Source organism: Paenibacillus xylanexedens, assembly GCF_017874615.1.
Taxonomy (GTDB): domain Bacteria; phylum Bacillota; class Bacilli; order Paenibacillales; family Paenibacillaceae; genus Paenibacillus; species Paenibacillus xylanexedens.
This window is the reverse complement of sequence record NZ_JAGIKV010000004.1, coordinates 115,344-230,686: the sequence shown is the minus strand read 5'-3', so window position 1 is coordinate 230,686 and position 115,343 is coordinate 115,344. Positions and strand designations below refer to the sequence as shown.

Sequence of the window (115,343 nt, the reverse complement as noted above, 5' to 3'; positions counted from 1 at the left end):
GTATTGGTCCAATTGTACTGGCATATCCGTTCTTCCAGCGTTATTTCATCAAAGGTCTTACGGTTGGCGCTGTGAAGGGATAACTCTGAACCGGTTAGCGGAGTGGGCAAGGTAAATGAAGATGGACTGAAAGGGCATATACAGAAGTAGTTATCGGTTTATTTGTGAATTGGGGAATTCGGTTGTATGGTTCAACACATGACAGGAGGGGTTCAATTGGTTAGATCATTAAAGGTATGGTCACGCATGATGGCAACGGTTATGGCGCTGAGCCTGGTGCTGGCTGCTTGCTCATCAGACAAGGGTGGAACAACAACACCTGGCGCAGAAGGCGGAGGAGCAAGTGAAGGTGGGGGCAAACCCTATGAAGTGACACTGTTCTACCCAGGGACACCACAGAAGGATGTCGCTCTGGTGGAAGCCGAGATTAACAAAAAGATGGAACCAAAGATCGGAGCCACGCTTAAGATCAATGCAATTGACTGGGGACAGTGGGATAACAAGCTGAATCTCATGATTTCCTCAGGTGAAAAATCAGACATTATATTCACAGCAGCTTGGCAGAACTACACGGTGAATGTAGCTAAAGGCGCATTCTTGCCCTTGAATGATCTGCTTGATGCACATGGTCAGGATATTAAGAAAAACCTGGACCCTGCCTTTCTGGAAGGTTCCCAGGTGGACGGCGTGAATTACGGCGTTCCTACGAATAAGGAACTCGCTGCCACACGTGGTGTGTTGGTACGTAAAGATCTGGCTGACAAGTATAAGCTGGACCTGACAGCTGTAAAAACTTGGGCTGATCTGGAGCCTCTGCTCAAAACAATCAAGGAAAACGAGCCAGCCATCACACCATTCTATATGTCCAATACCAACGGTAACGGGCTGTTAGAGAATCTGGATTGGGATTATCTCGGTGATGCTTCCGTACCTGGAGTCATCTCCAAAACAGCAGGCGGAACAACGGTGCTGAATGAAGTGGAGACCCCAGAATTCAAAGAAGCGGCTGAACTCGCTCGCAAGTGGTATCAAGCGGGATATATCAACAGTGATGCTGCTACGTCCAATGTGTTCCCGAAAGACCAGGCGAAGGCTGGAAAAGCGTTTCTCTGGACAGATGGCATGAAGCCAGGCAAGGATAAAGAAGAAGAAGGGTATGTGGGTTTCCCACTCACTCAGATTGAGATGACACAGCCAACAATCACGACGGGTGATGCATCTGGAGCGATGCTTGCAATCTCCCGTTCTTCAGAGCAACCGGAGAAAGCGATGCAGGTCATTAACCTGCTGCATTCCGACAAGGAAATTAACAACTTGCTAAACTTCGGAATTGAAGGTACACATTATGTGAAAAAAGACGGACAGGATAATATCATTGCTCTCCCTGATGGCGTAGATGCTAACAGTCGTACCTACAATCCAGGTGCACAATGGCAACTGGGTAACCAATTCCTGAACTTCCTCTGGGATAATGAAGATCCACAGAAATGGGAGAAGTTCAAAGAGTTTAACGCCAAAGGTGTGAAGTCGCCAGCACTGGGCTTTACGTTCAACAGTCAATCTGTCAAAAATGAAATTGCTGCGGTCAACAACGTGAACAAACAGTTCAAGCCGGGTATGACATCGGGCGCTGTTGACCCAAATGAGATGATTCCGAAATATCTGGAGAAATTGAAAGCAGCGGGAATTGATAAAATTATTGCAGCCAAACAGGAACAACTCGATGCATTCTTGGCTAAGCAATAAATGATCGTCAGCCATGACAGAGAGACCTGTGTTACTACAAGCTCTTGTCGGTGGCAAATATGGAGGACGTTTTCGGTGAACAACCGAAGGCGTTCTTTTTATTGTTGTTTTTTGATTTGGATTGTTAATCATAAATAGGAAAAATATGATATAATAAGGTGGTTGATTAGGGGGTGTTCGTGTGTCGAGAACCAGACTTGTGTTCTCAGGGGCTTTATTGCTATTTGCTATCATCTTTACATTTAACCATCATCTTGGTTTTTCTGTTGGAGATACCATGCTGTCAGCAATAGGTATATCACCGTATACTACATCTTACTTGAGTGGAGTTCATATCACACTTTTCCTCGGATTGGGGATATTCGCGTGTGGATTCTACCTTACTCGCAAAGAGATTGGGAAATCATTCCCCGGTCTTGCAAAAGGGTTATGGATCGTAGTTATCGCTATCGTTCTCAGTTATTCGTACATGACGGATAAATTCATGTATGTAGCCAAGTGGGGAGCTTCAGGCATTAATGCGGTATCCTATGTACAGAATGCAAGCTCTTGTACCTTTAATGTGCTGAAAACGGGTGAGACCCGAGCAACCTGTGACCTGACACTCAAAAATTACGGCAGAGATTCCGTATCCGCCGTGTTATTGCCTGATCTCGCACGCAGTTATAAGTTTAAGGACGATCCACTATTGGAAGCCTTGCAGTCTGTCCAATTAAGGCCCGTACATGTTGAGATTGAACGCCATGGAACGTTTACAGGTAAGTTGGAGTTTTACGGGAAAGCGGAATCCCCTCTGTTCGTCAATGGGAAACTTATGGATATTGTGCTGGATGTAGGCGTGGATGGAGCGAATACGGTATTTGATTATGATATTCCATAGTTGATATTTTTATAGAAAAAAAGAATAATTACATAAACAGAAGTGGAATAAAGTTTGAGTTGAATAGAACGATTAAAGATATATACTGAAATTAGATAGAGAGCTGGCTAATCGCTGGCTCTTTTTGTGCGTGGAAGTTGCATTTAGTGCAGAAATATTGGTTTTATCTCCTTTCACCTTGAATTGGTAACGCTTACGCTAGATAATGAATCGGTTTGTCTCAAAAAAATAGTTTGTCTTTAGCGCTTACATCATTACAATTAATGTCACGACAAATTAAGACAAGGTGAGATGAAAAAATGTCATATCGGACAAACCTGTTTTCCAAAATGGTCATTCTTATTCTGATTATGCTGATTCCTGTAGTGCTTTTGTACTGGTACTCCAATCACAAAACAACAGCTGTTCTCAGAGATGAGTTGAATCGATCGAATAGTAACCAGCTTGAATTTTTCCAAAATCAAGTGAACACACACATCGAACTGTTATCCTCATGGCCTAATCTGCTCATACATGATCCTGATATTGGCAGCTTCCGGCGAATCTATGCGGACAGTAACTACTTTGATCTGGATGCGATCAACCTGGTCAAACGTATTCAGAATAAGCTGAGTATTCAGGAAAGCTCATCCAATTGGGCCACGAAATTATATCTGTATTCTCCTTCGCTGGGCAGGGTGGTTTCCGAAAGGGACGCACGTTCTTACGATAAAGAAGCGCTAAGGGAAAATATCATTTCCGGCTGGGATGTACGCAAAATTCAGGATGGGGAAGATGATCGGTTCATGTTTAGCTGGATTACGGTATCCCCTTACGGCATTAAAGACCCGGCTAATAATGCAGAAACGATTATTAAACTGGAGTTTGATAGTGACAACATTCGGGATATGCTCGACAAATTCAAAGACGATGGCAGGCATGACCCCTTCTATTTCCGTGAAGAAACGGGGGTTATCTATAACCGGACTTCAGATCGTTCATTAACGAATCAGTTGATGGAAGAACTGTCCATCCATAAACTTCAGGACGTTGATAACCGTACCGTAGTGATCGGGAACGAGCCCTACATGGTCAATACCGTGAAATCCAGTACAACAGGCTGGTATTTGGTGGACTACATGCCCCTGTCAGATATTCTGAAGCCCATTCACCAATCCAATATGCTGTTCTATTCTTCCATGATTTGTTTGTTACTGATGAGTTTTGGTGTGGCGTACTTGTTCTATGTACAGGTGCAGGTGCCAGTGAAACAACTCATTCGTGGGTTCCAGCGATTGAAGCAGGAGGATTATTCCGTGAGGATTAAGCCAAAGGGCCGCAATGAATTCAGTTTCCTGTCCGAACGTTTCAACTTGATGGTGGAGCAGATCCAGCAGTTATTTGAACACGTTTACCTGGAACAGATTCATGTACGTGAAGCTCGGTTGAAGCAGCTGCAATCGCAGATTAACCCGCACTTCTTCTATAATTGTTTCTCCTTCATTACGAGTATGGCGAAACTCAAGCGTATGGACGCTGTTGTAGCAATGTCGCATAATCTATCGCGATATTATCGGTATACGACAAGACAGGAGCGGGACGTGGTACCGTTGACAGAAGAGATTGAATTTGTCAGCTGTTATCTGGAGATCCAACGGATGCGTATGGACCGCATTCATTACAAGATTGATCTGTCTGATGAGATGTTAAGACAGGAAGTACCGCCACTCATCGTGCAACCACTAGTGGAGAATGCGGTGATTCACGGTATCGAAGCGGACGCGGAAGCCGGAGAAATAAGAGTATCCGGGGAAAAACAGGGCGGTGTCATGGTTCTTGTGGTTGAAGATGATGGGCAAGGCATGACGCAGGAGGCACGTGAGGCGCTTCTGAATAAGCTCAGGGGAACGATGGATCAGGAGATGGGCTGTGGCCTGTGGAATGTGAATCAGAGACTCCAGCTTCGATATGGGGAGCAGGCAGGGCTGGATGTAACGGAATCGGAACTTGGTGGATTACGCGTTACGCTGTCATGGCCTGCCGAGCAGGAGTTTCTTCTGGAGAATGAAGGATAAGCACTTGGAATGTGTAGCGCAAGATGAACGATGGAATCCAATTGCAGAATGAACGAAATAGGGAGTGAATCACTTGATTGATATACTGCTGGTAGATGATGAAACGTATGTAACAGAAAGTCTGGAACTTACAATTCCTTGGGGAGAGCTTGGAGTAACGACCGTGCTTCGTGCTGCTTCCGGTAAAGAAGCGCTGGAGATTATGGAGGAAAATGCAGTAGATATTGTGGTAACCGATATTCGCATGCCTGGCATGTCCGGACTGGAACTCATTGCAGAGGTAAGCAAGCGCTGGTCTCATATTCGTTGTATTTTACTAACGGGTCACAGTGATTTTGATTATGCTAAAAAAGCCATTCAATTGCAGGCAGCGGATTATATCCTGAAACCCGTAAACGATGATGAGTTTATGGGATCGGTGTCGGCAGCCATTACGTCTCTTCGCGATGAGTGGGATGAATTCGATAAATATCACCGGCTTTTATACAGTCGGAAGTCTGACTATAAAATATTACGGGAAAATCTCATGCATGATCTGCTGCTGGGACGTGAGATCACGGCGCGGGCACTTCGGGAACAACTGCAACAATATGAGATTCATATTGACCCGGAACAACCGGCTGTAATGATGCTGATTCGCCTTACAGGACGCTTCTCATCAATGGACCAGCAGTCTTTGGATCTGATGGATTTTGCGGTAGGTAATATTGCAGAGGAAGTACTCGGAGAGCAATTTAACGTGTGGTTTGGTCGCGGCCCCCATGAGTGTCTGGTAATGTTTTTGCAGAATCAAGAACAGATCGAAGCTCCGCAGATGAACTTGGAGACGTTGAGAATCTCAGCTGAAACTTTCCGTGAACATGTCATTCGATATTTGCAGGGAGATCTGTCCATGGTAGTTACACCGTCATTTCCCTTTAATGAGCTGACAGCAGCTTATCGAAAAAGTCTGGGTTCGCTTGTCCTTTCAGGACCGGAAGAACACAAGATTATATATATGGACATGGATCAGGCACTCAGCAAAAGACCGGAGAATGATGCGACGCAGGCGCTCGAAGAGCTGTACAAACCGCCTGTACTTCCGCAATTGCTTGAGACCAAGCAATGGGAAGCGGCAGCGCGTAAGCTGAACGCGGTCTTTGACGCGGCAGAACAGGTTCGATTGTCCAGAGAACATGTGTATGAGATGTATCTGTCGGTAACCAATGCATTTATGTATATCGCCCATAAACAGGGGCATCTGGTGCATGAGATTGATCATGCGGGATTCGATCTGCTCCTTGCTCATCAGTTGATTCAATCCCCCGAGAAGCTGCGGCGCTGGGCAACCGAGATGCTGGCGAAGCTTCAGGAAGAGTTGTCCGATCAGGAAGGTGTGCAGAGCCGTAGGCATGTAATCAAGCAGGTTCAGGAGCTGGTGACAAGAGATACAGGACAGGATCTGTCGGTGAAGATGATTGCGGACAAGGTATATCTGCATCCTGTATATCTATCGAAAATTTACAAGGCAGAGACTGGGGAAGGTCTTGGGGACTACATGATTCGTATGCGCATGGAGCGTGCTCTGTATCTGCTTAAGAATAGCAATAAAAAAATATACGAGATTACGAGTGAGCTTGGCTATCAAAATCCGCAATATTTCAGCAAAATGTTCAAAAAGCATTATGGTATGACACCAAATGAATTTCGGGATCAGGCATAATTACAACAACATTCCAGAATATAGGTTGGCAAAGGTGCAGAAATCTTGATTTCGTATCATAGGCTCAAAGGCCTGGTCAGCCTATAATGAAAGGGTAACCAAAACGATTTAAGGGGGAACAACATGAGAGCGCAATCAACAAAAAAGAGATTCTTGTCGCTTCTCGCTACAACGCTGAGTCTAACTGTCGTTCTTGCAGGATGTTCAGGAGGCAGTGGGGGCGGAGATAGTGCAACACCAAGTACATCTGGAACCCAAAACGAATACAAAGAAAAGTATGATCCGCCAGTTACGATTACAACAGCCTGGGGAATTGATCCAGAGCTGAAATTCAAAAATGGCGAATCCATGGAAAATAACGTGGCAACCAAGTGGGCCAAGGATCAATTCGGGATTGAAATCAAATCGTTGTGGTCAGTAACAGACACAAATGGAGCATTTGCAACCAAGCTTCGTCTTGCCATGTCATCAGGACAGGAAATGCCTGATATTGTAAACGTGGGTGATAATCTGCTTGCTCAGGATCTGATTGATTCTGGAATGTATCAAGAAGTAGGTCCACTATTCGATAAGTATGCTTCGGATACATGGAAAAAAGCAATTGAACAAGATCCAAACGTCTGGAACCAATATAGTCGTGATGGCAAAAGAATGGGTATCCCTGTTCTGGACTATGCCTACAACAATGATTATCTATTGTGGATTCGTCAGGATTGGCTGGATAAGCTGAACATGAAGGCACCAAAAACCATCGACGAACTAGAAACTGTTATGGAAGCATTCAAAAACAATAATCCGGACGGCTTGGCTCCTGATAAAGTCACTCCGCTCAGCATTGGTTTCAAAACTTCCATGAATACATGGATGGGAGACCCATCTTGGATCTTCGGAGCATATGGAACATTGCCGTTCCAATGGAATCTGGGGGAAGACGGCAAGCTGGAGTATGGCTCCATCAATCCGGGTATGAAACAAGGTCTGAACAAATTGAGCGAATGGCTCAAAAAAGGATATATCCCGCAGGAAGCAGCTCTATGGGATGAGAACAAAACAGCAGAGCCAGCAGTTGCAGGAACTGCAGGTATTATTCCAGGACCTTACTGGATGAGTGGATGGCCACTTCTCGATACAGTGAAAAATGTACCGAGTGCGGTTTGGAAACCGATTGAAATTCCAACTGGCCCTGAAGGCAAAGCGATGCGTCACGGAACACAGTTCGTTAATGGTGTTACGTTGATCAAAAAAGATATGGCGCACCCAGAAGCATTCTTTACGTACCAGAACTACCTGTTCGACAATTATGCAGACCCGGCACCAGGTAGCCCTTATGATAACGGTCTGTTTGCAGGCTATGACTATCAATTGGATGCAAATGGAAAACAAATGCCGATTGACGAGATCGAGGGCGGATACGTGAACGTTGTACGTTATTTGCTTGTTCGTGACGGTGCTCGTATTCCAGATGCACAGATGAAAGCTCTGATGAACTTGGCCAATGGCAAAGAGCCTGAAACCAAGCTTGAAAAAGATGTTGCTGTCAACTACGGTAAAGAAACTCCAGCAGCAGCGAAAGTGTTGCTGAGCCAAGAAGAAATTTCCTTCAAGAACATGTTCACAGGTCCGACAACAAAGACGATGAAATCCAAGCTGGACTATCTGAACAAAATCGAGAATCAGGCATTTAACGAAATTATCTATGGCAAAAATCCGGTTGATGCGTTTGATACTTTTGTACAAACGTGGAAATCCGGTGGCGGTGACCAAATTACGCAAGAGGTTAACGAATGGTATGATAGTGTGAAAAAATAGTTACAAGCAGCGCCCAGACGACTAACGTCTGGGCGCTTTTTTTTGTTTATTCAAGCTGAGGCAAAGTGGTTGAATTTGTGCCATTTATATTGCTTTTATGTGCTGTTTGGACCCCGTAAAAGGTTGATATAATCGCATTATAAGCCACTCAGGGAGTACTTGAGTAGGAAGAAATACAGGGGGAGCAATCATGAGAACTTTGAAACGCACTTGGCCATTCCACGTTATGCTGTTGCCAGCCATTATCTTTCTGATTATCTTCAGTTATGTGCCTATGGGCGGAATCATTATGGCGTTCCAGAACTACAAGCCATGGCTTGGGATTAGCGGTTCTGAATGGGTTGGGCTGGACAACTTTAGATATCTGTTTGAACGTGAAGACAGCTTACAGGTCATCTGGAACACATTGATTATTGCTGTACTTAAACTGATTTTCAATTTATTTGTTCCATTTGTTTTTGCCATTCTTTTGAATGAGGTTCGCAAGATGGCTGTACAGCGAACGATTCAAACACTCGTATATTTACCTCACTTCTTGTCCTGGGTCATTCTGGGCGGGATTTTGATAGATCTGTTGTCAACAGGCGGCTTGGTTAACCGGGTTCTGGGAACCTTCGGACTCGGGCCATATTTCTTCCTTGGAGACAACAGTTGGTTCCGATCTACGGTCATTCTGACAGATGTGTGGAAAGAATTTGGCTATAACATGATTGTCTTTCTGGCTGCCCTTGCCGGAATTAATCCAGCATTGTACGAAGCAGCGGAAATTGACGGAGCAGGACGCTGGAAACAGACGCTGCACATTACAATTCCTTCGCTTGTGCCGATGCTGATGGTTGTAGGAACACTGGCGCTTGGTAACGTACTGAATGCCGGATTTGACCAGATATTCAACTTGTATAACCCGCTCGTATATCAAACGGGTGACATCATTGATACATTCGTATATCGTTCCGCAATGCAGAATGGTGAGATGGGCTTTGCAACCGCAATCGGATTGTTCAAATCGGTTATTAGTATGATCTTGATTCTTGTATCGTACAGCTTAGCCAAAAAGTACGCTGGATATCGCATATTCTAAACGAATGAACAGAGAAAGAAGGGACCACGATGTATCATAAATCATTGCCTTATCGCGTGTTTAATATAGTCAATACCTGCTTTCTGATTTTGATCGCCATTATGTGTATCATACCGATGGTTCATGTACTGGCTGTATCCTTTAGTACAAAGGCTGCTGCCGACGCCAATCTGGTCAATCTCTGGCCTGTAGGATTTTCACTTGAGGCTTACAAAAAGACGATGAACAATCCAATTTTCTTGAACTCGCTATGGATTTCACTTCTACGTACAGTGATTGGTACAGCTATTACATTGCTGATTACGTTCCTGGCGGCGTATCCGTTGTCCAAAGAGAATAGTGAATTCAAAGGCAGAACGATCTACTCCTGGATTTTTGTATTCAGTATGATTTTCAACGGGGGACTGGTGCCGTTCTACATGGTTATCCAGAAGATCGGGTTGATGGATTCCTTCTGGGTACTGGTACTCCCAGGAGCAGTTAACACATTCCTTGTCATTCTGATGCTGAACTTCTTCCGCGGTATTCCAAAAGAGCTGGAAGAAGCGGCGCTGATGGATGGAGCTAACCATTTCAGAACATTGTTCAGGATATTCCTTCCCATTTCGATGCCGTCCATCGCAACAATTGCATTGTTCAGTATGGTGTTCCACTGGAATTCCTGGTTTGATGGATTGCTCTACATGAATAACGCCAAGGATTACCCACTTGCTACATTTATGCAAACGGTCATTATTGGACGTGATATGAGTAGCATGAGCATGAATCCAAAAGAAATGGAAGCTCTCTCTCAAACTACGGTAAGGGCAGCTCAGATCTTCATCGGAAGTGCACCAATCTTGATTGTGTATCCTTTCCTGCAACGTTTCTTTGTCAAAGGTATGACGTTGGGCTCAGTTAAAGGCTGAGCCTGTACCCCAAATTAATGGAGGTTGATACAGTGAGCAACTTGACGGAAAAGACATTCATTCTGGGAATGGATGTGTCCTTTATGGATGAAATCGAACAGCATGGCGGGAGTTATAGTGATGTGGATGGCAAGGAACAAGATTTGCTGTCCATCCTGAAGATTAATGACGCTAACGCGATACGACTTCGAATCTGGAATGATCCTGTTGGTGGATTCTGCAATCTGGAGCGGACGGTGGAAATAGCCAAACGGATCAAGGAACAGGGATTGAAATTTCTGCTTGATTTCCATTATTCTGATCGCTGGGCTGATCCAGCCAATCAATGGAAGCCGAAAGCATGGGAGCATCTGTCCTATGAAGAGCTTCAACGTGCTGTATGTATGTATACGGCTGACGTTCTGAGAACGTTGAAGGAACACGATGCGCTTCCGGACATGGTGCAGGTGGGCAACGAGATTACACCAGGCATGTTATGGAATGAGGGACGTGTTGGTGGAGAAGAGCATGATACGGATGAACAGTGGGAGCGTTTTGCAGGCCTTGTGAAGTACGGAATTGCTGCGGTCAAATCCGTTGACGCGGATATTCAGATTATGATACATATTGATCGTGGTGGAGATAACGCCGAGAGCCGCAAGTTTTACGATCGCTTTGAAGCACTGGGTGTGGAGTTTGATATCATTGGTCTCTCGTATTACCCTTGGTGGCATGGCACACTTGATGCGTTACGTGACAATCTTCATGATCTCGCTGAGCGTTATGGCAAACCTATCAATGTAGTTGAAACCGCTTATCCATGGACGCTGGAGCAGCCGGAAGGCATTGAATGGATTTTGAATCAGGAAGATATGTTGTTACCAGGATACCCTGCAAGTGTAGAGGGACAGACCAAATATCTGAAGGATCTATTGCAGATTATCCGCGAAGTTCCTGGTGGTTTGGGGCACGGATTCTATTATTGGGAACCTGCCTGGATACCAAGTAAAGAAGAATGGTCCGTCGGTCATCCGAATAACTGGGGCAACCTCACCATGTTTGATTTTAAAGGTCGCAAGTTGGAATCGTTTACAGCACTTGCTACTGTTGAAGAATCAGATGTCGTGACATACGTGTAATCTAGCGTAATATGTATCGTCTGTGAAGTCGTTGTTATCGTTATCGTTATCGTATATAAACTAAATAAAACAGTAATTAATTAATGCAAGGGAGTTGTCCTTATGACATACAAATTTCCACCTGTAAGTTCCAAAGCCCCGCACATGTTGCATGGCGCAGACTATAACCCGGAGCAGTGGCTCCGCTACCCTGAAGTTCTGGAAGAAGATATTCGCTTGATGAAGCTTGCCAAGTGTAACGTGATGTCCATTGGTATCTTCTCGTGGGTATCCCTTGAGCCGGAAGAGGGTGTATACACGTTTGAATGGTTGGATCAGGTTTTGGATCGTTTTGCAGCAAACGGCATCTATGCATTCCTCGCTACACCAAGTGGTGCCAGACCTGCCTGGATGTCCGCGAAGTACCCGGAAGTACTCCGCGTATCCGAGAAGCGTGTCCGCAATCTGCATGGTTTCCGTCACAACCATTGTTATACTTCCCCGGTATACCGTGAGAAGGTTACTGCGATCAACACAAAACTGGCAGAACGTTATTCGGATCATCCGGCTGTAATCGGCTGGCATATCTCGAACGAGTTCGGCGGAGACTGTCATTGTGATTATTGTCAGGAAGCGTTCCGTGGTTGGGTTCAGAAGAAGTATAAAACACTCGATGAACTGAATCATTCGTGGTGGACCACATTCTGGAGCCATACGGTTACAGACTGGAGTCAAGTGGAATCTCCAGCTCCACACGGTGAGACACAGGTACACGCGATGAATCTGGATTGGCGCCGTTTCGTTACGGATCAGACAGCTGATTTTATCGTGCATGAAACAAAACCATTGAAAGCTCAGAATCCTGATCTGCCAGTCACAACCAACCTGATGGAATTCTATGGCGGTCTGAACTATTGGAAGTTCGCTGATATTCTGGATTTCCTCTCTTGGGACAGTTATCCGACTTGGCATGATGCAGATGACGACGCGAAACAGGCATCCCGGATCGCCATGATGCATGATATCGTTCGTTCTATCAAAGGCGGTCAGCCGTTCTTGCTGATGGAGAGTACTCCAAGTTCGACGAATTGGCAAGATGTCAGCAAGCTGAAAAAACCTGGCATGCATCTGCTCTCTTCTCTCCAGGCTGTGGCACACGGCTCCGATAGTGTTCAGTACTTCCAGTGGAGAAAAAGCCGGGGGTCCAGTGAGAAACTTCATGGTGCGGTGGTAGACCACGTAGGAACGGAACACACTCGAGTGTTCCAAGATGTCACCGACGTAGGAACGGCTCTTGAAGGCATGGAAGCCATTGTAGGAACAGCGGTTCCGGCAGAAGTTGCAATCATTTTTGATTGGGAAAACCGCTGGGCCGTTAATGATTCCCAAGGTCCACGCAATATCGGTGTGAAGTATGAGCAGACGGTGGAAGAGCATTATGAAGCGTTTTGGAAAAAGGGAGTCGCTGTAGACGTTATTGATATGGATGCAGATCTGTCCAAGTACAAGCTGCTGATTGCGCCAATGCTCTATCTGGTACGTGAAGGTGTCGGGGAACGCATTGAGAAGTTTGTAGAACAAGGTGGTACGTTTGTAGCAACCTACTGGTCTGGTATTGTTAACGAAAACGATCTGTGTTTCCTAGGTGGATTCCCAGGCCCACTGCGTAAGACACTTGGCATCTGGTCCGAGGAAATTGACGGATTGCATGATCGTGATCTGAACGGAATCATCCCGGAGAAGGGCAATGAGCTTCAGCTCAATACAGCATATGATGCAATTGAACTGTGTGATCTGATTCATCTGGAAGGCGCGAAGTCCCTGGCTACGTACCGTTCTGACTTCTATGCTGGACGCCCGGCATTGACGGTTAACCAGTTAGGTTCAGGAAAAGCATATTATCTAGCGACACGGCCGAAAGCACCATTCTATGATGATTTCTATGCGAAACTAATCGCTGACCTGAACATTGAGCGTGGACTTGAAACCGAGCTGCCTGCCGGAACAACGGCACATACGCGTACAGATGGTACGGCTGATTATGTGTTTGTACAGAACTACACACCAGATGAGAAGCTGGTTGAACTAGATGGACAATCCTATACCGATCTGCTCAGTGGTGATGCTGTGGAAGCAAGTCTCAGCTTGAAGCCATACGACATTTGTGTTCTGCGCAGACCGGCTGCCCGGAAATAATATAGATTTTATATGCTACTAAATAAATGAAGTTAGTATTAAGAAAAGAGTGCCTTGAACGCCTGCATTGGTGTTCAGGGCATCTTTTTTAATTTATGCAGTTGGCTGTTGAACCACTTTTTCTGGACAAGATAAAGGATAAACGTGTCCGCGTAGCGAAGACAAACACGTAACATGTAACTCAAGACTTTCAGTCTGGGAGGAATGGAAATGAATCAAAGGAATCTGGATGGTAACAGCATTATTATTCGACTGGAAATGACAACTAAGGATATCAAGTTTGGCGAAGTGGCTTCGGCCATCTCGGAAGCTGGGGGAGACATCATTGCCATCGACGTGATTTCCACCAATCAGGATGTAAGCGTGCGCGACTTGACGGTCGCAGTTACAGATGCACAAGATAACAGTAAAATTATAGAAGGGGTGCGCCAGCTCAAAGGTGTGTCCATTATTAATGTATCAGATCGAACGTTCTTGCTGCATTTGGGCGGCAAGATCGAAGTTACACCAAAGACCCCGATTCAGAATCGGGAAGACCTGTCGCGTGTGTATACCCCGGATGTGGCTCGGGTATGTTCGGCTATTGCAGAAGAACCCGGCAAAGCCTTCTCATTGACAATTAAACGGAATACAGTGGCCGTCGTATCTGATGGCAGTGCAGTGCTTGGGCTTGGTAATATTGGGCCTCGTGCAGCGATGCCTGTCATGGAAGGTAAAGCGATGTTATTCAAACAGTTTGCTGGTGTGGATGCTTTCCCAATCTGCCTGGACACACAGGATACCGAGGAAATCATACGTACTGTGAAAGCGATATCACCTGGTTTTGGCGGCATTAATCTGGAGGATATCTCGTCACCGCGTTGTTTCGAAATTGAACGTCGTCTGAATGAGGAATTGGACATTCCTGTATTTCATGATGACCAGCATGGCACAGCGGTTGTGTTATATGCCGGCCTGATCAATGCGCTCAAACTGGTGGGCAAGTCCATTGAAGATGTGAAGATTGTGGTCTGTGGTATCGGTGCAGCAGGTGTAGCATGCAGCAATATATTATTGTCTGCGGGAGCCAGTCGGCTTATAGGTGTCGATCGTGAGGGTGCGATTGTACGGACACAAACCTATGAGAATGAAGTTTGGAGTGATTATGCAGCTCGTACTAACCCCGAACTGGAAACTGGCTCGCTGCGTGATGTCATTCGTGGAGCCGATGTGTTTATTGGTCTGTCCCGCGGGAATCTGTTAACTCGTGAAGACATACAGACCATGGCAGAAGATCCAATCGTGTTTGCGATGGCAAACCCTGTACCTGAGATTATGCCTGCATTGGTGGAAGACATTGTGGCTGTAATGGCAACAGGACGATCCGATTATCCGAATCAGATCAACAACGTGTTATGTTTTCCGGGCATCTTCAGGGCAGTTCTGGATTGTCGAGCCACCGAAATTAATGAAGAAATGAAGCTGGCAGCCGCTCAAGCGATTGCTTCGGCCATTACGGACGAAGAGCGTACACGTTATTACATTATTCCGAGTGTGTTCAATGATAAAGTAGTCAAATCGATGCGCAGTCGCGTGATTGAAGCAGCTGTTAAGACGGGTGTAGCTCGGCGTATTCCGCGTGAACAGGCCCGTGAAGGCGGGGAATCGTAAGATGTCAGAGAACCCTCTTCAACCTGGTGGGAATCTGCAAGAATTAGGGCACATGCATAATATAGATGGAATAACGGCAGGAGAGGCTGTTCTGCGCGTCGCCCGATCCTTTGTTCAAGGGGATTCATCCAAGCATAGTGATGGTCATGACTGGCCGCACATTGAACGGGTAACCGCACTTGCGGTTGAACTCGCTCACCGCATGGGTGCAGATCCATTTGTCTGCGAACTGGCTGCATTATTACATGATGTACCGGATGAGAAGCTGAATGAGAGCTTGGAAGCCGGGATGACAAAACTGAATGACTGGCTGGATACCCAGCCTCTTGACCCGGATATACGTAACAAGGTTGTGGGTATTATTAGCACCATCTCATATGCGGGAGGCCAGCGTCCTGCGGTCAGTTCGCTTGAAGCACAGGTTGTACAGGATGCAGATCGTCTGGATGCACTGGGTGCGATTGGGATCGCGCGAACCTTTGCCTTTTCAGGCGCCAGAGGGCGCGAGATGTATGATCCGTCACTTCCCCCACGGGAGCAGATGACCCGTGAGGAATATCGTAATGGGCGCAGCACAACGATAAATCACTTTTACGAGAAGTTGTTCAAGCTCAAGGACCTGATGAATACCTCCTATGGCAAGGAGCTGGCGGAGCAGCGTCATGATTATATGGTGCAGTTCGTGGACCAGTTCAAAAGGGAATGGGAGGGCACAGACCGTTAGAGGCAGGCATAATAAGCATGAGCATTCCACAGAGGTATAATATGTAACAGAGGCGAATCTTTGAAGTGGCGAAAATCCATTTTGAAGATTTGCTTCTTTTTGGGTTAATCATGTGTATTAACATACATAAAGAAATCAATTTCACAATACCTCCGACTTATGACATGGCAACGGAAGACCTTACATGGTACAATAAATCGTTCTCCTGAATGAATTCAGGCAAAAAAAGAAATATGGGGTAATAATGAACATGATCATCAAATGTAAAATTTCAGGTTCGGTAAAGAGGAGGGGTCACCACCATGTCGTTTGGTGCACGTGTACTTAAGACGGGGATCGCAGTCACGCTTGCCTTGTACCTAAGCAGCCTGTTCTTGAACCCGCAATCTCCTGTGCCTGCCGCAATCGCGGCTATATTCGCCATGCAGCCTTCGATCTATCGTTCCTGGAAATACTTCCTGGATCAGTTGCAAACGACCACGCTGGGAGCTATTGTGGCCCTGGTGGGAGGCATGGTGTTGTCCAATGAGCCAATCGCTGTTGGATTAATTATTGTACTTGTCATCATGATCTGTCTTAAATTGAATATGGGTGAGACGGTTGGCCTGACATTGGTCACGGTCGTATCCATTATGGAAGCTTCGGGGGACTGGCATTTTGCACTCAATCGTTTTCTGTTGACACTGGTTGGTATTGTATCGGCATTTCTCATCAACATTACGGTATTTCCTCCGAAACCCAAGGTTCAGTTCGTGAAGCAGATCCAGAGTGTTTTCAGCGGGATGTCGTTGCTTCTGCGAAGCTCCATCTCGGCTGAGATCAAGGAAGTTGTGTTTCGGGAGGAGAAAAACAACCTGGGCGGTTCCATTAAGTCTTTGTCCGACAAGTATAACTTGTTCGAAGAGGAACAGAAGAAGATGAAGCGTTCAACATTCAGCGAAACCCGGCAGATGGTGGTTTACAAACAGATGCTGCTGAGTCTGCAAAAAGGGTATGAGGTGCTGGATTCGGTGGAACGCCACTATTTCCAGGCGCCGCGGACAACGGCCATGGATCAGTTTTTTGACTCACATCTTGAACTGGTTATCAAATTCCATGAGCATGCACTGCTCAAGTTCGAGGATAAGCTGAAACCTAATGGGGAAGAGGCCGCACAGTTTGTATTGGATAATGATCGATTCATGGAACAGGCGATCACTGAGTTTGATATCGACAAGGAAGGGATGTTACGATTGTCCATCGTGGCTGCTGCAATTTATGATTACGGATATCAGTTGGAACGTTTGAATCGACTTGCCGAACATGTGCATAGCGCCAGTGAAGACAAAGAATCACAGGACAAAATTTTGAATTGGCTTAAGTGGCCTTGATAACGAATTGCGCACCTGCTTGGCGATCATATACAATGTAGTTACAACATAGCCCGGACAAACGTGTCCGGGTTGTTTTGTCATACATACGGCTGAAGGGCATGAATGAATATTAACGAACTGAGGGATAGAGACATGATTATAGAGGAATTGGACGCTGAACTAATGGAATGGTTGAGTGGGACAAATCTGGAGCATAAACAGCATGAAGCCATGCAACTGCTAACCGTATCTGAGGATCAATGGCCGCATCAGGCGATGATCAGTATGGGGGAAGTGATTGCGATAAATCCGCGTCAGCTTAGACTGGCTCTTTGGCAAGGTACACAGACCAGTATGAACATGAGCAAAACAGGCAAGGCTACCTTGATTGCGGTTCAAGGACATCGATTGCTGCATATCCGTATAGAAGTAGAACTGTTACCTGAGATTAGAAGGGCTGTTCATCCGAGAGATCGTTTTGAAGCACAAGTCCTTCAGGTACGTGTGGATCAGGCGCCATATGCGGAGATCACTTCAGGGATAACCTTTCAATTAAAAGATGAACTTGGAGCAATTACACGTTGGAAAGAGACGATTGAAGAATTACGAAAGTAGACAGGAGTAGCTAAGTCAGTTGAGGACCCGATGATTGGGTAATAATGAAGAAGAAGAAAACAACAAAAAACGCCTCCGCTTGCATCGGGACGTTGTCACTGGTACAATAAAAAATGGTTTTCAGAAAATTAGAACTAATTAACATATAATTAAAATGTTTACTTTGTAATAATTATACCATTGCCTTTTCGGGCTTGTCAAATGGGATTTTGAGGACACAATCCGGGGAAAGAGGGGCTATTAACATATGAGTACAGATCAGCAATGGAATGAGGAACAACAACGGGTCAACACCGTGACCGATCAGATTGAACGCAAGATCACAACGCTGGAAGATGAAGTTGGTTCCTTCCGTGACGAAGTGGTTGGCATGAGAAAAGACTTCTGGGACGAAGTCACGATGAACTTTAGCGAAGCGGATGATGTCGGGGAGACTTCAACCAGCATGCGGCAGCAGTCACAGGTATTGTCCGATCGGGAGCGTAGTCATCTCAATACAGCGGCTGCGTTGGATAAAATGAAACGACTGCATCATTCACCGTATTTTGGCCGGATTGATTTTAAAGAAGACGGATATCCAAATGCAGAACGCATTTATCTGGGCATTGCATCGTTGCTGGATGAGAAGGAAGAATCTTTTCTGGTCTACGACTGGCGTGCGCCAATCTCCAACCTGTATTATGACGGAGCACCGGGTCCAATCACGTATCATACACCCAGTGGGGAGATCAGCGGTGATATAGAGATGAAGCGACAGTTTGTCATTCGGGATGGTCGTATCCGGTTTATGTTTGACACAGGGGTTACGATTGGTGATGAGTTGTTGCAGGCCGTGCTCAGTCGAACTTCGGATGCACAGATGAAGAGTATTGTAGCGACCATTCAGAAGGAGCAAAACCGGATTATCCGTAATGACCGAACACGCATGCTCATTGTGCAAGGCGCGGCAGGCAGTGGCAAAACATCCGCGGCGCTCCAGCGTGTGGCATATCTTCTCTATAAATACCGCGAGCATCTGCAAGCGGATCAGATGGTTCTTTTTTCACCGAATCCAATGTTCAACAGTTATGTCTCCACGGTACTGCCTGAGCTTGGGGAGGAAAACATGTTGCAAACGACCTTCCAGGAGTATCTGGAGCGCCGTTTGGGTCGTGAATATCAACTGGAAGATCCGTTTATTCAACTCGAATATGTACTTACGGGGACGGAAGATCCCGATTACGATGTTCGCATGTCCAGCATTCGCTTCAAGTCGTCCGAAACGTTCCTCAAGGTGATTACACGTTATAAGGAAAGTATGTTGTCAGGTGGCATGAAATTCAAGCCGGTTCGCTTCCATGGCCGAGCAATTGTCACGTCAGAGGCTATGGCTGAGAAATTCTACAGCTTCGAGTCGTCCGTTAAGCTGGTGAGCCGACTGGAGATGTTACGGGAATGGATGCTGAAAGAACTGTCTGCCTTTGGTAAAGGTGAACTGGATGCGCCTTGGGTTGATCAGCAACTTGATCTGATGGAGCCGGAGGATCTGCAACGTGCTTATCAACGCTTGAAACGCAAGCAAAAAGGAAAGACCCATACGTTCAATGACTTCGAGCAGGAAAGAGAAATTCTGGCACGTATGGTGGTCAGTGACCGACTCAAACCGTTGCGGAAATGGATCAAGTCCTTACGATTCGTTGATATAAGACAATTATATGCACATCTATTCAACGATCAGGCTCAGATGGAGCGATTGCTGGGTGACGAAGCGCTGCCTGCTCAATGGGATGAAATCTGTAAGATGACGTTACGCAGATTGAAGCTTCAGGAGTTGGCATATGAAGATATTACGCCATACTTGTACTTGCGTGAGCTTATGCTTGGATTCCATATTAACTCCAATATTCGCCATGTCATCATTGATGAAGCCCAGGACTATTCTGCGTTTCAGTTGGCATTCATGAAGAGATTGTTCCCACGGGCGAAAATAACAGCACTTGGTGACTTTAATCAGGCAATCTATGCCCACTCTTCAGTACTTAGCGGAACAGGACCTTTGACTAACCTGTACGGTCCAGACAATACAGAGGTCATTGAGCTGACCAGAAGTTATCGATCTACCCGGGAGATCGTGGAGTTTACACGGGGCATGGTGCCTGGTGGGGAAGAGATTATTCCATTTAACCGAAGCGGTGAGAAACCTAAAGTGATCGTTTCTTCTGATTCAGAGCGTCATATGAATGTCATCACAACAGACCTCAAGCACTTGATTAAGGAAGGGTACGAATCGGTTGCAGTTATCTGCAAAACCGCCGAAGAGAGCAGAGACGTACATGCTACATTGAGTAAGGCGCTGCCCACAGCACCGAAGTTAATCAAAAAAACGACGCTGGCTTTTGAGCAGGGTGTTCATGTCATCCCAGCGTATCTGGCCAAAGGTGTGGAATTCGATGCAGTCCTGATCTATGACGGCTCTGCGGAGCAGTATGCTCAGGAGCATGAACGCAAGTTGTTCTATACGGCTTGCACACGAGCGATGCATCTGCTGCACGTTTACTGCGTGGGCACACTTAGTCCGTTCATTACCGCCCAGTCGGAAGAAAAGTATGATCTTGGCAAGGTGTCTGCTGCGCAAGTGGACTGACATAACACTTCATATGCATGAAGAAGGCTTCCGTTCAATGGAACGGGAGTTTTTCTGTATATGATACATATATCGGGAAGAAGCTAGCTTAGCGAGGGAAGTATACGTGATGAGGTTGCATTCAGGTATAGGTGATCGGATTGAACAAAAAACTTGACGTGAATTCGTAAGGATTGGGTTCCGTGGATAAATATGACTTCATAATTTGTATTGAGGCACAATGGATGTGATTTTTCTTTACACATGAGGTCCAGACTCATATAATCGTAACAATATATTTTTTTTGGATCGTTTATTAAAGGAGGCAACAAAATGAACAAATCATCTTTTGAACGGCCACTTATGGCCGATTGTGTACCTGATCTGGTCGCTACAGCACGGGGAGATTTGCCGGCGACTTTGGTCATTCGGGGAGGTACGCTGGTAAACGTGATATCGGGTGAGATTTTGCCTGAGATGTCCATAGCTGTACAGGGAGCTCGAATCGCTTATGTCGGTAAAGATGTAAGCCACACTATCGGAGAACATACCCGGATTATTGAAGCGAACGGTAAGTATATCGCTCCTGGTCTGCTGGATGGACACTGCCATATCGAAAGTACACAGATGAAAGTAACCGAGTTTGCGAGAGCGGTATTGCCTTCAGGCACAACCGGAGGTTTCTTTGACCCACATGAGATCTCTAACGTGCTTGGTCTCAAAGGTCTGAGACTGATGCTGGATGAAGCACGGACCACACCGATGGCTGCTTATATGCAGGTGGCTTCCTGTGTGCCTTCCACTCATCCGGGACTAGAGACAACAGGTGCTTATATCGGGCCTGAAGAGGTAGCTGAGGCTCTTTCCTGGGGTCCGGACATGATTGGTCTTGGTGAAGTGATGAACTTTCCTGGGGTGGTCTATGGGGATGAGACGATGATTGGTGAGATACAGGCAACGCTCCGGGCAGGTAAAGTGGCAGACGGTCATTTCACCTGGGCTGCAGACGACTGGCGTCTGCCAGCGTATGCAGCGAGTGGCGTTACAGGGGATCATGAATGTGTCACCAAGGAAGATGTGGTTGAACGTCTGCGACTCGGAATGTACGCGAAGATGCGTCAAGGTTCGGCATGGCATGATGTGGCTGAGACGATCAAAGCCTGCACTGAGCTTGGTCTGGATACACGCCGGATGATGCTGGTGACCGATGACCGAAGCTCTGAATCGCTGCTCAAAGAAGGACATATGGATTTTGTTGTTCGTCTCGCAATTTCTCAAGGGGTGAAGCCGGTTACGGCTTTTCAGATGGCAACCATTAACACGGCTGAGCGCTTCGGAGTTGCGCGCGACATTGGTGCGGTCATTCCGGGCAATATAGCCGATATTATTCTGCTGGACGGCCGGTTGGCGGATGTACATGTGGGCATGACGATTGCTGCCGGGCAAGTTGTAGCCGAGAATGGGAAAATGACGGCGGTCTGGGACAGCTTCACGTACCCGGAGGAAGCGCTGAACACGGTGAAGTTGGAAGCTAATATTCAGCCAGAAGATCTGGAGTTGGCTGCACCGATTGCAGAGGGTACGATTGGTGCCAAAATCATTCATGTGACAGAGAACCATGTGGATACAAAGGAGAAACATCTGCCTGTTACCGTAGAGAACGGCAAGGTTGTGGTTTCAACTTCAGGGGAAGTATGCAAAATTGCGGTATTGGAGCGTCACAAACAAACCGGGAATCGAGCGGTAGCGCTTGTTGGAGGCATCGGCTTCACATCACCTGCAGCGATTGCGATGACGGTTGCTCATGATAGTCACAACCTGTTGATTATCGGTAATGATGATGCTCTGATGGCCGAAGCAGGTAATCGTGTCATTCGCATGCAAGGAGGGGTAGCCGTGGTAACGGCTACAGGTGTAACCGAATTCCCGCTGCGGATAGCAGGTTTGATGTCAACGGAGTCTTTCGAAGTGGTTGCAGCCCAATCAGCAGCAGTCAGTGAGGCCTTACAGTCCGCAGGATGTACGTTGAATAATGCATTTATGACACTTTCCTTGTTGGCGCTGGTTGTGATTCCAGAATTGCGTTTGTCTGACAAGGGGCTTGTGCGGATCTCGGCAGAAGGTATTGAACTGGTGTCTCTTTTCGATGAAGTGGTTGACAATACACCGGTAGCTCCATCGGGTAATGAATGAACCGGAAACGTCTATTAGAGCAAGAGCATCATTAAGTTAAGATACATGCAAAGCCGCCTTAGGGCGGTTTTTTTTGTGCGTTTCTGGAGAAAACGCTTTCTAGGTCTTCTGGAGCTTGGTGTACATATGGCAATAATGACTGAAGTCATGAAGAAAGTAGGGTTAATTTAGAAAATAGTAAATAATTGCGACTTTTGAACTATACATACAGAACTACGAATTCCCGAAATATAGTTATATGATTCTTTCGTCGTAAGTCTTAAAGATGATATTGCATATAGAAGCAATCCGAATTCGTCGTACCTAATAAGTATCCATTAAATGAATATGAAACGACACAATTTCATCCAGATTTGCACGTCAGAGCTGATAACTTCAGAGGGAGTGTACAAATATGAAAAGCAAAAGGGGTTACCGTTTTATCTTATTACTGAGTTGTTTGATCCTGTGTGCAAGTACAGCCTGTTCTTCCAAAGCCATTGCGGATGGTTCAGTCGACAGTTATGCAACGATTCATGGAAAACTTGATGTGCCGGTGAGAGCGACATGGGTGTGGGATACCACCCAGATCCGAAGTAATCCTCAAGAGGTGTTAAATTACGCTACAGCGAACAAGATCAATACGATCTATCTGCAGATGAACCGGGATGTGAAAATTCCTGATTATAAAAGTTTTATCCGTCAGGCGAGAGCCAAGAACATCGCGGTTGACGTCATGGATGGAAGATCAGCCTGGGGGCTGACGGAAAGTCGGGAGCAGATTGCATCTTTCCTGGACTGGATCGAGGTATATCAGGCGCAGGCGTTGCCTAATGAGAAGTTTGCTGGTATTCATCTGGATATTGAGCCACATGTGCATCCGCAATGGAAAATCAATCAAGCCAGTGTGATTACACAGTGGCAAGGCAATGTGGAGTACATTGTTGAGCGAGCATCACGGATGAAGATGCCAGTAGCGGCTGATCTGCCTTTCTGGCTTGATAACTACAAGATTCCGGGTTCCACGATGGCCGTAAGCAGTTGGATGATTCGCAAGTTTGATTCCATCACCATTATGGCTTACCGCGATACAGCTGCTGCAATCTATAGTGTAGCGAAGGATGAACTTGCAGAAGCAGCTCTGCTTGGCAAGACGATCTCGATCGCCGTGGAAACAAAGCAAAGCAAGGAAGGCGACTTCATTACTTTTTATGAAGAGGGATCTGCTTATATGGAAGCACAATTGAAGTTGGTCGAAAAAATGGCTTCAGTACATGCGTCCTTTAACGGTTTCTCCGTACATGAGTACACTTCATGGAAGACGCTGAAAAAGTGAGAAACTGAGAAACTGTTAAGCTTCAGAGCGTAAGGCTGATAGCAGCGAATGAAATGAGTTCTAACTGAGACAATGTGGCTCAGATCAGATCGTTACCTCACTCGTTCCCAGGAAAGTTGATAAAGTAGATAAAGAAGGTGTTTGCAGCTGAATAGCTGTGAGCACCTTCTTCTTTTACACCCTTTTACACCTGTACCAGGGCAGACTCCACTCCTACGTTCTCATAGAACATTTTGCGATACTGTGAAGGTGTAGTGGCTTTATGCTTTTTAAATGTAGTGATGAAGTAGCTTAGATGCTCGAAACCCACATCCATGGCGATATCAACAATTTTGTGATCCGTATTCTCAAGCTGAACGCAGGCCTGCTGAACACGGTAATAGTTAATGTAATCAACAGGTGTTTTCTGCACCATTTGTTTGAAGAAACGACAGAAGTGTCCTTCACTCATATTGGCCTCATCGGCCAGTTCTTTCAGCTTTAATGGTTCAGGATACCGTTTGTGAATATAACTGAGCACGGATTTCAGGCGCTCTACCTTGTCATGACTCCCTGTAGCCACAGTGCCTTTGAGCGGAGCAGGTCTCATATGTTCGAACATTCGGGTAAATATGAGGTACAGGTACGCTTTTGTTGACATTTCACACGTTGCGGTTCGGGTAGCATGGTCTGCAAATATACGTTTCAGGAGATCCAGAATTTCTTGTCCCCAATCTTCATCTGCCTTGATATGACTGGGGGGAATCACCGTTTTGCGTACCAGTGGACCGATGAATTTCTCTTGGACCGTATCGAAGGTACGGCTGCCAAGCAGCTCGGGATTAAATACAATGGAAGAGAATACACAGGGAACATCACCCTTCAGATAGCCCGCATGAATCTCACCTCGATTGATGAAAATCGCTTCTCCAGCTTGAACTTCAACGGTGTTCATATCAATCTGAAAGACCGCGCGGCCTTTGGTAACCATAGTGAACTCCATCTCATCATGCCAGTGGCAATCGAGAATGCTATCCCCGTTCAGTTGTTGAATATCCGGGTACACACTGACTGGATACATGGCATTGCCGTGAATCCGGTCTTCCCGTAATCGTTCACGTTCCATATCAGATTCTCCTTTTGTATCATTATTAATGTAATCGTTTCCATAGATTGGTGGTGATGTTCAAGAATCGGGTAGTTATTATCAAAATAGTGATATATTTGGTCAAAATAAGAGAAGAAATTCGTTATTAATATCAATATTATTATAATATAACCAAAGGGGGAAAGAAAACATGAAATTTACTGATGGATTCTGGATGACTCGTGAAGGGTACCAGATTCAAAACCCGACTGACATTCGTGATATTGTGCAAAAAGAGAATTCTGTGACCGTATATGCGGCAACTAAATATATTCGCAGCAAAGGCGACACGTTGAACGGTACATTGCTGAAAGCAACGTACAGCTCACCAATGCCTAACGTTATTCGTGTAACCTTGAATCACCATAAGGGCGGATTGAAAAAAGGGCCTGTATTTGAGCTTAACACACAAGAAGCCAACGTTGAGATCTCAAAAAATGAACAAGGTGCTGTTTTGAAAAGTGGCAATCTGGAAGTTCAAATCGACAAAACAAACGGTTGGGACGTTAGCTTCCTATATGGAGGAAAACGCATTACAGGTAGCGGTCAAAGAGCGGCTGGTTATATTACAGGTCCAAGCAAGGAAGCGTACTTCCGCGAGCAGCTTGATCTCGGTATTGGTGAATACGTTTACGGACTCGGTGAGCGCTTCACACCGTTTGTTAAGAATGGCCAAATCGTCGATACCTGGAATGAGGACGGCGGTACAAGCAGTGAGCAGTCCTATAAAAACATTCCGTTCTACCTCTCCAACAAAGGATATGGCGTATTTGTAAATCATCCTGAACGCGTATCATACGAGATTGCATCCGAGAATGTATCTAAAGTTCAGTTCAGCGTAGAAGGCGAGACGTTGGAATACTTCATTATCGGCGGTGACAATCCTAAGGATGTACTTGATAATTATACGAAATTAACAGGTAAACCATCGCTTCCACCGGCATGGACTTTTGGTCTGTGGCTGACAACTTCATTCACAACGGATTACGACGAAGCAACGGTTAACCATTTTGTAGATGGCATGGCTGAACGTGATCTTCCGCTGTCTGTATTCCATTTTGACTGCTTCTGGATGAAGGAATACCAATGGTCTGATTTTGTATGGGATGAAGCGATGTTCCCGGATCCGGAAGGCATGCTTGCACGTCTGAAAGAGAAGGGCCTTAAAATCTGTGCTTGGATTAATCCATATATTGCAGAAAAATCATACTTGTTCGATGAAGGGTTGGAGAACGGTTATCTGGTCAAAACAGCGGATGGCAGTGTATGGCAATGGGATATGTGGCAAGCAGGTATGGCTCTGGTTGATTTCACGAATCCGGATGCTGTGAACTGGTATAAGAGCAAGCTGGAAGTCCTGCTGGATCAAGGTGTAGATTCCTTCAAGACTGACTTTGGCGAAAGAATTCCGACCGATGTTGTGTACTTCGATGGTTCTGATCCGGTTAAAATGCACAACTATTATACACAGCTCTATAACAAAGCTGTATTTGAATTGCTCGAAGAGAAGATTGGCAAAAACGAAGCTGCCCTGTTTGCACGCTCTGCAACAGCAGGTGGGCAACAGTTCCCGGTTCACTGGGGCGGAGACTGTTCTTCCACGTATGAATCCATGGCTGAATCGCTTCGCGGTGGCCTCTCACTGGGACTTTCCGGTTTCGGATTCTGGAGCCATGATATCAGTGGTTTTGAAAGCACAGCGAGCCCTGACGTATACAAACGCTGGGTACAATTCGGACTGTTATCTTCACACAGTCGCCTGCACGGAAGCACTTCGTATCGTGTGCCTTGGTTGTTTGACGAGGAATCCGTGGACGTTGTTCGTGACTTTACCAAACTCAAAATCAGCCTGATGCCGTACCTGTACAATTCTGCGGTGGAGTCAACGGTAAAAGGTATTCCGATGATGCGCGCTATGCTGCTGGACTTCCCAGAGGACCCAACAACATACAGCTTGGATACGCAATATATGTTTGGTGACTCGATTCTGGTGGCTCCAATCTTCAACAAGGAAGGTGATGTGCGTTATTACCTGCCTGAAGGAACTTGGACGAACTATCTGACAGGAGCGAAAGTACAAGGTGGACGCTGGATCAGTGAAAACCATGACTTTAAAACACTACCAATGATGATTAAGCCAAACAGTCTGATCGCTGTGGGTGCTGTGGATAGTAAACCGGATTATGACTTTGCAAATGATGTGTCCTTGCACTTGTTCGAACTGGCTGATGGTCAAACGGCTCAAGCGGTCGTTGTGAACCAAGCGGCAGAGCAGGAGCTGACAGTCAACGTTACACGTAATGGTTCAGTGCTGGAAGTTCGTGCTGAAGGTGCAGGCAAACCATGGAACTTGGTGCTTCGCGGTATTGACAGTGTATCCAGCGTTGAAGGTGGTTCCCAAGTGTCTGGTGCAAATGGTGTTGTCGTTACAGCAGCAACAGGCGCAAGCGCGCTTACAATCCAACTGTAAAATGATATAGTAAAAGAAAAGGACGGCGCCGAAAGGTGCCGTCTGTTTGTCTACGATGATAGGAGATTGAATGAAATGAGTACAATGAATTCCGGTTTGCACTGCACGATATCAGCAGAGATGCTGCATCAACTGGTAGAGATTCATTTTGGAAGCGATACCAAAGTGAAGCAGTTTGGTCTCCTGCAAGGTGGACTTTTTAATACAACCTATCGGATTCAACTTGAACATACATCCTATACGGATGTAATTTTACGTTTGGCTCCAGAGCGGGGAGAGATGGCGGCCGGTTCTGCGAGTGATCCCCTATTTTCGTTTGAACGCACAATGATGGCGGCTGAACCAATTGTGTATGAATATTACCGTAAGGCAGGCATTCCTGCTCCCAACATTATCGCTTGTGATGACAGCGGATCGATTATTCCAAGAACGTACATGTTTATGGAGTTTATCCCGAGTAAGCAGCTGGATCACGCATCGATTTCAGATATAGACAAAGAGCGATTGTACCATCAGCTAGGCGCCTATACCGCCATCATGCATCAGGTCGAGGGTGCTTCGTTTGGTTGGCCGCAAGGGGACGGTTCAATTAAAGGCTCGGATCAATGGTCCGAGGTGCTGCACTCTTTTGCAGAAGAAACGGCACTTAAAGCGGCACAAGTCGATTATATGTCAGGTGTGGGAGAAGATATCGCTGCTATTTTCATCAAAAATAAAGACTTATTTGATCAAGTGACCCGCCCGGTACTCGTTCATAATGACCTCTGGGAAGCGAATGTACTTGTTCATGAGGAAAATGGTGAGCTGAACATTGCGGCCATCATTGACGGAGATCGTTCCATGTTTGCCGACAGGGAGTTTGAAGCCATATTGTCGTCAGAATCGGTGGCTTTTCATGAAGGATATAATCGTCCACTGGACTCATCCGCTGAAGGACAGGCACGCAGGCTTGCCTATCGAATACTGTCTTCGTATTTTAATGCCTACGTTCATGAACATCAGGTCAATCAACCTGAAGATGGTCAGAAGTATCGCCAGCGTACGCTGGATTTACTAGAGCAATGGAAGCAACTTGGAATTAACTAATTCGCAGGTGCCCAATAAGGTGAATGAGCTGTCTTGCACGAATGCGTGCAGGCAGCTTCTTTGTGTGCAAGCGGTAACATCCAGCATGTCCTGAATAATCAACCTCCGAAACAAGCACAATAATGCTGTTGTGTGTAGAATCTGTAAAGGTGGTTGTGGTATGAACGATAAAAAGTGGGACCTCGTCGCACTTGCTTCCATCCCTTTAATTATGACCTTGGGTAATTCCATGCTAATACCGATCCTGCCACAGATTGAACGTGAGTTGAAGGTATCTGCATTTAAGGTCAGTATGCTCATTACAGTCTACGCTGTAGTTGCCATCCTGCTTATTCCTCTTGCAGGGTACTTGTCGGATCGTTTTGGCAGAAAAGCAGTTATCATTCCCAGCCTCGTTATTGCAGCCGTCGGAGGTGCTGTCGCTGGTGTGGCAGCATGGATGCTGAACGGAAACATAGCCTACTGGACCATTCTGGGTGGCAGGTTATTGCAGGGAATAGGTGCTGCGGGCGCATTTCCTATTGTTATCCCGTTGGTTGGGGACATGTTCAATGATGAGAATGAAGTAAGCAAAAGTCTGGGTATCATTGAGACCTCGAATACGTTTGGTAAAGTCATAAGTCCGATTCTGGGTGCAGCGCTGGCAGTCTGGTTTTGGTATGCGCCATTCATGGCTATTCCTATCCTTTGTGTGCTTTCGCTGATCCTTGTTATTTTCCTGGTGAAGACTCCCCGGAAAAAAGAAAAGCCTCCCACCTTTACGGAATTTGTGGCATCCATTCGTGACGTATTAAAAGAAAAGGGACGCTGGTTGTATGCGTCGTTTGCAATCGGCGGTATTTGCATGTTTGTCATCTTTGGTGTGTTATATTATCTATCCGAAACACTGGAGAGCGAATTCGCCCTGAAAGGTGTTCTTAAAGGACTTGTCCTTGCCATCCCGCTGGCAGCGTTATGTCTGTCTTCTTTCCTGGCAGGGAAGTGGATTGGGAAGAACAAAACGCGAATGAAATGGCTTGGCTTCGCAGGACTTTCGCTTCTGACGGTATCGCTGGGCGTTATAGGTTTATTTGATAATATATATGTTGTAGTAGGTCTTTTCACATTGGGAAGTGCCGGAATAGGTGCAACGTTACCATGTCTGGATGCCTTGATTACAGAAGGCGTGGACAAAAAACAGCGGGGCACAATCACGGCTCTGTTCAGCAGCATGCGATTCATTGGGGTATCTCTCGGCCCACCTGTCGTTTCTTTGCTGATCGGTTCTCATCATTTCTTGCTTTTTGGTGTGCTCGCCGCGTCTGGCGCAGTGGGCGGATTGCTCACCTTATTCGCAGTTAAGCCGGATAAGGGAGACCAACCTACTTCGGGAAGCAAGCAGAAACAGGATGAAACATCTATGGATGTGATCGGGACGAGTAGAGGGTATGCTCCCATAGGTCGCAAGAAAAGTCCATTTTAGATAGACGGTGCTGAATGCTACATTCATTTCCATGCTGTCTTAAGTTTAACATTCAGATCTGTTCCAATAATAAACGCGTTTACGCCTAAGAAAGCGAATGAATTTGCTTTCTCGGTGTAAACGCGTTTCTCGTTTCTATGTTCAGAATGACCTTAACCAATCAATCGTGTTTGCTTTTATTCGACTGGCCAGTTTCGGTGTTGCCGGCTCCAGATTCTGAATTCTTGGATTGATCTTGAGGTGGTTCCGTCGCAGTGATATGAGTATGAGCGAGCAGAGCATGAGGTTCAATGGAGAAGCTGCCGCTTCGTTTTCCCTGAATCAGATATATAAGCAAGAACAGAATCATAAACATCACGGAATATCGATACATATCGGTATAACTGGTTATGGCCGCAATGGCGCCAAGAAGAAGGGCACCGGTCGCAATACCCAGATCCAGCGAGTTCAAAAACATACCGTTAGCCATACCCCGTTGAGTAGGAGATACAACTTGAATCATCCAGGTCTGCAGAGACGACTGCATGGAACCATAACCGATTCCGTAGATAAAGGCAGCGATGAACAGGAAGGACATGGAGGTTGCATACGAGAGCAGAATGAGGCCGACAGCAACGAATATTGCCCCTGGAATGAGCAGTGCTTTTGGACCTTTATTATCATAGATCCGTCCTGCAAATGGTCTAACCAATAACACGGCGAGTGCATTGAACAAAAAGAACAGCGCAGGATTGGCCAGATTGGCTTCCTTACCATACAAAACGATGAATCCGACAAGCCCACCATAGGTGATGGATAACAGGCAGTTCAGCACACTGGGTAGAATCAGCTTGCGGTTGAAAGGTATCTTCTGTTTTGGGTTGGACCCTGAAGCACTTGTTGTGGCTTGTGGCATGATGGTTGTACTGTTATCGGTTCGGACTGCTTTTTTGCGTGTCAGCGAATAACTCAGTGGATAGATCACAGCGAGAACACCCGCAGTACATAACATCAGGGTTACAAATCCAGCACCCTGGAGCAGAGTAACCCCAATGATTGGCCCCATAGACATAGCCAGACTAGTTGATAGACCAAAGTAACCCATACCTTCACCCATTCGTTTGACGGGTACAATGTCCGAGGCCATCGTTGGAAAAGCGGTACTGCTCATACCAAACCCGATACCAAACAACATTCTGAGCAACAAGAGCACAGCTATACCGGCAGCAAAATAATAGCCGAGCGTTGCCAGCAGGGCTACGGACAGGCCGATATAGATCATGGCGTTACGAAGACCCTTCTCCAGTGCTTTCGCGGAATAGAGACGGGCTGCTATGGCACTTAGTGCAAACAGACAGGTGAATAAACTTACTTCAAATGCATTGGCGTGAAATCGCTCCTGAACGTAGGACGGAAGCGGAGAGACGATCATGTGCAGTTGCAAGAACAACAAGAAGTTGCACAGCATCAGCAGAATAAAATCGGTAGTCCATAGTCTAACTTGTGTAGATTGTTCTTTCATGATGATGTATTCCCCCTGAGTTGTGATTCATTACAAGTTGCGGTTAATGAGGGAAAGAGTATGTTTAAATGCTTCCATCTGGTCTTCGGATATACCTTCAGCAAGTTCTTTATTCATTTCTCTTTCAATCGGAACGAGGATATCAATTAACGCTTTGCCTTCCGTGGTGAGATATAACAGATAGGCTCTGCGATCCTGTTCGCTGGTCCGGCGTTCTACCCAGCCTTTTTTCTCAAGCAGATCAATAATCCGCGCAGTGGTAGGTTGGTCTTTGAAGACACGTGCGGCGAGCTCCTTCTGATTCACACCTTCACCGCGGTCAACATTAAAGAGAACAGAAAATTGCTCTGTCGTAATATCATAAGGTTTGAACCGCGTTGCAAGTAAAGCTACAGCTTTACGATGTGTGAAACCCAGCATGAATCCAACAGATTGCTCCAGTGTATAGTCCATGTAATTGCCAGACCTCGCTTTCATAATAAAATGTCCCAATTAATTAGTTGTTACAACAACTATATGTCAAACAAGTATTTTTGTCAAAATGAAATATTCTCATATCGAACTTACGTGTATGCTGTGCAATGATCCAAAAATACTGTTAGAATTGTGATGAAACCGCTTTTATAGAATCCATGTCTAGCATGCTTGAAGAATGGAGAAAACCAATTTGCTCTAACTGATGTTGGAGATGAACAAGGAGAGCTGTGTATGCTAAAGAATATACCCGCAATAATACCTCCAGAGTTACTCAAAATCATGTCTGAAATGGGCCATGGAGACGAGTTGGTTCTGGCGGATGGCAATTTCCCCGCAGCCAGTCATGCCAAGCGACTGGTACGCTGTGATGCACTGGGAGTCGTTGAACTGCTGGATGCCATCCTGCAATTATATCCACTGGATACCTATGCTGAGCGTCCCGCTGCTGTCATGCAGGTTGTGAAAGGGGATCAGGTGATCCCGATCATATGGGAAGACTATCGCCGGTTGATTGAAGAATATGAAGGCATCACGGATGCTTTTGATCATGAAGAGCGATTTGATTTTTATAAACGCGCTTTGAATGCCTATGTGATTGTTGCAACTGGTGAGCGCGCCCAATATGCCAATCTGATTTTGAAGAAAGGCGTCATTTTCCCCGATGCTGATCCTGGTCAGGAACAGCAGAATGCTGAATCGAACTGAATAATTACGGCGACGGAGCAGTGGATGCTTTGGTCGCCTTTTTATTTTTGCCAATACGAAGTAAATATAACAAAACGTACAGAATTGGTATGGACTAGATAAGCAGGATGCAATCTGGAAGCGCGCATGAACGAATGTCAGCTCACTGCTCAAGATACTACAAACTTTGATGCAGATGATGAATGGGGAAAAGGAAAGGACTGTTTTACAATTGAAAGAAATACAAACGAAGAGACGATGGTCTTCATCCCAGAGGAGTTGAGTGAAATGCAGCACCAAATCAGACAAGCGGGTCTTCCTGATAGTAACGAAGTGGGACAATTGTTCAATGAGTACAGGATGTTCTACAGCCAAAATGCTGACATTGAAGCAGCACGTCAGTATATTAGAGAACGAATGGAACGCCATGAATCGGTGATTTTGGTAGCAGAACCGGATCCACTCTCGAATGGCTTAATTTGCACCGGATTCGTTCAACTGTATCCCAGTTTCAGTTCGGTATCGATGGGGCCTGTCTGGGTGCTTAATGATCTATATGTGCATACGGATTATCGTCAGCAAGGCATTGCCAGGAAGCTCTTGCAAGCAGCCAAGCAATTGGCATCTGAGCGAGGAGTTCTTCGTATATCACTCTCAACTGAGTTAAGTAACAAGCAAGCCCAAGCTTTATATGAATCCGAAGGATATGCACAGGATACCAAATTCATGTATTATGAACTTAATGTATAAGAGGTTGCTCAAAAAGACGCACTATATGAATGAATGGCACACTCGTGTCGTCGGCAACAAGGGAGGGGAGTCGCAACATGATGCAGTGGATTGCCATGATCACGATGTTAATTGATCATATAGGGGCTGTCTTTTTTCCACATATTATAGAACTCAGGATCATAGGTCGTATCGCTTTTCCAATCTATGCTTTTGCAGTGTATATCGGTTATAAACATACACGAGACGTACAAAAATACATATGGCGGCTGTTCTGGATTGCGATCATATCACAGGTGCCGTTCATGGCTGCGTTTAATCATTATTCTCTGAACGTGGTGTGGACATTGTGGTCAGCCCTGTTGGTATTATTCGTTATCGATAAATTGCCATCCAAACTACTAGGGATTCCGATTGTAATTGGAGCAGGGTGGTTCATGGAAATTAGCCAAATGGATTACGGGATGTACGGGTTGTTATTGGTTCTGTTATTCCGTTATTTCCAGGGTCCTGTACTTGTCGTGGCACATGTCTTGTTAAATGCACTATATCTTCTGCTGCATAACAGCTCTGTGCAAATGTATAGTGTGCTGGCAACCGCCGGCATTGCTATTGCTCAGTATTACCAGGCGGGTTTCCGTATGAAGGGGCCACGTTGGGTCTGGCGTTATTTCTATCCAGCTCATCTTGCCATCATTGCAATTATCCGATGGGTCTAAAAAATGATCCGAAAATGCGAAGAAAAGAAGCCATCTTATCGTCAGTGAATGACGATAGATGGCTTCCTTTCTTGTGACCTTATTTATTAATTAAATGCTAATGATAAAGTGAACTTACTCCATTGCTGTAGAAGTGCCGTTATGGTGCCGGATTGCAGACGGGAAATATCCAATCTGAACGGCGTAGTCTAACATGGCGGAGATGAAGCGATCATCTGTTTTTGCACATGAGATTCCGGCAGGTTCCACATAAGCCGTGGTGACAGGGCAAGCATAGACATATGCTGAATCCTTCGCACCGTCGCCTTCAAGCTGTGCAATAGCCAACTGAAGAGCTTCCGGCTCTTTGCTGATGCTGGCATCGAACAACCAACGTGTGTAATCCGCGAATGGTAGCGTCTCGACTTCGTAACCAGCCCGATTCACAGAACGGATCAGCTCGTCATAACGGATGGGCTCCGGATTACAGATGTGGAATACACGACCGGCGGTATCCTGACGTAAGGCCAGATGAACGATAGCTTCACTTGCATAGTTGATCGGTGTAAAATCAACCATCCAGTCAGCCGCAGGAGCCTTGCCGAGCAATAACATCGCTTTGATCATACGATAAAAGGCGTTGCTATCAATATTGGACTGGAAGCGTCCAGTTTCAGAGTGGCAAGTGAGATTACCTGCACGATAGATGCTCACAGGTACACCTTGCTCGGCGGCAATCATGAGCACTTTCTCGGCTTCAAGCTTGCTGTCCGAATACAGGTTGTCCACATGCAAGTCAGCCGGGAACCGATCATATTGCAGGGAAGATTCCCATTGTCCGCTGAGTGCCAGATCTTCCGGAATACCCATCGTGGATACATGGTGGAAGGAGGCCCCAGGTTTGCTGCGAATCAGATCCAGTAAAGCCACCGTTCCTTCCACGTTTGTTCTGGCGAACTGATCGGCATCGCCAAAATGACGGACGTCTGCAGCGCAGTGGATGACACGGTCAATTCGATCCTGAACATAAGCCCTTTGTTCAGCGGACAGGCCGAGATTAGGTTGTTCGAGATCCCCTTCAATAATCTCCACGCGAGTGGAGATTTGGTCAGTCAGTTGTTTGCCGAAATAACCTTCCAACACGTTAGTCAAACGTTCCATTGCAGTTATTCCATTGGATGGTCGACGAACAAGGGTGTAGATCCGTGTACTGGAATTCAGAATTAACTGTTGCAGCACATGAGAGCCCAGATAACCTGTTGCTCCAGTCAGCAACACATGCTCAGGTTCACGAATGAGCGGATACCCCAACTGGGATGTTAGCTCCACAGGGTGTTCGGATAATTGTGTAATCATACCGTCGGTCACCACTGAATCCGTAACTACTGCTGCACTGAGAGACAATACTTCCACACGACGCGCGAGAGCGCGGACTGTTTTTTCGGCAAAGAAGTCGGCAATTTTCAGTTGCGGATAATGTGGCTTCAGAATGACCAGTACATGAATGACCCGGAGTGAATCACCACCGATATTGAAGAAACTGTCTTCGACACCGAAGTCATCATGCTGAAGGATTTCTTTCCATGCGTCCAGGATAATGGATTCCGTCTCCGTCTCAGGCATGACCCGATCAGGGCGATCTTCATGTCGTTCCACATGAGACAGGGATACCATCGCTTTGCGATTGATTTTTCCAGTTGGTGCAATCGGCATTTCATCCAGTTGACAGATCCACTTCGGTACAAAATAAGAAGGAAGTTTCTCTGTCAGTTCTGCCTTGATGTTCGAAACAGAGAGGGTACTGCCATCTTTCGATGTAAAGTAACCAACTAGCATATTTTGTCCATCGGATTCTTTCTTCGGAATGACGGCAACGTTCTGGATCTGATCAAGCCGTGCAAAGTGATCTTCAATCTCCCCGATCTCAATCCGGTGACCACGAATTTTTAGCTGTGAGTCACTGCGACCGACATATTCCAGCAACCCGGTATCCAGCAATTTGGCAATATCGCCAGACTTGTAGATTTTCTCACCTATCGCAAACGGGTTCTCAATGAATGCTTGCTCTGTGCGTTCTGGCTGATTCAGGTAACCTTTGGCCAATGCAGGGGTAGCAATATATACCTCACCAGGTACACCTGCCGGACAGAGCTGTTGTTCTTCATTCACAATGTATACTTTGTAGTTATGAATCGGTTTACCGATAGGGATGTTCACCACATGTTCGGGAACCTGCTCACTGATGCGGTGAGTAGTTGTGGCTACTGTACATTCGGTAGGACCGTACACATTAACAATATCAATCTGGTTTCCGAATTTGCGCTGGAAGGCACGAACTTGTTCACCATAGAGCGCTTCTCCGGCTACAGTAATGATTCTGACTTTGGCCAGCTTGTGGAAACCTTCATCGGATAAGTAGGAAGCAAGCTGATTGAAGAAAATCGTAGGCAGTATCGTAATGATGGTTGTTCCTGTCCGTTCAATTGCACTTGCGAATTCTTCAACGGATACACGTTCTTCCGCAGACAACAGATATAACTCTGCTCCATAGAACAAGGCGCCGATGGTATCCCACACGGATGCATCAAAGCTGTATGTAGCAAACTGGGTTAATACATCTCCTGGTTGAATGTCACAATCACGCTGAACCACACTGCCAAGATTGGTTACACCCCGGTGGGCAATCAGTGCACCTTTGGGTTTACCGGTCGACCCTGACGTGTAGATAATATACGCAAGATCATCGGGCTGAATATCCAGATTGGGGTTACTTGCTGCAAATCCGGCCAAACGACCATCCACAGCGAGAATCTGACGGACCGTAGCTATACTGGAGAACAAGCTGGAAGCTTGGGCATAAGAAGCCTCCGTTGTCAGCACGAAGGAGGACGCCGTATCTTCCACGATATAACTGTTACGTTCTTGTGGATGCTCAGGGTCGATCGGAACATATGCACCACCTGCCTTCAGAATACCAAGCAGGGAGATGATGGTCTCCAGACTTCGATCCATAAAGATACTGACGAATTCACCTTTCTGCAATCCATTGGATAACAGAACACGTGCAACCTGGTTAGCTCGTTCATTCAATTCCCTGTACGTATAACTTTTGGATGGCGATGTTATCGCCGGTGAATCCGGATATGCTGCTGCCGTTGCTTCGAACCAACCATGAACCGTCTGATTCTCTGGTTCGAGAACGGAAGTATCATTCATTTCACGGTAAAGCAATCGATCTGAAGCGGAGAGAATATCCACCGTACCGATTGCTTTCTCACCGTCACGCAAGAGGGCGAGTAGAAGAGTCTGATAATATTCTGCATATCTCAGCACGGTAGACTCTTTCAACAGTGAACTATCATAGAACAGATCGAGGATGAGCATATTCTGATCATCTCGAACGTTCCAATTTAATATTTGAGGAGCTTGAGGCAACTGTACACTATTCAGCATAAAAAACGTTTCAGGGTATCCACCGTTTTGCAACGTGTATTCAATCTTGAGCTGCTCTGAAACCTGATGACACAGTTGGCTGAAGGTCAATTTCCCCTGAATCTGTAATGAAAGATAGGAAGCTGCCTGATCGGGTGCAAGTATACCGATGGCAAGTTCCTGTTCAGCTGACAATCGGAATAACAAGGCTGCATAAGCTGAGAGGAGTACCGGGTACACCATCTGTTCTCCATACTTCTGTTTAAGTTCACGACTCAGAGAAGCATGTAATGTGATTTGAGCAGACTGATAAGAGAATGATTGTTGACGTCGCCCAAAATCCAGTGGAATCTGCAGAACTGGCAAGCTAGATTCCATGGAATGGGAAGAAGATGGTTGGTTTTCAATCACTTCAGTTATTCCTCCTTGGTTCAAACCGAATGTTTGTGGATTCGAATTATTGTTTGCTTACATTGAAATGAGAGATCAGTTCTTGGAGTTCCTCAGACATGCTGTTAAGGCGTGTGGAGGAGTCTACCAGTGTAATCAAAGATGCTTTTTGCTCATCAACAGATGAGGAAATTTGTTCACTGCTGTTTGCTGTCTTGCTTACGCTTGAAGACAAGTCGTCTGCTGTAGCGGTCATTTCCTCCGTACCCGCAGAGATTTCTTCCGTCGCGCTTGATACTTCCTGAATCTGATTAGATACTTTTTTCGCTGCTTCTAAAATATCTTCGAACAGTTGTCCTGTTTGATCGGCTACGCTGAGGCCTGTATCTACTTCTGACGTGCCTTGTTCCATAGCACGTACAGCTTGTTTAATTCCAGCTTGAATCTCTTGGATCAATACACCAACCTGGCTGGTTGCTTGTTCAGACTGCTCGGCAAGTTTGCGTACTTCACCTGCAACAACTGCAAATCCTCTTCCTTCTTCACCAACACGAGCTGCTTCAATGGATGCATTAAGAGCAAGCAAGTTAGTCTGGCTGGAGATTCCCGAGATGATATTGAGAATATCGCCGATTTCCTGTGAACGACTCTCCAGAACCTCAATGGCAGAAGCGGTATTCTTAACCGATTCCGTAATCAGATTCATCTGTTCGGATACCTGACGGACAACGCTGTTACCTTGTTGTGAACGACGTTCCATCTCATAGGCTTCATCCGCTACACTTGCGGAGCTGCTGGCAATGGTCTGGATTACGGTAGCCATCTCGGACATGGCACGTGCACTATCCCGGGTTGCCTGTTCCTGTGAACGAATGTTGGAAGTGATTTGAGTTACATTATTATTGATAGAATCTGCATTCTCACTGTTGCGTTCGGAAACTTCATATAGCTCTTTGGCAGACTGATTTACTTCTTGTGATGTGATTTGCACTTTAACGATAGTATCGTTGATTTTTCGAACCATGGTGTTGAACTTTTCGTTAACGAGTCCCAGATCGTCTTTGCCTGTCGGAATGTTGACATTCAAATTACCCCGACTGACGTCATCAATTCCTTTGATCAAGTGACGGATAGGGGAAAGTGTGTTTTTAACTACAAGGTATTGGATAATCAGGAATAACAGCAAGAAGGCCACAAGGATGATAATTCCGTTTTTGAGCAAGGAGTTCAGTCCTGCGGGTACGGCTGATGCATCTGCATCAACGGCAAAATATGAGAAAATCTTACCGTTGCTGTCTTTGATTGGATATGCAATGGTTGTCCATGTTCCGAAATCATCGGAATAAAATGTTGTGAATGTTGGGCGATCCGTATTAAGCATTTCTTTCAGTGCATTGGCTACAACGACCGGTTGCTCATACATGTCACCAATATTAACGTTCTCACTTTGAAAAGCTTCTCTTAGATTGGTCGGCATCGCTACAAGGGAAGTTAATCTCTTGTTATCGCCACCGAGCTCAACACCGAAGATGTAGGCTTGTGCAATGTTAGGATAATATTCTTGCATCTCATCGAAATACGCTCGTAATTTCGTTTGTGTTGCTCCATCATAGCTACCTTCCGCAATAGCAGCTTGTACCTCGGTAGGATTGATATCTTCAGCCCACTTTTTGGTAATTTGTTCCACCTGTCCATGCAGTTGATCAACAAGAACTGTTTTTTGAAAATAGTAACTGCTTGCGATAAGTGCTACCCCGATGATAACGATATTAGTAAATGAGAGTAACAAATTTTTGGAGAAAAACGACATGCTTTTCCAACTTAATGATTTCACTAAACTCCACTCCTGATCTTCTTTAAATTAAGAAACTTTAGGGTTGCATTGGTACAGTGAACTAGATCATTCCGTGATCCCCTCCAAAGGAAATTTATGCGACCATGGTCTTGGTTTATCAGTCGCTTTCGTAGAGACTTATGTACCGTATGAACCATAGGTGTCTAATTATTAAAACACATCTATAATTAATATGTCGTATAAAATGTCGTTAAATTGAATAGTATCGTTAAATTTTTTTTAATATTTTACGTATTTATGGACATATCAGATGGTTTATAGGTATTTAGAACTGTTTATTTTAAAATTTCCCATTTTTTAGCTTCATTCTGTATTCTATAACATGGTGGGTAAAAATACATCCTTCAACAAACAAAAATATGATGGCAGAGATGCAACAGAAGGCACGGATATACATCGGAAGCGGTTTTATCTATAATAACTACATATGCATTTCTCAAATTATGAGCAGCGGGGGTTTATAGATGAATCTTAAACAGATAGCAGCAGAGCGTGCGGCAGAATATGTTGAAGATGGAATGAAGGTTGGATTGGGTACAGGTTCAACAGCTTATTATGCCATCTGCCGGATCGGTGAGCGGGTACGTGATGGATTGAACATTCAAGCGGTTGCCACTTCAGAGGCTTCGGACAAGCTTGCCCGTGAATGGGGGATTCCCATCGTCCCATTTGACCAGATTGGACGTCTGGATCTGACCATTGATGGCGCTGATGAAGTAGATCCCGAATTTAACCTGATTAAAGGGGGGGGCGGGGCTCTTTTGCGTGAGAAAATCGTGGCGGCCAATAGTGACAAATTGATTATTGTAGCGGATGGCAGCAAAGCCGTGCAAAAGTTGGGGAAATTCCCGCTTCCAGTTGAGGTGGTTCCATTTGCTTCTGAGTGGACCTTCCAGGCGCTCGAAAAATTGGGGTGTCAACCACAGTGGCGGATGGATGGACAGCAACGTTATCTGACAGACAACGGAAACCTGATAGCAGATTGCCACTTGGAGGCGATTGATCACGCTGCGGACCTTAATGTTCAATTGAACATGTTACCAGGTGTTGTTGATAACGGACTATTTGTGGATATGGCTAGTACAGTCATTCTTGCCAATGCGGACGGAAGTATCGAAGAGCTTCATCGTTCTTAATATGGAAGAGGGTGATTTTCATCGTATGAAAGAACTGCCAATCGTTGATGGGGAACTTGTACTCAGGTGTGTGGAGAAACAGGATCTGAAAGAACTCTATGAATTGATCTACAGTGATGATGTACCTGAATGGAAGCAATGGGATGCACCCTATTACCCACTTAAACACGAAAGTTATGAAAGTTTTGAACAAGGTATGCTCAAAAGTATGGACGTAGATCCAGGCGATTCCAGACCCGTACCAATCCGTATTATTGAATCCGACAGACAAATTGTGGGTACAATCAGCTATTACATAGAAGATGAGTTATCCATGTGGCTGGAAATGGGGATTGTAATATACAGATCTGTCCAGTGGGGACGCGGGGTTGGCACACGCTCACTTACCATGTGGTCAAGTCATTTGTTCGAACATATGCCTTTGGTTCGGGTTGGATTGACTACTTGGTCTGGTAATGAACGTATGATGCGTGCGGCTGTGAAAGCCGGATTACAGGTGGAGGGGCGAATGCGGAAGTGTCGTATCGTTCGCGGGCAGTACTATGATTCAATTCGTATGGGGATGCTCCGTGAGGAGTGGGAGCAGAAGCTGGCCTCTCATACGAGCCGAAATGTAAACAACTGATGGAGGATTATTGAAATGCTGAACACGGAGGACAACCGGGAACTGTCTTTACAATTATTCGTGGTTCTTGTTCGGGCCTACAATTCTGTGACCTCACGTTCCAATCGGGACATCCAGAGTCACGGACTGAATACGACAGAATTTGGTGTACTTGATTTGTTATATCATAAGGGACCACAGGCATTGCAAAAGATTGGTGAAAAGGTGTTAATGTCCAGTGGTAATATTACGTATGTTGTAGATAAGTTGCAAAATAAAAATCTGCTGTTTCGTCGACCTTCCAAGGAAGATCGGCGTGTCATTTACGCTGAGTTAACCGAGGAAGGAAGAGAATTGTTCACACAGATATTTCCTCAACACCATCAGGTCATCATTGATGCTTTGGAAGGACTTGACCCTTCCGAGAAAGTAGCTGCGATTAAGATGTTGAAGAAGCTGGGACTGGCGGCAGAAGGGAAAACTGACTTGCGTTCATAACGCAGGTCAGTTTTTTTTGTGGAACTCGAAAAGTACACGCATATACTGGCTGACTGACTTGCAAGGCCCTCCATAATATAGGAAGATTGTTCTATACATTCATCGTGTGTAAAACATGATTATCGAAAGTTCATGTATAATGGAACATAACGATTAAGAGCGGAATGGATGGATTGGATCAAGTAGAAGGTATCACCAGAAGACCTGGCGATTAATCTCAATCTGATCAAAGAGACATTGGAAGAAGAATTTGACCATCCTTCAAAGGCACTTCTGCTTGAGTATCTGGAGATGGGAATATATAGAACAACACATATGGAGTCACAAGCGGGTTACATCAACGAATCCATGCCATATGGAGATACCGCGCAATCGTACTTACAGTGCTTGCTTGAGAATAAACGGTATGAAGCCTTTGAGATCATTGAAGCCCAGTTAGAAGCCGGGGTGACGATTCGTGATATTTATCGATATATCTTTCAGCCCACCCAATATGAAATTGGACGATTGTGGCAATGCCATCGTATCAGTGTGGGGCAAGAACACTTTTGTACGGCAGCGACCCAGTCATTCATATCACGTCTTTATTCTCGCTGGCTGATTCATACGGGTCAGGATAAAAAACTAGTGGCTACCTGTGTAGGCAGTGAACAACATGAGATCGGACTGCGTATGCTCACAGATGTGTTCGAGATGGAAGGTTGGGATACGCACTATCTGGGGGCCAATGTTCCCAATGGAAGTGTAATAGAGGCTATAGAGCGGCATCAGGGCGATGTTGTTGCGATTTCAGTTACGATGACGTATCACCTTCATCTGGCCAAAGAGTTGATTCATCTGATTCGTCATCATCCGGCAACGGCACATGTGAAGATTATGGTTGGGGGATATCCCTTTAATATTGATCAGGAGTTGTGGAAAACGATAGGAGCCGACGGTTATGCTCCGGGAGCCGATGAGGCAGTTGCGGTTGCAGAATAATTACTGGCTCAGCCAGCTACATGTAATTATCTTGATATGGTTAGGGATTAGGAGAGGGATGTTGTGATGTCTAATGAGAGCGGAGAGATACAGAGGCTACGCAGAACGATTGAGCAGTTATCAGATCGGATGATCCGGAGTAAAGAGCAAGAGGAACGGACACTTACGGAATTCTCGGATATGAATAATGAACTGGTGACACTTCAGCGTCTACTTGCAAAGAACAATAACAGTCTTGAAGCTGCACGTCAGCAAGCAGTAGATGCAGGTGATTCAAAAATCGCATTTATTGCAGGCATCAGTCATGATTTTCGTACGCCATTAAATGGCATATTGGGGATGGCTGAGATGCTGAAGCTGTCTCCATTGTCTGAAGAACAGGAAAATTCCGTTTCAGTTATACAGGATGCTGCCAAACTGCTGCTTAAGCTGATTCAGGATCTTCTGGATCTGTCCAAACTTGAGGCGGGGCAGATGCGACTTGAACTGGGAGAAGTAGATCTGCAAGAGACGATAAACTATATTGTTCGTTTGCTCGAACCCCAAGTCAGAAAGAACGGAAATCAGTTATCGATAGACTGTGACCCCAGAATCTCTACCCTTCTTGAAGGGGATTCAACGAGGATTACACAGATACTGATCAATCTAATTCAGAATGCGAACAAATTCACATCAGAAGGTACAGCGCGGATACGAGTCGCCCTTATGAAAGATGATGAGATTACACAAATGATCCGATTTGAAGTCGAAGACACGGGGATTGGTATCTCGGAAGAAGATCAGAACCAGTTATTTCAACCCTACGTGCAGACTGAACGAGGACGCTCAAGTGAGTATGGAGGAACGGGCCTTGGATTATCGATCTGCAAGTCGCTCGTTACACTGATGGAAGGTCAGATTGGAGTAGACAGTCAGGAGGGTGAAGGATCAACATTCTGGTTCGAACTTACACTTGGTAAGAAAGACGGTAACCAGTCTGTTGCTTCCGCTCAAGAGCATCAGGGGCAGGATATGGATGATGAAGCTCCTTCTGTATCTGTATTGCTGGCCGATGATAATGTCATCAACCGGCAGCTTGTTATGTTGCAGCTCAAAAAACTGGGAATAACCCAAGTGGACGCTGTAGTGAATGGGGAAGAGGCAATAGCTGCTTTTCTCAGCAAAAAATACAGTTTGATTCTCATGGATTATATGATGCCAGTGATGGACGGTTTGGAGGCAACACGCAAAATCCGCTCGATAGAAATGGATGAAATGCGCCATACCACACCAATTATTGCAATGACAGGTAATGTCATGCAGGGAGAGAAAGACAAGTGTATGGAAGCCGGGATGAATGACTTTATTGGCAAACCCTTCACGCTGGAAATTTTGAGTAAGATGATCGAGAAGTGGCAGCAATCCTCCGAACCGACCGAGGTACTAAATATGAGCATCGTACATGAGATTGCGGAATTAAACACCGATGGCGATCGTACACTCCTTGGTATGTTGTTGGACATGTATCGTACCGATACACCTGGCAAAATTGAGGCGCTGCGCAGACATATTGTGTCCGGTGACCATGTTGCTGCAACCGAGGTAGCCCATGATCTGAAATCAGGGAGTTTGAGCCTGGGGATTCGTTATTTATCAACTTTGTTTGCTCAGATAGAGCAGTTCGCGAAGGAAGGTCAATCACGGAAAGCAGAACCTTTGCTGGATGCTTTGTTACCCGCCTATCAAGCAGCATGTGCATCACTGCAACGAGTAAGTAAAGATTGAACATATCTTAATGAGGAAAGAGGGTAGGGCTCGTTCATGTTATTCTACGTACTTGCAGCACTGGTACTGATCGTTCTTGCTCTTCTGTGGGCAGGAGGGCTTTATTTTTTCAAAACGGCCATTCGCCGTACACCAAAAACGTTTTTGGTAGATAATCCAAATCTGATGCCTGAACCGGACAATGAAATCATTAGCAGTGCTTCTGACCTGAAGTGGCTGGATGCTCAGCCTACAGAAGAGATATCTCTTCATTCACATGATGGATTAAAACTGTATGGTACATGGCTCGGTTCCAATAAAGGGTCGGATCAGACGGTTATTCTGGCACATGGTTATTCGGGTAGAGGCAGAGAAATGGCTGGATTTGCCCGGTTTTATGCGGAAAAGCACGGTTATAACGTACTCATGCCAGATGATCGAGGTCATGGACAGAGTGAAGGGGATATCATCGGTTTTGGCTGGTTAGATCGGAAGGATTATGTCCAGTGGACCAACTGGGTGCTTGAAAAAGTGGGTACACAAGGGGAAATCATATTGCACGGCATATCCATGGGAGGAGCAACCGTACTGATGACAGGTGGTGAAGTTCTGCCGATTCAGGTTAAAGCGATTGTCTCTGATTGTGCGTATACATCCGTGGAAGAAGAACTAACGTTCCAGTTAAAGCAATTATACAAGCTACCTGCATTTCCGTTTATACCTGTCACAAGTCTGATCTCCCGGTGGAAAGCAGGGTATTCCTTTAGAGAGGCTTCGGCTCTCAAGCAGCTTGCCAAAGTTAACGTTCCCGTGTTATTCATCCACGGTGAAGCTGATATGTTTGTACCAACGGAAATGGTGTACAGGTTGTATGAAGCTTGCCCAACCGAAAAGGAATTGCTGACCGTCCCCCGTGCGGGTCATGGTACAGCGTTTCAAGTCGATCGCACCGGATATGAGGCGGCACTGGAATCCTTTATGAAGAAAAATCTGTCACCTGCTTTTAATTGATTTTTTAGTGACAATCTGGGTATTAAGTAGAAGATGCAAATCATTTTCTAAACGATGGGGGTATCTTGATGGGAAACGAACAATTTGAGGCTGCGCGAAAAGCAGAGGCAGGCTATCATTCCAATTTCTATCAGAATAATGAATTGTTCGCCTCTGGTACCTGGATGTCGAGGCCCATGCCTATGGTGATGGATATGCTGGAACGTTTGCTTGCTCACAAGGAGGAATTGCGTGTCCTCGATCTGGGATGCGGAGTGGGAAGGCATACGATACCGATTGCACAGCGCCTTACAAAAACGAAGAGTGAAGTCATCGGTGTGGATTTGCTGGATGAGGCCGTAGACGGACTTCGCAAGTATGCGAAAAAATATCAGGTTGATCATATCGTGCAGGCAGTGAAAGCAGATGTTGAACATTATGCTGTGGAGCCAAACTATTTTGATTATATCGCTGCTTGTTCTTGTCTGGAACATGTTTCAAATAAGCAAGCCTTTATGGAAGCGATAGACCGGTTACAGGCCGGAACTCGTACAGGGGGCATTCATAGTATTACCATGAGTACCAATGTGGAGGAAAAAGAAATTAACACAGGTCGTGAGATTGAGCCGTTAATTGAGCTGAACCTGCCCACAGCCGAGGCGATTGCTATACTGGAGAAGGCTTACAAAGGCTGGAATATTCTGCTTCAGGAACATGTCACACAGACGATTGAAGAGGAAAAGTATGATGAACCGACACAATTTCGTTGTGAACTGCTTCGTTTCGCTGTACAAAAGCAATAAACTCTCTGCCGGGACCTGACAATGGACCCGGCACTCTTAATGTGTGGTCTGAAGGGAGATGGTTAAGGATGAATACATATGTAATAGGGATGGATGGAGGAGGGAGCCACACGCGTGTGGCTGTCGCAGATCAGAACGGGAAGATTTTATCCTATGTGCAAAAGAATGGTTGCAACCGTTATCACGATACCAATGCTGAGCAAAATGTGCTGGAGGGTATCGGAGCTGAATCGGCACACGACTTGAACTTTTAGAGGCTAACGACTACAATACGATAACGGAAACAAGCAAGGTATAGGAGGAATCAAGGTGTTAATTAATCTGAAATCACGCATACAGGAGCCGGAAGTACAGGAACTGTTGTCCTACTCGGTCTTTCCTGATCCGGATCACTTGAACCGTGCGTTGCAACAATATGTAGAGAAAGACGAATTGCAAATGGGCGGTTACGAAGATGAGGGACAATTGATCGGTCTGATTGGATATGAGAAGACAGCAACAAGTGAGGTTACCATTCATCATATCTCGGTTTTGCCTGAAAACCGCTTTAAAAATTATGGACGTGGTATGATCTCACAACTGTTGGCAACATACAACCCTGATAGACTGATTGCGGAGACCGAGCTGGAAGCCGTCGAGTTTTATCGGAATACGGGGTTTGTGGTATATAGTCTGGGTGAATTATACCCAGGTGTGGAGCGATTCCGTTGTGTGCTTGAAAAAGAGGAAGATACAGACGAAGAGTAGCACAGAGGCCTTTTATTACTTTAAGAAATATATGGATTATCATCATTACAGGATGTTGGATTTGGCAATGAGCTGAGTCGGACGTCCTGTTTTTTTTGTCGTTTTCATCTAAAAAGCAGGAAAAAAGTATTGCTTTGTGAGATTGTTTCATTATAGAATAGTTTCACAGAAGAATAGTTCGTCAAGCGAACTATATAGATTCGGGAAAGGAGAATGAAGAATGAGTACACCGGATGCAAAAAGTTTGGTGAACCGCTATTTGGATGCTTCCTTTATGGTCAATAAGCGGTTTGATACGCGGATACGCGAACAAGTGGGGCAGACCATAACGACCGATCAGTTCTGCGCACTTCGTCTGATTGAAGAGAAACCTTCCTGCACGCCCTCTGATCTGGCAGAGCTTCTGTGCATAGGCAAGAGCAGCATTACCGCTTTGGTCAACAAGTTGGTAGATCGCGATCTGGTCCATCGAGCCGGAGATGAACGTGACCGCAGGGTTGTGTATTTGACGCTGACAGAGACCGGAAAACAGGTATACAGGGAGACAGAACAGGAAATACAGCAGATTCTGGAGCCGTATCTGGTTCATTTTACACCGGAAGAGGTTCGAATTTTCATTGAATCTTTTGAGAAGCTTGCAGCTTTGCTATCGCATGAAGGAGGACGGGAGAAAGAATGAGAACGATACTAAAAGCAAGATGGTGGTTAATGGGGCTATGGGTTGTTGTAGCTGCCGTGTTGATGTTTACCGCCCCTAACATGAGTGAACTGATTCGGGAAAAGGGACAGTTTTCGGTTCCGGAAGGCTATTCTTCCACACAGGCAGCTGCGATTCTGAATGAAGCTGCAGCACAAAAAGGAGAGCAGCAAGGCAGCCAGATCGCCCTTGTATTTTATAATCCGGATGGTCTGGGCACCACGGGGAAACAAGAGGCAGAGAAGGCTGTTAAGCAATTGGAGGCCGACAAGGAGAAGCTGGGCATTCTGTCCATTCTGGAACCTTTCTCTCAGCCTGAATTGTCCGAGAAGATGATCTCAGCTGACGGCAAAACGATTCTAACATCGCTATCCATTGATCAGGGAGATCGTACGGTCAAGGAAATGCGGGAAGACCTGAACGAAGCATTGAAGTCCGTCAATGTGGAGCACTACATAACCGGTAAAGGTCTGATTGATGAAGACACCATTGAAAGTTCACAAGAGGGGCTTAAGAAATCGGAATATATTACAGTTGTCTTTATTTTACTCATTCTGTTCCTGGTCTTCCGTTCGTTTGTAGCTCCGTTTGTACCGCTGCTAACGGTGGGGATCAGTTACATTGTATCGCAACAGATTGTTGCATTCCTGGTGGACGGGGTCGACTTCCCCATATCCACGTTTACACAGATCTTTATGGTTGCAGTTATGTTCGGGATTGGTACGGATTACTGCATCCTGCTGATCAGTCGGTTCAAGGAAGAACTGGCTCATCATGAGAATACGTGGGATGCCATCATTGCTACCTATCGTACTGCCGGTAAAACGGTACTCTTCTCAGCACTTGCCGTGCTGGTTGGATTCATTGCGATCGGCTTTGCCCAGTTTATGTTGTACCGCTCTGCGGTTGCCGTAGCTGTAGGTATCGCTGTGATGATGCTCGCTCTGTTTACCATCGTGCCATTCTTCATGGCGGTACTGGGCAAGAAACTCTTCTGGCCGTCGAAGGGTTCACTTGAACATGCGGAGAGCAAGATCTATGGTGCAGCTGGTCGCTTTTCACTAAAACGTCCATGGGCTGCGCTGCTCATCGTTGCAGCTGTCTGTGTACCTCTTCTGGCAACCTACGATGGCAAACTGTCGTTCAACAGTCTCGATGAGATTGGCGAGAAATATGATTCCGTAAAAGCATTTAACATTATCTCTGACAGCTTTGGTCCGGGTGAATCGCTGCCGGGTCAGATCGTCATCCAGAATGATGAAGCGATGGATAATGCGAAGTATATGGCCGTTGCCGAGAAAATTAGCCGGGAAGTAGAGAAAGTAGCCGGAGTCTCTGGTGTCCGTAGTATGACACGACCTACGGGTGATGAGATTAAAGATTTTGAAGTTACACAGCAAGTGGGAACATTATCGGATGGACTGGGTGAAGGCAAGACGGGTCTGGACAAAATCCGTGATGGCCTGAGTGAAGCCAGCAGTCAGCTAAGTAAAAATGAACCACAGTTAAAAGAAGCTGCTGATGGAGCAGGTGAACTTACCAAAGGAACCTCCCAGTTGCAATCGGGTATCAAGCAACTCAGTGAGGGACTAGGGCAGATTGAAAAAGGTATTCGAGATGGTTCGGCAGGTGCAGGGGATCTGAAAGCCGGTCTTCAACAAGCCAAAACGAGTGCAGATCAGCTTGCGCAGGCGAACAATCAGTTGCTTGAAGCCTATCGTCAGGCGGGAGCAGGGGTCGCTGCGCTGGGGGATGGAACCCGCGAACTGGAACAACAGCTGAACGGGGTTTCAACAGCTCTAACCAGTCTGTCCGAATCCTTCACAGCACTTGAAGAGCGTTATCCTGAATTGCAGCAAGATGCTGATTACCAGCGTATCAAAGGTACGATTGGAGAAACAGGTTCTGGCACAGCGCAGCTTGCTCAAGGTTTGGGTCAGATTAAGACCAAACTTGGGGAAGCCGCTGCTGGAATTAATCAGGCCAATGAAGGGTTTGCCTCCGCAGCAGCCGGACAAAAGGCGCTTGCCGATGGCCTGGGCCAGATTGTAACGGGAATTGGTCAGTTGCAATCCGGTCTCAAACAGGCTGCGGATGGTCAGGGCAAAGTGATTAGTGAAATTCCTTCCATTCAGGATGGACTTGGCCAGCTTCAGGGTGGTCAGGAGAAAATTCAGCAAGGCTTCTCGGATCTGAGTGGTCAGCTGACACAACTGACAGATGGACTGAACCAGAGTGTCGATGGTATTAAACAGGTATCCGGGGGACTGGATTCAGCGCAGGACTACCTGACGCAATTGCAAAATTCACCAGATTCCGATCTGGCAGGCTGGTACGTTCCTGATGAAGCACTGAACAGCAAAGACTTCACACAGGTATTTGATACGTATCTGTCTGAAGATCGGAAAACGATGACGATTGATGTTATTTTCGCCGAAAATCCATACGGAACAGAAGCCATTGATCGTGTTCCTGACATTGAGGCGGCAGTACATCGCGCGGTACAAGGCAGTGCGCTTGAAAAAGCAGACATCGCCATAGGTGGCGTTACGAGTACGTTTGCAGATTTGCAGGAGATCTCGAATAACGACTATACACGTACTGTAATGTTGATGCTGGCAGGTACATTCATTATTCTGGTTGTGCTGCTTCGCTCGGTCATTATGCCATTGTATCTGATCGTTTCCTTATTACTGGCTTATTTCACATCCATGGCGTTAACCGAAGTGATCTTTGTTAATATCCTCGGATTCGCAGGCATCAGCTGGGTTACTCCGTTCTTCGGATTTGTTATGCTGATTGCACTCGGTGTGGATTATAGCATCTTCCTGATGGACCGTTTCAATGAGAACAAAGGCATGAAGGTACAGGATGCGATGTTGTACGCGATGAAGAACATGGGCACCGTTATTCTATCTGCCGCGGTCATTCTGAGCGGTACATTTGCTGCCATGTATCCATCCGGTGTTCTCTCGATGATGCAGATTGCCACAGTAGTCCTTAGCGGACTGATCTTGTACTCTCTGCTGTTCCTGCCATTCTTCGTCCCAGTGATGGTGAAGATGTTTGGCCGGGCCAACTGGTGGCCGTTCCCGAACAAGGAACAATCAGATTCCGTTGATTCGGATCGGACCATAGGTATGTAATGCATTGCAATGAATCAGGCTCTGCCGCGTTATGCGGCAGGGCTTTTTTCTTTTTTTTACCTCTACAGAACAAGAAATATGGTTTTATGCAAAAGAAAGGTGCATGCCTAAGGACACCATCCCGCGCCTTGTCTTACCATTCATCATAAGATATAGAGCAGTTCATTATTGTTCAGAGAAATCACAGCAGAGAGGGGCGACGGGATGGTATATCGATATGTGGCTATAGGAGATTCATTAACGGTAGGTACAGGAGCGTTGCTGGGCACCGGCTTTGTTCCTTTATATCGGCAAATGGCGGAAATGAATGTTCGTACGTTTGTATCCATGGAGAATATGGGCGTGAATGGACTGACGTCGGGGGAAATGTTGCAGATGATCTCTTCGCATCCCCGAGTGCGGCAATCGCTCCGTGAAGCAGATATCATTACCCTATCCATTGGCGGGAATGATCTGATTCGTACGTTTAAAGCAAGTAATGGCATTCCAAATGCCAGCAAAATGACACAGGTGCTCGGAGAAACCCGCAGTAATGTATCCCAGATCATGCGGCACATTCGGCAGTTAAAGGGCAACCATGAGTATATGGTCCGATCCATTGGATTGTACAACCCGTACCCACAAGCGACGGAAGCTGCGTACTGGGTGCGCCAATATAATTCGTTTTTGAATGGAGCGGGATCAGGCAACTATGCTTGTGCTCAGGTGTATGACAGGTTTGAAGGTCGTGAACGTGAACTGTTGTTCTGGGACAGAGTGCATCCTAATGCAAGAGGGTATCGTGTCATTGCGGAGCAGCTTAATCGGACGGGATATTATCCATTCTCTTGATCACTTTGGAACAGAGCTAGACCAAGCGATGGACTTCCTTTAAGATAAATAAAAGACAGTTCCATTTTGTGAGATAAAGGGGTTAATTTTTGGTGCAAAACATCGATTCCGGTTCCCTCCATCCTTCAGAGCAGCAGCGTATATCCGAAGTGTTGGCCTTATATGGTTTCACATCGGATTGGAAAGGCGAGCGTGGAAAGGGTGGGATGAATAATTCTACTTACATGCTCCATGTAGACGGGACTAATTACGTCATGAGACAATATGAAACACATAATGATCCGATGAAAATTACCTTTGAACACGAGGTGCTGGCAGCCCTTCAACGTTCGAACTTTAAGCTTGATACACCTTCACCTGTAAGGCGGTTATCTGGTGAGGGAGGTACATTCCTTCGTGTAAAAGATACCCTCACTGGTCATACCAAAATCGTGACTCTGTTTCATTATAGGGAAGGCGTCAATCCCATCTGGCACACACCAGATCAATTGATAGGGCTCGGTAAAGCGGCGGGGGCCCTGTCTTCTGTTATGGCTACGCTGGATATACCACTTGAACCTGTGTATCCACCATACTATCGAATTCAGGATGCGTATCCGCTCTGTTCACAAGAACGATTATTACAGTTATGCACATCGCCGCCGGAGCAATTGGCCTCATGTGCAAATGAGTTGAAGCAACTGAGAGAGGCGCTGCCAGATCTGTTTGAAGCCCTGCGGGGTATGGAACATCTGCCGCATCAATTGGTTCATGGGGACGTGAATGCCTCGAATGTATTGGTAGATCAGCAGGATGGTGAAATCTGTGCCATTTTGGATTTTGAATTTGCGACATGGGATTTGCGGGTAATGGAGCTGGCTGTTCCGATGTCTGACCTCCTTACCATGGACAAGAGTGAAGATTGGATGTGGCAGGCACAGGAGGGACTGATCAGGGGATTTCGGGAACAGGTCAGCCTGAAACCGGAAGAGTTGCTGGCTATACCTCGATTGATTTTACTGCGTAGTCTGGATGTGGTCATGCATTTCATCAGTCGGATGTTCGAGGGTACAGATGAGCCGGAAGTGGCTGTGGAGCAGATTGTGAAGCTGAAACAGCGGATCGACTGGATGCATCTCCATGAAGAACGACTGCGTGAGATATTGGTGTATTAATATCGCTGTTAAGAATAAAGTGCACTGGTTCTGCTCATACGAGGGCAGAGATCAGTGCACTTTTATTAGTTAGAAAAATGATATGTGAAGATTACAGTGTATAGCGGATGACATTACAATCCGCGTTTGCGGAACCAACTGCGGACAGCCCAGCGGCGCTCCTGACGTTTTTTGTATTTGGGCAACGAACGATAAACGTCTAACGATTGCTCGTAAGCCTGCTTCGCGTCTGCATTGCGTCCGAGGGAACGGTGAACCGAGCCGAGCAGATAATAGGCTTCACTGGAAGAGGAATGAATCTCCTGAAACTGATGCACATAATCCAGCGCTTTGTCCTCATGCGTATCTTTGAAAGCTCCAGCAAGGGTTAGGTACGGGCGTCCGTACTTGACTCTGGGGTTGATCTCGAGGGCTTGCAAAATATGACGTTCGCCTTTTTCGATGTTACCCAGATGAAGCTCAGTTGTCCCCAGTGCCTCCCAGTACTCAGCCGATTGTTCGTATGGGCGCTCCAGTTCAAGCAATAACGCATGTGCCTCGCTGTAACGCTTGCGCTCAATTAACAGGCGAGCCAGTTCCAGCTTGGAGGAAACTTCATTGGGACTCATGGCAAGCTGTTGCCGAAGCCGGGAGATGTTACGCATACGTTTGAGAGGTTTCGTGAAGCTTGGGAACACCCCAACGTAACGACGATCCAGGAAATATAGTATAACGAGTAAAATGAGGATGGCAATGAACGGATTACCTACAATCCGCCATAGAAGGCCAAAGATAAGAAATTTAATAAGCACAGGTTCAACTCCATTTATGATGTAATCGCGTTTCGTACACTTAAAATATATTTCGACTGATCCAGCGCATTAACTCCTCTGCGTTTGCGAGCATGATTCACATCCGCAGGACAATCTTGGTATCCGGCAAACGAAGTCGTAAGCACTCCGCGGCCGCTTGTCTCGGAACGCAGTTTCACCGGATAATCCATTGAGGTGGCAAGAGGCATAACTCCTTCAATAATACAACGTCCGCTACCAATGACGGGGGCTTCGAAGGTTGCCCGCATATGTACAAGATCGCTAAGGGCCTTACCGCCGTATTCCTCCGGGACCGTCAGCCGGAACTGAAGAAGGGGTTCCAGCAACGTAGTACCTGTTCTCGACAATCCATCCATGATTCCCATAGGCGTGGCTACAACAAAATCCAGCGGATGTGTATGCCAGACATGATGTTCCCCTTCCACCAGCGTGATGCGCAGATCGGTGACTTCCCAACCGAGCATACCTTGAGACAAGGCTTCCGGAATTCGTCGTTCAACTTCATTCTGATAACGTAACAGCAGATCATCTGTCCTTACGGTTGAGGCATAGATCAGACCGCTTCCGCGAGGCAAAGGTTCGATCTTGAAGCGGAGGATGGCCCAGCAGGGCTTAGGCATCGTATAGGCGATGTAACCTTCTCCGGCTGTACGGGGTGTCTCCTTATAGATGACGGATGGCGGATCAAACACGACATCCAATCCGAAACGACTCAGCAACAGGCTGGATAAAATCTCAAGCTGAATGGTTCCCATGACCTTGAGATGCAGTTCGCGTTCCTCCGGCAACCATTGCAGGTCGAGTAAGGGGTCTTCATCCGTCAACTCTTGCAATGCTGCAACAAGATCGGGGTACTGTGCCGGGTCCTTGCCATGTACTTGTACGGTCAGCAAAGGTACAGCCATCTGTGGCAGAGGAGGTACACCTTCAGGATTGCCGATAATGTCACCCACATGTGTGTCACTCAGTCCGTACAGCGCAGCAATCTGCCCCGCGTGAACGGCACCGGTATCCGCCCATTTTCTTCCATCCATTCGGCGAATCTGCGTCACTTTCTCTTCAAGCTCCCGCGTCGAATTATGGATGGTATCCCGATTGTGTAAGCTGCCACCATACATACGGACATATGCCGTGCGTCCCATCGTGCGATCACGTTCAATTTTGAACACAACACCGGATACGGGAGAGTCCACTGGTTGTGCAGGTGGGGGCAGGAATGCAAGGACTGCGTCCAGCAATGCCGTGACGCCAATTCCTTTGCCGGAAGCACCATAACACACAGGGAACATCTCACCCTGATGTACATACCGCAGGAATGCTTCATTCAGATCCCTTTGCGATAACGGAGTCTCCTGGATGTAGGCTTCCAAGACCTCTTCGTCCAGCTCGGCAAGTATCTCGACCAGACCTGGAATGGAAGGTGTGCCATCTGACAGAGAATCTTGATTCGGGTTCCATAGGGAGTCGATGCCATGAAATGAATCTTCATGGAGCTGATACGCTTGGATTTCGCATGCGAAAGGGGACAGGGTGGAACGAATCTGCTCCATTACCGCTGGGGCAGATGCGCCAATCCGATCCATTTTATTAATATAAATGATGGTTGGGATGCGAAGTGAACGAAGGGCATGCCAGATGGCTTCACTCTGGGACTGAATTCCCTCCACTGCGGATAGAATCAGAATAGCGCCATCCATCACCCGCAGTGTTCGCTCTACTTCGGAGCTGAAATCAATATGCCCAGGCGTATCAATGAGGTCAATGATGGTGTTCTTCCAGATCAGAGAGGTCATGGCTGCTTGAACAGATATGCCACGTTCTTTCTCAATGTCCAGGGAGTCTGTGGCTGTTGTTCCGTCATCTACACGTCCCGGACTGCGGACGACACCACTCTCAAATAACATATGCTCGGTGGTAGTTGTTTTCCCTGCATCCACATGGGCGAAGATGCCGATATTCCTGCGATTTAATTCGTTTAACATGGAATGTTAAGCTCCTCTGACAACGGAATGCAATGTTTCCGACAAGTAATAATCCAGATTATCATACCACATCTTCCATATGGAAGAATATGTGGATATATATGATTAGACCCAGGAACCTACGTCCAGTCTGGTTCTATTTTAACGAGAACTGTTCATGGTTCTGCGGTATGCTGCGGGTGTTGTACCGGTTAATTTTTTGAATTGACGGTAAAAGTGGGGCAGGCTGTCGAACCCGCAAGCATCGGCCACGGCTGCCATCGTCTCATCACTTTGCACCAGATGCTCTTTCGCCATAATGACCCTTCGCGCTAATGCGTAATCCGTTAGAGTCATTCCCGTGTATCGTTTGAAGGCACGACTGAAATGGGCAGGGGATACAGAGGCGTACTGCGCCAGTTCAGGGAGGGACAGGCCATTCCGAAGGTTCTCGTCAATATGAGAGATCGTAGAAGAGAGCCAGGAGGGACCCGGAGCAGATTTACCCGGATTTGCAGGTCCCGCAGCTTCCAGACGTTCCAGAAAAATGAGTAACAGTTGCAGCCTTAACAGGGCCGCATGTGCGCTTAGATGATGACCGAGCTGGAATTCGGTCTGAATATCATCAATGAGGGCAGCCACCTGTGATTGCTCCTCTGTGTTCAGATGCCTCTTATACACACGTTGTTTACGACAACGTTCAAACAGGCTTAGCAAAGAAGAAGCAGCACCTCCGGCGGTGGATGCCAGTAAGCCCGGGCTGAAGAACAATGCGGAAGATGTGACAGGATTGCCTGCATCCGGCAAGGCTCGGTGAACCGTGCTGCCCGGTATAATGAACAGATCTCCTTCCTGCATATTCTCAAGTCCCGTATCAATAAAGATGCTTCCCTGTCCACGATATACATAGATAATTTCATGCCAGTCGTGAAGGTGATCTGGCAATTCGTTCTGAGGGGATTTGGTGTCGCTGTACACCAGGCGGAACGGAATACCGGATTCTGCTTGAATAGTCGTACGAACAGGTGAACGTTCCATAAAGACTCCTTTCCAGACGAGCGTCTTCAACGAGATGTTATACCTGGTCATGAGAGAGTATATTTACCGCAATATAAGCAATTTAATTTCCTTTTATTGATGATACAATGAATTTAAAGCGTTTACAATAAAAGGGTGCAGAGCCTTCGAGCTGCATTCCGACAGTACAAATAATCGATGAGGTGAGTGTCCATGTCGGCAAGCACGAAACGGCCAAGGTTGAAGCTGAATTTACTGGGGAGCGATGGTCAGCGCAAGTGCAAGGAGATTATGGAGCGTCCCGTGAAGGTTTTGCAGATTGGAGAAGGTAATTTCTTGCGGGGATTTGCAGACTGGATGCTTCATGAGAGTGCCAGACAAGGCAAATTCCATGGAAGTGTAGCTGTTACCCAACCACGACCGGGAGGCAAAGCCAAGCTGGAGCAGATTCGTGATCAGGATGGATTATATACGATGATTACACGAGGGCTGTCTCAAGGGAAGCCGGTTGAGCGGACAGAGTTGATCTCCATTTTCTCACAGTGTATCAATCCGTATGAGGAATGGGATGCCTTTCTGAACTTGGCGGAACTGCCTTCACTTGAGTTCGTTATTTCCAATACAACCGAATCAGGATTGAAATATACGTATGCGGACTATATCGAGGGTGAACCCGTCCAATCATTTCCGGGGAAATTAACGGTTTTCCTGCATCAGCGATATTTGAAATTTGATGGTGATCCATCCAGAGGTTTGATTCATCTGCCATGTGAGCTGCTTGAAGGCAATGGTGACGTGCTTCGCAGTTGTGTTCTCCGTCATAGTGAGGATTATGGGTATTCGGAAGGCTTCCGCTCATGGATCGAGAACCATAATCACTTCTTGAACAATCTGGTAGATCGAATCGTAACAGGTGCGCCGACCCAGGAGGAAGCCGATTCCCTGACGAATCGCTGGGGGTATGAGGACCAGTTGATTAATACGGCAGAGCCATATCATTTCTGGGCCATTCAGGGTGATGAATCATTGGACAAAAAACTTCCTCTCAAGCAGGCAGGTCTCAATGTACATTGGGTGAAAGATCTGAAGCCTTTTCAGGTACGCAAAGTTCGTATTTTGAATGGGTCACATACCTTAATGTCATCCCTCGGCATTCTGCAAGGTAAGCAGCATGTGAGAGAAACGATGGAAGATCCGTATTTTGGCTCATGGATCAGGGAAGCTGTGCATCAGGAGATCGTGCCTGCTCTGGATATGCCCGATCATCAGCTGGACCAGTATGCAGAAGAAGTGTTCGAACGGTTCCTTAACCCATATATTGATCACAAATTGCAAGATATTGCTTTGAATACGATCGGAAAATTCAAGGTGCGTGTGCTGCCAACACTATTGTCTTACGAGCAAAATCAGGGAAATTGGCCAGAACGTTTAATTCAAGGGTTTGCTGGATTATTGTGTCTCTATCGTCCGGTAAATACGCCAGAAGGTTACAAGGCACAAAGACTGAATGGAGAGGACATTCTGCTGCGGGATGACCCGGATGTCCTAGCTGCTTTGGCTGCACACTGGGACGGTTATGACACGCTTAACAGGAATCAGAACCAACTGGATGACCGGGTAGCGGCTGTGTTGTCGGATACCTTGATCTGGGGCGAAAATCTGGATGCAAGAGAAGGGCTGCGTGCAGCACTTGTTCGTGAAATCGGATTGTTGGAAGGTGAAGGGAAATGAACACAACAAGTACAATCAATGACTGGATTGCCATTCAACCACAGGATGATGTCATTATAGCGCTTCGGGATTATGCGAAAGGAGAATGCATTACCCTGCCAGACGGTGTTTCTTTTACCTTGCTGGATGACGTGCCCAAAGGGCATAAGATTGCTGTGCATACCCTGGCACCGGGTGATGATGTGATGAAGTATGGTTTCTCCATCGGGATTGCCCAAGAGCAGATTGAGCAGGGAAGCTGGATTCATAGTCACAACCTGAAGACGGGTCTGCACGGATTACTTGAATATGAGTATCAGCCGGGCGCGCAGGTTCAGACGGACATGCCTCCGGAACATCTGCGCTCATTTGATGGATATTTGCGCCCCAATGGTGACGCAGGTATTCGTAATGAGATCTGGATTGTGAATACGGTTGGATGTATCAATAAAGTGTGTGAAGCTTTGGCACGTATGGGGCAGTCCCAGTTTGGAAGCCGGGTCGATGGTGTATTTCACTTTCCGCATCCATTCGGGTGTTCACAGCTTGGTGATGATCTGAAGTATACACAACAGTTGCTGGCCTCCTTGGTGGAGCATCCGAATGCAGGAGGCGTGCTCGTCATCGGTCTGGGCTGTGAGAACAATCAGGTCGATGAATTCCGTGAGTGTATTGCTCCGGAATACCGCGGTAAAGTACGGTTTCTCAAAGCACAGGAAACGGATGACGAGCTTGAGGAAGGGCTTCGACTGATGGAAGAACTTGTGGAGATCGCTGAACATGAACAACGGCAGCCGCTTCCGCTCAGTAAACTTAAAATTGGTTTGAAGTGTGGCGGTTCCGATGGTTTATCCGGCATTACAGCCAATCCGCTGGTCGGTGCAGTTGCTGATATGTTGGTTGCTGCCGGGGGTACGGCTATTCTGACGGAAGTTCCGGAGATGTTTGGTGCGGAGACGATCTTAATGAACCGGGCTGCCAATGAGCAGGTATTTCACGATTTGGTGGACCTCGTAAACGGCTTCAAGCAATATTTTGTGAACCATGGCCAGAACATCTATGAGAATCCTTCACCTGGGAATAAGGCTGGTGGCATCACAACGCTAGAGGAAAAGTCACTTGGATGTACGCAAAAGGGAGGACGTTCTTCCGTAGTCGACGTTCTACGTTATGGCAAACGTGTAACTCAAACCGGTCTGAACATTGTAGAAGCACCGGGTAATGACCTGGTATCTGTAACGGCACTGTCTGCGGCGGGTGCACATATTGTGCTCTTCACAACAGGGCGGGGGACTCCCTTCGGAGGTCCGGTACCTACCGTCAAGATTGCGACCCAATCCGATCTGGCGAATCGCAAAAAACACTGGATTGACTTCAACGCAGGCCAGCTGTTGGAGGGGCAGACGATGGATGAGGTGAAAGTGCAGCTGTTCAGCCAGCTGATTGACATTGCTTCAGGACGGTCACACACACTCAGTGAGCAGCATGGATTCCGGGAGATTGCCATATTCAAGGATGGCGTAATTCTCTAAATCCATTGTCGATGGGGGCTGTTGATCGTCTGGGTTACATTATATGGTGAACCACAGCCAATTCCGGTTGAGATTTGCACTACAACCGGGATTGGCTTTATTTAGATTCCACGGATGCCAAGCGCTTTGGAGATGCTTGATAATGCTGCAGGTGAAGCATGTTGTTGTAGTTGCACAATCAATAGTTCACGTGCCTCTTCTATGCTGCCTTCATATGGCTTAATGCCGTGACGTTCCATCCAGTGACCAGCAGTCTCGTATGCGGAGCTGTTCCAGGCGACTTTGCCTTCTGCGAGCCCTTCTTTTTCTTTGGTGCCACTGATCACAATGGCTGCACAGCCCTGAAGGTCCAGAAGTCCACGGTCAAATGTTTTTTTGTCCTCTTTTGCCCCGAAACCGGCTTGTGATCGCAAGGCACGTCCATCGATGCCTTCTTGTTCTGCAACTAACGCATGGAGTTTGAACGCTTCACGGGAGAGCAGACCCGCTTCATACTGTTCCTTGATGGTTCTGGAGTCGGCAAGCAGTCGGTGTACCCAAGGGAAATATTCAGATGAGACAAGAAGCGCTTTCTTTTTGACAAATTTTCCATATGCAGCAATGCCCTCTTCAGCCAGGCGTGAACGCCATAACCAAGGATCGAATTCATCATCCTTGTGCCAATGTTCTTTGGGGGTTAGCGATGACAGAGAAGGATAATCGGCAAATAGTGGTGCCAGAGGCAGCAGCCCTATAGACTGGATACGCTGTACTGCTTCTTCGTACGTTATAACGGCTTCATATGTCATGATATCAGTAGGCTCCTTTTTGTGTGTAGTCAAGCTACGACTTGGTTGAAGCAAGGTATCTCCGGCTCACTTCCTCGGCATGCTGACGAATCTCACTGCGAAGTTGGAGAGGTTCAATCACTTCGGCTTCACGTCCTAATCGGTAAAAGAATCGTACGGCCCAGTCCCATTCCCCTGGTGGACAAAGGAATGATAATTCCCAGAGATCCGGGGCAATTTCAGTCATCTTTTCACCAATATGCTCGTCCTGTTCAGCTTCAATCATTCCCCGATAACTCAGTTGTACCTTAACCAGGATTGGCGGCTGTTCTGGAGGGATCGGCTTACTCTGCTGTTGCTCTGCCTGTTCATTAAGCATCTGTGCATCCTGTGGTTCGATCGCTTTGACTTCGATAATTCGGTCAACCCGGAACAGACGTTGTTCAACATGTTCGAGGGAATATGCTTCACAGTACCAGAAGCCAGAGGAAGCATATACCCGTGTGGGACAGATATGCAACCAACGCTGACGTGATGCGGAGCGATACAGCACAATAAGCCACCCGTGTTCGGGTATACATGCCAGCAGTGCGTCCAGATGAGGAAGAATGTAATTGCGGTCTGGAATATGATGATGCAGTTGTTTGAGCATGGGATCAATTCGCGACATAATATCATCCGGAATGATAGCCTTAACTTTGTTCATCAGGGTCCAGCGTTTCTCATGAAAGGGTGTGTCGGCGTAGCGACTTAGACCTTCAAGAGCGAATAAGAGCGTCGCTGCTTCTACCGGGTCCAGCTGTAATGGGGGTAATACGTAACCCTCCATAAGACTGAAACCGCCTCAAGGACCGGAAATGGCAATAATGGGCACATTCATCTCGGAGAGGGATTGAATATCCCGAAGAATCGTGCGACGGGAAACCTCAAATTTCTCACCTAATGAGTGTGCCGTTTCGTGACCATGCTGTAATGCCATTACAATGGCAGCAAGCCGATTTGTTCTGTTCATGTCAGCCACTCCGTTTCGATCTGCGCCGCCGGAAAGTGATGTCGTAGTTATATTTCAATTGTAACAACGAATAAGTTACATCATGAGTGTCACCAATTTTTCAACTGTTCATTATTTTATAATGGATCAGCATCAGGATTCACAAGCATGTTCCGGCAGGCGTTGTTAAAATGTGTTTCTCGTCCAATTCGCTTTGCATACTGATATTTCCTTCTATCAAAAAGACCACAGATCATGCCAAAAACCCGTATCCGGTGTAGACGGATACGGGAAGTAGCAGCTTTTGGCTTACAGAAGACGATAAAGGTCTGAAATCTATACCAATATCCTCGCTGAAGACAATAACAAGTATAAAAGGAATGAATATGTGACACTTTGTATCGCGGGAATTTCTATCACATTATATTATTCCGAATGATTTCAATTAAGCGAAATCGCTTATTTCATTTCGAGCAATTGCACTCCACGGGCTTCAATCTCAACACTTCCCGAAAGCTCACGATTGGTGAGCAGATCATGTGCCTTAGTTGTTCCCAGATCATAGGATTGTGTGGTTGCGTTATGGTTCATGACAAACAGGTAGGGTCTGCCGTCTTTGGTTCGTGCGCTTACTTCAACACCTTCTGGTGTCACAAGCAAGGATTCTACGTTCTTGGCTGCTGCAAGCTGTCCCAGCAAACCATCCAGGAAGCGCTCATCCGGGTCGGATGCAACGTACCAGGCTTCACCTTGACCAAAGGTATTACGTGTCACAACAGGCATGCCTTTATAAAAGTCGTCTCCATACTCCGCGATGACTTCGGCTCCTTCACTGTGCAGCAGGTCACACAGCATGCCGCAGCCATACTCTCCTTCAAGATCGCCGTAGGTTTCTTTGAGGACAATGCGGTTCTTTTGCTCAGGCAGCAGGGCATCAATCTCTTCCACCCAGATTCCGAGCAGTTTACGAAGTTCTCCCGGATATCCACCTGTGGTCACGAGATCGTTCTCGTTGACAATGCCGCTGAAGAAGGTCGTCAGGAATGTTCCACCTGCTTCAACATACTTCTCCAGTTTAGCGGCAAACCCTGGTTTAACCATGTAAAGAACAGGGGCAAGGACAATGTCGTATTTGCTCATATCCGTATCCACACTGATGATATCTACTTGTATGTTGCGGCGGAAGAAGGCTGCGTAGTATTTATGGATCTGATCCACATAGTTCAGGGCAACCGTAGGTCCGCTTGATTTTTCGATGGCCCACCAGTTATCCCAGTCGAACACAATCGCTACTTTGGATTCAACAGATGCATCCAGCGTGGTATCTCCAAGGATCTGCAATTCCTTACCCAGCTCAGCGACTTCGCGGAATACACGTGTATTCTCATGTCCAGCATGCTCAATAACTGCACCATGATACTTCTCACAGGCACCGATGGAGCGGCGAAGCTGGAAGAACATGATGGTATCGGCCCCGTGCGCAACAGATTGATAACTCCACAGACGCATGACACCTGGACGTTTCAGTGAGTTATATGGCTGCCAGTTCTGCTGACTTGGTGTTTGCTCCATCAGCATGAACGGTTGACCATCCTTCAGTCCGCGCATAAGGTCATGAGCCATTGCCGTGAAGCTGACAGGAGTGGCGAGACCAGGATAACTGTCCCAGGAGACGATATCCAAATATTTTGCCCATTTGAAATAGTCCAACTGCTTGAAAAATCCCATCAGATTGGTAGTCACGACGGAGTCCGGAATATGTTTTTTGATCGCATCGTATTCCAACAGATAACAATCCAGCATGCTGTCGGAGTTGAAGCGAGAATAGTCCAGCGAGATTCCCTGGAAGGTTGAATTGCTGTTACCCCAATGTTCGCTCAGGTTGCTCGGTAATACAATCTCGTCCCAATCGTAGAAGGTATGCCCCCAGAAATTCGTATTCCATGCTTTGTTGACCTGTTCCAGAGTCTGATAGCGTTCTTTCAGATACACGCGGAACGCTTTCTCACAGTTGTCACAGTAGCACTCACCGCCATATTCGTTGGAGATGTGCCATACGAGAACTGCGGGGTGATCCTTGTATCGTTCGGCCAGTTTATCCGCAATCTTCTCAGCGTATTTGCGATAGGTCGGGCTGTTGGGACAGGAATTATGGCGCCCACCGAATTTGCGTTTGCGTCCATCTGCATCTACACGAAGCACGTCTGGATATTTCTTTGCCATCCAAGCCGGATGGGCAGCAGTGCTTGTTGCAAGGCATATATAGACACCATTTTCATATAAACGATTAATCAGTTGGTCGAGTTCTTCAAAACGGTAAGTAACTTCATCAGGCTGAATCAGTGCCCATGAAAATACGTTGATTGTGGCAATATCAATGCCTGCCAATTGGAACATGCGCAGGTCTTCAAGGTGGGTTTCGTGATCCCACTGTTCCGGGTTGTAATCGCCCCCGTAGAACATTTTGGGGAGTTTGCTACTAATCAATGTGTTCACCTCTTGTATAAGAATAATCCTATACTATATGATACATATGACTTTTAAAATATAATAAAAGTAATGACTCATATAAGAATACGGAAGTTTATTTCAGCTTATACCCAAGGAGGCATCCCATGTTTATCTCCCCCCGACATCAACGATATTTCATGACATCACGTGATCAGCCGCTGCCCCTTTATATTGAGAGTCTAGGTTATAACGGCAATCAGGAGAAGGTGTCCAGACCTGTGGGGTATCCCTGTTACCATTGGCTTCAGACAGTAAAGGGAGCCGGAGAATTCAAGTTTGCCGGGTCCACGGTCGTACTGGGGGAAGCATCAGGTATTTTGCTTCCGCCGAATGAACCGCATGAATATGTGCGCGCCCAAGGAGAGTGGGAGACATTCTATATTACATTTGGCGGTTCCCAGTGTCCGGCAATCTTGGAGTCACTTAGTCTGGGTGAAGCAGCGTTGCATCAGTGGGAGCAGAGCAGTCCGTTCAATGATTACGGCCAGGAAGTGCTGGATTCAATCAGAAGTGATCAGGATTTGTCGGGACTCGAGGCGTCAGCGGATATATACCGATTTCTGATTTTGCTCAAAAAACATGGCATGACCGGCAATCGGTCTTCGATCTCTCATGCCGTGGAGAGACTCGCTCCACTCATTGCATTCATGGAACAGCATTATGCGAATCCTGAGATTGGTCTCGAACATATGGCTGACGTCACGGGGATCTCATCCAGACATCTGAACACCTTGTTCAAGCAGTCCTTTGGCATGACAGCCTACAGTTATTTCATTTTGCTGCGCATTCGCAAAGCCAAGGAAATCATGACCGGGGATACCGCCCTGACGATTAGGGAGACTGCAGTTAGGGTAGGGTTTCGAGATGCTAGCCATTTTGTAGCAACTTTTCGCAGGATTGAGGGGGTGACTCCTGAACAGTTCCGTAATTTGTACTAACATGTATCCAAATGAACAAAAAGTGATGCCAGGAAGGTATTGATGCGCTAGGGTCATTACCGTTATGATGGTATCGATTCCTGAGATTCGAAAACGTTTAAACGGACCCATGGTTCCGTTCTACTTGGAGAGGATGATTGAAGATGACAACAACTATACCTTTATGGGATCATGCTGCACCTTATGCAGCCCAGGGCCATGAAGACGAAATGCCACATTTGATTCCATTTATTCAGCCCGGTTCCGAGAGCGCTGTCATTGTATGTCCAGGGGGCGGCTATGGATTTTTGGCTGATCATGAAGGTGCTCCAATAGCCGAATTGTTGAACCGTGCAGGTATAAGTGCATTTGTCCTGAAATATCGGGTGGCGCCTCACCAGCATCCTGCACCGATAACAGATGGTCAGCGTGCCATACGTTATGTTCGTGCGCATGCCGAGCAGTACGGCATCAACCCTGCCAAGATTGCAGTACTTGGTTTCTCCGCAGGCGGACATCTCACAGCAACACTGGGAACGCTGTATGACGAGGGACAACCGGATCATGAGGACCTCATTGAACGCCAGAGTTCACGCCCGGACCGAGTTATTCTCTGTTATCCGGTCATTACGATGGAGTCCTATGGACATGCTGGTTCCCGTGAGAATTTGCTTGGGTCTGATGCGTCTGCCGAGCAGATCAAGGCTTTCAGCGCGGAGCAGCAGGTAAGAGCGGATGCTCCTGAAGCGTTCATCTGGCACACCAGTGATGACCAGGCAGTGCCTGTAGAGAATAGCTTGCGTTACGCACTTGCATTGGGTGCGCATGGCATTCCCTATGACTTGCACGTTTTTGAGAAAGGTTCACACGGTCTTGGATTGGCTGAGGACAACCACGCGGTTCGGGTATGGTCGGATCTATGCTTGACTTGGCTTAAAAATCAAGGCTGGTAATCACTGAATGATAACAAGTTAACGGTCCTGACTAATTAATTATTCCTATATTGGCGCCTTGGAGCGAAGGAGAAAATGACGATGAAATTGCAGAAAAATGACAAGCTTCTGTTTATCGGGGATTCGATTACAGATTGTGGTCGGGAACATCCTGTAGGCGAAGGCAGTTCAGGTCTGGGCCATGGTTACGTAGCGCAAGTCTATGCTCTCTTGCGGTCCATCTATCCGGAATTGATGTTGCGTGTCCAGAATGTGGGTAATGGTGGAAATACGATTCGTGATCTGAAACAGCGTTGGGATCGTGATGTGCTAGACCTTAAACCGGACTGGCTGACGATCATGATCGGCATTAATGATGTATGGCGTCAGTTCGACAACCCATTGTCAACAGACTCACATGTGTTTCTTGAAGAATACGAATCCACATTGCGTGAACTGGTGGCTTCGGTTCGTCCGAACCTGAAAGGTCTGGTAGTAATGACACCTTATTATCTTGAGGCTAATCCGGAAGACCCGATGCGGGCAACGATGGATATCTACGGAGAAGCGGTACGCAGGGTAGCGAATGAGTATGATGCGGTGTATGTGGATACACAGGCTGCATTTGCTCCATTTTGGGATCATTTCTATACGTCTGTGCTGACTTATGACCGGGTACATCCGGATGCAACGGGCCATATGGTATTGTCCAAAGCATTCTTGGATGCCATCGGATTCGAATGGTCAGGCGGCGTCAAATCTAAATAAGGACGTGAGGGCATGAGCGACGTAACTGTAGCAGTACAAACCCCGGCATTACTGGGGGAAGGTCCAAGCTGGGATGCGGAGAACAATCGATTGTTGTGGGTAGATATTGAAAGCTTCAAGGTGCATGTGTATGATCCAGCTACAGGGCAGGATCAGGCTTATGATGTCGGTGAACATGTCGGGGCTGTTGTTCCCTATCGTGGTGACGAAGTTGTGGTTGCTTTACGCAGTGGATTCCATACGTATCACTTGCTTACGGGTGAGCTGCAGGCTATTGAAGACCCTGAACAAGATAAGGATATCAATCGTTTTAATGATGGAAAATGTGATGCGAAGGGCCGCTTCTGGGCAGGCACGATGAGCATGAATAATGAGAGCAAAGCCGGATCATTGTATTGTTTGGAGCAAGGGCAACCCGTTCGCACAATGGTACAAGGTGTGTCTACATCCAACGGTCTGGGCTGGAGTCCGGATCGGCAGACCATGTATTACATTGATACCCCGACACGTTCTATTGACCGGTTTGATTTTGATCTGACGGCAGGTACGATACAAAATCGGACAAGTATCATTCACATACCGGAGGAATTCGGTTTTCCGGATGGGATGACGGTTGATGGTGAGGGCATGCTGTGGGTTGCGCACTGGGGCGGAGGAAGAGTCACTCGTTGGAACCCGCATACATCAGAACTGTTGCAACAGATCGAGGTGCCGGCAGATCAGGTAACATCCTGCTGTTTTGGTGGACCGGATCTCGAAGAGTTATACATTACAACAGCACGTATAGGGATTAAGGAAGAACGTCTGAAAGAGACACCGGATGCGGGCTCACTTTTTGTCATCAGACCGGGCGTTAAAGGGCAGGAGACTCACGCTTATGGTAGCCAGCAATAAACAGGTGCCAATTATGTAGTGAACCTTAGTGAACCTCTGCCTGGTTTGCCAGGAAAGAAACGATTCCATTTTTTACTCTTATATAAAATGTCGAAAGGTGCTGTTCTAACAGCATCTTTTTTTGTTGCATAAACGAGTTTAAACACTGAAAATATTTTACAAAAATCGGAATTTCGACAGAGGGGTTTTTAGATTGCCAGCGAATGTTATTTATTGAAAGTATTATCCAGATAACCGCGAATCAGGAACAATCATGTAAGCGCTTAACAATGTGACTGGAAGGGGGTGAGGCTTCTTGTATCAAGGGATGCATTGATTCGTCTGGCACGCCATCATCAGCACGATGAGACAGCGGGGATAGACCGAAATGCAGTAACGAAGTAGAAGAGGAGGATAAGTTGATATGAGAACGTTTATGGGGAAATTGCGAATGATGAGCCTGACGGTTGCCGTAGTAACCGCCTCGCTGGGAGGACTTGCTGGAACAACAGCGGCGGCACCAAGTGAAGCCTATGAGTGGAAAAATGTGGTGACGGGTGCAGGAGGCGGGTTTGTACCGGGCATTATTTTCAACGAGTCGGAAAAGGATCTGATCTATGCCCGTACGGATATCGGGGGAGCCTATCGCTGGAATGCGGCTGACGAGAGGTGGATACCCTTAACGGATTTTGTCGGCTGGGATGACTGGAACAAGAATGGTGTGGACGCACTGGCTACGGACCCGGTTGATCCCGATCGGGTGTATATGGCAGTTGGGACGTATACGAATTCGTGGGATCAAAATAATGGCTCCATCTTGCGCTCTACGGACCGGGGAGATACATGGCAGACCACAACACTTCCGTTCAAAGTGGGCGGCAACATGCCGGGACGTTCAATGGGAGAACGCCTGACCGTGGACCCGAATGATAACAGTATTCTGTATTTCGGCGCACGAAGTGGTCATGGGTTATGGAAAAGTACCGATTACGGTGTGACCTGGAACGAAGTCACAAGCTTCCCGAATCCGGGAAATTATGTGCAAGATCCTTCGAATGAATATACCAGTGACATCGTAGGTCTGGCATGGATTACATTTGACAAGACAACAGGTTCGGCAGGGCAAGCAACCCAGACAATCTATGTGGGTGTTGCGGATAAAGCTCAAAGCGTGTATCGCAGCACAAATGGCGGCCTGACCTGGTCAGTTGTTGCTGGTCAACCTACAGGTTATATTCCGCATCATGGTGTATTTGATTCAGACGGAAGCCTCTATATTACGTACAGCGATGGTGTTGGACCGTATGATGGGGCAAAAGGTGACGTGTGGAAACTGAATACATCGACAGGTGTCTGGACCAATATCAGCCCTGTTCCAAGCAGCAGTACGGATAATTATTTTGGATATGGCGGATTGGCTGTTGATGCACAGAATCCCGGTACATTGATGGTTGCGACATTAAATTCCTGGTGGCCGGATGCCACCTTGTTCCGCAGTACAGATGGCGGAGCGACATGGACACGCATATGGGAATTTGAAGGATATCCGAACCGGAAGTTACGTTATACACAGGATATTTCGGCAGCGCCATGGCTCACATTTGGCACTAATCCTGCCCCGCCCGAAACAACCCCAAAACTGGGTTGGATGATCGGTGATCTGGAGATTGATCCGTTTGATTCGGATCGCATGATGTATGGAACAGGTGCTACGATCTATGGAACGAAGAATCTGACAGACTGGGATGATGATGAAAAAATCAATATTTCAGTGATGGCGAAGGGGGTTGAGGAGATTGCGGTACTGGATCTGATCAGCCCGCCAAGTGGTGCACATTTGATAAGCGGGTTGGGGGATGTCTCCGGATTCCGTCATAACAATCTGGACCAGGCTCCAGCTACCATATTTACGAGCCCGAACTATCCTTCCACAGAAAGTCTGGATTTTGCAGAGTTAAGTCCAAATACGATGGTTCGCGTAGGTAAAGCAGATTATACTGCTGATCCAAATGCAAAATCCATGGGTTTGTCCAGTGACGGAGGTACTACGTGGTATAAGGCCAATGCAGAACCTGCCGGCACAACCGGAGGAGGGACCGTAGCCATCTCTGCGAATGGTAACCGACTCGTATGGAGCACATCAGATAAAGGCGTACATTATTCGACTGGCGGAAATTCATGGACGGCAAGTACGGGCATACCTGCACAGGCAAAAGTGATTTCGGATCGTGTCAATCCAAACAAATTCTATGGATTTGCAGCCGGTAAAATCTATGTGAGTGTGAATGGTGGTGCTACCTTCACGGCATCACCTGCGACCGGACTTCCGATGGAAGGAAATGCCGATCTGGATGCCGTTCCAGGTGTTGAAGGCGAACTCTGGTTTGCTGGTGGTAGTGAGGAAGAAGGTCCTTACGGATTATGGCATTCCACGGATTCAGGAGCGACATTCACGAAGCTTGCCAATGTAGAGGAAGCAGACAGTATCGGATTTGGTAAAGCAGCCCCTGGGCAGAGCGTTGTTGCGTTATACACGGTTGCACAGATCGATGAAACACGTGGGTTCTTCCGCTCTGATGACGGTGGTGCCAATTGGGTTCGTATCAACGATGATCAGCATCAGTATGCTCGTGTAACTACTATTACGGGTGATCCGCGTCTGTATGGAAGAGTATATCTTGGAACGAATGGCCGCGGAATTTTGTATGCTGACCGTGTTGGAGGTAACAATGGCGGAGGTACACCAGTGACCAACTCTGCGATTACACCGGTTACAGCCGAATTTGATCGCAAAACAGGCAATCAGGTTAATATTCCAGTCACGTTAACACTTAACGGCAATACACTTGCATCCATTCGCAACGGGAATGCAACGCTGGTTTCAGGTACAGATTACACGTTGACAGGCAATGAGGTCGTATTAAGTGAAAACTACCTGGCTTCACTGCCAAATGGCGCAGCGGCGCTAACCTTTCAATTCAGCGCAGGCGCTCCTGCGACCTTGAATCTGCTCATTAAAGACACGACAGCTGCACCTGTTGGAACCATACGCATTGAGATGTATAACAGCAACACTTCAGCGACGGGCAGCTCGATTAGTCCCAAATTCAAACTGACAAATACGGGTACTACAGCCTTGAATCTGTCTGATGTGAAAATGAGATATTATTACACGATAAACGGTGAACAGCCTCAGAACTTCTTCGCTGACTGGGCGACTGCTGGCAGTGCGAATGTAACAGGCACGTTCAGTGCACTCAATCCGGTACGGACAGGTGCTGATCACGTGCTTGAGATTGGATTCACAGCTTCGGCTGGAACACTGAATGCGGGACAAAGCACGGAAATCCATACGCGCATCTCCAAGAACAATTGGACCAACTATACGCAAACGGATGATTATTCTTTTGCAGGTAGTCAGACTTCCTATACGGACTGGTCCAAAGTCACCGGTTATATCGCGGGAAGTCTCCAATGGGGAATTGAACCATAAGTGAGTGATTTAACGAAATAAAGGATTGAAATAGGGGTCCTGATTCGCCAAATGATCAAATGGCGAGTCGGGGCTTCTTATTTTGTCGAAATATAGTGTAAACTATAGATAGTTACCATTGCTTTTAAGGATCGTTTTAGGATATAAAAAGATGTACAATTAATTTAGAATTAATGTAACCGCTAACACTGGAAAGTGTTTATAACCGATATATAATAGTTGGTATAGCCTGTACAGATATAGAGGAAAGATTAGACAAGGGGGTCGCGATCATGAACCGGTTGTGCAAGGTGCTGATTGTTGACGATGAGTTTCTGGTAAGACAGGGCATAAAGCACCATATGAACTGGGAAGCGGAAGGATTTAACATTGTAGGTGAAGCTTCCAACGGTGAAGAAGGATTACAGCAGGTGAACCTGTTAAAACCGGATATTGTGATCACCGACATTGTCATGCCTGTCATGGATGGGGAAACGTTTGTCCGTACACTAAAAGCCAGTAATCCGCAGATTGAAGTTATTGTACTTAGCAGCTTCAGTGAATTCGAGTATGTACGTTCAACGCTTCAGCACGGGGCAGCCGATTATATACTGAAACCCAAGCTGGATACGAATGAATTATTGCAAGTCCTTCAACGCACAGCGGGTAAAATTCCGGAGCTACAGTTCGAGCCGTCGCACGATGGCTGGAGACTTGGACAACTGATGGAGAAGATGCTGTCCGGATTTACACTGGATGAAGATAGCGAAATGCCGATCATTCGAGATACCTTTCCGTATGAATCCTTTCGCTTGCTGGTGTATAAACCCGTGGGTGCTGGAGGGAATCCACTGAAGATGGATCAGGAACAGATTGAATCCAAGCTCCGCAGTGATCTGCCTGAAGTAGAATGTGCAATGGTTCCCGCAGAGGGTACATTACCTGTGATGCTTCTTAATGTCGATCCTGCGAGAGATGAATGGATGCTTGAACGGATCAGACAGTTGGCCAGTGAAAATGCAGCAGGAGAAGGCAGTCCTGGTTGGGTGCTTAGTGAAAGCTTTACTTCATTTGAACAGATGGGTGTTGTTTACCGGGAACGCCTGATTAAGCTGATTGAATATCGCTTCTATTATAAGAATCGACCAATCCTGGTGTATGGTGAACTGCCTCCAATGCATCCCGCAGGTTACCAGTTTAATGTGAATATGTTTTTGCAGCATGTGAAGCGTAACCGGGTCGAAGCGGCAAGGGAGTATTTACAGGATCATGCAAAAACACTTGGACGGGATTATATTGCCGATGTGTTTGAGATCAAATCATTTCTCGGTAACTTGATCTTCAACGTGACCATTACCCTCGCGGATATGGATGTTCAGTCTGCCGGGCTGGAAGAGAGCAAATATACGTATTTTAAAAATGTGGACGGGGCTTCAAGCCTGGACGAAGTCATGACTGTGCTTGATCAATTCATGACGGAAGTTCAGGAGTGCACCGTTGGTGCGGGTGGAAAACGAAGTGATCCCAACATGAAGATGCTGCTGGATTACATGCATGAGCACTTTGATCAGCCGCTCGGGCTTGCTGAAGTAGCCAAACATTTTCATTTTAATCCATCGTATTTATCAAGTTATTTTTCATCTCACAAAAAAGAAGGATTTAATGAATACTTAAATAAAATTCGGATTGAAAAAGCCGAGGAACTGCTCCGATCCGATGATGTGACGATCTCTGAGATTAGCAGTATGGTAGGCTATTCCGATCATAGTTACTTTTGCAAAGTATTCAAAAAATTCACCGGATTATCACCAAGCCGATACCGGCGCAAATTCTGGGCATAAAGTCAGAAGGATAAGATCATGAAGAAATGGATGAACCAATTATCTCGTCTCGGATTGTTTCCCAAGTTGTTTCTGGTTATGGTGGTCAGTATTGTCCTCGTTTCTGTACTCATCTTATGGACGACCATTCACATGTCAACCAATCTGTTTACTGAGACGTTCAGTATCACAAACTCCAAGGTGCTTAATCAGATCAAAACAAATTTTGAATCCTTTAATGAGGCCATTGCTGCCGTATCGAATAATGTGACGCAGAGTGGATCGATCCGAGGATTCCTGTCCGAAGGAGATGCCGATTCCCTCACGATGGCCAAATCCTTCTATAATATGAGGGAAACGATGGATCGAATTCAATCTATCACAGAATCCTACGAAGTCGGGATAACAATTATCGGGATTAATGGACGGAGCTATTCCACGAATCGTGCTCACCTTCAGTTGTCCGTGGATGAATTGAAGCAGGAGCCAATTACGATGGAAGCCGCTGAGACGCCGAGTCGTCTTATCTTTGATGTTTACCAAAACGAGGCAACGCTTGGGAGTCAGCAGATGATCTCTGCGACGAAAGCGTTGACGGACCGAACACGCAGCCGGATATACGGTACGCTCTATGTCACGATGAGAGAAGACATATTCCGGCAATTTTACAGCAGCTTTACAAGTCGTGGCAATGATGTGGTCATTATGAATGAAAAAGGTGAGATTGTATCATCGAATCGTGAAGACTGGATCGGAACAACTCAGCTGGATTTGCTATCGTATGCCCGGGATATGAACAACAACTCTCCGAGAAGTATTAATGCTCGTGTGATGGATCAGGATAGCGTTGTGTTATCCGAGTATTTACCGTTCTATCGGTTTTATATTGTCAATGTAGTGGATAAGGATCTGGCGATGGGTCAACTTATCGACATGAAGACGGTTGCCCTGATCTGTGCAGCTATCGTTGTGGGGGCACTCATCCTTGTGTTTCTCATCACCAGCCAGATTACCAAGTCATTACGCAGACTTGTGAAGCAGATGTCCAACATTACAAAAAGTGATCTGGACAACTACATTCCGGTGAGCGGAAGCTACGAGAGCAGGCAGCTTGGTCATGCTTACAATTACATGCTTGATGAACTGCATGATTATGTGGATCAGTTAGTACAGACACAGCATGAACAACGGAACGCAGAGCTTGCGGCATTACAGAGTCAGATTAATCCTCACTTCTTGTACAATACACTTGCATCTGTCAAAGTTCTGGTGCAACAAGGCAACAAAGACAGGGCTGCGGAGACGATTAATGCATTAATTGGATTGTTGCAAAATACGATCAGTGATGTGAGTCAGACTGTTACCGTGGAACAAGAAGTCGAGAATTTGAAAAATTATGTCTTCATTAATCACGTCAGATATGGTGGCCGGATTAAAGCAGCTTTCTACGTGGCTCCGGATTGTACACACTATCATGTACCCAAACTGGTGATCCAGCCGTTTATTGAGAATGCATTTTTCCATGGATTCATCAAGAAAGAAACGGGTACGATTCATGTCATGGTTTCCAGAGCGGGAGAATCACTCATCTGTGAGATTATGGACAATGGGGATGGAATTGAAGGACTTGTCATGGGAGAAACGTTGCCCAATCCAAAGAACAATCGTCAACTATTCAGTGGTATTGGTATTCGCAATGTCCATGACCGTATTGAGTTATTATATGGTTCACCTTATGGGGTCACCATTATGAGTAAGGTTGGGGAAGGAACGAGAGTGACCGTTACACTGCCTTTAATCACGAGTTGAATCGAAACACGATTCGATTGAATACACTTAAAATCGAGATCCCTCGCTTCTGTTTTCTACAGAGGCGGGGGATTTTCACGTGTCAGAGGTAAAGCGGGTAAAATCATTTTTGTACTATTCCAAGATCAAGAAATTACAAAATCAAAAGAAATTACAAAAAACCAAATTTAATGCAAACGGTTTCTGTAAAGGTTTTCATTGTGGCAATAAGATGACAAATCCGTACAAAATTATTACTAACGAAACGCGATTTGGGAATGATAAGATGTATACATCGAAAGCAACCGCTTTCAGAAAACGCAAACAAATTACACACAAAGAGGTCGAAGGGGAGTTGAATGTTTTGAAAAAAATGTGGGTATTGATGCTCGTTACAGTACTGCTGTTGTCCGCATGTTCATCCGGTGGCGGAGGTAAATCCGCTAGTGGTGGTGACGAAAAAACAAACGAAATTACGGTATGGGCTTGGGACAAAGCTTTTAACGTAGCTGCAATGGAAACAGCAAAAGAAGCATATCAAAAAGCAAATCCTGATGTGAAAATTAACATCATTGAATACGCTCAAGCTGATATCATTCAGAAACTGAACACGGGGCTTAACTCCGGAACTGCCAGCGGTCTTCCAAACGTAGTTCTGATTGAAGACTATCGTTCACAAAGCTTCTTGAATGCATATCCTGATGCGTTCAAAGATCTGTCTTCCAGTATCACGGCTTCCGATTTTGCAGATTACAAACTCGGACCAACAGCGTTTGATGGCAAACAATACGGAGTACCATTTGACTCCGGCGTTGCTGGTTTGTACTACAGAACAGATCTGCTGGAGCAAGCTGGCTACAAATCAGCTGACCTGCAAGACATCACTTGGGATGACTACATCCAAATCGGTAAAGATGTAAAAGCTAAAACAGGTAAAGAGCTTCTTTCTCTTGACCCGAATGACCTTGGTTTGATTCGTATGATGATCCAAACTGCAGGTAAATGGTATTCCGCAGAAGATGGTAAAACACCTGACATTGCTAATAATGCCGCTCTTAAAGAAGCGTTTATTACTTACAAAGCGATGATGGATGCCAACATTGTTAAATTGCACTCTGACTGGAGTCAATTCGTTGCCAACGCCAATAACGGTAGCGTAGCAACAATTCCTACAGGTAACTGGTTCTCACCATCTGTACGTCAAGAAGCTTCCCAATCCGGTAAATGGGCTGTAGCTCCAATGCCAAAAATGGCTGGTCAACCAAACTCTGTTCATGCATCCAACTTGGGTGGTAGCTCTTGGTATGTTATGAACAACGTTCCTGGTGCAGATCAAGCAGCTGATTTTGTTGCAAAAACATTTGGTTCTGACAAACAATTGTATCAAGATCTGTTGAACAACATCGGCGCAATTGGTACGTACAAACCAGCAGTTGATGGCGAAGCTTATGCGAAAGCAGACGAGTACTTCGGCGGACAAAAAATCTTCACAGACTTTGCGAATTGGACGAAAGAAATTCCAAGCGTAAACTATGGTATCAACACATATGCCATTGAAGATATTCTGGTTGTAGAGATGCAAGCATTCCTGAACGGTAAATCAATCGATGACGTTCTGGCTGATGCACAAAAACAAGCTGAAGCACAATTAAACTAAGATACCCAAGGTAACTTATAGAACCCTAGGAAACATCGGAGCCGTCTCCCATGTCCGGCGCAAGTCGAACCGGATATGGCGAGAGGCTCCGTGGGTTCTACCCATGTTCCATGGAGAGAGAGGAGCCATACTGTGAAAGCCATGAATACAGGAGACAGTCTCCAAAAGAAAAATAATTTGACTGGATGGGCTTTTGTTTTGCTGGCTGTTGTCGGGATTGTTGCATTTTACTTCTACCCGATGATCCAAGCGCTGCTCTTATCGTTCAAGTCTGGTGTAGGAGCCAATCTTGAATTTTCGGGCCTTTCTAACTACAAAAGATTGTTAGTGGATACAACGTTCCGTACAGCATTATCGAATACATTTATCTACTTGATTATTCAAGTGCCTGTAATGATTATTCTTGGTTTGTTTATTTCCGTATTGCTGAATGACAGCACATTACGCTTCCGGAGCTTCTTCCGTACAGCGATTTTCTTGCCTTGTGTAACTTCATTGGTAGCGTACTCTGTTGTATTCAAATATTTGTTCGCACCAGATGGAATGGTGAACCAATTCCTGATGGGCTTGCACATTATTGGCGATCCAATTCAATGGATCACAGACCCGTTCTGGGCTAAAATTACGATCATAATCGCCGTTACTTGGCGTTGGACCGGATATAACATGATTTTCTATCTGTCATCCCTGCAAAACATCGATCAATCGATCTATGAAGCTGCAAGAATTGACGGAGCGAATGCTTTTACACAATTCTTCAAAATCACTGTACCTTTGCTTAAACCGATTATCCTCTTCACGTCCATCACATCAACGATTGGTACATTGCAAATCTTCGATGAGATCATGAATATTACCAAAGGTGGTCCAGGTAATGCGACCATGTCGATTTCACAATACATCTACAACCTTTCGTTCAAATATTCACCGGACTTCGGTTATGCAGCAACAGTGTCGTATTCCATCGTAATCTTGATTATTGTATTGTCCATCATCCAGTTTAAAGTGGCAGGTGATAATAAAAATGGCTAAAGCTAAAGCAAAACGGATTTTCACGTATGTGTTCCTATCCATCGTCGCCTTTGTATCCATTTTCCCTTTCTTCTGGATGCTGGTCAGTTCAACAAATGCATCAGTTGATGTAACCAAGGGTAGACTGCTGCCCGGGTCAGCTTTTATTGATAACTTCAACAAACTGATTGATTCGACAAATCTGGTACAGGCTCTCGGAAACTCGGCGATTATCTCTGTAATCTCCACTGTCTTGGCACTGTTTATTGGTTCCATGGCAGGTTATGGCTTCGAGGTATATCGCACGAAGTCCCGTGATATCGTGTTTAATATCCTGTTGTTATCCATGATGATCCCGTTTGCAGCGATCATGGTACCACTGTATCGTATGTTTGCAACAATCTCGGGAGTTGCACCGGTTATCGGAATCAACACGATGGCAGCAGTGATCCTGCCAACCATCGCAACAGCGTTCCTGATCTTTTTCTTCCGTCAGAACACCAAAATGTTCCCGAAAGATTTGCTGGAAGCTGGACGTATTGATGGTTTGAGTGAACTCGGCATCTTCTTGAAGATCTATATGCCAACCATGAAAACAACATATGCAGCGGCAGCAATCATTACATTCATGAGTAGCTGGAACAACTATCTGTGGCCACTCATTGTATTGCAAACACCTGACCAACAAACGATTCCACTGTTGATCTCAAATCTGGGTGCTGGTTATTCTCCGGATTACGGAGTAATCATGACAGCAATCGTGATTGCAACACTGCCTACAGCAATCGTTTTCTTCATCATGCAGAAACATTTTGTTGCAGGTATGGTAGGTTCCGTGAAGTAATGAAAACAGCATAATCCGTGCAAATGACGGATGCAGGAAAGAAGAGAGGGCGCTGTTGTGGCGTACCTCTGTCTTTTTTGTTTATGTAAAGCAAAAGGAAATCCAGCGTAAACCTTGAATAAGTCAAACTATAACGTTTTAAAGGGAGAGAGAGCCGATGAAAGCAACAAAGGCAGATATCAACTGGTTGGGGGACGTAAGTGTATTTGAGGTGAACCGTCTTCATGCCTATTCCGATCACCGTTATTACCAAACAATGGATGAAGCTGTAGGTTCAGGCGCGATGTCCATGCGTTATGATCTGAATGGTACGTGGAAATTCAACTATGCCATTCGTCCAGACAGCCGTTCTGAGTTTTTCTATACATCCGATTTTTCCAGTGAAGGCTGGGATGATATTGAAGTTCCGGGGCATATCCAACTTCAAGGATACGGACAGATTCAATATGTAAATACACAATATCCTTGGGATGGCCTGAACGAAATTCGTCCGCCGGCATTACCACAGGATAAAAATCCGGTTGGAAGTTACATTCGCACATTCCACCTGCCGACAGGTTGGGAGTCGAATCCGGTATATATTTCTTTCCAAGGTGTAGAGTCTGCATTCTATGTATGGCTTAATGGACAATTCGTAGGATACGGAGAAGACAGCTTCACGCCATCTGATTTTGACCTGACGCCATTCCTTCAGGATGGAGAGAACAAACTCGCAGTTGAGGTGTATCAACGCAGCACAGGCAGCTGGCTGGAGGATCAGGATTTCTGGCGTTTCTCCGGTATTTTCAGAGATGTGTATCTGTATACCGTCCCAACTGCACACGTTCGTGATGTTCATGTTCGCACAGATCTGGACAAGTCCTATACCAACGGTACGTTGCAACTAGATTTGAAACTGGAAGGAAAAGCGGTTGCTGGAGCGCGAGTAGAGGCTGAACTTCGTGATCGTGAAGGCAATACCGTTAAAACGTTTGAGTCCAAAGTTAACGATGGACAAGTAAGTCTTCGTGAAGACATCGGCACAGTAAACCTGTGGAGCGCAGAGATTCCATACTTGTACCGTCTCTATATTCGTGTATATGATGCTGCGGGTGCACTGGTTGAGGTTGTTCCTCAAGCCGTTGGTTTTCGTACATTTGAAATGATTGATAAAGTGATGCACATCAACGGTAAACGTATCGTATTCAAAGGTGTGAATCGTCATGAGTTCAACCCGCGTCGTGGACGTGCGGTTACGAAGGAAGACATGCTGTGGGATGTTCGTACCATCAAACAGAACAACATGAATGCCGTACGTACGTCACACTATCCAAACCAAAGTCTTTGGTATGAGTTGTGTGATGAATACGGATTGTATGTTATTGACGAGATGAACTTGGAAACACACGGATCTTGGCAGAAACTTGGTGCTGTTGAGCCTTCATGGGTTATTCCAGGTGACAAACCGGAATGGCATGATATCGTTATGGACCGCGCTGTGTCCATGGTGGAGCGTGACAAAAACCATCCGTCCATTCTGATCTGGTCTTGTGGTAATGAATCACACGGTGGTGAAGTCATCTATAAAGTATCCCAATACTTCAAATCGGCTGATCCAACACGTCTGGTACATTATGAAGGTGTATTCCATGATCGCCGTTTCGATGAAACAAGTGATATGGAGACCCGCATGTATGCCAAACCGGCGGACATTGAGGAATTCCTGAATGCAAACCCGACGAAACCTTATATCAGCTGTGAGTACATGCATGCCATGGGTAACTCTATTGGCGGTATGCACAAGTATACGGAGTTGGAAGACAAATATCCGATGTATCAAGGTGGTTTCATCTGGGATTACATCGACCAATCCATTTATAAAAAAGATCGTTACGGCAAAGAGTTCCTCGCTTATGGCGGAGATTTTGGTGATCGTCCATCAGACTATTCGTTCTGTGGCAACGGTATTGTCCATGCTGACCGTAAAGTAACTGCGAAAATGCAGGAGGTTAAATTCCTGTACCAGAACATCAAGCTGTTCCCGGATCGTGAAGGTGTTAAAATCGTGAACGATAATCTGTTCGCAGATACATCTGCGCTGGAACTGGTATACAGCCTGGAGCGCGAGGGACATGAAGTGCTGCGTGGAACATTGGAAGTGAACGTGGATGCCCAAAGCGAGACGGTAGTGAAACTTCCGCTGGGTGCAGAAGCTCTGGCGGGCGGCGAGTATGCTGTGAACACTGCATTTGTGTTAAAAGAAGCTACAATGTGGGCTGACAAAGGCGAAGAAGTGGCATTTGGACAGTTTATTTTCACACAGGATCAGGTCAATGATGCAGTTGAAGTCGACTTGAATCTTGTAAGTGATATACAAGTTATCGAAGGTGACGTTAACATCGGTGTTCGTGCTGGCAAGACACATGCGCTGTTCTCCAAACAGTTTGGGACACTGGTTTCCCTGAAATTGTCCGGTCGTGAGACGATTGCTGTACCACCTGCACCGCTCTTCTGGCGTGCAATGACGGATAATGACAAAGGTATGGCGATGGGCTTCGAACTGGGTGCCTGGTATGCAGCGAGCCTGATGCCACGTTCTGTAGAGTGGAAAGCGGAACAGAAACCGGATCAATACCGGATCGAGTTCACGTACAAGCTCAACATTTCGGAGGATGTACAAGTAAAAGTGGTATATACCGTTCATGCAGATGGAAGCGTACATGTGCATAATACGTATAAAGGTACAGCCGGATTGCCGAACCTGCCAATCCATGCATTGTCCTTCAGAACATCACCTGACTTCGAAAACGTGGAATGGCTCGCGATGGGACCCGAAGAAAATTATGCAGACCGCGCATTTGGCGCACGTCTGGGTATCCATGGTAGCAAGGTAGCTGATACTATGGCTCCATATCTGGTACCACAGGAATCAGGCAACCGTACGGGCGTACGTTGGGCCAAATTGACAGACAACGCGGGACGTGGCTTCAAAATTGAAGCATCCGGAACCCCGGTTGAGCTGAATGTCTCACCATATACGGCATTTGAGCTGGAGAACGCACAACATGCGTACGAATTGCCTCCTGTGCACTATACGGTCGTGACTGTAGCGGGTAAACAAATGGGTGTTGGCGGTGATGATAGCTGGGGTGCTCCAGTTCATCCGGAATACCTGATCCCTTCGGACGGCGAACTGACATTTGAATTTGTCATTCGTGCACTGTAAGCATAAGAATCGCACAGAATAAAGAATGTGTACTATAAAGAACAGAGGTCTTCGCTCATCGGAGGCCTCTGTTTTGTTATGTCAACGAACAGCTTGAGAGGCACTGTATGAAACCGTTCTCTCTCCAACCTCGTAATGTACGAGACAGGAAATATAAGGGGGGGTCAAGATGAGTAAAAAAGCAAAGACAGGTATATGGGTGACGGTGTTGGTCTTCTTGGGCATCATTGTTGGATGTTTCATATGGTATTTCAATACCGCTTCGGGTGAACGTGCACTCAAAACGATGAGGTCCAATAACTCGGGTGGCCTGGAGAGGGTTGTTAAAGTGTACAGCAATAATGGTGAATTGATTCAGACCTATGATGGCAAGATTGACGTGGAAGATACGGAATACGGCAATAAAGTATTATTTGATCTCAATGGGAAACGTGTTGTGATCTATAATGCAACGATTGTTGTTGAAGAGAAGTAAAGCAAAATTAAGGAAAAGATATTAGGGTCGGGTGAGATTTTTATGGTGGATATGTACCTCATAATCTTTGTTGCTATCTTGGGAATGATCCTGTTTTATAGCTTGATCGCTTATTTCTTGATTCGTTTCATTTCGAAAAAAGCATTCAAGCTGACGTTAACCAAATATGAAATGATGGAGATTATGACTTGGATCGCCGTGTTGTTTATTACCTTCATGATGATTAAGGCACGTTCAATGAATCTTCTCTTGCCGGTTGTTGTACTCATCATTCCATTGATTAATTTGCGACTTTCCAATCGAAAACATCGAGAGCTGAACTCGTAAGGTCTTGCTACGTTGGGGTAAGGCACAAGAAGGATGAACATAGGAAAGGTTGACGGAGATTACATCACTAGTCAACCTTTTCTAGTTGTATGATTATGAATGGTGAAAATGAACAAGGAGGAGTTTAGTGATGATTCTGGGCCGATCAACTGACACTTCAGGTTTAACGAAGGTTGCCAATCTTTCGGATGAGTTGCAGTCTGTTTTTGATAAAGCAGAAAGCAAATATAAAATAGTCGATATTGAACTCTTCTTTGTTTTCAGGTGCCTTCCTGAAGAATACGAGAGAAGGTCCACGGTCAGACATGTGAAGAAGGAGAATGTCATCTATTTTGATCTGGTGGTCAGTGAGGATCGGTATAAGGCATTAAGTAAAAGCAAACAACGGTATGCGTTAAGCCATGAGTTTTATGCTTTTATGAGTGAAAAGATCCAGAAATACAAGATTGAACATTTAAACGCCAAGCAATTTATAGCAGATATGGGCATGTGGCTGAGGGAGATTGGATGGTTGCAGACTGAAGAGCAAGCCGAAATAAGTGAATTTGAAGAAAAGTATAACTAGCAAAATAAATTAAAACATAAACAACAAAAAGAAGCCCTCTTTCGAGAGCTTCTTTTTCATGGGAGAGGAGAAACCGGACGAAGAGCTTATGGGGAAACGTAAGTCTTCTCCGCGGTTGTCTACGACACTTGTGATGTCGATAATTATAGAATCGCCCGATTGTTTCCTTTTTATACATATGCGTCAACAATTCGTCAACAATTTTCCAAGGAAAATGAAGACCGCACATTTTTCAAACCGAACCCGAATGTGGTACGATAGTCGTATCAATAAACTTACATAGAGAAAAGGTGACTCGTCAAGTGAGAGTGGTATCTGGGAGTGCAAAAGGCAGGCCGCTGAAGGCTGTTCCTGGCACGGGAACGCGGCCGACCACCGACAAGGTGAAGGAAGCGTTATTTAGCATGGTTGGTCCTTATTTTGAGGGCGGCACAGCATTGGATCTGTTTGCAGGCAGTGGAGGTCTCGGTATTGAGGCGCTGAGCCGCGGCATGGACAAGGCTGTTTTTGTTGATTTGGAATCGAAAAGTATTGAAGTTATCCGCATGAATCTGAAGGCTACCAAGCTTGAAGACCAGGCGGCCGTATATCGTAATGATGCAGGTCGTGCGTTGAAGGCACTCGCCAAGCGAGGCACAACGTTTGATCTGGTGTTTCTGGACCCGCCATATCGCATGAAGAACGGGCACGAGTTAATGCTGACCATGCACGAACTGGAACTTTTGGAACCCGAAGCAACCATCGTGCTTGAATATGAATCCAAACATGATTACCCTGAGCAATTCGGCCCGTTTGAACAAACGCGCAAGGCTTTGTATGGGGAGACGGCAGTATCCATCTATTATTATGCGCCAGAAGCAGTTAAAGATGGAGAATCCATTACACCGGAAGAGGAGGCTCCTCATGACTGAAATGATACATCGACAGGAACGGATCGCCGTATATCCTGGAAGTTTTGATCCCGTAACGATGGGGCATCTGGATATTATCGCCAGAGCGTCAAAGCAATTTGATCGCGTCATTGTGGCTGTGTTGAACAATATGAGTAAAAATCCGCTGTTTACAGTGGAGGAACGCAAAGAACTGATTACGGAAGTAACCCGCCATTTACCAAATGTGGAGGTGGATAGTTTCCGCGATCTGACGGCCAATTACGTCCGGCAAAAGGAAGCTCAGGTCATCGTTCGTGGTATACGTTCGGTAACTGATTTTGAATACGAATTGCAATTGGCGTCAACCAACAGCAAGTTGAATCCGGATGCGGAAACGATATTTATGATGACAAATCCGAAGTATTCCTATTTAAGTTCCAGCATCGTCAAAGAAATCGCTCATTATCATGGAGATGTTACAGATCTTGTCTCACCTGAAGTGGAAGCTGCGCTCCGTCAGAAAATCAGCGAGAAAACCGGCGGTTAAACCAGAAGGTAAGACCTGATAGACTAACCATGACTGCAAGAAGTAACGCAAGACCCATGCAGGCAGCAGGGAAGACACTCCAAATGGTGTTGATCGTGTATGTGTTACCTGGACTATGTATGAATAACCAACCGAATGGTGTCGAGAGGTCTTGCCCCGCATTCATTTGTAATGTGGTCCAAACTTCTGTGCTATAGCGGCTGAACGGCATCCATAGGAACAGACTGATGAAAAAGGCGATTAATCCATGAGTCAGACGAACTCCGGCAAAGTACAACATCGATTTGCTGCTTGGACCAGTTGTTTTGAGGACAGCAGAGACTTGCAGATGGGAGCATAAACCACCCCATCCAAGAACGGCTGCAAGTAGAGACATGAGCAGCGCGGGTGTAAGTGAAGTCTGGCTCAAATGATAGGTGCCCAGATGAAGCTCGAAGAAGGCTGGCCACAGCGCAGCAGAGGACCCGGGAGTCAGATAAAGGGAGACCAGCCGGATAAACACGGCAAAACCGATCATGTATCCTCCAGTCATCATTAAGGTCTGTACAGCTTGGGATACGGTGTCACCTAACAGTTTGCCAAATCCTCTTCCATCACGACGATGGGCTTCTCTGGCTGCAATCATCATATCGGACCATATACTGCGTCGTTTGGACGTTGTGTGGTGGGGGGCAGATGAGCGACATGTGGAACTTGCAGGACTTGCAGACTGAGAATCAAGAGAGCTGTTATCTGCTTGCACGGCTGTCGAGCCAACCCTGTCTTTGTGGTTACCCGGTGCTGGCAGGAGTCGCGTGGCAAGAATGGCAGCAATCCAGCCGCTGATCCAGTGGACCACGAGTAGAAAATATCCGGCCGCTGGCTGGTGAAGAAAAGCAGCACCAACGACCAAAATGATCATCATTGGATTGGCAAAATGAGATGCCGCCGCAAGGACAACCGCCTGTTTGGCGGTAATTTGTCTATCCTGAAACAAACGGGATACCGCATCTGCTCCTGCAGGGAATCCGCCGCACATGCCAACAGCAATCGCCAGACCTGCGTTGCCTGGAAGCCTAAACCACCGTTGCATCAACGGTCCGAGCAAAGCCCCGATTGCGTGGGTGAAGCCAAATGCAGTGAGCATTTGGGATAACATGAGGAACGGGAGCATGGCGGGGAAGATGATTTTCCACCATATATCCAGACCTTGAATAGAGGCGTCAAACGCTTCTTTGGGGGACGCAACTACCGCAATGACCAACATTAAAGCGCCGGTACTTAGGATTATCGTTCGTAACGGGCCAGAATCTCTAACCTCGCTCTGTAATGTCATCGTTTCACCTCATATCAGATAACGCCGGTTTGGCATCTGAATCGTTATGGACGGCCGAATGACGCCCGAAGGGCGGTTCGGCCTTGACCGGACAGGCTATTGTATACAGCGGCCTATCCGGCCTGTACCATTGTATGCACAAGGACCAGAGTGTTAGACTGAAAAAAATGATTAAACAAGATGGAATTACGATTGCTGAATAGTGTAGAGTTCAGCTTATATAGAGATACAAAGAACGGAGGCTCATGCGATGAATCGGATTCGGAAATCTGGCGGATTCAGAGCTTCGATCTTTGTGATCGTGGTGGCTCTGGTCGTCTATGTTGCCGTGTACATGCCAACGCCGTATATCATATATATGCCTGGCAGTGCAGATGAAGTAAAACCAATGGTAACCGTTAAGGGTGGAGACCAGGAAGAACACGGTGTGTTCATGATGACAACCGTGTCGGCAACATATGCCAATGTGTTTTTGCTAGGAACCTCTCTGTTCAATAAAAATGCTCAAGTGGATAAAAAGGAAGACCGACTGCGCGGCAAAAGCGAAGCGGAATACTCTGCCGAACAGGTGTGGTTCATGAGTGACTCACAATCCTCCGCAATGGAGGCTGCATATGAGCAGGCTGGTGTGACTTACTCTATTGTACCTGAACATATCTTTGTATTTGGACTGTCTGAAGATCCAAAACCGGAAGGAGATATTGCTCCGGGAGATATCATTCTGGGAGTGAACGGAACAGCTACGCCGGATAATACGGTGCTTTCTGCCCAGTTAAAAGATAAAAAGGTCGGAGATACGGTTGAAATGCAGCTGGAACGTGGAGGAGAGACCATTAGCCGGGACGTGAAACTGATTCAGGTAAAAGACAATAAAACAGGTGAAATCCGCCCGGGACTCGGAGTAATGATTGGTACGGTTCAGAAGGTGAAAGCTGAAGATCCGGACAAACAGATCTCCTTCACCGATACTCAGGTTGGTGGTCCGTCTGCCGGCTTGATGTTTACGTTGGAGATCTATAACCAGTTAACACCTGGAGATCTGACCAAGGGGCATCGAATAGCGGGTACAGGTACCATTACCAAGGAGGGTGTGGTGGGTGCCATTGGTGGTGTAGTACACAAGATTGTAGCCGCTGATCGAAAAGAAGCGGAGATCTTCTTTGTACCTAAGGATAACTATAAGGAAGCAGCAGCCAAGGCTGATCAGATCGGCACCAAAATGAAACTTGTGCCTGTGAGCACGGTGGATGATGCGCTGGCTTATTTGAAAACCTTGTCCGTGAAATCATAGGTTATAATCGGGCGGGAAGAGATCGATTTGAGTTGAACCGGATGGATAAAGAACGGATGAAATCGGAATAATTGATTACAGTGGAATGAAATGTGATCAAGAGATTTGAGAAGATCAACAGACTAACAAGACTCAAAGGGATTAAGATAACCAAAAGAATTAAGAGAATAAGAGAACAAGAGAAGAACAAGAGAAGTTAATAAGGGAATCCCCTTGTTGCGATGTGCCTGAGTGGCGCGCAGCAAGGGGATTTTTTTAAATTGTATAGTTGAGTGTCGAATAGTGGATATCAATGATCTGTTTAATGATGGAACAAAGAGCTTCTTAGAGATGCAGCCTTATGGTCAAAAGCGGATTACAGTCTCACAGGCGACTCATAGTAGTCACTGAACATCTTGCGTGTGTCCCTATGCTCGCAAGCGAGCCCATACGCAACCTGAGCTTGTATATCCAGTTCAAGTTGATTGTGTGTGAACGTCGACGGTTTCAGTACAACAGGCAGTGAGGCGGTCTTTTTCATTTGTTTAAGCAGGCTCTGTCCTTGAGCATTAAATCCGAGGACTCGGAGATATCCGGGTCCGGCAGCCAATTGCTCTGGTGAACACTCGGCTTTGGTGTGATTCAGGAGCAGGTGTGCGAGCATACGCTGGAGCTTGGTGCGTGTGTATCGTTTGGTCTTCATTGCATTCAGGAGTGCTTCGACTGAAGGCTCCGGGAGCTGAGCGAGTGCACGGCTCAGCCTGTGTTCCAGGCCTTCCGTGACTTCGGCGATACGTTCCAGCTCGGAGGCACGGCGGGTGGCCGCGAGGTGCAACAGCGGCTGTGCAAAGCGCTCCCAGTGTATGGGAGCGCGCCCCTCTTGCCATTCGCGATGCAGAATGGCAAGGGTTGCCGCCGGCACGTATGGCGCGGCGGCGTCAGGTCCGTCCGCCATTAGCAGGCGGCGGACGGCTGTGGCACTGGCGATCGCCCCCGGCCCGGGCGTCGCCTCATGATACGCGGCACCGGTACGCGCCGCTGTAAAGGGCTGGATCGCGCTGCCAAGTCGTTGCAGCGCGATCAGGTAGTGCAGCCCAAGCGAATTGTTGGGCTGCTCCAGCAGTGCAGCGGCGTCGTGAGCATCGACGCCGCCGGGCGCCAGCGCTGCCGCCGCGCCTGCGTACGCGGCGGGGTAGCTGGCGCCTTCCCGCAGGCGGCGCGCGATGTCCTCGCGCATCGCTGCGGGCTCCACAGCCAGCACGCGCGCAATGCGCTGCAGGCTGTCCAGGTCGCCGGACTCGCTGCCAAAGCAGAGCGAGTCCACAACGCCGGTGCGGTGCAGCAGCGAGACCGCACCGAAGGCAAACCACTCGGCCGGTTGGACCGCGTAAGCCACCGGCAGTTCAAGCACCAGATCGGCGCCTGCGTGCAGCGCCATCTCGGTGCGTGCCCTTTTACCCACGATGGCGGGTTCGCCACGCTGGAGAAAAGGGCCGCTCATAACTGCGACAACGGCGTCTGCGCCGCTTAGCCGCCGAGCTTCTTGCAAATGATAGACATGCCCATTGTGCAAGGGGTTATATTCAACAATGACGCCTACGGCTTTCATGATTAGACGTACTCCTTTCGATTGGATAACCGAGTATGTATAACATCCATTCCATCATAGGGGATGTCATGTATTAGATCAAATCATGCACCAATTCAGACAAGAAAAAGGCACAAATCCAACATCAGCAGATGTCAGACTGTGCCTGCAAATCTATTGTATATTACAGATTTCGATAATCGGAGAACGGCTTCTTCATCTTAATAAATCAGCACGCTTAGACACTTTCCGGCGCGGGAGACAGACTTGCTTTCGGCCCAAAAAATTCATAATGAATGTTGTCCGCTGCAACACCAAGCGCCTGAAGTTCCGTATACACTGCCCGCATGAACGAAACCGGTCCGCACAGATAATAAGTGGAATCCAGTTCATCGATCACTTGGCGAAGCCAGATCGCATCCATATAACCTTCCTTATGAAAATACTCATTTTCACGATCAGCATCCTCAGGTTGAGTATAACAATAATAAGCTTTAACGCCCTGATTACGTTTAGCCAGACTGATCACATGATCACGGAACGCGTGCGATTGACCATTGGGACTTGCATGCAAAAATGTAATTGTACGATTTTCATTCAAGTTAACGAGCGTATTTAACATGCTGATCATGGGCGTTAGACCCACACCACCACTCAGGAGAACAACAGGCCGTTTATCGTCTGCATTCAGCGTGAAGTCGCCAGCAGGAGCGGATAGTTCCACCAGACTGCCTTCTTTAATGTGATCGTGGAGATACGTGGATATAACTCCGTCAGGGCGCTCTAATACACCTCGCTCACGCTTAACGGAAATGCGATAGTAGGGTTTACCCGGGGTATCTGAAAGGCTATACTGACGAATCTGGGTAAATGACTGTGCCTCTGGCTGGATTTTGATACTGATGTATTGTCCGGGTTCATAACTTGCGATAGGCTGACCATCGTCTGGAACGAGGTAAAAGGACGTGATGACTTCACTTTCCTGCACTTTCTTGGCAACCTTGAAGGTACGAAATCCTTCCCAGCCACCCGTCTGGTTTTCCGCTTCTGTATACATGTCCTGTTCGATCCCGATAAAGGCATCTGCAATGACATTATAGGCTTCGCCCCACGCCGTGATAATTTCATCCGTTGCCGCGTCTCCAAGTACAGCTTGGATGGCTTGAAGCAGATAGGTGCCAACAATCGCATATTGCTCGGGAACGATACCCAGGCTGCGATGTTTATGTGCAACTTGCCGGACGGCAGGCAGGATGGAGGACAGATTATCGATATGCAGGGCAGCGGTGTATACCATATTGGCGAGGGCAGCTTGCTGTCGTCCCTGTTTCTGATTTGCGTGATTGAAAATATTCAGCAGTTCCGGATGAGCTGTGAACATCGTTTCATAGAAATGGCGTGTGATCGCTTCGCCGTGGACTTCAAGTACGGGTACTGTAGATTTAATCACTCTAATTGTGTGCTCGCTTAACATACATTTTCCCTCCCGATATAATATGAAATAGTTGGATAATAAATCGGTCATGGAGCTGATCGTGCTTCGGTTTATAGCAAGTATAGATAGGGGACAAGCGGGTCTGTGTGATATAGCTCACACTAAACGTTAACGAAATGTGACCGCTATTTGCAAGCAACTACAATTAAAATGACGACTTGTAGTTTATCTTGAAGTGAGTCTATAATAGACCAGATGGAGTAAACGGTTCTGGGCCATTGGTTTTAAAATAGGGTGTAAAGTTAAAAGTGTTGACAAACGTCTTGAAAAATCGGTATAATGATTTTTGTTTGTTAAGTCAATTTCATAATACTTTTAACGAAGATTCGTCAGAATACATACAGTCAGGATTTATTGCTTTACAAAAGCAGGCTTGACCTGTATAACTGTCGTGATACGTTTGATACGAATTATGAAATTGGTTTCGTTTGGAGTGATGGAAATGTTAATGCCATTTCGCAAAGTGGCTACCAGTGATGGTCCCCTGAAGTTTAACGAACAGTGGGAGATCAAGGAACTGGTTTCTAACCGACAAGATATCACAGCCGTTACCCCGCTGACTGCGGACTTATCTGCAGAATTCAGAGAAGGTGACGTTGTGGATGTTCATGGCAAGCTGACTGTAGGAGTGGACATGTTGTGCTCCCGTTGTCTTAAGCCAATCAATGAACATTTTCATATTGATTTTCATGAGCAATTCAAGCAGGGAAAACAGCCAGAGGGATTACACGAAGACGATGATACGCTCTATGTGGATGGAGATAGCGTTGATCTGAAGGGTTATGCCGAGGAAGCTTTTCTGCTGGATCTTCCGTTTATACCGCTATGTAGCGATACATGCAAAGGGTTATGCCCCAAGTGTGGCCATGAGCTGAACGAAGGTGACTGCGGTTGTGATAACGAGGTTATTGATCCGCGGCTTGCAGGGCTCAAGGATTTTTTTAAATGAGCATGATTGAAAATCGAACATTTTAAGACTACCTGCAAAGGTTGATTTTGATAAGGAGGTGGGAATAATGGCAGTACCTCAACGGAGAACGTCCAAGACGCGTCGCGACAAACGTCGCACTCACTTTAAATTGGCTGTACCGGGCATGGTGAAATGTGAACAATGTGGCGAACTTAAACTTAGTCACCACGTGTGCAAAGTGTGCGGAACGTACAAAGCAAGAGAGATCATCTCTCAATAATAGTTGGACATTAAGTAGCACTTCATTTCGATGAGGTGCTACTTTTTTTGGATTAGAGAGTGTAGGTAGAGTGTGCTAACAAGCATGAAATCCTTGTACCACAAGGGTGAATTGTTTTTGTTAGGCCAGTCTTTCTTTTTGACACGGGATGAGATATACTATAGTTTAGTACCAGGTTCTAAGATTTGACGTTACATATAGATGAACCATAATCCGTTTGAGAACGACCCTGGTGACCAGGGATGCAACTATAAAAGCAACACGAAAGATTGGTTGAACTGGCCGGACGGGACGGTTCCGTAAACGATACAGCGGGGGGTGTCAGGCATCGAACGTGTACCGAAGAGACAGAGGCAACAGCAGTTAACCAAAATGATAGAAGAGAACCCGTTTGTGACGGATCAGGAACTTACACGCCAATTGAAGGTGAGTATTCAGACGATTCGTCTTGACAGGCTGGAACTTGGAATACCCGAACTTCGGGAGCGGATGAAACTGATGGCAGAGCTCTCGTATGATCAGGTACGCTCGTTGCCCTTGCATGAGATTATCGGTGATATTGTGGATCTGCAACTGGATAAGAGCGGGATTTCCCTGTTTGAGATTAAGGAAGAACACGTGTTTTCCAGAACAGGGATTGCACGCGGACACTATGTCTTTGCACAGGCCAACTCCTTGGCTGTAGCGATTATTAATGACGAGATCGCGTTGACTGCATCAGCAGACATTCGCTTTGTCCGTTCGGTTCATTTGGGAGAAAAATGTATTGCAAAGGCTTATGTGAGATCGATCCCGGGTCAAAAGGGCAAAGCCAAAGTGGAAGTATTCACTTATGTAGGTGAAGAAATGGTGTTTCAAGGCAACTTTGTAATCTACCATTCAGGTGGAGAAGACAGCGGAGAAGGAGGTCATTTGGAATGAAAATCGTCATTGATGCCATGGGAGGCGACAATGCACCTGCATCAACGGTAGAAGGTGCGATTGCCGCAGCCACGGAATGGGCGGATACACAGATCGTCCTGATCGGCGATGAAGCCAAGCTGGAACCTCTTTTGAGTCAGTCAGGTGTTAGACCTGCCAATCTTACGGTCCGGCATGCTTCCGAAGTTATTGGTTCGGATGATGAACCCGTCAAAGCAGTGCGTCGCAAAAAGGATGCCTCCATGGTGGTCGCAGGCCGCATGCTGAAAGAGGGCGAAGCGGACGCGATGATCTCGGCGGGCAATACTGGAGCGCTCATGACAGCGGGTTTGCTTGTTGTAGGTCGTATGGCAGGCATTGAACGTCCGGCGCTTGCGCCTATGATTCCAACGATTGATGATGTAGGTGTACTTGCGCTGGATCTTGGAGCGAATATGGATGCCAAACCGGAGCACCTTGCACAATATGGCCTGATGGGCAGTTTGTATCGGCAAAAAGTACAGGGCATTGAGTCCCCACGAGTGGGCTTGCTCAATGTAGGAACAGAGCCAGGCAAGGGAAATGAGTTAACCAAACATGCATACCCTTTACTGGAACAACTCCCAATTCGTTTTGTCGGTAATGTTGAGGCACGTGATGTGCTGACTGGTGCTTGTGATGTGCTTGTATGTGACGGTTTTGCAGGGAATATCCTGCTGAAGTCGCTGGAAGGCACAGCAGGTGCCATTTTCGCCTTGCTTAAGGAACAATTTTCATCTTCTCTCAAAAGTAAACTGGCTGCAGCTGTACTAATGCCTGAGCTGCGTGGGTTGAAACGAAAGCTGGATTATACGGAGCATGGCGGAGCGCCACTCCTCGGTTTGAGCAGACTGGTTGTGAAAAGTCATGGATCTGCTGATGGCAATGCCATCAAAAATGCTGTGCGCCAAGCTCGGATTGCAGTGCAGAATCAGCTGGTAGAGAGCATATCTAAGGAAATTAGCGGGAAGTGAGTGACGATATGAATAATTTGCGCCCAGTAGGGATTATTGGTACAGGGAAATATGTGCCTGAGAAAATTTTGACAAATAGCGATCTGGAGAAAATGGTCGATACCAATGACGAGTGGATCGTCAGTCGTACAGGAATCAAAGAGCGTCACATCGCTGCACCGGATCAGGCAACTTCTGATCTGGCATATGAAGCGGCTATTAAAGCCCTTGAATCTGCAGGTATGACAGGCAGTGATCTCGATCTGATTATTGTTGCAACCATTACCCCGGATTCTTCGTTCCCATCGACAGCCTGCATCTTGCAGGACAAATTGGGTGCAAAAGGTGCCGCGGCATTTGATCTGTCGGCTGCTTGTTCCGGATTTGTATACGGTTTGGCTAGTGCTACGAGCTTCATCCAAAGCGGTATGTACAACAATGCACTTGTGATTGGTGCGGACTGCTTGTCTCGTATTACGGATTATACAGACCGTAACACTTGTGTCCTCTTTGGTGATGGAGCAGGGGCGGTAGTCGTTGGTGAAGTTCCGGAAGGTCGCGGATTCAAAGCATTCGACCTCGGTGCCGAAGGAGCTGGTGGTAGTCTTCTTCAGATGGAAGGCGGCGGTTCCCGTCTGCCTGCTACTGCAGAGACTGTTGAAAATAAAAAACATTACATCAACATGAACGGTCGTGAAGTGTTTAAGTTTGCGGTACGTGTCATGGGGACGGCTACTATTGAGGTATTACGCAAGGCTGGTATGGAGCGTACGGATGTGGATCTGTTTGTTCCTCACCAAGCGAATATTCGGATTATCCAATCTGCGATGCAACGACTTGAACTTCCTGAAGAAAAGGTTGTAGTCAACGTGGATAAGTATGCTAACACATCAGCTGCTTCCATCCCGCTTGCTCTGGTAGAAGCAGCAGAGGAAGGTCGCATGAAAGCCGGAGATACCGTTCTGATGGTTGGATTCGGTGGCGGTTTGACATGGGGTGCATCGGTACTCGTTTGGTAAATTAGACATCTGGGAGATGAATGAGATGGGTAAAATAGCATTTGTATTTCCCGGACAGGGATCACAGGCTGTAGGCATGGCCAAGGACGCGTATGAGTCCGTACCTGCGGCAACTGAAATTTTTCGCACAGCAGATGAAACATTGGGTTTCTCGCTGAGTAACCTTGTATTTGAAGGTCCAGAGACCGAGTTGAAACAGACATCAAATACACAACCGGCTCTGTTGACAGCAAGTATTGCCTTGCTGGAAGCTTTCAAAGAAAAAGGAATTCAGCCTGACTATACGGCTGGACACAGTCTGGGAGAATACAGTGCACTGGTGGCAGCGGGCGTTCTTTCGTTTGCTGACGCAGTGAGCACTGTGCGGGCACGTGGTCAGTATATGGAACAGGCAGTACCGGGTGGACAAGGAGCTATGGCTGCTGTGTTGGGTGCGGATCGGGAAGCGCTGGGGGTGCTTTGCCATGACGTATCTGAAAGTGGTCATACGGTTGAACTTGCCAACATTAATTGTCCGGGACAAATCGTCATTTCTGGTGTGAAGGAAGGCGTAGCTGCTGTCGCGGAACGAGTGAAAGAAGCAGGCGGTAAACGCGCCATTACATTGGAAGTAAGCGGTCCGTTCCACTCTTCATTGATGAAGGGTGCAGCTGAGAAGCTGGCAGAGAAACTGAAAACCGTTACGTTCTCACCGGCAGCGGTCCCTGTAGTCGCTAATGTGACTGCAAGACCTGCAGAGGATGGACAGGTTCAGGATTTGTTGACAGCTCAGGTCTATTCTCCTGTATTATGGGAAGACAGTGTGACATGGCTTATTGAGCAAGGCGTGGATACGTTCATCGAGATTGGATCTGGGAGTGTACTGACCGGTTTGATTAAAAAAACAGATAAAACCGTAAAACTGTACAATGTGAACAGTCTTGAAACGCTCGAAGCAACGGCAAGTGAATTAGAAGGAATTATATGAGTTAAACTAAACTTTTTACACGAGAACGGAGAGGACAGAAAAAACCTGAAGAAGCGGAGTGTTCGCCTAAAAGCTTTCTGAAAGAAAGCTACATCGGAAGCATACGCTATCACCGGATTTTCCCTTTAGAAAAGGGAATCAAAAAATCTGGGGATAACAGCGATCGGAAGGTTATTCTGTCATCGGAGCGGCAAGTGTTAACATTCTTTGGTTGAACTGATATAGATTTGGGGAAAGGAGGAATGATTATGTCTAAACCATTAGAAGGTAAAAATGCACTCGTTACCGGGGCATCCCGGGGCATTGGGCGCAGTATTGCACTGGCACTTGCAGAAGCTGGAGCGAACGTAGCCGTGAATTATGCGGGTAGCCAAGCGGCAGCTGAGGAAGTGGCGGAAGCGATTCGTGCCAAAGGAGTCAAGGCGATTACACTTCAAGCCAATGTTGGCCTGATGGATGAAGCTGAACAAATGGTCAAAGCTACACTCGAAGCATGGGGCAGCGTTGATATTCTGGTGAACAATGCCGGGATTACCCGTGATAATCTGATCATGCGTATGAAAGAGGAAGAATTCGATCAGGTTATTGAAACCAATCTCAAAGGTGTGTTTAACTGCCTTAAGGCGGTTACACGTCCAATGATGAAACAACGGTCGGGAAGAATTATCAATATCTCCTCGGTTGTAGGTGTGCTCGGTAATGCTGGACAAGCGAACTATGTTGCTGCCAAAGCAGGAGTCATTGGTCTGACAAAGGCATCTGCTCGTGAACTGGCTTCTCGTGGAATCACAGTTAACTGTGTTGCACCAGGTTTCATTGAGACAGATATGACAAAAGAGTTGTCCCAGGAGCTGGTGGACGGTATGCTAAGTGGTATTCCGTTGTCCCGTTTGGGTCAACCGGATGAAATCGCTGGTGTAGTCACTTTCTTGGCTTCACAGGCTTCATCTTATATGACAGGGCAGACGCTGCATGTCGATGGTGGCATGTACATGTAATTCTTCCCGGACTTGAACAATAGTCGGGGAACAGGCGCTGGACGATCCGAAATGCCGGAAAAAGGCCGGGTTCCCCGGCCGGGAGCCGCATATGTCTTCTATGGCATTTTGCCTGCGATTCTCGTATAATACCAAAGAAGGAGGTGAACCGGATGTCCGATGTATTGGAGCGTGTAAAACGCATCGTCGTCGACCGCTTGGGCGCAGACGAAGCTGAAGTTACACTTGAAGCATCTTTCAAAGAAGATTTGGGTGCTGATTCTTTGGATGTAGTGGAATTGGTCATGGAATTGGAAGATGAATTTGATTTGGAAATCTCTGATGAAGATGCAGAAAAAATCACGACCGTAGGTGAAGTTGTTAAGTACATACAATCTCATACCTAAAGTCATTTTAGTCCCGCACATGTTTTCGAACAGGCGGGACTTCTCATCATTCATTGGTTTTTCTCATTCCGCAAGCAGCTTTACTCAAGCAGGCTTATCTTGGTTGAATAGATGTCTGTTTGCGGATATTCCCACAAAATACTTGCGTAATGCAGTCGATATAGAGGTGACTCGGTTTGAAACAAAGAGTAGTAATTACCGGAATGGGCGTAATGACATCGCTCGGAAAAGATTTGGAAACGTTCTGGGGCAGTTTAATGGCAGGAAAGTCCGGAATTTCTCAGATTGAGGCGTTTGATGTTAGTGAATACACGACACAGATTGCAGCCGAGATCAAGGATTTCAACCCGGAAGAATATATGGATCGCAAGGATGCTCGCAAAATGGATCGTTTTGTACAGTTCGCTGTGGCAGCTGGCTTCAAAGCCGTTGAAGACAGTGGTCTGAAAATTAACGAGAATATTGATGCAGAGCGTTTCGGTGTATCCATCGGATCAGGTATTGGTGGATTGGGTACGTGGGAGGACCAACATAATGCATTATTGCAAAAAGGTCCAAAACGGGTAAGCCCATTCTTTATTCCCATGATGATCTCCAACATGGCTTCAGGCCAAATGTCCATTTCTCTTGGTGCTAAGGGTCCTAACATTAACGTTGTTACCGCTTGTGCAACAGGTACACACTCCATCGGAGATTCCTTCAAGCTGATTGCCAATGGTGATGCAGATGCCATGATCTGTGGTGGTGCGGAAGCAACAATCAGACCAACGGGTCTTGCAGGGTTCTGTGCGATGCGCGCAATGTCTACACGTAATGATGATCCTGCCAAGTCAAGCCGTCCTTTTGATACAGAACGTGATGGTTTTGTTATGGGCGAAGGCGCTGGTGTTATGATTCTGGAATCCCTGGAACATGCTCAAAAACGTGGTGCACGCATTTATGGTGAAGTGATCGGTTACGGTCTGACAGGTGATGCACATCACATGACAGAACCAGATCCGGATGGAGCAGCACGTTGCATGAAGATGGCACTTCGTAATGCAGGTATTGAGCCTGAAGAAGTGGACTACATTAATGCACACGGAACTTCGACGCCTGTAGGCGACAGATCCGAAACGCTTGCGATCAAAAAGGCGTTTGGTGATCATGCGTACAAGCTCGCCGTGAGTTCCACTAAATCCATGACGGGCCACATGCTTGGCGCTGCTGGTGGTGTAGAAGCGGTTATCTGCGGATTGTCACTGACACATCAGACACTGGCTCCAACGATTAACCTGGAAAATCAGGACCCGGAATGTGATCTGGATTATGTACCAAATGTTCCACGTCAAACCAAAGTTAATATTGCCATGTCCAATTCATTTGGATTCGGCGGTCACAATGCCACCATTATTCTCAAAAAATTTGAAGCATAAGGGGCTAGTTCGTTTGAGTGAAGATCTGAAGCAGTTACAACATAAACTTCAAATCAAATTTGACAACAGGCAGCTTTTAAAACAAGCGTTTACCCATGCTTCTTATGTAAACGAACACCGGTTCAGTCAGCATCAGGACAACGAGCGTCTGGAGTTTCTGGGCGATGCCGTGCTGGAACTGACTGTATCGGAGTACTTGTATCATTTGTATCCTAACCGTCCGGAAGGTGAATTAACTAAGCTGCGGGCATCCATTGTCTGTGAGCCTTCCCTCGTCAAATTTGCTGAAGCGTTGGGTTTTGGGCAGTATGTACTTCTTGGTAAAGGTGAGGAACTAACTGGAGGACGGACACGGCCGGCTCTGCTGGCAGATGTGTTTGAATCTTTCATTGGTGCATTGTATCTGGATCAGGGGCTTGCGCCTGTTCGGACATTTCTTGATCAGCATGTCTTCCCATTAATCGTATTGGGCAGCAAGCTGCAAATGAGTGATTACAAAACGGAACTGCAGGAACTTACTCAGCATCACAATATGGGAGCTTTGGAATACCGTATCGTTGAGGAACGGGGACCTGCCCATGAACGTGAGTTTGTCTCGGAGGTCCATATGGGTCAAGAACGGCTTGGCAGAGGTACAGGACGTTCCAAAAAGGAAGCGGAACAACAGGCTGCATCTGCAGCACTTGATCGACTGAAGCTTCCGGAAGCCGGAGCTTAACCGATAGCGCATAGACAAACGAAGAGCAAAGAGCAGCCCGCGGGTCCGCCCCGGCGGAAGTAATCGGCCGGACTGCTTTTTGCTCTTTTTTTTGTAAAGAGGTTCAGGAGAAGGTTACCTGATCGTTAACTAAATAAGTGAACTTTATTTTACACAAAACGATGAGTGCAGAACCAATCTGAAGAAGCGAAGCTAAAAGCTTTCTGAAAGAAAGCTACATCGGAAGCATATGCTCCGCATTTATCAACGGATTTTTCCCTTGGATAAGGGAATCAAGAAAATCTGGGGATAAGGGCGATCGGAGGATGGTACTGCAATCGAAGTAGTCATGTGTAATGACAATAGTTCAATTTATTTAGGCGCTGGAATGCAATACTTGAAATTTGCAAGAGGAGGTGACGAGAAACCCTATGTTTTTAAAACGGATTGAATTGGGTGGATTCAAGTCATTCGCCGACAAAACGGAGATGGAGTTCGTTCGTGGCATTACGGCTGTTGTAGGTCCGAACGGAAGTGGAAAGAGTAATATATCGGACGGAATTCGCTGGGTTCTGGGGGAACAAAGTGCTAAGTCGCTGCGTGGTGGCAAAATGGAAGATATCATCTTTGCAGGCAGTGACGCACGGAAAGCCGTTAATTTCGGTGAGGTGTCGCTAACGCTTGATAACGAGGATCACGCACTTGCATTGGATTTCGGTGAGGTGACGGTGACTCGTCGTGTACATCGCAGCGGAGATAGTGAATATTTTATTAACAAACAATCTTGTCGTTTGAAGGATATCACGGAGTTGTTTATGGATACCGGCATCGGTAAGGAAGCCTACTCGATTATTGGACAGGGGCGAATCGAAGAGATTCTCAGTACCCGTTCAGAGGATCGCAGAGGTATCTTTGAAGAAGCTTCAGGTATCGTTAAATATAAATCCCGCAAGCGGGATGCGACGCGCAAACTGGATGAGACAGAGCAGAATTTGCTGCGTATTCATGATCTGGTGACTGAACTGGAAGATCAGATTGGACCGCTAAAGGAACAATCAGAGAAAGCGATCCACTATAAGGAACTTCGTTCACGGCTCAAATCGCAAGAGATCTCCATGTATGTGTACCAGATCGAACAGATTCATGCTTCCTGGAGTAAGGCAAACGAGCGCTTGCAATCGCTAAAACAGGAAGAGGTTGGACTCGCAGCGATTGTCTCTACGCATGATGCCAAGCTGGAAAATGATCGGAATGCGCTGCGTATTCTGGAAACAGAGACAGAGCAACTGCAAGCCGCTTTATTACAATTCAGTGAAGCGACGGAGAAAAGTGAAGGGCTTGGAGAATTGCTCAAGGAGCGCTCCCACCATCTGCTAACGAATCAGGAGCAGCTCAAAGTAACGCTTGCCGCCAGTGAAGAGAGACATCGCGAACGGGAAACCGAGCTGCTTGCACTGCGTGAGAAGTTTGGCAAGCTTGAGCATGAACTGAATGATGTGAGAAATCAGTTGTCCCAGGAAGAAGCCAAACTCATCGGTGTTACAGGTGGCATTAGTCAACAGCAAGAGGAAAGCCTCAAAGGCAATTTGCTGGAACTGATGAATCAGATGGCTCAGACACGCAATGAAATTCGTTATGTGGATCAGCAGAAAGAAACGCTGGAGCGCAGAATGAATCGCGCGGCTGAAGAATCAGGCAAATGGGAAGATCAGAAGGAGACACTGGAGAGTCGCAAAGCGGACATTGAGAAAAAAGTTGTTCGTTTGGGCAAAGAAATCAGTGATCTACGTGGTGGATACATTACGGAAAGTGAACGACTTCAGTCGCTGCAGAAGCTGCTCGAAGAAAGTCGGGGTACGGTCCGTAAATGGGAACAGAAGCGTGAGGCTCAAGTTTCCCGCCGCGATACGATGAAAGAGATGCAGGATGATTTTGACGGATTCATGCTGGGTGTCAAGGAAGTCCTCAAAGCTTCGCGTAAAGGTACGCTGAGCGGTGTTCATGGAGCTGTAGCTGAACTTGTTAAAGTTCCCGAGAAGATCGAACTTGCAGTTGAAACAGCAATGGGAGCATCCTTGCAGCATGTGGTCATGGAAAATGAATCAGTTTCCAGACAGGCAATCGCTTTCCTGAAGCAACGTCAGTTGGGGCGTGCAACGTTCCTGCCTTTGGATGTCATTCGTCCTCGTGCCATTGGAGCGGCTGAACGTTCCATGATCGAAGGTATGGAGGGTTTTGTGGGGATCGGTGCTGATCTTGTACAATTCGAATCCAAATATGCTTCAATCATTGGCAGCTTGCTCGGTAATGTTATTATTGCCGAAACGCTGGAGGTTGCCAATAAAATTGCGGCTCGCTGTCAGTATCGTTTCCGGGTTGTGACACTCGAAGGTGACGTGGTCAATGCGGGTGGTTCCATGACAGGTGGTAGCCAGCACAAGAAAAATGTGAGTCTGCTCAGTCGGAAACGGCAGCTGGACCAGCTCGACCAAGATATTTTGGATACCGAAAATCAGATCGTGAAACTGCATCGCAGTGTGGATGATGTAAAAGTTCAACTGGAGCAGTGTCAGGACAAACTGGATGAACTTCGTCAGTCCGGTGATGATACCCGAAATGCAGAACAGCAGGCTTCGATGGAAATGAAACAGGTAGAGCATGAGCTTCGCCATGTGCTTGAACAGGTTGCCGTTGCCGGGCAGGAGAAGAGCGGCTTTACCGAAGAGATCAAAGAGCTGGATACGGCTCGCATCGTCGCTGTGAAGAAGCTGGAGCAGCTTGAAGAGGAAGAAAAAGCGACTCATCGTGCCATTCATGCAGCTGAGTTTGCTCGGAAAGCCAATGAATCCGCGAAGGAAGAATTGCAGAGCCAACTCACCGACTTGAAAGTGCGCGAAGGCAAGCTTGATCAGGAGCGATTTTCCAATGGGGAACAATTGCGACGTCTGGAGCGGGAAGTGGAGTCGCTGGTGAAAGATCTTCGTCAGAATCGTACGTTGCTTGCTTCGATGGAAGCAGATCTCAAGAAAACACAGACCGAGAGTGTTAAGCAGATTGAAGATCTGAACCAGTACAAACTGAAAAAAGCGGAAGCTTCCCAAGAGCTGGACTTCAAGCGTGCCGCCCGAAGTGAGTTGTCGAAAAAGCTTGAGCTTGCCGAGAGCGAAACGAAGGAACAACGCACACAGTTGAAAGCCGTGGAAGAGCAGATGCGACAGACGGAAATCTCCGTGAACCGACTGGATGTTGAGCTGGAGAATATACTGCGGAAGCTGACGGATGAATACGAACTGGGCTATGAACTGGCCAAAGAGCGTTATCCTGTGCCGGAAGATGTGGAGCATACACAGGCAGAGGTACAGAAGCTGAAGCGCAGTATATCTGCCCTTGGTGATGTTAACCTGGGAGCGATTGAGGAGTTCCAGCGGGTCAATGAGCGATACGAGTTCCTGAGTGTACAGAAGAATGACCTGGTGGAAGCTAAAACAACGTTGTATCAGGTGATTCGGGAAATGGAAGACGAGATGGCGAAGCGATTCAAGATCACGTTTGATGCCATCCGCCGTGAGTTCGGTACCGTGTTTAGCAAGCTGTTTGGTGGGGGACGTGCTGACCTTGTTCTGATGGACCCGGAACGCTTGCTTGAAACGGGAATAGATATCGTGGCTCAGCCACCAGGCAAGAAACTGCAAAACCTGCAACTGTTATCCGGTGGGGAGCGGGCTTTGACGGCGATGGCTTTATTATTTGCTATTCTGCATGTCAAACCGGTACCATTTTGCGTGTTGGATGAAGTTGAGGCAGCGCTGGACGAAGCTAACGTGGTACGTTTTGCCCAGTACTTGCGTGAATTCTCCGAACAGACACAGTTTATCGTTGTTACCCATCGTAAAGGTACGATGGAAGAGGCAGATGTGCTGTACGGTGTTACAATGGAAGAGGGCGGAGTATCCAAGCTCGTTTCGGTTAAACTGGAAGATGAGGAAGCAGTAATTGCCTGATCTGATTCAAACCTGAGAGACAAACGAACTCATTGTAATCATTGAAAATCATTCAGATTGAGCATTTTTGCAAAAGCGCTTAGATTATGTACACGATGGAGGGGCTTTATGAGTTTTTTTAAAAAGCTTAGAGACAGCATTGCAAGCAAAACGGAGTCGGTCACCAAACAGTTCAAGGATGGATTGGAAAAGACACGTAAAGGGTTAGTGGAAAAAGTGTCGGATCTCGTAATCCGCCGCAAAAAAATCGATGAAGAGTTCTATGAAGAACTGGAAGAGATTTTGATCGGAGCAGACGTTGGTGTGAATACAGTCATGAATCTGATCGAAGACCTGCGCGTTGAGGTGAAAAAACGCAAAATTGAGGATGCGGCTGAGCTGCAGCCTGTATTGTCCGAGAAACTGACGGGTCTTCTTCGCGGTGAACAGAATAACGAATTGAAAATGAACCCGGATGGCATTACCGTTATTTTGTTCGTTGGTGTTAACGGTGTTGGTAAAACAACAACGATTGGCAAGCTGGCACATCGCTTCAAACAGCAAGGTAAAAAGGTAATTGTGGCAGCAGGAGATACGTTCCGTGCCGGAGCCATTGAACAGCTGGAAGTATGGGGGCAACGTGCCGGTGTCGATGTTATCAAACAGCAATCTGGTTCTGATCCAGCAGCGGTTATGTATGATGCGGTACAGGCAGCGAAACAACGGGGTGCGGATGTTCTGCTCTGTGATACAGCAGGTCGTCTGCAAAACAAATCGAACCTGATGGACGAGCTTAACAAGATCTATCGTGTCATTCAGCGTGAAATTCCGGATGCTCCGCATGAAGTACTGATGGTACTGGATGCAACAACAGGTCAAAATGCCTTAAATCAGGCTAAACTTTTCGGTGAGAAAAGCGGTGTAACTGGCCTCGTACTGACGAAACTGGATGGAACAGCTAAAGGCGGGATCGTTGTTGCGATCCGTCAGGAACTGGACTTGCCTGTGAAGCTCGTAGGACTGGGTGAGAAAATTGATGATCTGCAGCCGTTTGACTCGGAGCAATTTGTGCATGCTTTGTTCGCCGGATTAATCCAGGAACAGCCAGCGGAAAGTGCTGAAGAAGAGGAAGCTAATTCCTAGAATCATTAATAATAGAATGAATTAATAATGTTAACCGTATTGCCAGTGATATACGTGATAAGTGTCACGTGTAATGTCACTGGCAATACGTGTATAATGGAGGAATAAAGAAGGCAATGTTAAAGGGTTAGAAAGGACGGTTGAAAATGGCCAATACGTATACCTATTCTCGCCGTGAAGAAGTCGCCAATGCGGTGACACATGGAATCGGCGCTGCACTCAGTGTAGCTGCACTGGTGATATTGATTGTATTTTCAAGTATGAAAGGCACAGCTTGGCATGTGGTCAGTTTCACGATCTACGGGATCACCATGTTACTGCTCTATACAAGCTCTACACTCGTGCATGCATGGAAAGATGGAAAAGTGAAAGATTTATTTGAGATTTTCGACCATTCTTCCATTTATTTGTTTATCGCGGGATCGTACACCCCGCTTTTGTTTATTGCTGTTCGCGGTACACTTGGATGGGCCCTGTTCGGTATAATCTGGGGAATCGCATTATTCGGCGTGATCTTTAAGGCATTTTTTACGAAAAAATTTCTATTCATGTCCACGATTTTCTATATTGCGATGGGCTGGCTGATCGTTATTGCCTGGCAACCTCTTATGGCTGCCATTCCTACAGGCGGCATTGTGCTGCTGGTTGCTGGAGGCCTGATGTATACACTGGGTACGCTCTTTTATGTATGGCGTGGATTTCCGTACCACCATGCGATTTGGCATCTCTTTGTGTTAGCAGGCAGTATTCTTCATTTCTTTATGGTACTGCTGTACCTGACACCACTTCGTTAGAACACCATAGACGGATGCATCTCCACGGACTGAGACGCATTCGTTTTTTCTTCTACATAGAGGCGGGTCGCAGCGATACAGATCGAATTTGCTTGTAGTGAAAAAGGGCATAAACCACCCGTTAAACATCGAAATAACATATCATGAGAGCTGTTTTTATTGTGACAAGTATTTTTGCTTGACAACCTGATTTGTTTTAGGTATTATTAGGAACGTTGCAAGAGTGTAAAGTGTTTTTCCTTGACGAAGGGAGTGCCCCGATGTGAGTCAAGAAAATCGGCTTGAGAAGACAAACCGGATTAACTTGCTGTTTGCTTTTTATGAATTGTTACTTACCGAGAAACAGCAGACTTTTCTAAAGTATTACTTTCATGACGATTTCTCGCTTGGTGAAATTGCAGCCGAGTTTGAGATCAGCCGCCAGGCGGTATACGAGCATATTAAGCGTGCCGAACAAGTGCTGGAAAATTACGAAAGCAAGCTGGGCTTGCTGGAAAAGCATGAACGGCGTAATCGCAATCTTGAAGATTTGCAAAATGCATTGGAACGCGCAGGCGTCTCCATTGATAACAACAAACAAATACACGATATCGTTGCTCAGCTTAGTGAATGAAAATTGGCCGAGCGGAACGTATCGGTCTTGAAAACAGTATTAAAGCTTAAGGAGGTGGGATCATGGCATTTGAAGGATTAACGACCCGATTACAGAATGTGTTCAGCAAGCTGCGCGGCAAAGGCAAGGTGTCTGATGAAGATGTAGCCGAGGCTATGCGCGAGGTACGTCTGGCATTGCTCGAAGCGGATGTAAACTTCAAAGTGGTCAAGGAATTCATCGCCAAGGTGAAAGAGAAGGCTGTTGGCAAAGAAGTGATGGAGAGCTTCACGCCAGGAATGGTCATCATCGACATCGTTAACAAGGAACTAACGGATTTGATGGGTGGAAGTCAGGCCAAACTGGCTAAAGCGAACAAACCGCCTACGGTGCTGATGATGGTTGGTTTGCAGGGTGCTGGTAAAACAACCACATCGGGTAAACTGGCTAAAATGCTGCAAAAGCAAAACAGCAGACCATTGCTTGTTGCAGGAGATATTTATCGGCCCGCAGCGATCAAACAGTTGCAAGTACTTGGCGAGCAGATCAAAGCGCCGGTATTCACACTGGGAGATCAGACAAGCCCTGTTGAGATCGCACGTCAAGGTCTTCAACATGCGAAGGATAACGGTAATGACTATGTTATTATCGATACAGCTGGACGTCTGCATGTTGATGAAGAACTGATGGAAGAACTTCGCCAGATTCACAGCGTAGTGAATCCGGATGAAGTACTGCTTGTCGTAGACAGCATGACAGGTCAGGATGCGGTTAACGTAGCAGAACACTTTAACCAGCAGCTTAATCTGACAGGGGTTGTCCTGACGAAGCTGGATGGCGACACTCGTGGTGGTGCTGCGCTTTCTGTCAAAGCAGTTACGGGTTGTCCAATCAAGTTTGCTTCCCTTGGAGAGAAACTTGACGCTTTGGAGCCGTTCCACCCGGAACGTATGGCTTCACGGATCCTCGGTATGGGTGATATGTTATCTCTGATTGAGAAAGCACAATTAAACATTGATACCGATAAAGCCAAGGAAATGGAACGGAAGATGCGTAATGCAGAATTCACGTTTGAAGATTTCCTGGAGCAGATGGATCAGGTCAAAAAGCTGGGACCAATCGACCAGATCATGGATATGATCCCTGGCATGGGCAAGATGAAACAAGCTAAAGATCTGAAGGTTGATGATAAACAGATGGGCCGGATTGAAGCGATCGTCTACTCTATGACGACCGAAGAGAAACGGAACCCGGACATGATCAACCATAGCCGCCGGAAGCGTATTGCTACGGGTAGCGGAACATCTCTGGCTGAAGTAAATCGTCTGATCAAGCAGTTTGATGAGATGCGCCGCATGATGAAACAGTTCTCGGATATGATGGGACCTAAAGGCGGCGGTAAAAATAAAGCGATGAAGCAGCTTAAAGGTATGGGTAAAGGAATGAAGTTTCCTTTCCGTTGATTAAGCGAAGCTGGATCATATACAGATTTCATTGAAGGAGGTGAATTTTCAAATGGCAGTTCGTATTCGTCTGAAACGTATGGGTGCTCACAAAGCTCCTTTCTACCGCGTAGTGGTATCGGATTCCCGTTCCCCACGTGACGGTCGTTTTATCGAGGAGATCGGTTACTACAACCCGGTTGAACAACCGGCTGTTGTTAAGATCGATGAAGATAAAGCATTGGCATGGCTTCAAAACGGTGCACAAGCATCTGACACTGTCCGCAACTTGCTTAGCAAAGCGGGCGTGATGAAGAAGTTCCACGAGTCTAAATTATCTAAATAAAGTGCTGATTCGGAGGGTCATCTATGGAAGAATTAGTAAGCATAATTGCTAAGGCTTTAGTCGATCATCCGGAAGATGTGACGGTTCGGACGGTTGAGAAAGACCGGCTTGTCGTTTATGAGTTAACTGTTCATCCTGACGATGTCGGGAAGGTAATTGGTAAACAGGGACGAATCGCGAAATCACTTCGTACGGTCGTCACATCAGCAGCAGTTAAGATGGATAAACGGGTTACCGTTGATATCATATCTTAAAGATATACGAAAGGGGGTTAGGATGCATGTCCTAGCCCCTTTTCGTGCATGCTGAACTTAATATGTTGGATTAGATATTGAATTAAAATATTTTTGGGTATGAATGACTTCGGAGCAGTGCAGGGGACGGGATCGATTCTGGAGAAGCGTTAGCGTTCGCCTTTATCACCTCATTTTCACCTTTTAAAGTAAGTTCGAAAAATGAGGGGGTAACAGCGATCGAAAGAACGAACCGTCGCCGGAACGACCATACGAGAGTCGAAGTAGCTGTTTAGTTTGATTTAATATCGTAGGAGGAATTATGGCAGAGTTTATGAATGTAGGTAAAATCGTCAATACGCATGGAATTCGCGGTGAGGTGAGAATCATGCCTTTAACCGATTTCCCGGAAGTGCGTTTCGCGAAAAATGCAGAGTTGTTTTTCTTTACACCAGATAATCATCCCGTCATAGTTAACGTGGAATCTGCACGTTTGCATAAAAATATGTATATTCTTCGTCTGAAAGAGTACGGCAATATTAATGAAGTAGAGAAGTTTAAAGGCGGCATGGCCAAAGTGTTAAAAGAGAACTTGGCTGAGCTGGAGGAAGGTGAATACTACTTCCATCAAATCGTTGGGTGCTCGGTTATCACCGAAGAGGGTGAAACGCTTGGAACCATCTCTGAAATTTTGACTCCGGGTGCCAATGATGTATGGGTTGTCAAAACGCCAGCAGGTAAAGAAGTGCTGATTCCCGTTATTGATGATGTAGTACTTGATGTGGACATCGAACAGCAGCAAGTGAAGATTCACCTGATGGAAGGGCTGCTGTAACATGAAAGTGGATGTATTAACACTATTCCCGGAGATGTTTGATGGCGTATTCGGAGCAAGCATTCTGGGTAAAGCCCAAACGAAGGGGCTGGTGTCCCTCGGTGCAACCAACTTCCGTAATTATGCGACAAATAAGCACAATACGGTCGATGATGCTCCTTACGGTGGGGGTGGAGGCATGGTGCTGAAACCAGATCCGATCTTTGCTGCTGTTGAAGATGTACTGGAGCAACGCGGAGAAGCCGCGGCAACCATGAAAGCTCCACGTATCATTTTAATGTGTCCGCAAGGTGAGACGTTTACACAGAAAAAAGCAGAAGAACTTGTACAGGAAGATCATCTGATTTTTATATGTGGACATTATGAAGGTTACGATGAGCGAATTCGCGAATTTCTCGTGACGGATGAACTATCCATTGGTGATTACGTGCTCACTGGTGGGGAATTGCCTGCTATGGTTGCGATCGACAGCATCGTACGCCTTATTCCCGGTGTGCTTGGCAATGAGACAAGCGCAGTAACCGATTCATTCAGCACTGGACTACTCGAATACCCACACTACACACGACCACCCGAGTTTAGAGGCATGAAAGTACCGGATATGCTGTTGTCAGGACATCACCTGAACATTGAGGCGTGGCGTAGAGAACAGTCGTTGCTTCGTACGCTGGAGCGCAGACCGGAGATGTTGGAAACGGCTGATTTGACGGATAAAGAACGTATTTGGTTGAAAAAGATACGCTCAAACCGTAAAAATAGTACAGAGTAAATATATGCAACGTATAAACACGTAAATATATCTTTTTATAGAGTTTGAAAAAGCCAACCTTGATACCAAAGGTTGGCTTTTCTTATGTGTTTTGTAAAGAAAGCTGGATATTCATTGGGTAATTCTATAAAATGTAGGTATATTTTAAAACCAAGTTTCATTAAGTGAAACAAAAGGCGGTGTGTGAATGACTTACAATATTATTGGTCTTGATCATATTCAGCTCGCAGCACCAGAAGGTTGTGAAGCGGAGGCGCGTCATTTTTTCAATAAAGTTCTGGGCTGGACGGAGATTCCCAAACCTGAAATTCTGAGAAAACGTGGTGGTGTATGGTTCGAGTGTGGCAGACACCAAGTGCATATTGGAGTACAAAAAGATTTTATTCCCGCTACAAAAGCTCATCCGGCATTTCATGTACAACATTTGGATCAGTTGCGTGATCATCTCATTCATAACCAAATTCATATTGTCGATGACGAAGCAAGGGCAGATGAAGGTGTAAGACGTTTTTATATAAATGATCCTTTTGGCAATCGTCTTGAGTTTTTAGAGTGGGCTTAAAATCATTCGTTTAAATCGTTTAATTACGTAGGCACTTTTTTGCAGCTTTGAACATTTTTGCATGACCACATAATAGGGTTGTAAAAAACAGGGGTTTTCTTTATGGTGAACTCAGCTGGATTTGAATAACAACGATAAGCTGAGGAGGAAGATGATGAGCATTCAGCCTTATGAAATCGCCAGACTAAATATTATCCAAGCCGGAGAACGCTGCAAAATGCTTTTAGGAGATCTAAACGGGGATGGCAGACTTGAAATGTTGCTGGTACAGGCAGATGGGGGTATAGACGATCGGTATGTCCCGCATCAGGTATGTTGTTTGACTGCGTTTGATCTGGAAGGAACATTACTATGGCAGGTCGGAACTCCTGATCCCGATGCAGGGGGTCCGGGTTCAGACTATCCCGCTCAGGTCGCAGATTGGGATGGAGATGGAAATAATGAAGTATTGTGTGTGATGGACAAACAATTTCTCGTGTTGGATGGCCGGACCGGAGAGATCAAAGAAACACGTGATCTGCCAGGTGATGAAGCACATGACTGCATTATTCTCGCCAACCTGACGGGTAACCAGCATAGAATGGACATTATACTGAAAGACCGCTATAAGACGTTATGGGCACTTGACCATGATTTTAATTTGTTATGGAAGCATGAGGGGAATCCAGGACATTTTCCATGGGTATATGATATCGATGGAGATGGGAAAGATGAAGTGATGGCCGGATATGACATGCTGGATCATGATGGGATGTTATTATGGTCTTGTCAGAATCTTGATGATCATGCCGATTGTATATGGTTTGGAGATGTTGACGGTGATGGGCAAGTCGAGGTTGTCATTGGTGGCAGTGTTACGGTCATGATGGACCGCTGCGGAAATGAGAAATGGCGTTATGAAGATTCGATTGAATCACAGCATATTGCATTAGGTCATTTTTGTACTGGAATGGAAGGTTTACAGATTGCAGGCCTGGACCGGATTGTCCGAGGGGATGAGCATGGTAAGGATGGAATGTTCATGCTGGATAGCGCTGGGAAAGAAATATGGAAAGAAAACCGCACGACTCGTGGCTGGTTAACCATTATAGAGCCTGTATGTAACTGGGATGAAGGTGGACTCGATTATATTTTGGCGTATCGCCGAGGTGGAGATGTGTTGCCTTCTTTGGTAGATGGAGATATGAAAACGGTTACTGAATTCCCAAAAGAGGGATATGCGGTGCATGCAGACCTAGTTCAGACGGGGAAAGGACAGATCATTATCTATGACGCAGAGGAAGCAGTGATTTATTCCAGCTCTCCGATGACATTATCACTTACCGATGCAAAAAGAGCCAAGCCACAGCTAAAAAGGCTGTATAACTCGACTCTGTATCCGGGCGGTGAAGTTAAAATCTAGGTTTTACTGGTCGTTCTCCGATGCAGATGATTCGTTCTGCGGACTGGATTCGGGTTGAAGCAACGTCGCCAAATCAGTACCTGTCGTGACCGTCAAGCGAGGCAGCTTCATGGGATGATCTCCTGGATGCACAAATCCAGACTTTACGGTAAAAGCCATGCGATATCCATGTTGCTGTAACTTGTAGATCATTTGTGTGCTGGTATAACCAAAAGGATAGGCCAAATAAGGTGTGTCTATTCCGGTTTCTTTTATTTGCTGGATATCATCATCCAGAAGACTGGTGTCCAGACCGACAGGTACGCTGTTCCCACAGCGCATAAATCCCTTATGATGCAGGTTATAGGTATGGCTGTTGAACTCAAATACGTCGGTTGCTGCCTGCATCTCTGGTTTGGAGATGAAACTGTTGATGGCGGGCTCAAATACCGAAGGTTGATCCTGAATTTTACTGCCTATGACAAACAGCGAGGCATGAAAATTATATTTCTGAAGCACAGGGTAAGCTAAAGTATAATTGTTCTGGTATCCATCATCAAAGGTAATTACAATGGACTTCTGTGGTAGGGAAATCTTCCCACTAACATATTGCTCAAGCTGATTCAGTGTAATCGTGCGGTAGCCTTCATCATGCAGGTATTTCATATTTTGCTCAAAATCCTCCAGATTAATGATGGATTTATTATCTGTCTCGTGATTATTCAGTTTGGGCTCTATGTAATGATACATCAGCACAGGAACTTCTGTAGCGGTACCTTGTTCAATCCTAAAGTTAGAACGATCCAGCGCAGATTGGTTAGAGAAGTCAGTGTGTGACAGCTCGAATGCTTTGCGTTTGACTATGTCCCAGGATGTGCAGGCTTTGTGTGACAGTGCATTCGTTGGGTGAGTTACGGCATATGAATATAGTGTAATGGAGCATGTGAGCATGGCGAGTAGGGCAAGTGTGATCTTTTTCCAATATTTCATAAGTCTTGGGATTCTCCTTTTAAAGTGGTCAATAAGTTATATCATAGACGATATTACTACACTGGAAGTTACAGTATTTTTTCCTGTATCAGGTTGACTTGCAGATGAGAGCGTTGATTCACTTTCCATACGGGAGAATGTATTTTAGAATGAAGTTAACATGTGATGGATGAGTTTCAGAGTGGCAGATTAATCAATAGGCATTTGTTTAATTTCTCTTGTGTTTTGATATGCTGCGTGATACAATAAGTCTGTTATGTGGAATACGGCGGTCCTCTATGGATGATGAAGGAGACAAGGTGATCTCTGGAAGAAGTATGAACGCCTGTATGGAAGGAGGGAGTCATAGATGAATATCGTTCAAGCGATTACACAAGAACAACTTCGCAAGGATCTTCCGAGTTTTCGTCCTGGTGACACTTTGAAAGTGCACGTTAAGGTAATCGAGGGAACTCGCGAGCGTATCCAATTGTTCGAAGGTGTTGTGATTAAACGCCGTGGTGGTGGAATCAGTGAGACTTTTACAGTTCGTAAAATTTCTTACGGTGTAGGTGTGGAAAGAGCTTTCCCGCTTCATTCCCCTAAAATCGATAGAATCGAAGTGGCTCGCCGTGGTAAAGTTCGTCGTGCGAAGCTTTATTATCTTCGTGAACTACGCGGTAAAGCAGCGAGAATTAAAGAAATTCGTTAATATAACGGATACCGGGAAGGGCTTGGAGACAAGCCCTTTTCGTTTTTGTCCGGGAAAAGTTGAACCGGAGGTACACTTCCGAGTAAAATGGTATGGCAACACATGCGGGGAATAGTCCGGGAGGCTTGTAAAATCAGTTATTGATAACATTTGAATTGTGGATTAAATGTACTGTAATGCTTGGTGTAAGATTACATAACTGATGTGAATGTTTTGTATCCATCCATTGAGTTATTGGAACGATACAGAATGCTGGATGTGTGTACTGCTATAAACATGTACTGTGAAGAGAGGAAGATCATGAATGGAACAAGAAGTTCAACATGACCGGGGCAATCCTGCCGAAGAGAAAGACAGTCGATCCAAAAAAGCTAAAAATGAAATTGTTGAATGGCTTAAAGCCATTGTTATCGCATTAGTTCTCGTCATTCTCATTCGGTGGTTGCTCTTCAAACCGTTTGTTGTGGACGGTCCGTCCATGCAGCCGAACTTTGAAACGGGTGAACGTGTGATCGTCAACGAAATCTTATATGATATCAGAGAACCGAAGCGCGGTGAAGTTATCGTCTTCCACGTACCAACCGAAGGTCGAGATTTCATTAAACGTGTTATTGCTGTAGAAGGTGATACCGTTGAGGTTCAAGATGATACCGTGATGGTTAACGGTAAAAAGGTTGATGAAACGTATATTCAAGGAGCCATTGATGCAGCTGAAGCAAATGGTGGAACCTATAACGTGAAGGATTTCCCGAATGAACAGTTCCCTGATGGCAAAGTGCCGGCAGGTCATGTGTTTGTAATGGGAGACAACCGTCCAAATAGTACAGACAGCCGTATGATCGGTTATGTTTCGTTAAAAGATATTATTGGTCGTGCAGATGTGATTTTCTGGCCGATCGGTGAGATTAAGTGGATCAACCACTGAAATTGAAGTGAATAATGAGGTGAAGACAAGTTGACGATACAATGGTTTCCAGGTCATATGACTCGAGCCAGACGCCAGATTCAGGATAAGTTAAAGCTCATCGACGTGGTCATCGAACTATTGGATGCCCGTCTGCCTGTCTCCAGCCGTAATCCAATGATTGACGAAATATTGCTGGATAAACCCCGGATGATTTTGTTGAACAAATCGGATTTGGCAGATGCAAAAGTGACGCAAGAATGGATTGAATATTTCAAAAAAGAAGGAATTACCGCTTTTCCTGTAGATGCTTCGACGGGAACCAATGTTAAAGATATTCCCGTGCAGGCCAAGCTTCTTCTTAAAGAAAAAATTGACCGTCAAATTGCTAAAGGGATTAATCCTCGGGCGGTTCGCGGGTTGATCGTAGGGATTCCCAATGTAGGTAAATCAACACTGATTAACCGACTGGCTGGACGGAGTATTGCGTTAACAGGAGATCGTCCTGGTGTGACGAAGGGGCAACAGTGGATCAAGGTAGGCAAAGAAATGGAGTTATTGGATACTCCAGGTATTCTTTGGCCTAAGTTCGAAGATCAAAATGTAGGTTATCGTCTTGCCGTAACTGGTGCGATCAAAGAGGAAATTCTGAATGCAGAGGATATCGCCTTTTTTGGAATTAGTTACCTGATGCGTTATTACTGGGGCGCTTTGGAAGAGAGATACGGACTTCAGGAGTTCTCCAAGGATGCAGATGATTCAGACAGTGTTATTGCGATTATGGAACAAGTCGGCCGTATACGTGGTTGCATTGTAAGCGGTGGACGTATTGATCTGGAAAAGGCATCACGAGCATTTCTGCGTGAACTGCGAGCGGGTAAAATGGGACGTTTCTCTATGGAAGCTCCCTATTAAAAAAATGGACTCTACACGATGGAGATCATTATCTTTATCTGTTCATTTCATATATACAAGTGCCGAAAGAAGCGGCCGTTACCGGATTACCGGGAGCGGTCGTTTTTTGTGTATACAAACGCGGAAGTAGAGCTGGAACATACGTCGAAAACGATAAAATGGAAGAGGTTTGAAGAACAGTACGCTTTATGGAATTGGCTGACCTATATATCAGGTGCATCTAAATCGTGCTATGATAAATGGTGGTGCAATTTAAATTAGACGAGGTCTGATATATTCAATTTAAACCATCAAATACCGATAAATGAAGACATCACTATCTTTATATTGTAAATCTCAAGGAAAAGTTTTGCTGAGAGAGACAGGCTGTACAGAACAAAAGACAGAGTATCTACGTCTATATTATAAAATGTTGTAAGTGATACGCATGCTGAAAAAGCGTGGGTAGAGGAGATGAGCGTTATGGTTGAAAATAATGAAGAGATCGGGTTGAATCTCCTGGATACCCCGATTGGACCAAAGAAGAAAAAAGAAGCCAGTGAACCTCGAGACCTGTTGCTCTACGAGCGGGAGTATTGGGACAGTGGATTTGAACGTATTGCTGGTATTGATGAGGTGGGACGGGGCTGTTTGTTTGGGGATGTTGTCGCAGCGGCGGTTATTTTACCGAAGGATCTCATGCTGGAAGGTGTGAATGACTCCAAGAAATTAACGGAGAAAAAACGTGATGCATTATATGACATCATCATGGAAAAAGCGCTGGCGGTAGGTATCGGGTACGCGGATGCAGAGACAATTGATAGGCTTAACATCAAGCAGGCTGCGAGACTTGCGATGAAACGTGCGGTTGAAGCATTGGGAGAAACTCCTGATTATATGCTGGTGGATGCCGAGAAGGTGGATGTGAATGTACCTCAACTGTCCATCATTAAAGGTGATGCTAATAGTCAATCGATCGCAGCGGCATCTATTATTGCCAAGGTAACACGAGATCGG

96 protein-coding genes (2 of these 96 cut by a window edge) are annotated in these 115,343 nt (G+C 46.3%); 80 read left to right on the top strand and 16 right to left on the bottom strand.

Annotated elements, in window-relative coordinates; genetic code table 11:
• The 17 genes from J2Z28_RS07090 to J2Z28_RS07010 all read left to right on the top strand — a co-directional run.
• Positions 1-83: the 3' end of a carbohydrate ABC transporter permease gene (locus tag J2Z28_RS07090; protein WP_017689303.1), read on the top strand. Its footprint begins 826 nt before the window's first position; the window shows 83 of its 909 coding nt (coding positions 827-909); its start codon lies beyond the left edge, outside the window; the stop codon is at positions 81-83.
• 133 nt (positions 84-216) lie between these two features.
• Positions 217-1,746: an ABC transporter substrate-binding protein gene (locus J2Z28_RS07085; protein WP_036670216.1), complete on the top strand. Its 1,530-nt coding sequence runs from the start codon at positions 217-219 to the stop codon at positions 1,744-1,746.
• 181 nt (positions 1,747-1,927) lie between these two features.
• Complete coding sequence (locus J2Z28_RS07080) at positions 1,928-2,626, top strand: hypothetical protein (protein WP_036609558.1); 699 nt, start codon at positions 1,928-1,930, stop codon at positions 2,624-2,626.
• Positions 2,627-2,925: 299 nt separating this feature from the next.
• The gene (locus tag J2Z28_RS07075; RefSeq protein ID WP_211081718.1) at positions 2,926-4,680 is read left to right on the top strand and encodes a sensor histidine kinase; all 1,755 of its coding nucleotides are present in this window, start codon (positions 2,926-2,928) and stop codon (positions 4,678-4,680) included.
• 73 nt (positions 4,681-4,753) lie between these two features.
• A complete protein-coding gene (locus tag J2Z28_RS07070; RefSeq protein WP_211081717.1) occupies positions 4,754-6,382 on the top strand; it encodes a response regulator in 1,629 nt (542 codons plus the stop codon).
• Positions 6,383-6,505: 123 nt separating this feature from the next.
• Positions 6,506-8,191 (top strand): type 2 periplasmic-binding domain-containing protein, encoded by a 1,686-nt coding sequence (locus tag J2Z28_RS07065; protein WP_211081716.1) that lies wholly within the window; start codon positions 6,506-6,508, stop codon positions 8,189-8,191.
• A gap of 190 nt (positions 8,192-8,381) precedes the next feature.
• A complete protein-coding gene (locus J2Z28_RS07060) occupies positions 8,382-9,272 on the top strand; it encodes an ABC transporter permease (RefSeq protein WP_017689297.1) in 891 nt (296 codons plus the stop codon).
• 29 nt (positions 9,273-9,301) lie between these two features.
• Positions 9,302-10,180 carry a carbohydrate ABC transporter permease gene (locus tag J2Z28_RS07055; protein WP_017689296.1) on the top strand — a complete coding sequence of 293 codons (879 nt, stop codon included), beginning with the start codon at positions 9,302-9,304 and terminating at the stop codon, positions 10,178-10,180.
• Positions 10,181-10,212: 32 nt separating this feature from the next.
• Positions 10,213-11,298 (top strand): glycoside hydrolase family 53 protein, encoded by a 1,086-nt coding sequence (locus tag J2Z28_RS07050; RefSeq protein ID WP_342357480.1) that lies wholly within the window; start codon positions 10,213-10,215, stop codon positions 11,296-11,298.
• Positions 11,299-11,400: 102 nt separating this feature from the next.
• Complete coding sequence (locus J2Z28_RS07045) at positions 11,401-13,473, top strand: beta-galactosidase (RefSeq protein ID WP_280530807.1); 2,073 nt, start codon at positions 11,401-11,403, stop codon at positions 13,471-13,473.
• A gap of 210 nt (positions 13,474-13,683) precedes the next feature.
• Positions 13,684-15,123, top strand: coding sequence for an NAD-dependent malic enzyme (locus J2Z28_RS07040; RefSeq protein ID WP_211081714.1), 1,440 nt, complete (start codon positions 13,684-13,686; stop codon positions 15,121-15,123).
• Positions 15,124-15,175: 52 nt separating this feature from the next.
• Entirely contained in the window at positions 15,176-15,847 is a 672-nt protein-coding gene (locus J2Z28_RS07035; RefSeq protein WP_211081817.1) for an HD domain-containing protein, read from the top strand.
• 302 nt (positions 15,848-16,149) lie between these two features.
• The gene (locus J2Z28_RS07030; protein ID WP_211081713.1) at positions 16,150-17,217 is read left to right on the top strand and encodes an FUSC family protein; all 1,068 of its coding nucleotides are present in this window, start codon (positions 16,150-16,152) and stop codon (positions 17,215-17,217) included.
• 105 nt (positions 17,218-17,322) lie between these two features.
• Positions 17,323-17,814 (top strand): pyridoxamine 5'-phosphate oxidase family protein, encoded by a 492-nt coding sequence (locus J2Z28_RS07025; protein ID WP_244988150.1) that lies wholly within the window; start codon positions 17,323-17,325, stop codon positions 17,812-17,814.
• Between the two features lie 247 nt (positions 17,815-18,061).
• Positions 18,062-20,437 (top strand): RNA polymerase recycling motor HelD, encoded by a 2,376-nt coding sequence (helD, locus tag J2Z28_RS07020; protein WP_211081712.1) that lies wholly within the window; start codon positions 18,062-18,064, stop codon positions 20,435-20,437.
• 312 nt (positions 20,438-20,749) lie between these two features.
• Complete coding sequence (locus tag J2Z28_RS07015) at positions 20,750-22,609, top strand: adenine deaminase (protein ID WP_211081711.1); 1,860 nt, start codon at positions 20,750-20,752, stop codon at positions 22,607-22,609.
• A gap of 394 nt (positions 22,610-23,003) precedes the next feature.
• On the top strand, positions 23,004-23,924 hold the full coding sequence (locus J2Z28_RS07010; RefSeq protein WP_211081710.1) for a hypothetical protein: 921 nt from the start codon (positions 23,004-23,006) through the stop codon (positions 23,922-23,924).
• A gap of 184 nt (positions 23,925-24,108) precedes the next feature.
• Here the strand turns inward: J2Z28_RS07010 and J2Z28_RS07005 are convergent, their stop codons facing one another.
• Positions 24,109-25,029, bottom strand: coding sequence for a helix-turn-helix domain-containing protein (locus J2Z28_RS07005; protein ID WP_211081709.1), 921 nt, complete (start codon positions 25,027-25,029; stop codon positions 24,109-24,111).
• 172 nt (positions 25,030-25,201) lie between these two features.
• Between J2Z28_RS07005 and yicI the strand changes: the two genes are divergently transcribed.
• The 3 genes from yicI to bcbE all read left to right on the top strand — a co-directional run bounded on the left by yicI (position 25,202) and on the right by bcbE (position 30,068).
• On the top strand, positions 25,202-27,520 hold the full coding sequence (yicI, locus tag J2Z28_RS07000; protein WP_211081708.1) for an alpha-xylosidase: 2,319 nt from the start codon (positions 25,202-25,204) through the stop codon (positions 27,518-27,520).
• Between the two features lie 75 nt (positions 27,521-27,595).
• Positions 27,596-28,606 (top strand): phosphotransferase family protein, encoded by a 1,011-nt coding sequence (locus tag J2Z28_RS06995; protein WP_211081707.1) that lies wholly within the window; start codon positions 27,596-27,598, stop codon positions 28,604-28,606.
• Between the two features lie 160 nt (positions 28,607-28,766).
• The gene (bcbE, locus tag J2Z28_RS06990; protein ID WP_211081706.1) at positions 28,767-30,068 is read left to right on the top strand and encodes a bacillibactin exporter BcbE; all 1,302 of its coding nucleotides are present in this window, start codon (positions 28,767-28,769) and stop codon (positions 30,066-30,068) included.
• A gap of 160 nt (positions 30,069-30,228) precedes the next feature.
• On the opposite strand, the gene J2Z28_RS06985 is transcribed toward bcbE, so the two are convergent.
• Entirely contained in the window at positions 30,229-31,569 is a 1,341-nt protein-coding gene (locus J2Z28_RS06985; protein WP_211081705.1) for an MFS transporter, read from the bottom strand.
• Positions 31,570-31,599: 30 nt separating this feature from the next.
• The gene (locus J2Z28_RS06980) at positions 31,600-32,046 is read right to left on the bottom strand and encodes a MarR family winged helix-turn-helix transcriptional regulator (protein ID WP_244988149.1); all 447 of its coding nucleotides are present in this window, start codon (positions 32,044-32,046) and stop codon (positions 31,600-31,602) included.
• 231 nt (positions 32,047-32,277) lie between these two features.
• On the opposite strand from J2Z28_RS06980, the gene J2Z28_RS06975 reads away from it, so the two are divergent.
• The 3 genes from J2Z28_RS06975 to J2Z28_RS06965 all read left to right on the top strand — a co-directional run bounded on the left by J2Z28_RS06975 (position 32,278) and on the right by J2Z28_RS06965 (position 34,178).
• Positions 32,278-32,751, top strand: a complete 474-nt coding sequence (locus J2Z28_RS06975) for an RbsD/FucU family protein (RefSeq protein WP_211081704.1) — start codon at positions 32,278-32,280, stop codon at positions 32,749-32,751.
• A 267-nt stretch (positions 32,752-33,018) separates the two neighbouring features.
• Entirely contained in the window at positions 33,019-33,480 is a 462-nt protein-coding gene (locus J2Z28_RS06970; protein ID WP_244988148.1) for a GNAT family N-acetyltransferase, read from the top strand.
• Positions 33,481-33,557: 77 nt separating this feature from the next.
• The gene (locus tag J2Z28_RS06965) at positions 33,558-34,178 is read left to right on the top strand and encodes a TraX family protein (RefSeq protein WP_237176010.1); all 621 of its coding nucleotides are present in this window, start codon (positions 33,558-33,560) and stop codon (positions 34,176-34,178) included.
• A 114-nt stretch (positions 34,179-34,292) separates the two neighbouring features.
• Here the strand turns inward: J2Z28_RS06965 and J2Z28_RS06960 are convergent, their stop codons facing one another.
• Both J2Z28_RS06960 and J2Z28_RS06955 read right to left on the bottom strand, forming a co-directional pair.
• The gene (locus J2Z28_RS06960; protein ID WP_244988168.1) at positions 34,293-37,967 is read right to left on the bottom strand and encodes a non-ribosomal peptide synthetase family protein; all 3,675 of its coding nucleotides are present in this window, start codon (positions 37,965-37,967) and stop codon (positions 34,293-34,295) included.
• A 79-nt stretch (positions 37,968-38,046) separates the two neighbouring features.
• Positions 38,047-39,789, bottom strand: coding sequence for a methyl-accepting chemotaxis protein (locus J2Z28_RS06955; protein ID WP_100529440.1), 1,743 nt, complete (start codon positions 39,787-39,789; stop codon positions 38,047-38,049).
• Between the two features lie 509 nt (positions 39,790-40,298).
• On the opposite strand from J2Z28_RS06955, the gene rpiA reads away from it, so the two are divergent.
• The 13 genes from rpiA to J2Z28_RS06890 all read left to right on the top strand — a co-directional run bounded on the left by rpiA (position 40,299) and on the right by J2Z28_RS06890 (position 53,164).
• On the top strand, positions 40,299-40,970 hold the full coding sequence (gene rpiA / locus J2Z28_RS06950) for a ribose-5-phosphate isomerase RpiA (RefSeq protein WP_047842431.1): 672 nt from the start codon (positions 40,299-40,301) through the stop codon (positions 40,968-40,970).
• 25 nt (positions 40,971-40,995) lie between these two features.
• On the top strand, positions 40,996-41,595 hold the full coding sequence (locus tag J2Z28_RS06945; RefSeq protein ID WP_244988147.1) for a GNAT family N-acetyltransferase: 600 nt from the start codon (positions 40,996-40,998) through the stop codon (positions 41,593-41,595).
• Between the two features lie 15 nt (positions 41,596-41,610).
• The gene (locus J2Z28_RS06940) at positions 41,611-42,072 is read left to right on the top strand and encodes a MarR family winged helix-turn-helix transcriptional regulator (protein ID WP_036670259.1); all 462 of its coding nucleotides are present in this window, start codon (positions 41,611-41,613) and stop codon (positions 42,070-42,072) included.
• 237 nt (positions 42,073-42,309) lie between these two features.
• Complete coding sequence (locus J2Z28_RS06935; RefSeq protein WP_211081702.1) at positions 42,310-43,053, top strand: cobalamin B12-binding domain-containing protein; 744 nt, start codon at positions 42,310-42,312, stop codon at positions 43,051-43,053.
• 66 nt (positions 43,054-43,119) lie between these two features.
• The gene (locus tag J2Z28_RS06930; RefSeq protein ID WP_244988167.1) at positions 43,120-44,817 is read left to right on the top strand and encodes an ATP-binding protein; all 1,698 of its coding nucleotides are present in this window, start codon (positions 43,120-43,122) and stop codon (positions 44,815-44,817) included.
• Between the two features lie 36 nt (positions 44,818-44,853).
• A complete protein-coding gene (locus J2Z28_RS06925; protein WP_211081700.1) occupies positions 44,854-45,807 on the top strand; it encodes an alpha/beta hydrolase in 954 nt (317 codons plus the stop codon).
• 68 nt (positions 45,808-45,875) lie between these two features.
• Entirely contained in the window at positions 45,876-46,589 is a 714-nt protein-coding gene (locus J2Z28_RS06920) for a class I SAM-dependent methyltransferase (protein ID WP_211081699.1), read from the top strand.
• Between the two features lie 68 nt (positions 46,590-46,657).
• Positions 46,658-46,843, top strand: coding sequence for a hypothetical protein (locus J2Z28_RS06915; protein ID WP_211081698.1), 186 nt, complete (start codon positions 46,658-46,660; stop codon positions 46,841-46,843).
• Between the two features lie 55 nt (positions 46,844-46,898).
• Positions 46,899-47,336 (top strand): GNAT family N-acetyltransferase, encoded by a 438-nt coding sequence (locus J2Z28_RS06910; protein WP_211081697.1) that lies wholly within the window; start codon positions 46,899-46,901, stop codon positions 47,334-47,336.
• A gap of 220 nt (positions 47,337-47,556) precedes the next feature.
• On the top strand, positions 47,557-48,015 hold the full coding sequence (locus J2Z28_RS06905) for a MarR family winged helix-turn-helix transcriptional regulator (RefSeq protein WP_211081696.1): 459 nt from the start codon (positions 47,557-47,559) through the stop codon (positions 48,013-48,015).
• A complete protein-coding gene (locus J2Z28_RS06900; RefSeq protein WP_211081695.1) occupies positions 48,012-51,179 on the top strand; it encodes an MMPL/RND family transporter in 3,168 nt (1,055 codons plus the stop codon). The genes J2Z28_RS06905 and J2Z28_RS06900 overlap by 4 nt, the downstream gene beginning before the upstream one ends.
• Before the next feature lie 204 nt (positions 51,180-51,383).
• Positions 51,384-52,010: a GDSL-type esterase/lipase family protein gene (locus tag J2Z28_RS06895; RefSeq protein WP_211081694.1), complete on the top strand. Its 627-nt coding sequence runs from the start codon at positions 51,384-51,386 to the stop codon at positions 52,008-52,010.
• Positions 52,011-52,102: 92 nt separating this feature from the next.
• Positions 52,103-53,164 carry a phosphotransferase gene (locus J2Z28_RS06890; protein WP_211081693.1) on the top strand — a complete coding sequence of 354 codons (1,062 nt, stop codon included), beginning with the start codon at positions 52,103-52,105 and terminating at the stop codon, positions 53,162-53,164.
• Between the two features lie 113 nt (positions 53,165-53,277).
• Here the strand turns inward: J2Z28_RS06890 and J2Z28_RS06885 are convergent, their stop codons facing one another.
• From J2Z28_RS06885 to J2Z28_RS06875, 3 genes are all read right to left on the bottom strand, one after another.
• Complete coding sequence (locus tag J2Z28_RS06885) at positions 53,278-53,955, bottom strand: tetratricopeptide repeat protein (protein ID WP_211081692.1); 678 nt, start codon at positions 53,953-53,955, stop codon at positions 53,278-53,280.
• A gap of 14 nt (positions 53,956-53,969) precedes the next feature.
• A complete protein-coding gene (locus tag J2Z28_RS06880; RefSeq protein ID WP_211081691.1) occupies positions 53,970-55,958 on the bottom strand; it encodes an elongation factor G in 1,989 nt (662 codons plus the stop codon).
• A 141-nt stretch (positions 55,959-56,099) separates the two neighbouring features.
• The gene (locus J2Z28_RS06875) at positions 56,100-56,975 is read right to left on the bottom strand and encodes an AraC family transcriptional regulator (protein ID WP_211081690.1); all 876 of its coding nucleotides are present in this window, start codon (positions 56,973-56,975) and stop codon (positions 56,100-56,102) included.
• Positions 56,976-57,167: 192 nt separating this feature from the next.
• Between J2Z28_RS06875 and J2Z28_RS06870 the strand changes: the two genes are divergently transcribed.
• Positions 57,168-58,685: a tagaturonate reductase gene (locus J2Z28_RS06870; RefSeq protein ID WP_211081689.1), complete on the top strand. Its 1,518-nt coding sequence runs from the start codon at positions 57,168-57,170 to the stop codon at positions 58,683-58,685.
• Positions 58,682-60,196: a UxaA family hydrolase gene (locus tag J2Z28_RS06865; RefSeq protein WP_179086417.1), complete on the top strand. Its 1,515-nt coding sequence runs from the start codon at positions 58,682-58,684 to the stop codon at positions 60,194-60,196. Before J2Z28_RS06870 ends, J2Z28_RS06865 begins: the two co-directional genes overlap by 4 nt.
• Positions 60,197-60,297: 101 nt before the next feature.
• Here the strand turns inward: J2Z28_RS06865 and J2Z28_RS06860 are convergent, their stop codons facing one another.
• The 4 genes from J2Z28_RS06860 to J2Z28_RS06850 all read right to left on the bottom strand — a co-directional run bounded on the left by J2Z28_RS06860 (position 60,298) and on the right by J2Z28_RS06850 (position 64,441).
• Positions 60,298-60,984 (bottom strand): AlkZ-related protein, encoded by a 687-nt coding sequence (locus J2Z28_RS06860; protein ID WP_036670284.1) that lies wholly within the window; start codon positions 60,982-60,984, stop codon positions 60,298-60,300.
• Between the two features lie 34 nt (positions 60,985-61,018).
• Positions 61,019-61,792 carry a helix-turn-helix transcriptional regulator gene (locus J2Z28_RS06855; RefSeq protein WP_244988146.1) on the bottom strand — a complete coding sequence of 258 codons (774 nt, stop codon included), beginning with the start codon at positions 61,790-61,792 and terminating at the stop codon, positions 61,019-61,021.
• Positions 61,793-61,807: 15 nt separating this feature from the next.
• A complete protein-coding gene (locus J2Z28_RS31095; RefSeq protein ID WP_244988145.1) occupies positions 61,808-61,975 on the bottom strand; it encodes an HTH domain-containing protein in 168 nt (55 codons plus the stop codon).
• A gap of 438 nt (positions 61,976-62,413) precedes the next feature.
• Positions 62,414-64,441 carry a beta-galactosidase gene (locus J2Z28_RS06850; protein WP_211081688.1) on the bottom strand — a complete coding sequence of 676 codons (2,028 nt, stop codon included), beginning with the start codon at positions 64,439-64,441 and terminating at the stop codon, positions 62,414-62,416.
• A gap of 128 nt (positions 64,442-64,569) precedes the next feature.
• Here J2Z28_RS06850 and J2Z28_RS06845 point away from each other — a divergent pair, with 128 nt between their 5' ends.
• The 16 genes from J2Z28_RS06845 to coaD all read left to right on the top strand — a co-directional run bounded on the left by J2Z28_RS06845 (position 64,570) and on the right by coaD (position 84,538).
• Positions 64,570-65,403, top strand: a complete 834-nt coding sequence (locus tag J2Z28_RS06845; protein WP_101313423.1) for an AraC family transcriptional regulator — start codon at positions 64,570-64,572, stop codon at positions 65,401-65,403.
• Between the two features lie 143 nt (positions 65,404-65,546).
• Positions 65,547-66,335 (top strand): alpha/beta hydrolase, encoded by a 789-nt coding sequence (locus tag J2Z28_RS06840; RefSeq protein ID WP_076208944.1) that lies wholly within the window; start codon positions 65,547-65,549, stop codon positions 66,333-66,335.
• Positions 66,336-66,416: 81 nt separating this feature from the next.
• On the top strand, positions 66,417-67,082 hold the full coding sequence (locus J2Z28_RS06835) for an SGNH/GDSL hydrolase family protein (protein WP_211081687.1): 666 nt from the start codon (positions 66,417-66,419) through the stop codon (positions 67,080-67,082).
• Positions 67,083-67,094: 12 nt separating this feature from the next.
• Positions 67,095-67,976, top strand: a complete 882-nt coding sequence (locus J2Z28_RS06830) for an SMP-30/gluconolactonase/LRE family protein (RefSeq protein ID WP_211081686.1) — start codon at positions 67,095-67,097, stop codon at positions 67,974-67,976.
• Positions 67,977-68,379: 403 nt separating this feature from the next.
• Positions 68,380-71,448 carry a X2-like carbohydrate binding domain-containing protein gene (locus tag J2Z28_RS06825; RefSeq protein WP_211081685.1) on the top strand — a complete coding sequence of 1,023 codons (3,069 nt, stop codon included), beginning with the start codon at positions 68,380-68,382 and terminating at the stop codon, positions 71,446-71,448.
• 272 nt (positions 71,449-71,720) lie between these two features.
• Positions 71,721-73,268: a response regulator transcription factor gene (locus J2Z28_RS06820; RefSeq protein WP_211081684.1), complete on the top strand. Its 1,548-nt coding sequence runs from the start codon at positions 71,721-71,723 to the stop codon at positions 73,266-73,268.
• Positions 73,269-73,286: 18 nt separating this feature from the next.
• Complete coding sequence (locus J2Z28_RS06815) at positions 73,287-75,056, top strand: cache domain-containing sensor histidine kinase (RefSeq protein WP_211081683.1); 1,770 nt, start codon at positions 73,287-73,289, stop codon at positions 75,054-75,056.
• Between the two features lie 352 nt (positions 75,057-75,408).
• Entirely contained in the window at positions 75,409-76,692 is a 1,284-nt protein-coding gene (locus J2Z28_RS06810; protein ID WP_244988163.1) for an extracellular solute-binding protein, read from the top strand.
• A gap of 141 nt (positions 76,693-76,833) precedes the next feature.
• Positions 76,834-77,724 carry a carbohydrate ABC transporter permease gene (locus J2Z28_RS06805; protein WP_036610887.1) on the top strand — a complete coding sequence of 297 codons (891 nt, stop codon included), beginning with the start codon at positions 76,834-76,836 and terminating at the stop codon, positions 77,722-77,724.
• On the top strand, positions 77,717-78,547 hold the full coding sequence (locus tag J2Z28_RS06800; protein WP_076330551.1) for a carbohydrate ABC transporter permease: 831 nt from the start codon (positions 77,717-77,719) through the stop codon (positions 78,545-78,547). Before J2Z28_RS06805 ends, J2Z28_RS06800 begins: the two co-directional genes overlap by 8 nt.
• Positions 78,548-78,704: 157 nt before the next feature.
• Complete coding sequence (gene lacZ, locus J2Z28_RS06795) at positions 78,705-81,752, top strand: beta-galactosidase, LacZ type (protein WP_211081682.1); 3,048 nt, start codon at positions 78,705-78,707, stop codon at positions 81,750-81,752.
• Between the two features lie 169 nt (positions 81,753-81,921).
• Positions 81,922-82,227: a hypothetical protein gene (locus J2Z28_RS06790; RefSeq protein ID WP_017689244.1), complete on the top strand. Its 306-nt coding sequence runs from the start codon at positions 81,922-81,924 to the stop codon at positions 82,225-82,227.
• A gap of 42 nt (positions 82,228-82,269) precedes the next feature.
• Entirely contained in the window at positions 82,270-82,554 is a 285-nt protein-coding gene (locus J2Z28_RS06785; RefSeq protein WP_211081681.1) for a hypothetical protein, read from the top strand.
• A gap of 127 nt (positions 82,555-82,681) precedes the next feature.
• On the top strand, positions 82,682-83,119 hold the full coding sequence (locus J2Z28_RS06780) for a hypothetical protein (RefSeq protein WP_211081680.1): 438 nt from the start codon (positions 82,682-82,684) through the stop codon (positions 83,117-83,119).
• 302 nt (positions 83,120-83,421) lie between these two features.
• Positions 83,422-84,030, top strand: coding sequence for a 16S rRNA (guanine(966)-N(2))-methyltransferase RsmD (gene rsmD / locus J2Z28_RS06775; protein ID WP_211081679.1), 609 nt, complete (start codon positions 83,422-83,424; stop codon positions 84,028-84,030).
• 1 nt (position 84,031) lies between these two features.
• Positions 84,032-84,538, top strand: coding sequence for a pantetheine-phosphate adenylyltransferase (gene coaD, locus J2Z28_RS06770; RefSeq protein WP_085981453.1), 507 nt, complete (start codon positions 84,032-84,034; stop codon positions 84,536-84,538).
• Here coaD and J2Z28_RS06765 read toward each other — a convergent pair.
• Entirely contained in the window at positions 84,516-85,853 is a 1,338-nt protein-coding gene (locus tag J2Z28_RS06765) for a nucleoside recognition domain-containing protein (protein ID WP_211081678.1), read from the bottom strand. The two genes, coaD and J2Z28_RS06765, sit on opposite strands and share 23 nt — an antisense overlap.
• 250 nt (positions 85,854-86,103) lie before the next feature.
• On the opposite strand from J2Z28_RS06765, the gene J2Z28_RS06760 reads away from it, so the two are divergent.
• Positions 86,104-87,144: a SepM family pheromone-processing serine protease gene (locus J2Z28_RS06760; protein ID WP_211081677.1), complete on the top strand. Its 1,041-nt coding sequence runs from the start codon at positions 86,104-86,106 to the stop codon at positions 87,142-87,144.
• Between the two features lie 355 nt (positions 87,145-87,499).
• Here J2Z28_RS06760 and J2Z28_RS06755 read toward each other — a convergent pair whose 3' ends face one another.
• A complete protein-coding gene (locus tag J2Z28_RS06755) occupies positions 87,500-88,732 on the bottom strand; it encodes a nucleotidyltransferase (RefSeq protein ID WP_211081676.1) in 1,233 nt (410 codons plus the stop codon).
• A gap of 217 nt (positions 88,733-88,949) precedes the next feature.
• Positions 88,950-90,185: an NO-inducible flavohemoprotein gene (gene hmpA / locus J2Z28_RS06750; protein ID WP_211081675.1), complete on the bottom strand. Its 1,236-nt coding sequence runs from the start codon at positions 90,183-90,185 to the stop codon at positions 88,950-88,952.
• A gap of 463 nt (positions 90,186-90,648) precedes the next feature.
• Between hmpA and J2Z28_RS06745 the strand changes: the two genes are divergently transcribed.
• The 21 genes from J2Z28_RS06745 (at position 90,649) to J2Z28_RS06645 (ending at position 110,868) form a co-directional block, all read left to right on the top strand.
• Positions 90,649-91,155, top strand: a complete 507-nt coding sequence (locus tag J2Z28_RS06745) for a YceD family protein (RefSeq protein ID WP_036609465.1) — start codon at positions 90,649-90,651, stop codon at positions 91,153-91,155.
• A gap of 67 nt (positions 91,156-91,222) precedes the next feature.
• Entirely contained in the window at positions 91,223-91,396 is a 174-nt protein-coding gene (gene rpmF / locus J2Z28_RS06740; RefSeq protein WP_017689233.1) for a 50S ribosomal protein L32, read from the top strand.
• Between the two features lie 372 nt (positions 91,397-91,768).
• A complete protein-coding gene (fapR, locus tag J2Z28_RS06735) occupies positions 91,769-92,317 on the top strand; it encodes a transcription factor FapR (RefSeq protein WP_047842457.1) in 549 nt (182 codons plus the stop codon).
• Positions 92,314-93,309 carry a phosphate acyltransferase PlsX gene (plsX, locus tag J2Z28_RS06730; protein WP_047842458.1) on the top strand — a complete coding sequence of 332 codons (996 nt, stop codon included), beginning with the start codon at positions 92,314-92,316 and terminating at the stop codon, positions 93,307-93,309. Before fapR ends, plsX begins: the two co-directional genes overlap by 4 nt.
• Before the next feature lie 8 nt (positions 93,310-93,317).
• Positions 93,318-94,307, top strand: a complete 990-nt coding sequence (locus tag J2Z28_RS06725) for a beta-ketoacyl-ACP synthase III (protein ID WP_036610885.1) — start codon at positions 93,318-93,320, stop codon at positions 94,305-94,307.
• Positions 94,308-94,332: 25 nt separating this feature from the next.
• Positions 94,333-95,274 (top strand): ACP S-malonyltransferase, encoded by a 942-nt coding sequence (fabD, locus tag J2Z28_RS06720; protein ID WP_211081674.1) that lies wholly within the window; start codon positions 94,333-94,335, stop codon positions 95,272-95,274.
• Between the two features lie 248 nt (positions 95,275-95,522).
• Complete coding sequence (fabG, locus tag J2Z28_RS06715; protein WP_211081673.1) at positions 95,523-96,272, top strand: 3-oxoacyl-[acyl-carrier-protein] reductase; 750 nt, start codon at positions 95,523-95,525, stop codon at positions 96,270-96,272.
• Positions 96,273-96,424: 152 nt separating this feature from the next.
• The gene (acpP, locus tag J2Z28_RS06710) at positions 96,425-96,658 is read left to right on the top strand and encodes an acyl carrier protein (RefSeq protein WP_017689227.1); all 234 of its coding nucleotides are present in this window, start codon (positions 96,425-96,427) and stop codon (positions 96,656-96,658) included.
• A gap of 176 nt (positions 96,659-96,834) precedes the next feature.
• A complete protein-coding gene (fabF, locus tag J2Z28_RS06705) occupies positions 96,835-98,073 on the top strand; it encodes a beta-ketoacyl-ACP synthase II (protein ID WP_036609459.1) in 1,239 nt (412 codons plus the stop codon).
• Positions 98,074-98,086: 13 nt separating this feature from the next.
• The gene (gene rnc, locus J2Z28_RS06700; RefSeq protein WP_036670338.1) at positions 98,087-98,791 is read left to right on the top strand and encodes a ribonuclease III; all 705 of its coding nucleotides are present in this window, start codon (positions 98,087-98,089) and stop codon (positions 98,789-98,791) included.
• A gap of 410 nt (positions 98,792-99,201) precedes the next feature.
• Positions 99,202-102,771, top strand: coding sequence for a chromosome segregation protein SMC (smc, locus tag J2Z28_RS06695; RefSeq protein ID WP_211081672.1), 3,570 nt, complete (start codon positions 99,202-99,204; stop codon positions 102,769-102,771).
• A 108-nt stretch (positions 102,772-102,879) separates the two neighbouring features.
• On the top strand, positions 102,880-103,893 hold the full coding sequence (gene ftsY, locus J2Z28_RS06690; protein WP_211081671.1) for a signal recognition particle-docking protein FtsY: 1,014 nt from the start codon (positions 102,880-102,882) through the stop codon (positions 103,891-103,893).
• 146 nt (positions 103,894-104,039) lie between these two features.
• Positions 104,040-104,687, top strand: coding sequence for a PAQR family membrane homeostasis protein TrhA (trhA, locus tag J2Z28_RS06685; protein WP_211081670.1), 648 nt, complete (start codon positions 104,040-104,042; stop codon positions 104,685-104,687).
• A gap of 262 nt (positions 104,688-104,949) precedes the next feature.
• Positions 104,950-105,300 carry a YlxM family DNA-binding protein gene (ylxM, locus tag J2Z28_RS06680; RefSeq protein ID WP_017689221.1) on the top strand — a complete coding sequence of 117 codons (351 nt, stop codon included), beginning with the start codon at positions 104,950-104,952 and terminating at the stop codon, positions 105,298-105,300.
• 62 nt (positions 105,301-105,362) lie between these two features.
• Positions 105,363-106,742: a signal recognition particle protein gene (gene ffh / locus J2Z28_RS06675; protein WP_017689220.1), complete on the top strand. Its 1,380-nt coding sequence runs from the start codon at positions 105,363-105,365 to the stop codon at positions 106,740-106,742.
• A gap of 52 nt (positions 106,743-106,794) precedes the next feature.
• Positions 106,795-107,067: a 30S ribosomal protein S16 gene (rpsP, locus tag J2Z28_RS06670; protein ID WP_017689219.1), complete on the top strand. Its 273-nt coding sequence runs from the start codon at positions 106,795-106,797 to the stop codon at positions 107,065-107,067.
• A 23-nt stretch (positions 107,068-107,090) separates the two neighbouring features.
• Positions 107,091-107,321 (top strand): KH domain-containing protein, encoded by a 231-nt coding sequence (locus J2Z28_RS06665; protein WP_017689218.1) that lies wholly within the window; start codon positions 107,091-107,093, stop codon positions 107,319-107,321.
• A gap of 301 nt (positions 107,322-107,622) precedes the next feature.
• Entirely contained in the window at positions 107,623-108,135 is a 513-nt protein-coding gene (gene rimM / locus J2Z28_RS06660; protein WP_211081669.1) for a ribosome maturation factor RimM, read from the top strand.
• A gap of 1 nt (position 108,136) precedes the next feature.
• Positions 108,137-108,904, top strand: a complete 768-nt coding sequence (gene trmD, locus J2Z28_RS06655; RefSeq protein WP_211081668.1) for a tRNA (guanosine(37)-N1)-methyltransferase TrmD — start codon at positions 108,137-108,139, stop codon at positions 108,902-108,904.
• 187 nt (positions 108,905-109,091) lie between these two features.
• A complete protein-coding gene (locus tag J2Z28_RS06650; RefSeq protein WP_211081667.1) occupies positions 109,092-109,466 on the top strand; it encodes a VOC family protein in 375 nt (124 codons plus the stop codon).
• Positions 109,467-109,620: 154 nt separating this feature from the next.
• On the top strand, positions 109,621-110,868 hold the full coding sequence (locus J2Z28_RS06645; protein WP_211081666.1) for a hypothetical protein: 1,248 nt from the start codon (positions 109,621-109,623) through the stop codon (positions 110,866-110,868).
• A 3-nt stretch (positions 110,869-110,871) separates the two neighbouring features.
• Here the strand turns inward: J2Z28_RS06645 and J2Z28_RS06640 are convergent, their stop codons facing one another.
• Positions 110,872-111,837 (bottom strand): polysaccharide deacetylase family protein, encoded by a 966-nt coding sequence (locus J2Z28_RS06640; protein WP_211081665.1) that lies wholly within the window; start codon positions 111,835-111,837, stop codon positions 110,872-110,874.
• Between the two features lie 349 nt (positions 111,838-112,186).
• On the opposite strand from J2Z28_RS06640, the gene rplS reads away from it, so the two are divergent.
• The 4 genes from rplS to J2Z28_RS06620 form a co-directional block, all read left to right on the top strand.
• Complete coding sequence (gene rplS / locus J2Z28_RS06635; protein ID WP_017689212.1) at positions 112,187-112,528, top strand: 50S ribosomal protein L19; 342 nt, start codon at positions 112,187-112,189, stop codon at positions 112,526-112,528.
• Between the two features lie 304 nt (positions 112,529-112,832).
• Entirely contained in the window at positions 112,833-113,453 is a 621-nt protein-coding gene (gene lepB, locus J2Z28_RS06630; RefSeq protein WP_211081664.1) for a signal peptidase I, read from the top strand.
• Positions 113,454-113,483: 30 nt separating this feature from the next.
• Positions 113,484-114,347, top strand: a complete 864-nt coding sequence (gene ylqF / locus J2Z28_RS06625) for a ribosome biogenesis GTPase YlqF (protein WP_211081663.1) — start codon at positions 113,484-113,486, stop codon at positions 114,345-114,347.
• 462 nt (positions 114,348-114,809) lie between these two features.
• Positions 114,810-115,343, top strand: the 5' portion of a protein-coding gene (locus J2Z28_RS06620) for a ribonuclease HII (protein ID WP_244988144.1). The gene runs 168 nt beyond the window's last position; 534 of the gene's 702 nt are visible here — the first part of the coding sequence; it begins with the start codon at positions 114,810-114,812; the stop codon falls past the right edge of the window.

Excerpts from the sequence above, each read along its gene's own strand:
- J2Z28_RS07075 (WP_211081718.1), top strand. The coding sequence starts at position 2,926 with ATGTCATATCGGACAAACCTGTTTTCCAAAATGGTCATTCTTATTCTG.
- J2Z28_RS07065 (WP_211081716.1), top strand. The coding sequence starts at position 6,506 with ATGAGAGCGCAATCAACAAAAAAGAGATTCTTGTCGCTTCTCGCTACA.
- J2Z28_RS07060 (WP_017689297.1), top strand. The coding sequence starts at position 8,382 with ATGAGAACTTTGAAACGCACTTGGCCATTCCACGTTATGCTGTTGCCA.
- J2Z28_RS07055 (WP_017689296.1), top strand. The coding sequence starts at position 9,302 with ATGTATCATAAATCATTGCCTTATCGCGTGTTTAATATAGTCAATACC.
- J2Z28_RS07045 (WP_280530807.1), top strand. The coding sequence starts at position 11,401 with ATGACATACAAATTTCCACCTGTAAGTTCCAAAGCCCCGCACATGTTG.
- J2Z28_RS07040 (WP_211081714.1), top strand. The coding sequence starts at position 13,684 with ATGAATCAAAGGAATCTGGATGGTAACAGCATTATTATTCGACTGGAA.
- J2Z28_RS07035 (WP_211081817.1), top strand. The coding sequence starts at position 15,176 with ATGCATAATATAGATGGAATAACGGCAGGAGAGGCTGTTCTGCGCGTC.
- J2Z28_RS07030 (WP_211081713.1), top strand. The coding sequence starts at position 16,150 with ATGTCGTTTGGTGCACGTGTACTTAAGACGGGGATCGCAGTCACGCTT.
- J2Z28_RS07025 (WP_244988150.1), top strand. The coding sequence starts at position 17,323 with ATGAATATTAACGAACTGAGGGATAGAGACATGATTATAGAGGAATTG.
- helD (WP_211081712.1), top strand. The coding sequence starts at position 18,062 with ATGAGTACAGATCAGCAATGGAATGAGGAACAACAACGGGTCAACACC.
- J2Z28_RS07015 (WP_211081711.1), top strand. The coding sequence starts at position 20,750 with ATGAACAAATCATCTTTTGAACGGCCACTTATGGCCGATTGTGTACCT.
- J2Z28_RS07010 (WP_211081710.1), top strand. The coding sequence starts at position 23,004 with ATGAAAAGCAAAAGGGGTTACCGTTTTATCTTATTACTGAGTTGTTTG.
- J2Z28_RS07005 (WP_211081709.1), bottom strand. The coding sequence starts at position 25,029 with ATGGAACGTGAACGATTACGGGAAGACCGGATTCACGGCAATGCCATG.
- yicI (WP_211081708.1), top strand. The coding sequence starts at position 25,202 with ATGAAATTTACTGATGGATTCTGGATGACTCGTGAAGGGTACCAGATT.
- J2Z28_RS06995 (WP_211081707.1), top strand. The coding sequence starts at position 27,596 with ATGAGTACAATGAATTCCGGTTTGCACTGCACGATATCAGCAGAGATG.
- bcbE (WP_211081706.1), top strand. The coding sequence starts at position 28,767 with ATGAACGATAAAAAGTGGGACCTCGTCGCACTTGCTTCCATCCCTTTA.
- J2Z28_RS06985 (WP_211081705.1), bottom strand. The coding sequence starts at position 31,569 with ATGAAAGAACAATCTACACAAGTTAGACTATGGACTACCGATTTTATT.
- J2Z28_RS06980 (WP_244988149.1), bottom strand. The coding sequence starts at position 32,046 with ATGAAAGCGAGGTCTGGCAATTACATGGACTATACACTGGAGCAATCT.
- J2Z28_RS06975 (WP_211081704.1), top strand. The coding sequence starts at position 32,278 with ATGCTAAAGAATATACCCGCAATAATACCTCCAGAGTTACTCAAAATC.
- J2Z28_RS06970 (WP_244988148.1), top strand. The coding sequence starts at position 33,019 with ATGCAGCACCAAATCAGACAAGCGGGTCTTCCTGATAGTAACGAAGTG.
- J2Z28_RS06965 (WP_237176010.1), top strand. The coding sequence starts at position 33,558 with ATGATGCAGTGGATTGCCATGATCACGATGTTAATTGATCATATAGGG.
- J2Z28_RS06960 (WP_244988168.1), bottom strand. The coding sequence starts at position 37,967 with ATGGAATCTAGCTTGCCAGTTCTGCAGATTCCACTGGATTTTGGGCGA.
- J2Z28_RS06955 (WP_100529440.1), bottom strand. The coding sequence starts at position 39,789 with ATGTCGTTTTTCTCCAAAAATTTGTTACTCTCATTTACTAATATCGTT.
- rpiA (WP_047842431.1), top strand. The coding sequence starts at position 40,299 with ATGAATCTTAAACAGATAGCAGCAGAGCGTGCGGCAGAATATGTTGAA.
- J2Z28_RS06945 (WP_244988147.1), top strand. The coding sequence starts at position 40,996 with ATGAAAGAACTGCCAATCGTTGATGGGGAACTTGTACTCAGGTGTGTG.
- J2Z28_RS06940 (WP_036670259.1), top strand. The coding sequence starts at position 41,611 with ATGCTGAACACGGAGGACAACCGGGAACTGTCTTTACAATTATTCGTG.
- J2Z28_RS06930 (WP_244988167.1), top strand. The coding sequence starts at position 43,120 with ATGTCTAATGAGAGCGGAGAGATACAGAGGCTACGCAGAACGATTGAG.
- J2Z28_RS06925 (WP_211081700.1), top strand. The coding sequence starts at position 44,854 with ATGTTATTCTACGTACTTGCAGCACTGGTACTGATCGTTCTTGCTCTT.
- J2Z28_RS06920 (WP_211081699.1), top strand. The coding sequence starts at position 45,876 with ATGGGAAACGAACAATTTGAGGCTGCGCGAAAAGCAGAGGCAGGCTAT.
- J2Z28_RS06915 (WP_211081698.1), top strand. The coding sequence starts at position 46,658 with ATGAATACATATGTAATAGGGATGGATGGAGGAGGGAGCCACACGCGT.
- J2Z28_RS06905 (WP_211081696.1), top strand. The coding sequence starts at position 47,557 with ATGAGTACACCGGATGCAAAAAGTTTGGTGAACCGCTATTTGGATGCT.
- J2Z28_RS06900 (WP_211081695.1), top strand. The coding sequence starts at position 48,012 with ATGAGAACGATACTAAAAGCAAGATGGTGGTTAATGGGGCTATGGGTT.
- J2Z28_RS06895 (WP_211081694.1), top strand. The coding sequence starts at position 51,384 with ATGGTATATCGATATGTGGCTATAGGAGATTCATTAACGGTAGGTACA.
- J2Z28_RS06880 (WP_211081691.1), bottom strand. The coding sequence starts at position 55,958 with ATGTTAAACGAATTAAATCGCAGGAATATCGGCATCTTCGCCCATGTG.
- J2Z28_RS06875 (WP_211081690.1), bottom strand. The coding sequence starts at position 56,975 with ATGGAACGTTCACCTGTTCGTACGACTATTCAAGCAGAATCCGGTATT.
- J2Z28_RS06870 (WP_211081689.1), top strand. The coding sequence starts at position 57,168 with ATGTCGGCAAGCACGAAACGGCCAAGGTTGAAGCTGAATTTACTGGGG.
- J2Z28_RS06865 (WP_179086417.1), top strand. The coding sequence starts at position 58,682 with ATGAACACAACAAGTACAATCAATGACTGGATTGCCATTCAACCACAG.
- J2Z28_RS06860 (WP_036670284.1), bottom strand. The coding sequence starts at position 60,984 with ATGACATATGAAGCCGTTATAACGTACGAAGAAGCAGTACAGCGTATC.
- J2Z28_RS06855 (WP_244988146.1), bottom strand. The coding sequence starts at position 61,792 with ATGGAGGGTTACGTATTACCCCCATTACAGCTGGACCCGGTAGAAGCA.
- J2Z28_RS31095 (WP_244988145.1), bottom strand. The coding sequence starts at position 61,975 with ATGAACAGAACAAATCGGCTTGCTGCCATTGTAATGGCATTACAGCAT.
- J2Z28_RS06845 (WP_101313423.1), top strand. The coding sequence starts at position 64,570 with ATGTTTATCTCCCCCCGACATCAACGATATTTCATGACATCACGTGAT.
- J2Z28_RS06840 (WP_076208944.1), top strand. The coding sequence starts at position 65,547 with ATGACAACAACTATACCTTTATGGGATCATGCTGCACCTTATGCAGCC.
- J2Z28_RS06835 (WP_211081687.1), top strand. The coding sequence starts at position 66,417 with ATGAAATTGCAGAAAAATGACAAGCTTCTGTTTATCGGGGATTCGATT.
- J2Z28_RS06830 (WP_211081686.1), top strand. The coding sequence starts at position 67,095 with ATGAGCGACGTAACTGTAGCAGTACAAACCCCGGCATTACTGGGGGAA.
- J2Z28_RS06825 (WP_211081685.1), top strand. The coding sequence starts at position 68,380 with ATGAGAACGTTTATGGGGAAATTGCGAATGATGAGCCTGACGGTTGCC.
- J2Z28_RS06820 (WP_211081684.1), top strand. The coding sequence starts at position 71,721 with ATGAACCGGTTGTGCAAGGTGCTGATTGTTGACGATGAGTTTCTGGTA.
- J2Z28_RS06815 (WP_211081683.1), top strand. The coding sequence starts at position 73,287 with ATGAAGAAATGGATGAACCAATTATCTCGTCTCGGATTGTTTCCCAAG.
- J2Z28_RS06810 (WP_244988163.1), top strand. The coding sequence starts at position 75,409 with ATGTGGGTATTGATGCTCGTTACAGTACTGCTGTTGTCCGCATGTTCA.
- J2Z28_RS06805 (WP_036610887.1), top strand. The coding sequence starts at position 76,834 with ATGAATACAGGAGACAGTCTCCAAAAGAAAAATAATTTGACTGGATGG.
- J2Z28_RS06800 (WP_076330551.1), top strand. The coding sequence starts at position 77,717 with ATGGCTAAAGCTAAAGCAAAACGGATTTTCACGTATGTGTTCCTATCC.
- lacZ (WP_211081682.1), top strand. The coding sequence starts at position 78,705 with ATGAAAGCAACAAAGGCAGATATCAACTGGTTGGGGGACGTAAGTGTA.
- J2Z28_RS06790 (WP_017689244.1), top strand. The coding sequence starts at position 81,922 with ATGAGTAAAAAAGCAAAGACAGGTATATGGGTGACGGTGTTGGTCTTC.
- J2Z28_RS06785 (WP_211081681.1), top strand. The coding sequence starts at position 82,270 with ATGGTGGATATGTACCTCATAATCTTTGTTGCTATCTTGGGAATGATC.
- coaD (WP_085981453.1), top strand. The coding sequence starts at position 84,032 with ATGATACATCGACAGGAACGGATCGCCGTATATCCTGGAAGTTTTGAT.
- J2Z28_RS06765 (WP_211081678.1), bottom strand. The coding sequence starts at position 85,853 with ATGACATTACAGAGCGAGGTTAGAGATTCTGGCCCGTTACGAACGATA.
- J2Z28_RS06760 (WP_211081677.1), top strand. The coding sequence starts at position 86,104 with ATGAATCGGATTCGGAAATCTGGCGGATTCAGAGCTTCGATCTTTGTG.
- J2Z28_RS06755 (WP_211081676.1), bottom strand. The coding sequence starts at position 88,732 with ATGAAAGCCGTAGGCGTCATTGTTGAATATAACCCCTTGCACAATGGG.
- hmpA (WP_211081675.1), bottom strand. The coding sequence starts at position 90,185 with ATGTTAAGCGAGCACACAATTAGAGTGATTAAATCTACAGTACCCGTA.
- J2Z28_RS06745 (WP_036609465.1), top strand. The coding sequence starts at position 90,649 with ATGTTAATGCCATTTCGCAAAGTGGCTACCAGTGATGGTCCCCTGAAG.
- rpmF (WP_017689233.1), top strand. The coding sequence starts at position 91,223 with ATGGCAGTACCTCAACGGAGAACGTCCAAGACGCGTCGCGACAAACGT.
- fapR (WP_047842457.1), top strand. The coding sequence starts at position 91,769 with ATGATAGAAGAGAACCCGTTTGTGACGGATCAGGAACTTACACGCCAA.
- plsX (WP_047842458.1), top strand. The coding sequence starts at position 92,314 with ATGAAAATCGTCATTGATGCCATGGGAGGCGACAATGCACCTGCATCA.
- J2Z28_RS06725 (WP_036610885.1), top strand. The coding sequence starts at position 93,318 with ATGAATAATTTGCGCCCAGTAGGGATTATTGGTACAGGGAAATATGTG.
- fabD (WP_211081674.1), top strand. The coding sequence starts at position 94,333 with ATGGGTAAAATAGCATTTGTATTTCCCGGACAGGGATCACAGGCTGTA.
- fabG (WP_211081673.1), top strand. The coding sequence starts at position 95,523 with ATGTCTAAACCATTAGAAGGTAAAAATGCACTCGTTACCGGGGCATCC.
- acpP (WP_017689227.1), top strand. The coding sequence starts at position 96,425 with ATGTCCGATGTATTGGAGCGTGTAAAACGCATCGTCGTCGACCGCTTG.
- smc (WP_211081672.1), top strand. The coding sequence starts at position 99,202 with ATGTTTTTAAAACGGATTGAATTGGGTGGATTCAAGTCATTCGCCGAC.
- ftsY (WP_211081671.1), top strand. The coding sequence starts at position 102,880 with ATGAGTTTTTTTAAAAAGCTTAGAGACAGCATTGCAAGCAAAACGGAG.
- trhA (WP_211081670.1), top strand. The coding sequence starts at position 104,040 with ATGGCCAATACGTATACCTATTCTCGCCGTGAAGAAGTCGCCAATGCG.
- ffh (WP_017689220.1), top strand. The coding sequence starts at position 105,363 with ATGGCATTTGAAGGATTAACGACCCGATTACAGAATGTGTTCAGCAAG.
- rpsP (WP_017689219.1), top strand. The coding sequence starts at position 106,795 with ATGGCAGTTCGTATTCGTCTGAAACGTATGGGTGCTCACAAAGCTCCT.
- J2Z28_RS06665 (WP_017689218.1), top strand. The coding sequence starts at position 107,091 with ATGGAAGAATTAGTAAGCATAATTGCTAAGGCTTTAGTCGATCATCCG.
- rimM (WP_211081669.1), top strand. The coding sequence starts at position 107,623 with ATGGCAGAGTTTATGAATGTAGGTAAAATCGTCAATACGCATGGAATT.
- trmD (WP_211081668.1), top strand. The coding sequence starts at position 108,137 with ATGAAAGTGGATGTATTAACACTATTCCCGGAGATGTTTGATGGCGTA.
- J2Z28_RS06650 (WP_211081667.1), top strand. The coding sequence starts at position 109,092 with ATGACTTACAATATTATTGGTCTTGATCATATTCAGCTCGCAGCACCA.
- J2Z28_RS06645 (WP_211081666.1), top strand. The coding sequence starts at position 109,621 with ATGAGCATTCAGCCTTATGAAATCGCCAGACTAAATATTATCCAAGCC.
- J2Z28_RS06640 (WP_211081665.1), bottom strand. The coding sequence starts at position 111,837 with ATGAAATATTGGAAAAAGATCACACTTGCCCTACTCGCCATGCTCACA.
- rplS (WP_017689212.1), top strand. The coding sequence starts at position 112,187 with ATGAATATCGTTCAAGCGATTACACAAGAACAACTTCGCAAGGATCTT.
- lepB (WP_211081664.1), top strand. The coding sequence starts at position 112,833 with ATGGAACAAGAAGTTCAACATGACCGGGGCAATCCTGCCGAAGAGAAA.